We start from the raw sequence: 115,343 nt of genomic DNA, 5'->3' as shown, positions 1-115,343 counted from the left end.
CGTGCCATATTATATCGTGACCTCCTCATCCGCAAACGTAACCTGTCCGTCTGACAACGCCCCGATGCGAACCAGCGATTCCACACGGTATCCTGCTTCTTTCAGCAAGCGACCTCCCGGTTGGAACGCCTTTTCAATAACGATGCCAATACCCACCACTTCAGCACCTACCTGCTCCACAATGCGGGCCAGACCAAATGCTGCCTCGCCATTCGCCAGAAAGTCATCGATGATTAGTACGCGGTCACCCGGCTGCATGAACTTCTTCGCAACTGTGATTTCATTCGTCTCCTGCTTCGTAAAGGAGTACACCTTCTCGACAAGAATGTCTTCAGTAAGCGTAAGTGACTTCTGCTTTCGTGCAAAAATAAGCGGCACGTTGAGTTCCAGTGCGGTCATGATGCCTGGTGCGATACCTGATGATTCAATGGTCAGTACACGTGTAATGTTCTCCCCTTCAAAACGACGGATGAACTCCTTACCCACTTCCTTCATCAGAACCGGGTCCATCTGGTGGTTCAGGAATGAATCCACTTTGAGTACCTGCTCGGACAGAACAATGCCTTCCTGTATTACCTTGTCTTTTAACAATTGCATCGTAATTCTTCCCCCTGTGCGCCCTCCCGTACAGAAGCCTGCATGACCTCGATCCGCTCTGTAAAAAAACAAAAAGCCCGCCTTTTTACACGCTGCGGAAGGACCGGAGACGGGAAAAGACGGACTTGTACGTATGTGGACAAGCCGCATGGATACTGCGAGTGTATTGGAATGCAAAATCATGATTACAGGATGACTCAGAGCAAACCTCACTCAAAACTCCCTATCAAAATAGGAATATGAAGCTGCCTGAACATTCTTTTTCAGACAAACTGCCCGAGAATCCTTGCTCTACATACCTTACAAACGTTGCAGATCTTTCCCGTAGTCCGATCATTCCGGTGATCGGGTAGAAACATGCAGGCCTATTCCTGCACATATACGAGTCGGCATATTTAATTTTTAAGCTCCATGATTCGTTACAATATATGATCGCGAACCTGAATGTAAAAGTGTGAACGGAACTGATAATGTTAGAAGTATACCGAATCGGCGGCGTGAAATAAAGAAGTATTTTCATGGAAGTTGCGGAAACTTGTCTTAATTTGCATAAAAGGGATGATTGCTGCGTGTTTTTTATGTACAATATGAGAACGGAAGCGCGTGTCCGAACGGAGAATGGATGGAGACGCTGCTTGTGTTATGAATTTAATCGTCAAAGGAGATTTGCAGAGCATGAAAGGTGTACTTAAGGAATTCAAAGAATTTGCTGTACGCGGCAACGTCATCGACCTGGCTGTCGGTGTCATCATCGGGGCTGCTTTTGGCAAAATCGTCACATCCCTCGTGAATGATATCATCATGCCACCGGTAGGTAAGCTGCTTGGAGGGGTTGATTTCAGTCAGAAAATTATCAATCTGGATTGGGATATGAGAACCGCCAGTGGGCAGGAAATCAAAACATTGGCACAAGCCAACGAAGCTGGCGCAACCGTAATTGCTTACGGGCAGTTCATCAACGTCATGATTGATTTCATTATCGTTGCTTTCTGTATTTTCATGCTGGTGAAAGGTATCAACTACATTAAAAGCAAAGAACACAAAAAGCCCGAGCCACAAAAAACGACGAAGGCTTGCAAGTACTGTCTATCCGAAATTCCGGCTGCCGCTACTCGCTGTTCACATTGCACCTCGGAACTGGAAGCAGAAGGAACTGGTGCAACGGCTTAATCGTTTCCACGCTTCGAGCGTCTCAGAATCCAATTTCTGAGACGGACTTAATTGAAGACCATTGTTATCATGATCGGATTTATGTAAAGTAAATCCTGCTTGCTCTGTCCGTTATTCTTCCTTCATCCGTGTGTTTGGAAAACCCGCACGATGGCTGGTGGAGTCAAAACAGCTCCCACATGAAAGGTCTCACCGTAAAGGTGGGGCCTTTCCTTTATTTTATTTTACGAGCCAGGCGCAAACAGCCTTGTTTACCACACTTCCACTCACACTCACACCATGATACTAACTAGAATCGACGCGGCAGCAAATGCTCCAGAATCGACTTCAGATCCTTATCTTCTTTATAAACCTCTTCCCCGGTATCAAGCTCTGTAACCCGAATATATTCATAGTTTGCCGAAGCATCCGTAGGTTTGAACAACAACTGGGCCTCATCTTCCAAACGTACGTTGAATCCCATATCCTTGAACATGGTCGTTAACTGATTAGTTGCCGGTTCTTGTCCCTGTCCAACAAATATAAGACCTCTAAGACTTTTGCGTTCCTGAGGTTGCGGATAAATGACTTGAAAGTGTACAATGCATTCCATAAGATGGTTCCCCTTTCGTTTAAAACATACTTTGTGAAATTTTGAACTTTAAAACTTGCTATATAAGGAGATACGTATCATGACCCCAGAACGTTTCGATATTTACGACGATCAGCAAAATTGGATAGGTACAGAGCTGCGCAGCGTAGTCCATGCCAAAGGGTTCTGGCACCGTTCATTTCACTGCTGGATCGTGCGCGACGAAGGTTCGCAGCGGTGGGTACTTTTTCAGCGACGACGAGATATCAAGGATACCTTCCCCGGATGTTACGACATTACAGCTGCAGGGCATCTCACTGCAGGAGAACAGCTGCATGAAGCCAGTCGTGAGCTTGAGGAAGAACTGGGCGTACAAGCGCCTTTTGAAACGCTGACCTATCTGTTGACTGCAAGACAGCAGCTTGAAGGGCAGGTTCGCGGTGTGCCTTTTCTCGATCGGGAATTCAGTTCCGTCTATGGACTGTGCTTAAACCAGCCTCTCGAAGCCTACACCTTGCAGGCAAGCGAAGTCGACAGCCTGTATGAAGTGCCTTTGGATGAACTGATTGCCTTATTCCGTGGTGAAACCCAAGCGATTCAGGCCGCAGGAGTGCCAGCCGTGCAGGCAGCGGTGGATCAGGCAAATGGTACCTCTCTGCCTCTTCCCGTTCAAACACGTCACATTCGCGAGATTCAAGCAGCCGAGTTTGTGCCGCACGGAACAGAATATTATATCGATGTACTTGAAGCGTTATATAATTTACCCATAGGCAAATCCAATCCTGCATAAGATCAAGTTACGTTCATAGCTTCATTTTCTCAACAATAGCATGACTTCATACCCTACTACATTAGCTCAACAGGGAACATTTGCTGTGATGAACATCACTGCTTCCGTTTGAGCAGCATTAACAGGCGTCTGCCTCATGGCAGCGCCTGCTTCGTTTAAGCATGTATTGTAGCTCATAGGTTACTTGATTCTGTTTAATCTGTTTTGGATGAGTAAGCCAGGTAGAGGAATGATTCAGCGCCAGTGTTCAGGCCTGATCTCCTCCTGAGGGTACCGACCAATAACGTGCTGAGAGGTTTTGGTAACGATGCCCGTAACGAGACTCCAGTTCCTCTCCCATATCCTGCTCCAGCTCATACAACACCAATTCTTGAGCAAAATGATTCAGCAGCAGCCCGGTCATGACCGGATGCTCTGTCACCATCGCCTGAGTGGCGCAAGATTCCCCGCGCATCCCTACCATGCACCAACGACGATCTACCACTAAAGAGAATTTCCGGCCATTCCCTGTTTCGTATAAAGGCAAACCAGGCCAAGGAGCGGGCTGATCCATCATGCCCTCTCCACCATCACATGACCATAACAGGCGTACACCGCGGTCTTCGGCACGCTGCAAGTCGGCACGCAACAGCTCCGCTTCCTCACGCCACACGTCCACCACAATTTCATGTTTGGCCTCAGCCAGTTCACGGCTCAGATTTTCAAAGACATTTTTGTCGCCTTCAATGTTGTAAAAGACCGGCTTCTCCGGCTCATGCTGCGGCATACTGCTCTGCACATATTCAAGGGATGCACGCATCTGGCCGGAGATCATACTTGTCATCTCCTCAGGCTTCAAGACACTGTATTTCGCAGGCTCTCCTGCGCTGCAACGCAGGAATCCCCGCTGTTCCAGCCGTTGCAGGGTGGCATATACATTGGAACGGGACACACCCAGCCTTTTCGCAACCTCATATCCCGAGGCCGAGCCTTGGCGAGCGAGTTCCACCATAATTTTAGATTCCATCTCAGTAAACCCAAGATGGCGCAAATGATGCAGCAGTTGGTCCATATTCCCGTCCCCCCATGCTGTAAGCAACCAGCGCTGCCTCACAATGATTCCGCAGCGCTTCTACTGCATCAGATCTGTTCTGCTCCGCAGCGTGGGCACCATTTCGAACCTTTGGGCAGCTCTGCTGCACAAATCTGACAATTCACCATCTCGCGTGGCACTTCGGTCTGTACGTCCACCGTGTTCACGATCGGATTATTTTCTTTCCAGTACCGAATGCGCTCATCCAGCTCCTGCTGGCGCTCGCGTTCCCGTTGCATTTCTTCATCCCGACGGCGTTCCCACTCGGCATCGAACGCTTCCTTTTCCTCTTGGGTAAACTCTGTGCTGTTATATTCGGATTCGGTCTCCAGGTCCGCAATGGACGGAATTACCGTGTGATACGGCTCGGCTTCCTCCAGTTCTTCTTCAGCTGGCGCATCGTACATTGGTCGCTCCGGGCTTTGGGCCACGGCCGCTTCCTGTCTCGCAGGGCTCGCTGCACCTACAGACGCTGCTGCGGGTTTGAATTCGCCCAACTTGCGTCCGCATTTCGGACAGAAGTTGGCATCCAGTGAGGCGACGTGCCCACACTCGCATAAGCGCTCATTTTTGAGTTGTGCAATCTTGTTGCGCAGACCATCAATCTCGTCCTGCAATTCGTCGCACAGCCCCGACAGATCCACCATCTCTTTTTCGGCACGCGTCATGTCCTGTGCGCGATAACCTTCATAGAAGATACGACCCATATCTGTAAAATGGACTTCCTGTTCCTGCTGCAAGCCCACAATCTGATTATTCAATTTGCCGATTTCAACGGCGTGCTGGGCACGCTCTGTTGCTTTGTTTGCTCCGTTTTTAATTCGTTGAAGCAGTTTCATAACATCTCCTCCTCATCCCGTCAAAACCCATATCATTTTAATTTTTCATAGTATAGCATTTTGCATAACTCGATATAATCACAAGCGGTACAACCTATCGAGGGATACGAGCATTCCGATCCATATGTATGCTGATTGGAAGTCTCTCTCCTGATCTTATGCAAAAGCTCAGCATATAACTTATACGATATCATACCAAAAAGTTGCGAAATCGGGCGCGAATGCCCGTTTTCTGCCGATGCTGGATGAATTCGGGGGCTTTCGTCAGGACCATACGTTCGGGTATAATGAAGCTTTGGCCCTGTTGATCCGCCTACTTGGGCGGTTAACCCTATCATACCAATTTACAATGCGATTGTGAAAAGGGCAAATGAATTACTTTTAAGCCGGGATAGTCCTATCCCTGAATGCATATAGAGGTGGATGAATGATGTTAAGTCCGAACTCAACGTTTTACCCCCGTCCGCTCGGGGTTACCCCGGCGGCGTCCCTGCCCCAGTCCCCTTCGGCTCCATTGGAGACCAGTAGACAACTCGTGGGCAGTGATGAACGGGATGCCCCATATTTCCGCTCTCTGGAAGAGGTAGGCATCCGTCTGAACGGGCCCCAAATCTCAGCGGTTCGCCACGGCAAAGGTCCCCTGTTGACTCTCGCAGGAGCTGGCTGCGGCAAAACAACTGTACTAGCTGCACGAGCCGGATACCTGATGGAGGTTGGTGGTGTTCACGCCGGAAGCATCCTGCTGGTGACGTTCACGAACAAAGCTGCCACCGAAATGAAAGACCGCATCGCTTCGCTGCCTGGCATTCGTCCAGCCGCTGCAAGAGCGGTGCAGGCCCGTACATTCCACTCGTTCGCGCTGACGCTGCTTCGTCATTACGGCGTGCAGGAAGAGATTTTTGGCGAGTCGCGCGCGCAGCATACTGTACTTAAGATGCTCCTGCGCCAGAATGGCATGAGTGAGGCCTTTCAGCCGGAGAGCCTGCTGGCCATGCTGTCCGCCTGGAAAATGCAAGGATCTGAGACGAACGATCTCCCCGAAAAATTACAGGAGGAACGAGACGCCAAACGTGTTCTCCTTGGTTATGAAGCATGGAAGCGGGATCGCAACAAGATGGATTTTGATGATATTTTGCTGCGAGCTGCCGCACTTCTTCGTGATCCTGCTGTCTTGGGGCCGCTTCAGCAGCGTTTTCAGTACATTATGGTCGATGAGTTCCAGGATACGAACAGTCTGCAATATGAAATTGTACAAAAACTGGCTGCCGCCCATCGCAATTTGATGGTTGTGGGAGACGACGACCAGACGATCTATACGTTTAATGGGGCACGGCAGGAATCTATTTTGGAATTCGATAAAGTATACCCCGGTGCACGCATCGTGACGCTGGATATCAACTACCGCAGCGATGCGCGTATTCTGGGACTGGGCAGCGAATTGGTCGCCCGGAACAAACGAAGACGCGACAAGCGGCTGCGCGCAGCCGGGCATCGCGGAGATGCGCCACGGTTCGCCACCCCCTCCAATGCCGAGGAAGAAGCCGCTTGGGTTGTTAACCAGTTGTGTCAGCAAGTCGAGGAAGGTCTGCATACATATCGGGATATCGCGATTCTGCATCGGACAGCCAGCAGCAGTCGGGCTATATTTGAGCAGCTTGTATTGAAGGATGTGCCGTTTGTACAGCATGGAGCGTCCCCGGTCTTCTACGACCAGTCCCTGATTCGACCGTTAATGGATCATATGCGCTTGTCGCTGAACCCCCGTGCTGTAGATGCTCTTCCAAGTGCGCTGGGACCTCTCTATGTGTCCCGCGATGCTGGTCTGGAGTGGATTCAGCGCAGTGAAGAGCAGCAAGCGAAGAAATATCCGCTCATCCATCTGGCCAAGTGGGACAAGCTGAAGCCTTTTCAGCAGGAACAGGTCAAGGAACGTATCAAGCTGATCAAATCGCTGACGAAACTGAAACCGGTGATCGCCATCCAGGAAATGCGCCGCCAGTTTTACGACAAATATATGGAGAGCGGTGATCCAAGCATCTTCACCCATTACAAGGAAACGATGCTGGAGACTCTGGACGAGTTCGAAGCCGCCGCCAAAAAATTCGAAACCGTGGAAGAGTTCATTCAATTCGCTGATGAGCTCTCTCGCAGACACCGTGAGATGGAGTCACTGCGTCGTGCTCAGGACAGTGACGCGGTACAACTGATGACCATCCACCGGGCCAAGGGACTTGAATTCCCATGTGTCTACTGGATCGGGGCCAGCGAAGGAATCGTGCCTCACAGCACGGCATTGCGGCAGGATATTCCGGAAGACCAGAAGGCTGCCCTTACGGTGCAGCAGACGGATGCAGAATTGGACATGGCTCTGGAAGAGGAGCGACGGCTCGCCTATGTTGCAATCACTCGGGCGAAGCAATATTTATACGTCACTTCTCCCGCCAGTCATCACGGAAAACCGGCGGACGTTTCCCGCTTTCTGCTGGAGGCATTCGGCATGGAGGTACCGGACAAACGCAAAAACCGCGATGAAGCCCGAACTGGCCATCACGTGTCATACGGCAAGGGAAATGGCAATAGTCAGAACTCCCACTCTGGTGCCCGTTCTGAAGGCAGGAACGTGGTACACAGACGGACAATCAGTAACAGTGAACGTCGTGACTTCGATGTTCATAATGAACGTGACGATGATCGGCTCAGTGAACGACGCGGGAGTGGTATCATTGGGAACCACAAGGCATTTAGCACCACGGGTGTGAGTCAGGCAACTTCGTCTTCGTCCAGTTCGGTATCGCGCACCTCAGGAGATGCTGAACGTACAGAGACTGTAGCGATTTGGAAGTGCAGTTCTTCCACCTGCAAAGCATGGCTGCGCCAGAAACCGGATGTACCTTCGGCCAAAACATCCAAAAAGGCAGCTTCTGGTCCCCCACCTTGTCCGCTGTGTTCAGGCAAGATGGAAGCCAGTACCCGTAAGGTTCCCGTAACCGGTCGGTTCGGAAGGTAAACGATTACCATTCGTTTCAGGACGCTTGCTGCTGTTTATTAACAGTAGAAGCGTCTTTTTTCCATTTTAGAATGGAGGTTGGAATATGCAGGATGGCAAAAAGCATTACTATGTATCGGTAACCCATAATCTCATTGAACAGACCAAGAACGAATCAACACCGTTTGAAGTCATGGTCGACGATGAACAGTTAAATCGGCTGAAAGACTTGATGAAAGTACTCGAGGATGAAGATGCCTATACACTGCAGCGAGCTCCGGTACCCTACAAATCGGCTGATCATGACGACGCTACGGAGCAATTCTCGGATGGCATGACACTGCTGTATACCTTTCTGTATGACCATGGTACTCCGGATAGCCGACAGGCGATTGAGAGCATGAATGTACTTCCCCGGCTGCAAGATACGGATTATGATGATCCGGGATATGAGAATTCACCGCTTAATAAATGAACTCTTTTCACAAAGACTTCCTCTCCGATGACAGACCCATTGTCTGCTTCAGGAGTGATGGAAGTCTTTATTTTTTTACAGATTCAGTCCCAATAGTATCAATATTGATACTATAAACCAAAAATGATACTACTATTTATTTTTGATATTATGGCATATATTTATATATACATTAACTTATTTCTGCAAGGAGGATAACTATCGACATGGGAAATTCAATCATGATGAAAGCGTTCGGATATTACGAGCCTGGGTTAGAGGCCGACATACCGCCATTTCAGGAGGTGGAAGTGGAGAAACCAAAACCTACAGGACAGGATTTACTTATTGAAGTGAAAGCAGTATCTGTCAATCCGACGGATTGGAGGTCGCATAGTTCCAAACATTCGGACGATTTATCCCTGACCATACCTGGTCGTGACGTAGCGGGCGTGGTCTTGGACATCGGCTCCGATTGCCATTTGTTCAACGTTGGTGACGAAGTATATTATGCGGGGAGCAATACGCGCCCAGGCGGACACAGTGAGTTTCATTTAGTGGATGAACGAATTGTGGGCAGAAAGCCGAAAAGTCTGGATTTCGCTCAAGCAGCAGCTTTACCTCTGACAAGCCTTACAGCAGGAGAAGCTATTTATGAGCGCTTGGGCATCTCCAGGAATGCATCGGATAACGAAGGTAACAGTATACTTATTATCGGGGCAGCGGGAGGTGTCGGATCGATTGCTACTCAATTAGCCAAGTTGGCTGGCCTTAGAGTCATAGCAACTGCCTCTCGTCCCGACTCGATCTCATGGACAAAATCAAACGGAGCAGACCACGTAATCAATCATCATCAACCATTCGCACCCCAACTTAAAGATCTCGGACTAGCCGGGGTACAGTATATTTTCGTACTTAATCATATAGATGAGCATATGGCAGAGATGGCAGAAGTTATTTTGCCACAAGGAAAGATTTGTTCCGTTCTGCCGTTTGAAAAACCAGCCGAACTTCAAAAGTTATTTTCAAAAAGCGTAACACTCGTTTGGGAAATGATGTTCACCCGTCCGATGTTCCAGACAGATGATATGATTGAACAACATCTTCTTCTTAATGAAATCGCAGATCTGGTGAATGCCGGAAAAATTCATACAACGATGGCAGAGCGGATCGAACCAATTAATGCGGCTAACCTGCTGGATGCCTACCGAAAGAGCAAATCGGGTACTGCGATTGGCAAAATCGTGTTGGAAGGGTTTGAAAAGTAACGTTCATTCGTCTAGTTTGATCACGATCAACGAATAAACCAAAGGGTGTTGACTCTCCAAAGTTAAGACGGAGAAACAACACCCTTTTAATACTACTTTAGATTCAATCTCCTATATCAGTCCAGACGAATCTCCTGACCTTTTTCTGCTGACTCGTAGATTCCGCATAGCATCCTGGTTGAAGCCACACCATCCGCAATGGGACTGATTGGCTCAGTACCATTCAGACAACAATCTACAAAATGATCAATCTGATTCTGGAAGGCACCGTGAATATCGAGACCCTTGTAGTCTGTCTGGGGCTGGATATTCAGGATTGTATTGTGTTTCTCGGTGACGATGAGTGTCTCGGGCTCCAGTTCAAACCCACCACGCTCGCCGTATAATCTAACTGAAGATTCTTCCCCACGTGCATGCAGGGTAAAGCTCACATCTACCGCCAAAGAAGCCCCGTTCTCGAAGCGAATTAGCGCATTCGCCATATCCTCTACATTGTTGACAGCAGAACTGTAATCTGCGGCTTTGTAAAAAGAAAGATGCTCGATATGGGCACGATTGCCCAGTTTTCGATACGTATTGCCACTTACCGAAACAGGCTTCGGTTTGCCCATCAGATACCAGCATTGGTCGATAATATGTACGCCAAGATCAATGAGCGGGCCACCGCCGGAACGGTTCTTGTCCGCAAACCAGCCTCCGGGATTTCCCAAGCGTCGCAGGATAGAGGCTTTGGCATAATACAATTCACCAAACTCACCGGCATCGATGAAACTGCGCACCATCTGCATGTTATTATCATAACGACGTACAAATCCCACAACAAAGGTACATCCGCTTTTTTTCACAGCCTCTTCAATCCGCAGCGCATCTTCCACATTGGTTGCTACCGGTTTTTCCAGCAGCACATGTTTGCCTGCCTCCAGAGCCGCGATGGCAAATTCGGCATGGGTATTGTTCCACGTACAGATACTAACGGCATCCACATGCGGGTCCTTCAGCATCTCCCGATAATCGGTGTACACGGATTGTGCACTGTACTTCTCTGCGGCTGCGGCTGCACGCTGTTCGTTCAGGTCACAGATGGCGTAAATGACGGCATTCTCGTTCTTGGCGTAACACCTCATATGAAGATCCGAGATAGACCCTGTGCCAATCATACCGATATGCAGCATTTTACTCGTACTCATCCTCTTCCTCCTTACCTTTCCAGAACATGGTTATGGTCTAGTCTGCCCGGAGCATGCCTTTGTAAATCCCTGGTGTTGAATTTTCGATCTTCACGGCCCCCAGTGTCTGAGCATAGAAATCTACGGGTCCTGCCGATCCTATGATCGCGTAAGCGTAACCATCTGCCTTCATGGCGTGCATACAGGCCAGCAGTAATGCTGTACCCACACCTTTGCCCCGCGCCTCCTGACTAACACCTGTTGGACCAAAGAAATTGCGACACGTCGCCTCATAACAAGCGAAGCCGATCATTTTCCCATGCTCAAGTGCAATATAACAAGTCACAGGTTGACGTGCAAAAGCCACATCACATTCATCCACCCAGGGCTGACTAAAATGGGATCTTACCCAATCCAGCACAAGCTGCTTCTCTGGTGCAATGGCTCTTCGGATGACAATGGAGGAATCCTCCAACTTTTTGAGTCCACTCTCTTGCTCTGGCAAATGGTAAAGCGCCACCAACATATCACTCATCTGACCTTGTTCCTCCTTGTATTGAATGTTAGCAACCTCACTTGAATTCAAACCAACATCAAGACGATCCGTAATATGAATCACAGGTTATAGCACTCTCTTGAAACTTAACCCTATCTTGACGCCTGTAACCTGCAAGATGACTGATATTGCAAATTAGAACTGACACACTTCTTCCATAACTTACATAACAAGTGCAACCCTTGATCAAGTTGTCCCGTCTATAAGAATGAAGCGCGGCCCCAATTAGGAGTTTACCGCGATATAACCAAGATTAGAAGGGATGAAAATCAACAATGAACAACAACATGAAAAAAGTAAGCGCCCTGATGGTCCTGTCCTTGGCCCTGAGCGGTGGAGCTGCATATGCAGCTACTCTGGACAGTACACAACCCGTTAATTCAACCTCCGTATCCGCTGACAGCAAAGCAGCTGAAGCCGTTAAAGTATCTGTGAACGGTGCGCCAATGGCTGACGGTTATTGGAACAATGATGGTCAAGTACCCATGATTGCGCTGCGCGATCTCACGGAGGCACTTGGCATTGAACTGAAATGGAACAAGGAAAACAAATCTGCCGAATTGACCAAAGGAACGCTCTGGACACTTGTTACTACAGGCAAAGACCAGTATTCGGTCAATAAAATGCTGCTTAAACTGGGAACAGCACCCGAAATCACGGATGGCAAACTGTTCGTACCTGCTTCTTTTGCAGAAGAAGTACTGCATGGTCAAGTGAAAACAACAGGAAACCAGGTAAACATCTCTCTTGAAGAGGACGTGAAAACCGTTACTGAGCGTGGTGTCATTACAGGAATCAATAGCGAAGGCAAATATCAATCCATCCATATCGGCGGTGCAGGTACAGACGGTATCGTACTTAATGTCGGTGAGGATACTACGTTCAAATCCGCGGATGGCAAAGATATCAAACTCACTGATCTGACCATTGGTATGAACGTGGAAGCGGAGCATTCAGAGATTGCAACCCTCAGTTTACCGCCGCAAACACCTACCTACAAGGTCACTGTGCTGGATACCGTTGCTTCGGATTCCGAAGCACAATTGAAAGAGGTTCTGGGTACAGCAGGCACGATTGAAAATGTAAAAACGGCTGCAGACAACATGACCCAAATTGAAATCTCTGGCACACGCCTGACTGAGACAGCACCTGATCACGTTATTCTTAACATTGGCAAGGATACACAACTGGTGAACCATGAAGGGGAAACCATCAAAGCAGAGGAACTGACCAAAGGGGCCAAAGTCATTGGATTCTATAGCCCGGTCCTGACTCGCAGCCTGCCGCCAATCGGAACGGCTTGGAAAGTAGTCATCGAAACACCAGCCGAGCAACCTGAAGCAAAATAAGCAGCATGGAAGAACGGCTAACTGCTTAGTTCGCTGCCTTCCACGAGCATAGTGACATTATGTTCATCATGCAGAAATAACCTTGCCCCACTTCCTTTTCCATGGAGGTGTGGGTAAGGTTATTTCTCTATCCTGCGTTTTACATAATCAATGTATAAATTTCTGTGCTAAAAATTTTTCACGAAATGTATGTAATTGTGATAGCACTATTTCGTTATTTCGCCATCCGTTTCAGCTTCTGCATCAATAATCGCTTCCGCCTCAATTTCCACCATCAGCAAAGGATCGATGAGCGCACTAACCTCCACCATCGTGGCGACAGGCTGGATCTGACCAAAAAATTCACCATGAGCCTTGCCCACTTCTTCCCACCGGGAAATATCAGTTACAAACATCCGGGTTCTCACGACATGAGACATGTCTGCTCCCAATTCTTTCAGTGCATTCTCAATAGTCTGCAAAACAAATCTTGTCTGTGCATATGGATCGCCCGCTCCAACAACCACACCGTCCTGCATGGCCGTTGTACCAGCCACCTCAATTCGGTTGCCAACACGGATGGCACGGCAATATCCCACAAGCGGCTCCCATGGAGAACCCGTAAAAACCTGTTGTCTGCTCATTCTTCTTTCCCTCGCTTTAATTGTCATTTTCCTTGATTAATCTTTGAAGTATATCAGCCCACTGCCCTTCCAGACAAGCAGAATCCGTTTCTTTCCCGATTAATTCTGTGCACATCAAAAAATCCCTGTAAGACAACTCATTCACCTCGGTAAATGGCGTTCTTACAGGGACTCTTGATACTGGTAAGTTGTATGCAAAATATGAAGCAATCTGCCTACAGCTTGATATTGGCCTCGTCAAAATATTCTTCAAGTGTCAATCCGCTTTTTACGATATCTGGCGCCAGATCGGTGCCGACATAACGGATATGCCATGGCTCATACACATAGCCTGTTATATCATCCTCACCCTTCGGATAGCGGATGATATACCCGTATTCTGCTGCATGCTCGGCCAACCACTGGCCTTCTTTCGATGTGCCAAACACTTCTTCCAGCGCATTGCCCACACTTGGACTGGAAACATCAATCGCAAGCCCGGTCTGATGTTCACTGTGGCCTGGTACAGAGCTTACACGATCTGTGTATTCCTGACCTTTGGTTTTGACATTGTTGTTGTAGATCGATACTTGACGCTCATACGAACGGTATCCAGACACCGCACGAAGCTCAATGCCGTCCGCTTTGGCACCTGCAAACAGCTTCTCCAGCGCCTCGGCAGCTTCCTTGCGCAAATGACGCTTCTCATGCGGTCCGTCAAAGGAGAACGGTACGTTAGGCTCCACCAGATCACTCGGCTCGTAGCCTTCAGGCAAGCTGCGCTGTTTGTTAACGATGACGGTCATCGCCTGTGCGTTGGTCACCACAGCTTGTGTATCAATCGTCGTTTGCAGCGCACTAATACTGCGCTTCTCCATGAGTGGATCTTCTGTTGTAGCACCATTGGCTGCGTCAGAAGAACCCTCTTCTCCGGTTGAAGCATTACCGGAACCACTGTCCGTGCCTTCACTGCTATTGTCCGAAGATGAGCTGTCATCCCCACCGGTGTTGTTGCCATCTTTGCCAGTATCCTCGGTCAAATGAACCGTGGTACCATCCGACTCTTGCTGTGCGCTGCCTGCCGCGTTCAGACCCTGGTTCTCCTCTGAGCCCGAACCGTCCTGGCAAGCGGACAGCAAAGCTCCGCATATCATAAGTGAGGACAGCATAACCGCAACGTAGCGCTGTCGTCCTGTACGTAATTTCATGTAAAAACTCCTATCGCATATTGTAATAATGATTGCTGCATTCGTGCATGTGGGCTTGTCTTCCCCTGCGACAGTATACCTTAAATTGCAGCGAAGCTCCACCGTTAAAGACCCCCGTGAGAGGAGGTCACCCTAAAGATATGCCGGGTGTACAGCTTGTACGGTCGTTTTTTGGACTTTTAGAGTCGTATCCCACGGTTCTACACAAAAAAAAGCGAATTGGAAATGGGTATAACCATTTCAGATAAAAGACTTGTGCTGATGCACATCACAAACAAGCGGGGGATGATCTGAGATCTCCCCCGCTCCGAGTGGTGCATCATTTGGTTGCCGGGCTGTCCTTCTTCTTCTTTTGGACAGCCTCCCACATCCGCGCAGCTACGCGCTCGCGGATCAATGCCAGCCCTGCGGCGGCAGGCACGCCTGGCAGCAGCGCCGCCAGCTCCGGCGTCGCCGGGGCCTTGCCCGGCTGCGCCAGCCGCACCTTCACGGCGCCGAAACCAGGCCCCGGCTGGTGCATGGCGCCGTCCGCAGCTGCCTCGGCGATCCACTCGCCGACGGCTGCGCCTCCTTCGCCGCCCCGCGCTTGCGGGCGGCCGGCCGTTTCGGCTGCGCGGCCGGGGCCGCTGGGATCATGGGCAAGTTCCTCCGCCCATGATCCCAGCACGCCGGCGAGCAGTGCTTCGCGCGGCAGGCCGGCGTGCGCCAGCTGCAGCAGCGGCTCGGCCGCGAAGCGCGCAGCAATGGCGCGCTCAGCGGCCGCGACGTGCGCGCAGCCCGGGCGGCCGCAGCTGCACGCGGCTGCACCGCCCGCGCTAAGCGAGCTGCCGGCGGCGGCTGTGCCCGGCGCGGCCTCGCTTGGCGCAGCGGGCAGCAGCCCGGCAAGCTCTGCCGGGACTGGGCCGCCGCGCAGCAGCGCGTACAGCGACAGCGGTCGCTTGCGCAGCTGTGCCAGCACAGCCTCGCGTTCAGCTTCACTGAGCTGCGGCAGCGTGCCTGTTACCATGAACAAGCCTTTGGCTGATTCGGCCTTGCTTGCCGCTGCTGACGCCTCTTTGCCTGCATCAGCAGCGGCACTAACTTCTGCTGTCCATCCACCGGGGGACATATGCAGCTCTACATTCCATTTTTCGCTCACAACAATCCCCCTCCTTATCTCTACATTCTATATTCCCTATATATCTTAAAACTTACAGCCACGTCTCGCCCTGAAGCGAGATCAGGCCGCGCAGCTCATCATCCGACATTTCGGTCAACCAGTTCTCACCAGAACCGACGACTTGCTCAGAAAGCGCCTTTTTGCTCTCAATCAGCTCATCAATCCGTTCCTCCAGAGTTCCCTGACAGATCAGCTTATGCACCTGCACGTTCCGATTCTGCCCAATCCGGAATACCCGGTCCGTTGCCTGATTCTCCACCGCAGGATTCCACCACCGATCGTAGTGAACAACATGGCTCGCACGTGTCAGATTCAAGCCCACACCCCCGGCACGTAGAGACAGGACAAACAGAGACGGCCCCTCCCCTTTTTGGAAGGTTTCCACCATATCATCCCTCTGCGACTTCGACACACCGCCATGCAGGAAATACGGTTCTTCCTCATACCGCTGTGTGAGCCGGGATACGAGCAGTTCACCCATCGCCACATACTGAGTGAATATCAGCGCCGATTCACCGTTATCTCGGATCGCGTCCAGCAACTCCAACAGACGCTCCATTTTACCGGACGCCTCTGCCTTGCCATGATCCTTGCGGCCGCTGTCCGCCAGTACAGGATGATCACAGATCTGCTTCAGCTTGGTCAGAGACGACAATACAATCCCCTTCCGGGCAATACCGTTTCGTCCATCCAATCCGCCCATCAGGTCATCCACCACTCGCTGATACAGAACCGTCTGCTCTGGTGTCAGAGAACAATAGGATTTTAACTCCAGCTTCTCCGGCAGATCCTTGCGGATATCCGGATCACTTTTCAGCCTGCGCAGCATAAAGGGCGATACCAGTCGATGAAGCTCACGCAAAGATGCTGCATTTTCTTCCGACGGACCCATTCCTGTATACCGCTGGCGGAATGAAGAAGCCGTACCCAGATACCCCGGATTGAGGAATTGGAAAATGGACCACAGCTCGCTTAGCCGATTCTCCACTGGTGTACCCGTCATCGCAATACGATGCGGCGTAGATAGTCGCATGACGCTTTGCGCTTGCTTCGTACGGTAATTCTTAATATATTGCGCCTCATCCAGCACAACGGTAGACCAGTGCAGCGAAGCCAGATCCGGACCATCCCGGCCTGCCAGATGATAGGTCGTCAGCACAATATCATGGGACTGCGCTTCTGCCTGAAAAGCATTGCCATGCAAGCGTTGTCCTCCATGATGGATATATAACGACAGATTCGGGGCAAACCGTTTCAGCTCACGCTGCCAGTTCCCGAGCAACGAGGTAGGGCACACAATAAGTGCTGGCAGATGCGCATCATGCACATGTGGCTGTTCACCGTTCGCGGATCCTTCTTCCATTCCCATAAACGCTTCGTGCTCACGCGCTTCCTCAGCTGCGGCCTGCTGTTCCTCATGTTTCAAGTCCAGCAGGCAGGTAATAACCTGAATCGTTTTCCCCAGTCCCATATCATCGGCAAGACATACGCCGAAACCGAGTTCACGCATGGCGGACAACCATTGGTACCCCCGCTCTTGATAAGGTCTCAACTCGCCATGCAGCTCTGCCGGAACCTGCCGAGGCTCAATACTGCGGAGCACCTGTCCGTCGAGCAAAAAGGACAGCAGCCCCTCGGATTCCGCACCAAACACGGAAAGCCCCTTCCATGCGGTATCTTCGCCTTCCTCAGCTGCGAGATGCAGCCATTCGGAGAGTGGCATATATTGTTCTTCTTCTTTTTTCATATAACGCAGAACCTGGCGAATCTCTTTCGTATCCACTTCAATCCATTCACCGCGGAACATCACATAAGGTACTGTTGCTTCCGCAAGGGCAGCCAGCTCCTCTGCCGTAACAGGTTTCCCGTCCAGCATCGGTTCTGCCTTGAAGGCAACCAGCTGCTCCATGCCCAGTGCAGACGGCGCTCCGAGCGGTCTTTCTGTTCCGCGATTGATCATCTGCAGACGTAATCCGGCGCGGCGTTTCCCTGCACGGCTCCAGCGGGAAGGCATTAATACCGTTACCCCCGCCTTCTGTAGTCGAGGCACAGCATAGGTTAAAAATTCAAAAAAGGCTTGCTGTTCCAGCTTCATTCCTTCCGGTCGTGCATGAAGCAGCGCCGTTTCCAGCTCCGGTGCCAGTTCTGCTGCATGCCCCAGTGCCATCAGGAGCTGTTCTGCAGCTGAACTATAACAAACCTTCCCTCGATCCAGATCGCGCTCCGGATGTGCCCAGATCGTGCGTGCAGGCAATCTCAGACCAGATTCCTGCACACTATCTGCCCAGAAGGTAATCCCCCACAATGTTTCATGATCACCCAGTGGCGGTTCCAGCCGCAGTACCAGTTTCAGCTCACCTTCTGTGGGAGCCGTTTCTTCACTGCCTACCACGGGTCTCGCTGTACCACCAGCTTCTTGCAGCGTTCCAATGAGCTCTGCCATTTCTTCCGTAGGTCCCTGAACCGTCACCGGGCGGAACATCGAGATCAGACTGTTCCACCACAACTCCACTACTGGAGAGGAGCCACGCCGGAAAGATGTGCGGTAACGAGACAGTTCACTATCCATGCCTTCCATCTCACCCGTGACAACCGCGTGAACCATTCCGCTCATAAATGAAAATAATACGGCCGCTCCCGCTTCCTCCCGTGATTCCGGCTCAGTAGATGCGTATGCTCCGGGAGCAGACAATCCGATCGGCGGCATGGATTCCGCCAACTCCCGGAAACGTTCCACATCCGCTTCCTGCAGCAGACGCGGACGCCATACCCCTGTCAGCGTTTCTTGTCCGGTCCGGCGACGCGCACCCGTCTTGGCGGCAAATTCAGCAGACGGAGCAAATTCTCCGCGCAGCAGCAGTTCCTGTGTAAACTGTGCTGCTTTTACCCAGTAGCGAATCTCTTCTCCAGCCTGAATTCCTGCCGCATTCAATATACTGTCATCCCAATGGAGCAGCAGCTTGAATGTATCTTTGGGCGAGATTGCCAGTCCTTCCAACGTCCGTCCGAGTAATTGACGCCGCTTCGTACCCTTCGCTTCCGCGGCATTACGCATCGGATTGGGCCAACGAAGCTCCGCAAGACGCAGAGCGGCAGGCTGAAACAGACGACCCCCGTCGCCAAAATTCAGCTTCCTTACCACGTGGCTCCATGCATCCACACGCGGCTCCGATGTTTCACCGGAAAAACAAAAAAATACGTCACCAAGCCATACTCCATACAGCGATTGCATCATTACAGTCTCCCGTCATCCCTTCGCATTGTTACTCTCCATCATATACGAAAATGCTCGGATTTAAAAACGTTTACGCATAAAAAGTGCTACATCACTTCGAAAAAACATCTCTGAACCACTTCATACTATATTATGTATGCCTATTAAAAGGAGAAACACGCCACGCCTTTGCGTTTGAAGAAAGATGCTTACACAAAAAAAATGCCCCTTATCCCGAAAGGGGTAAGGAGCATTTTCATAATCCATTCGATATGTGCTTTGTATATGTCACTTAAGAGTTGCATTTACTGCAATCTGGTTAAGTTGCCCAGCAATACATCCAGATTAAGAATGCCTGCCTCATGATCGTCATTGTGGGCGATTTCCTTGAATATTCCTGTTGTGTAACGACGATATTCTTCTGTAGGCTCTTCAAATCGATCATATGTCACAACGGAATCCACGGAATCCACGACGAGCGGCACATAACCGTCGTGGTAAGGCACAACAATGATGCGCGTGGCAGGTGTAGGCTCCTCATCAGGCATGCCCAGCAGAACACGTACACTGACCACAGAAACCACTTTGCCGTACAGAGGTGTAAAGCCCTTGATTTCAGGACTGCCAAAAGGAACCGTGGTCACAGGGAGCATTCTGATAATTTCATGAACTTCATCAATACGAAGCGCACAAATCTGATTTCCAATCGAGAAATTAATGTATTGAACTTGAACTTCCTCATCCATAGTTATATCCAAACCCTTCTTGTTTTCAGTTTCATGGAAGTCTTGATTATCATAATCTTTACCATGAGAGTTTACTTAGCACGATATCTACACAGATCTAAGAACATGATCTCACGTTTTTCGTTAGATCCTTCATTTGCCGCTACTTGGACTGCGCGCTGCTCAAGCCTTTACTATTATATCGGTCTATGTCAGATAAATTTTTACCTGCGGAATGATGGATGTCGATTTTGTGTCCCGATGGAAGAGCAGAGAATTCGAATCGAACAACGGTCTCGACAAGGATACCCACGTCAAAAACACCTTCATGTCCACCAGATTCGCGGACAAGAAAGTGTCTTCGGTTGGTTCTTTTCAGCCTTCCTAATACAAATGACACGCCACCTGGCGTCCCGGGGAAATCTCCCTCAGATCCGGAATAACGGATCGACATTCGTCCTTCACATACGGACAACGGGTATGAAACGTACAGCCGGACGGGGGATTCTCCGGATTGGGCACGTCGCCGCCCAGGACGATCCGTTCCTTTTGCACATTCGGATCGGGAACCGGAACAGCGGACATCAATGCTTTGGTATACGGGTGCAGTGCCTCAGTGAACAACTCAGATGTGGGCGCAAGCTCGACCACTTTGCCCAGATACATGACAGCTACACGATCACTGATGAACTTGACGACGGACAGATCATGAGAGATGAACATATACGTCAGTCCGAATTGTTCCTGGAGATCCTGCATCAGGTTCAGCACCTGTGCCTGAATAGACACATCCAGCGCAGAGACCGGCTCATCACACACCATGAATTTCGGGTTCAGGGCGAGGGCACGAGCAATACCGATCCGCTGGCGTTGTCCACCCGAGAACTCGTGTGGGAAGCGGTGCGCCTGATAGGGAGATAATCCCACAACCTCCATCAGCTCTTCGATTCGGCTTTTCAGCTCGTTTTTCCCCAACTTGTGATGGGTAATCAGCGGCTCCTCCAGTGTACGTTGTACCGTCCAACGCGGATCGAGTGAGGCATACGGGTCCTGGAACACCATCTGCATATCCGTTCGGAAACGGCGCAGCTCTTCTGGGGGCAGCTTTCGTACATCCTTGCCTTCGAAGAACACCTCGCCATCCGTCGGCTCAATCAGGCGCAAAATTGCACGACCTGTGGTGGATTTGCCACAACCGGACTCTCCGACCACGGCAAGCGTCTCACCCCGCTCCACGGACAACGTAACACCATCAACTGCTTTGACGGCACCGACCTGTTTGGAGAATAGGCCCTTGCGGATCGGATAGTGCTTCTTCAGGTTTCTGACTTCCAGTATCGCACTCATATGATCCCCTCCTGCTGCAGCAGACAGCGGCAGCTGTGACTTGGTGCTGTCTCCAGTAATTCGGGCTGTATCGTCTCGCATCGTGCTTCCTTCACCGGACAACGTGGGGCAAAACGGCAGCCGGACGGCATATGGGCCGGATTCGGCACCTGACCCGGAATGGACTGAAGACGATCCTGATCTCCCGCAAGCTGTGGCAGTGAAGCGAGCAAACCGCGGGTATACGGATGCTTGGGATCGGCAAAAAGAGTTTTGACATCCGTCTCTTCCACCACTTGTCCGGCATACATCACCATGACACGGTCACACATCTCAGCTACAACGCCAAGATCGTGGGTAATCATCATGATTGCCATATTTTCCGTTCGCTGGAGGTCACGCATCAAGTCCAGAATCTGCGCCTGGATGGTCACATCCAGAGCCGTTGTCGGTTCATCCGCGATGAGCAGCTGCGGGCTGCATACCATCGCCATGGCGATCATCACCCGCTGGCGCATTCCACCTGAGAGCTGGTGCGGGTATTGTTCTGCAATTTTGTCGGGACGGGGAATGCCGACTTTGCGCAGCATCTCAACCGACCGTGCCCAAGCCTCTTTTTTGCCCAGCTTCAGATGGTATCGTGCCGCCTCGGAGATTTGTTTGCCGACTTTGAAAACCGGATTAAGTGAGGTCATCGGCTCCTGAAAGATCATCGCCATTCGGTTACCCCGAATCCGGCGAATCTCCCTTCCGGACAGCTTGAGCATGTCTTTCCCCTGAAAACGGACTTGTCCTGACGCCACACGGCCGATCTTCTTGGGGAGCAGCTGCATAATCGATAACGAGGTAATACTTTTCCCGCATCCCGACTCCCCGACAATACCCAGCGTCTCACCCTGCCGTATGGAAAGGCTGATCCCGTCCACGGCGCGGATGACGCCTGCATCCGTGATAAACTCTGTCCGCAAATCCGAAACTTCGAGCAGTGCAGTCATGTTGTTCCCCTCCCATACCATTACATTCTGAATCTTCTACACCCGTACACATGTCCCTACCACTCTGCGTTCGTTCAGCTTGGTTCTCCAACCGTCCTTCTCTCCCGAAAAGAATTAACGGTTGAAGGTCGCAGTTCCTTCCGAAGATGCTTCGTTCAAAACCTTAGATGCGGTCTCCTCTTCCAGACCTTCCACACCCAAATATTTAAGCGCGCTGAGCGCATACACTTTGGCGCACTGGATAATCTGCCACACGGGTGCTTTTTCATTAAAATTGTGAATGGTGGACAGCTCTGCCGGACCATATTGCAAGACCGGAATCTGATGATTGCGGAAGTGGCGTGCATCGCTGGATGCCCATTGCAGCACACCGTACGCCTCTTCGCCGCTCACTTCGCTGATGCTCTCCACCAGTTGGCTAACGATCGGTTCATGCGCTGGAGTCCAGTTTGCGTTGCCCTGAAACCCAAACGGCTTCAGCTCTGACTCAATTCCCGCTTCAAGCAGCAGCGAGCGGGCACGGTCGAGCACATCCCGGTAATCCACACCAAATGGGACACGCGAATCCACCTGAACAGTGCAGCGATCCGCAACCACATTTACCTTGGTTCCACCCTGAATTGAACCGATATTTACCGTCACATGGTCGAACACCTGATAGGCCAGACCTGCCTGTTCGCGGTCACGCGCATACTCCTGCGAGATGCGGATAATATCCTTCACTTCTTCCGGGATGTCCGGCTTGATGTCCCACAGCCGCTGCAAGGCTTCAATGCCTTTGGCTGCCTTCACAATCGCGTTATCCCCTACAATGGGCTGCAAACTGCCATGGCCTGGCGTGCCTTCCACCGTAAACTCGAACCAGCAGCTCCCCTTTTGTCCGATCGTTGGATGCTGCGGGCTGGAAGGTTCAGCGATTACTGCGGCGGTTCCGGTTGCAAGACCACGTTCGAGCACCCACGGCACTCCCAGATCACCACCTGTTTCTTCATCCGGGACAATCATCAGCGACAGGTCACCACGCAAAGGCACACCCAGCTTCGCCAGAATAACCGTTGCATAGATCAGGCCCGCAAGCCCGCCCTTCATGTCGGATGCTCCGCGTCCAAGCATGTATCCGTCCCTGATTTCACCGCAGAACGGATCAAAATCCCAACGGGAGAGATCCCCGGCTGGCACAACGTCTGTATGACCACAGAAAATGAGATGTTTATCTGACTTGTCTGCGCCTTCTCCATTCAACGTCGAGATCAGGTTAAACATGGTTTCAGTTGCCGCGTGTACTTTGGTGTCGATTCCAGCCTGATGCAGATATTCGATAATAAAAGCGCTAATCTCACGCGAATCCCCTGGAGGGTTCTCTGTCGGAAAACGGATCAATTGTGAACATAGCTCCAGTAATTCGTCCTGGCCTTCCTCAATTGCATCAAGTACCTTCCTTTTCCAATCCATCCTGATCAGGCTCCTTCCAAATATGGGTTGTATTATGGTCAATACGAATCGTCACAAGACAGGCATAATAGCCTGTCCCCGAGACATCCGTTCAATTACTGCTCTTTGCTAAGTGGATAGAAACGGAGAACCTCATCCGGGTAATACACGTATCCGCTGACTTTGTTGTTCATACCAACAACCCGGTTGTACTCGTAAAGATATGCCCATGGCGCTTCCGTCGTAATGATCTCCTGTGCCTTCATGTACAGTTCGTTGCGTTTCGCCTGATCCGGTTCGGAGCCTGCTTCTTCCCACAGTTTGTTCACTTCCGCATTGTTGTAATGAATGTAGTTGGAAGAGCCTTCACCGTAGAGCAGGAAGCCCAGGTGGTATCCAGGATCGTTAACAAAAGAAGTCCATTTGGAGATGTAAGAGACTAAATTCCCGTCTTTTTGCTGTTCCAGGAACTGAGCACGAGCCACTTTGTTAATGTTCATTTTGACACCGATTTTGGCCAACTCAGCTTGGATCAGAACCGCGTCATATTCCCAATCATCAAATCCGGAACCGAGGGTAAAGTCAAAGCTGAATCCTTCCGCATAACCTGCTTCTTTCAACAATTCCTTGGCTTTGTCCAGATTGTACTCGTACACATAGCCTGCATCCGTAAAACCTGGTGTGTTGCTTGCTACAGCACTCTTCATCTCTTTGGCCTGACCGTACATAACATCGTTGATTAATTGGTCATACGGGATCGCATAGCTGATGGCCTGACGCACTTTTTCATTATCAAACGGTTTGACATTGTTGTTCATCGCGAAGAATAAAATGCGGTTACTCGCATTCGACTTGATCGTTAAATTACTGTTCTCCTGCAAAGCCGCAACATCTTTGGGAGGAATCTCGATCGCCATGTCTACGTCACTTTTGTTCAGCAGCAGCACACGGTTGGAGGCTTCCTTCGTGAATTTCAGCGTGACTTTGCTGAGCTTCGGTGCACCTTGCCAGTAGTCGTTGTTGGCCTGGAAGACCGCTTCACTGGCCGGGTCCCATTTTTCAAGCGTGAACGGTCCTGATCCGGCAGCATTTGTTTTCAAATAATCGTCACCTTTTTCCTCGACCAACTTCTGGTCCACAATGGAGAAGGTATACATGGCAATGATTTGGGTGAACATGTGGTTTGCTTTATTCAGTACGATCTCGACTGTGGAGTCGTCCTTGGCAGTCACACTCTTAATGTCCGCCATTCCGTATAGAAAGCTGCCGGAGCTGGACTTCGCCACACGGTCAAAAGAGTACACAACTGCATCCGCATTGACCGGATTTCCACTTTGGAATTTCAAACCGCTTTTGATTTTGAATGTATACGTCATATTGTCATCAGACACTTCCCAGCTCTCGGCGAGCATCGGCTGAATATCCTCTGTGTTGGCAACGTCAGCACCATCTACCGTTTTGACACCATAGGTTACCAGCTGGTCATAGGTTGCCAGGACCAATGTGTCCGAGGTCAGGTCATTCGCCTCCGCCGGGTCCATCGTAGTTCCACCCTCAGAGTAAGCAACCGTTAGTGTAGATGCGGGCTTCGTATTCTCTCCTGAGCCGGATGCCGCAGGCTGCTGGTTGGCATTGCTGGCACAGCCGCCAAGAACAACGGTAAGAGCAATCATTGCAGAAAACCATTTGAGCTTTTTCATTTTTAGTTTCCTCCCCTTTTTGAACCAGTCTTATGATGTGATACTGTAAAACGTTGCTGCTTTTATTAGACAGAGCGAATATGTGCACCAGTACCTGATAAGCAGCTTACTATATTCCTGATACCAACCGCAGCAGCATTCGATCAGCCTACTGCTGGTGAGGGAACCTTGCATGCCCTTATCTCAGACATTCCCCGCAAATCAGTTCCCCCATCAGCTATCTATGAATCGGTTCTGTAGAGGCTGATGTGACCATCCTCTATTTTCCCGAACGCAACCTTGGGTCCAGTACATCACGGAAACCATCTCCGAGCAGGTTAAAGCCAAGAATGGATGTGGCTATAGCCAGCCCAGGGAACGTCACGAGCCACCATTGTCCGGAAATGATATACTCCCGACCTTCAGAGATCATAGCTCCCCATTCGGCTGTAGGCGGTTTAACGCCAAGACCGAGAAAGCTCAAACTGGACGCCGTCAGAATGGCAAAACCCATACCGAGTGTGGCCTGTACCAACAACGGTGCCAAAGCATTCGGCAAAATGTGGCGAAACAGAATCACTCTGTCCCTTACACCAATCGCTCTGCTGGCCTCCACGTACTCCTTCTCGCGCAAGGATACCGTCTGTCCATACATCAATCTGGCAAACTCAGGAATGCCGACAATCCCTACAGCAATCATGGCACTCGTCAGTCCATTGCCGATGGAAGCCGCAATCGCCATGGAGAGGACCAGCGAGGGAAAGGCAAGCAGTACATCCATCACCCGCATAATGATATTGCCGGTACGTCCACCATAATAAGCAGCAATTCCGCCAAGCGGAACCCCGATGACAAACGAGATGCTGACGGCAATCAAGCCCGTCCAGATGCTTATTCTGGCTCCATACAGAACACGACTCAGAATGTCCCGGCCATAGTTATCCGTACCAAACCAGTGACCACCTGATGGGGATTCCAGCTTCACGGCCGTATTCGTCACGTACGGATCATAAGGGGCAATCCACGGCGCAATAGCAGCAATGACAGTCCACATGACAATAAAGGTCAGACCAATGGCAGCGAGCCGATTGCGAAGCAACAGTCTCAGAAAGGTTTTGGGTTTGGGAACAACCGCTGGTACAGGTTTAGTTCCCATGGAAGTCGGTGCGGCAGTACTCACAGCGGTACTCCTCCTTTCGCGGCGACCCTATTCATAACGGATTCGTGGATCAATCAATCCATAGACCAGATCCACCGCCAGATTTATAAAGCTGAACAGAATGGCACTTACCAGTGTGAAGGCCTGAATTGGTGCATAATCGGCAGCCAGAATCGAATCTGTGACATAACCGCCGACACCAGGCCAGGAAAAGATCGTTTCTGTGATTACCGCACCACCGAGTAATCCACCGAACTGAAGGCCAAGTACGGTCAACGTGGGAATCAGGGCATTGATCAGGGCGTGTTTGCCGACGACAGCGGTTTCACTCAAGCCCTTGGCTCGTGCAGTACGCACATAATCCTGTCCGATGACTTCCAGCATGCTGGATCTGGTCATACGCGCCACTATCGCCATCGTTCCTGTGCTCAGGCATATCGCCGGGAGCAGCAAATGTGCCAGACTGCTTTTGAGTGCAACCATATCGCCAGTCATAAGACTGTCTATCACGTACAATCCGGTGATATGCGTCGGTGGATTGAGGTCTCCGCTGATACGTCCCATTGGAGCTGGAGCCCAGCCAAGAATGGAATAGAAGATGTAAATAAATAGCAGCCCCAGCCAGAAGATCGGTACACATGCTCCAATCAGTGAGAACACTCTGGAGATGTGGTCCATAAAGGACTCTTTTCGAGTTGCGGCGATGATACCTACCGGAATCGCAACACAGATGGCTATAATCACACTGGCCAGCGTCAGCTCAATGGTTGCCGGAAAGCGGGTGGCGAAATCACTCAGCACCGTATGACCAGTATGGTAGGCGAAGCCCAGATTGCCTTGAAGCAACTGTCCCAGGTAGCTAAAAAATTGTACAAATAATGGCTTGTCCAATCCCATGTCCATTCGGATTTTGGCAATGACATCATCCGTAGCCTGTTCGCCAGCCATGACAATGGCCGGATCTCCCGGAAGAACGCGGGACAGGATGAAGGTAATCACCACAATGCCGATCAGCGCCGGAATCATCTGCAGCAGCCTTCGGAGCGTGTAAGCAAACAATCGATCAACCCCTTTAACTCTGATGTCTCACTTGCTGTTTTACGGTTCTCTGTGGACGGCCCAGTCTTGAAAACTTGTCTGTTCATCCGTCACTTCTTTGTAATTGTGCTTATTTTACCTATAATCCTTGCGTCGAACTACGTCCCTTTTAGCTAAAAAAAAGCACAACCGTTTGTCGATTGTGCACTAATGTCTCCTATTAATGTTATGTTAAATTACACTCTAAGACATAGTTCGCTATTTTTCGACCTATATCTACCATATCCTCCATTGTTGATTTTGCTGAAAAGCAAGTGCCCGATTGGCAGGACCTACACCTCTTGTCTATCCTGCTTCATGTAGTAATACACAAGACACAGATGACAGACAAATTGTTCACGCGGCTGGTTCAGGTCGAAGCCTGTAATATCCCGGATACGCTCCAGCCGGTATTTCACGGAATTCCGGTGAATATAGAGGCGATTGGCTGTCTCGATCAGGCTCCCCCTGCTTTCCAGATAATAAAAAAAGGTCCGCAGCAAGTCACCACTGTGTTCATCGTCATAAGCCCGCAATTTTCCCAACTTCCGCTCAAACAATGCTGCAAAACCCGGATCATTCGCCGTTTCACTCAGCAAATGATATACCTCCACATCCTCAAACCGGGTTGTACGTCCACCCGACAAACGGGAGGATACCATCAGGGCATTTCTGGCCTCGCCATAGCTTTGATACATATTCCAAAGCGGAACCTGGGTGCCCACGCCTGTCCTGAACTGTCCAAGCTTGTTGGCCGGATCTTCGAGCCATAGCCCAATGGTATCGGTCCAAGATTGAACGTCATCCATCCACACTGCATCCCTGGACTCCGGTGTTGGCAAAAAGAGGACTGCCCTGTTGGTCCGGAACTCAATATGAGGCGCTACTCTCCGTTTTCTGGCCTCCTGACCAAGCAATTCGGTCAACAGGTCTTCATCCGGAGCCGTCTCCCCTTCCATCACGGCCACTTCCCATAAATGCTCCGGATTCATGCCGAGCTTGCGACCTCTCGATTCAGCTTCATGCGGTAACAGTAGAGGGGGTGTCAGCAGCTCGTCGATGAAATTGCCCCGAAGACGCAATTCGGTATCTTCCGCCACCTTGTTCCTCATCAATTCCAGCGATAGTACCAGTCTGGCCTGTTCAATTCCGACTTGTTCCATCTCATCCAGGGAGTCCTTGTCCACAAGCAGCCGGGCAACCTTCCGCCGATCCAGATTAATCTCCCATACGAGTGGGTCCACAGCTTCCTTCCAGTCATAATCCGGTGGTGAAGACACAATCATCTGTCCCGCATTGTCAATAACACCTACAGGTGCCTGAAGCAGTTCAGCCACATTGTCCCCTACAGCCTGAATCCCGCTGTTTTCAAGCACCATGGTCATCAGCGTCCGATATACTTCCTCTGACCTGCGAAGCAGTGCGGCCTGTCGATCCAGTACCAGTTCCATAACAGGCTGCGTAATATCCATGTAGGGTATTTCCGGAGGAATCTCAATGATGGGCAGACCGCAGTCATTACTGGCTGCAACGGCTTCTTTCGGGATTTCTTTGAGGAAACGCGCTGGCTTGATGGCCAAAGCAGCAGCCCCGGCTTCATTAAGCGTATAAATCAGTTCTCCGAGCAACCCGGGATTATCGCGAATTGAGTAGGCTGTTGTCAGCATAAGCATGCCTTCTCGCAACCATCCTTGCAGATCGGGCACCTCCATAATATCCACGAACCGCACAACCCGATCCAATCCCTGGTGTCCGCTAATGACTTTGGCCTTGCTGAGTATAGGAATATTCAACAGTTCCTTCAATGTTATACCTGTCGTTTTCAAGCCTATCGACCACCCTGAGCCAGATTTGCATATCATTCTTGCATACTGCATCTCATTTTTTTGGATAGTTTACCAGACTATCTATTCAAAAAAAACGGGAAATTCTGTGATATCCATATAACATGAAATGATTCCACAAAATAAAGTAACAATAATACGTTGTTAGATGTAGTTAACGATATTAAAAATAAACTCATTACTTTATCGCGTCACATCAAAATAAAATAGAATAAATTATACACACCCCCTTTGCATACATTCGCCGCGCTACTCCCATCATACCCGACACCCTTTATCCAGCACAAATAACGCCGATGCAGTTATTCACCAACATCGGCGTTAGAATCAAACCCTACAAACCTAAAAGTCAGCCAATAGCACACATCCCACACGCCCTTGATCACACATTCAATGCAGACACGGCTGCCCCTAATGAATAGATCGGGTCAAGCGCTCGGATATGCAGTTCTTTTTCCACTTCTATGGCGAAACCCATCGTGGCAAAACCGGTACACGCAAGAACGATGGACTCGGCACCTTCCGCCTTCAGTCTTCTGGCTGCTTCCATAGCTGCGATTCGCCCCTGTGGCGTGTTGAGATCCACCGTAGTTACCACACCTTCGGGACGCTCCATCCCAATATAGGCATCACCCAGTATTCCTCGAATCAGGAGTGGCACTTCCTTCAGGATGGTCAATACGCCTACTCGCGCTGCTGAAGTAAGCGCAAGATGTGCAGCACATGATCCAGCACCATAGACGGGGATGTGAACAGCGGAACGTATGTCTGCGAGAGCTGGATCGGCTGCACAACTGATACCGATAGCGGTACAGCCTTCCTGTTCGAGTTCCCGCGCCAGATCCACAATTTTGGGAATCGATTGAAGCTCTGTGGTCTGATCATATACCCCCAGCGGTTGATCGGGAATACAGCGACTCCGAACCGGAATGCCATATCGCCCTTCAATCAATGCCCCGTGTCTGTGGATATCCTCTTCATGATGAAGCGTAATCACTCTGATAAGACCCAACATCGGCATTCCTCCCCAGGCTGTGGATATCTTGTGCATATGTTACCCACAAACTGTTGATAGTTACCCCCAGTTATGTGGATAACTATTTATATATTGTGAATATGTTGTGTATTTGTCGCCAAAACTACCGCGTAATTTACGTATCGGTCCCCATTGTGGATATGTTGTGTACGCTCTCATACACCTTTTCTTTGATCCACAAGGATATCTTTGATTTTCCTGCTCTATTTCTGATCAAGCAATTCTCCCTGACGCATAATCAACACATCATCAATGTACACATCCGGCTTCTGCACAACGGCATCAATATGAACACCAGCTGCAACTGTGCCACCAAAGGTATTGTTACTGCCAAAGGCAACATGAATCGTGCCGTAGACTTTCTCGTCCTCCAGGACAACACCTGTGATTCGTGCCTTGTCATTGGTACCAATGCCGAATTCGCCAAGAATTCGACCATCACCTTCGCCCAGCATGGATAACAACCTGTCTCCTTCAGCGCCAGTTGCCGTAATAAGGCGGCCCTCTCTAACCGTCAATAGAACAGGTTCGCTGATCGCACCTATTCCTGCGATTGAGCCATCCACCAGGATATCACCCTCTCCAATGCCTTCAACGGGGGCGATATACGCTTCGCCGGACGGCAAATTGCCGGACTCACCTGGCTTGAGGTACATTCCTGTACTCGGTACGCCATTGCGTCCCTGTATGGAGAACGACAGCTGGTGTCCATCTTTCTCGATGCGGACGCTGCTGCCTGCACTTAGCATGGCTGTGACCTTATCTGTCAAAGCCTTCACCTTGGGATATTCTGCGGTAATAGCGCCGTTCATGAACATATCGTCCGTCATACCCGGCATCGTCGCTACCCGAGTCCCAGCAGCTGCTGCCTGTTTACGAGCCTGCGTATGGGTTAGTGAATAGCGGGTTACGCATACGGCAACATCTGCACGCTTCATCGCTTCGGCGATCGGAGCAGGCGGCTCTTCACCGGATTTGCTTCGTTCCTTCATCACCATTAGCACCGCATCCGCTCCCAATGCCTTGCCCGCTTCATATATGGATTCGGCCAGCTCTCTCTTGGCATCATCCGCCACGACAGCCAGCGTCTCACCACTGCGAAGTCCAAGGCATTCCACCAAAACATTTTTACTGACGTCAATTCGTTGCTGATTCATCTGTTCGTCTCCTCCTGTGTCAGACCATTTCCGCTACTAGCTTACCCATTAGAGCATTCGACAAAATGACCGGGATTCCTGCGCTGGCATTGGCAACCCACTGACGGTGGCGCTCATCGTACCCCATGCAATCCAGTAAAATGAGTTCAACACGCCCCTTCAGGGATTCGGCCGCCTGACGGAATTCATCTTCGCCGGATGTATAGGGAGAAGCTGCGGCAAATGCAGGCTGGACCAGGGTAGAAAACTTCAGATCGAGCTGTCCCCCCTGCTCGGGTAATGGCCCGATAAGCCCGAGACGTCGCCCATCGGCCATGGCCTGTACGGCTGGAGGAATGATGCGATCAGGCTCAATAAGGTGCACCCTGGCTGAACGCAGACCCGGAAATGAACCTGTGCACAGCAACAAAATATTGGAGATGCCCAAGGCTTCGATCTCACGGATTTTGCGGTCCAATATCGGCCTGATTTTTTCACGGGATACGATGGCTGCACTGCCGTCCAGGAGACGGGAAGTTAGCACATAATCACCAGGCTCCGGTGCCAGCTTAGCGATCTGTGCTGCCGACAGTCCGTCCAACAACCCGACCTGAACAAGTTCGGCCCGCCCCTCCAGATGCTTCTCGATGACAGGCGCAACATCGGTCCGTGGAGCTTGTCCAATCGTAATCATGCCAAGCTGCTTAATCATCTTATAGCCTCCTACATATCAGATCGGCTGGTAGATGCCACGTTTATCCATAGCAGCCTTTCTACCTGCCGCATCAATCGTGACCTTCTCGGATTAAACTATGCAGAAGGAGCGGCCTGCTGTATCCCCGGGGTCTGAAGCACTTTCATCGATCCATACAGACGAGTAATCAGGTTATATTCCTCCTCGTTGTAGAACGAACAGGTGCCATTCGTGAATTCCTTGGCTGTCTCCACGACCAAACGAACTGCGCTTGCAATATCAACCTCATGGCTCGCTCCTGTGCCGCATCCCGGGACTGCAGATTGAGCGGTTATAGCTACGCCTACAACGGGTGCATGGGTAGCCACAGCTGGCTGCAAAATGGAATTGATATGGTATAAGTCATTGCCATAAGGAGTAATATCCTGCGTCGTAATCGGGAAAGTCACCGGTAGCTGCCCTGTGGTCATCTCCATGATTCGAAGCAAATCGTCACTTACCCGTAAAATGTATCCCTCTTTCACCGTTGGCGAAATGGCGATGCCTTTATGGTTAATCACCCGGTTTCCTTTGGTGGTATCAATGGACAAAATGGCTTCCATCTCGGGCAGAACCTCATGCTCATTCATCTGCAAAATGTCGACCGGGGAGTCCATAAAATCAACCGGCTCATGCGGAAGAGTAGGGGCATCCGGACAGATATGCGTCGTCACAATGACATCTCCCTTTAGCGAATCGCCCTTGGTCTGCATATCGGCGAGTTTCAGTCCTGCTGCAACAGCAGCGACGGCACCATCGGCATCCGACACGAGTCCGATGCGTGTTGGACGGGCACCGATTCCACCCAGTCGTCCGACAATTCCCATCGTCGGGGCCTGCCCTCCGGACAGCTTGCCGTCCGTACCGGGGATGATGATTTTAACAAAATCCGTACTTCCCTTTTCCCCTTGTACCGTCAGCACTTCAACCGAAACCTGTGGATATTGAACAAATATTTGCTTTACACTCTCACCATTTACATAAGCGCTGTCCAGCGCGTCCAGTGCCAATAACGTTTTTTGAAGTGGCATCGTACACATCCTCCTCTTAGCTGTTGATCTTGAAATCAAGTCTATCGCAGTTCAGAAGAGGGTCACAATGTACCGCCTTGCCAAAATGAGCATCGTTTATTTGTGCGACAAGTATAAATAGGAGTGAAAATAACGCTTTCATTCATTTTATCTAACTGTATGTGTAATATAATTTAACATTTCATTATGGAGTGCGCCGCTTCGACTGCCTTGGTCCGATTGAGCGGATTGGAACTCTTTGAATTTCACAGATCCCCAAATTGATTCTTCATTTGTCAAAACTCGAACTATAAAATACCAATTAAACAAACTTAAGTTTTACCGTTAACAAAAGATGATGTTTGCTCGAAATTTGTCGTACTTGTCCACATTTGGAATGCTGTACACACAGGATATCCACATATAGTATTAACCCTGTGTTAAATATGTCAATGAGGGGCTAGATATGATGGGGTTATCCACATTTCTGAAGCAATATTTTATTGTATTCTTCCGATCTGCGATCGTGGAGCCCCAAAACTAAAAAAATAGGCCAACCAGAATGGAATTCTGGCTGACCTATTGGAGTGGACTACTTATCCAAATGATTTGCGAAATGAATTTAAGCCTGTGGATACTAGTATGTGGATAACGATTCAAGGTTGAGATCCCTCATACCTTACTTAATAACGATGGGTAGTCCATGTTACTTTTTCAGACTATCCCAGTTTTGTTGCAATGCATCAAGCAAAGCTTTTTTGTCCGATTTGCCTGCTACATACGCCTGAATCGTGCTGCCAAATTCTTGTGGAACACCTTCAGGGAAACGATTGAAGTTCCAGCTTAATGTTTTGTTCTCTTGGCTGTATTTCATAATATCAGTTGCGAGGTCACCCAGATCCTCTTCGGATGCCTGAATCGAGCTGAACGCAGGGATAAACTTGAATTCTTTGGTCATGTATTGTTTACCGATATCCGATGTCACGAGCCATTCCAGGAACTCTTTCGCTTCCGGTTTCACTTGCGAATTCTTGTTCACAACCCAGTAGTTCGGTACGCCAACAAACAATTTGTCATTCGGTTCATTCGTAATTGGCATTGGCAGAATTCCGAGATTCAGATCAGGGTCGATTCCATCAATCTGTACCTGAGTCCAGTTCCCTTGCTGCATCATCGCCGCTTCTCCACTTGCAAACAGAGTCACTTGTGTATTGTAATCAGTTGTCAGTGGGTTTTTGTTGCTGTATTTCAGCGTCAAGTCGAGCATGTTCATCCAATCTGTGAACACTTGGTTACCAGGGATTTTCTCTGTGCCTTCGTTAAGACCTTGGATAAATTTCACCGGATCTGCCTGATTCGCAAATGCCACGTTTACGTTATGATTCCCGAGTACCCACCATTCCTGATATCCATTGGAGAACGGGGTAATACCTGCGGCTTGAAGTTTCTGTGCAGCCTGATCCAATTGTTCCAATGTGGTTGGAATTTCAGTAATGCCTGCTTTTTGGAAAAGGTCTTTGTTATAAATGAAGCCATAACCTTCCAGCGCCAGCGGTTGTCCATACAGTTTGCCGTCTTTGGTCATCGGCTCTTTGGCAACATCAAGCACATCTTTTACCCATGCCTCACCTGACAGGTCTTCCAAGTATTCGAGCCATGTGTCCAGTTCACGATATCCACCAACGTTGAAAATGTCCGGTTGTTCGCCTGAAGCGAACTTGGCTTTCAGTGCAGCGCCATAGTCACTGCCGCCGCCCACGGTCTGGATGTCCAGCTTGATGCCTGGATGGGAGGACTCATATTCCGCCTTGAGACGGTTAAGCGCTTCCGCAATTTCGACTTTGAATTGAAAGATTTTAATGGTTTTCTCTCCGGCAGCAGCCTCTCCGCCACTTTGAGCGTCTGTGTTAACAGGACTTCCACTCTTATCTCCGTTGCCACAACCTGCGAGCATTACAGAAAAAGCAATTAGCATAAGCAACGTCAACTTGGTCATTCTTTTCATACATACACTCTCCCTATAGTAATTTCAGTATAACAGCTTGTTGGTTTTATTCAGCCACCGGGATGCAGGCGGCGATTGATTCATAGCCGATCCTTCAGATCCCAATCTTGCAACTCGTCCTTGCTTATTCTTTCCCTGAGGGGATGGCTCATAAGCTGAGCGTATGACGAGTTCCCCCTTTCTAGCGTTCTTCCCGTGTAACGAACCGAGCACATGCTATTCGCTATTATTTGCCCAGATTAGCAATTTAACGAATATTCATTGCCCTTGATCATTTTCTCTTCAAGAGTCATGCCCATGCTATGCGGGCATGACTCCCTTTGTACCCTCCGTGCGAGGTCGGAGCGGAGCGCTCGCCTTTGATACTCGGTGGCTTCTTTGCCTTAAATTCATTCAGGCCACCGAGGAGCAACAGCGACCGAAAGCGCACATGATCTCGGAGCGGTCCGCCCTCTCACTCCCCTACATGATCCCGGAGCCGCACACCCCCTCGCAATCACCCTTTAACTGATCCGGCGGTAATCCCCTGAATGATGTATTTCTGCATCAGCAGGAAGAAGATGATAATTGGCATGATACCAAGCACCAGTGCAGGCAGGGCTAGATCCCATTGCTTCGTATATTGTCCGAAGAGCGCAAAGGTCGCAATCGGAATTGTACGCAAATTGGAGCTTTGCAGAATCAGGGATGGCAGCAGATAGTCATTCCAGATCCAGAGTGTATTCAGGATAATGACGGTAACATACATCGGCTTCATGAGCGGGAATACAATCCGGAAGAACACGCCGTAAGCGGAGCTTCCATCCACCCGCGCTGCCTCCTCAATTTCGAGCGGAACCGATTTGACGAATCCGTGGAACAGGAAGATGGACATCGGTGCGCCAAAACCGAGATAACAGATGATGAGTCCGAACAAACTGTCGATCAGTCCAAGATTACTGGTTACGGTAACGAGTGGAATCATGATAGACTGAAACGGAATCACCATGGCGGCAATGAACATGCCGAACAAAATCCGGTTGAAGCGCGTATCGCTGCGAACCATTCGGTAGGCGGCCATGGAGCTGATCAACACCAGCAGCAGGTTGCTGACTACGGTAACGATGAGCGAGTTCATCAGCGCTGACGGGAACTTGATTTTCTCCCAGGCGTTCGCATAGTTGCCCCATTGGAATGCTTCCGGCCAAGCGGCCGAATTGGTAAGCAGATCACCGAATGTTTTGACCGAATTGACAAACAGGAAGTAAAACGGTACCAGGAACAATAATCCAATGAGCACCATAATAATTTCGGTTACAATGGTACTGAAGCGGTAATTTTTCGATGTTTCCATCTATGCTTCCACCTCCTTACTCTTCGTCACACGTACCTGAATCATGGTAATGACAGCAACGATAACGAAGAACACAAGCGCTTTGGCTGTACCGATACCGTACCGATTGTTAACAAAAGCCTCATTGTAAATATTCAGTGCTACCGACTCTGTTGATCCAAACGGTCCACCTTTGGTTAGCGACAGATTGAGATCGAACATTTTGAAGGACCAGGAGATGGCAAGGAACAGACAGATCGTGACTCCCGGCATAATGAGCGGGAAAATAATGCTGCGCAATACCTGCCAGCGGCTGGCACCATCAATTTCGGCAGCTTCCAGCAGATCCGGTGATACGTTGGTCAAGGATGAGATGTAGATCACCATCAGATATCCTGCAGTCTGCCAGACAAATACAATGACGATACCCCAGAAGGCGGTCGGTTCGTCTCCCAACCATGGGAGGTTGAAGAAGGACCATCCGGTTACGTCGCCTACTGCTGAAAACCCTTTCACAAATATGAACTGCCAGATAAAGCCGAGCAACAATCCACCGATCACGTTAGGCATAAAAAAGATCGTGCGCAGAAAGTTTCTCGTCTTGAGCGGTTTGGTCAGGAAATACGCCAGGAAAAACCCGATCACATTGGTCAAGATCACACCTACCAAGGTGAAGCGTACCGTAAACCAAAACGCAGATAGAAACTTGGGATCATTCGAGAAAATTTGCTTGAAATTGTCGAAGCCTACCCAATGAATGTTCGCTGACACCCCGTTCCAGTCGGTAAAGGAATAAACCATGCCAAGCAGGAAAGGGACCACGATTATGAGAATAAAAAAGACGATGGAGGGACCCACGAACACAAGCTGCTGTAACAGCTGTGAAGATTTGCGATGCTTCATATCGTTCTCCCCTTCTATTGATGGATGAAATTGGTCTCTTGTTCTATTAAACCCCATTCTCATTCAGGGAAACACCGACCCTGGTGAACAGATGGGTGTAAAATATTGTCCTTTCTTAACCTGCAACCAGAAGGGGTGTCACGATGTCAAAATACTACAGTATTCGCACCAAGCTAATTGCTTTTATGCTCATTGCCACCACGATTCCGCTGCTGGCATCCATCAGCATGACGTTTATCCAGACCAAGACCGCCCTGCGGGAGCAGGCCGTCGCCGAGAACAAACGCCTGATCTTTCAGGCGTCCACCAATCTCAACAATTACGTGGATAACGTGGCAAGAGCGTCGCTGGCTGTGTACAATGATCCGAATTTTCTGCGGAATTTGGCGAAAATCCCCGGCGATTATCGTGCAGTTGCCGAGGTATACACCACCCTGCAGACGATACGCTCGGCTGTGCCCGATGTATTCCAGCTATATCTGCACTCCTTTGCTGCCAATCAATCGACATTGATTGCAAATCCTTTCCCGAAGCGGGAAGAACGCAAACAGGCCTACTCCGACACGCTTCATGGAAAATCGGACAATAAAAGTCCGGATATCTGGGTCGAATCCGCGCATCTTAGTCACTCCTACGGCTTCAAGGCAGCGTCAGCAGATGACCCTCCAAGAACCGTGATCACCCTCCACCGTGTGATCAAGGATGTGCCTTCGACAGAACGCTTGGGTGCGCTCGCCATCGATTTGAACATGGATACCATTGCCGAAATTTGCAGCAGACTGTATGATCCGGCAAAGGAACAGATCTATGTCATCGACAATCAGAACCAGATTATTTACGAAGGAAAGTCGGAAGTTAGTGGAACGGAAGCATTAAGACAGGAGGCGGCGACTGAACTCAATTTGGCACGTTCCGACGAAGGGACAGCACAGACCGCGTCAGGGCATTTTGAACAAGATCATTCGATGTATGTGTACCAGCAGTTAGGCAGTACATTTGCAAACTGGACCATTGTAAAACAGATTCCGAATGAAACGTTGTACGCAAGTGCCACCACATTAACGTGGAATAACGCCATGATCGCCCTTGCCGCGCTGTTATTGGTCATTGTGGCAACCCTGTTCATCTCGATCCGCATCACCGGACCCCTGAAGCAATTAATGCGTTATATGAATCAGATTCAGGCTGGACGCCTGCATGTGGATATCCGGTTAACGAGTCGGGATGAGATCGGTGTACTGTCTCGTCATTTCCGGGATATGATGGATACAGTGAACAATTTGATTTTGCGGGAATATCGCCTTGAAATTGCGAATAAAACGAATCAGCTTAAAGCGCTGCAAGCTCAGATTCATCCCCATTTTTTGTATAATACATTGCAATCCATCGGTACTTTGGCGCTTCAACAGCAAGGACAGCGGGTGTATGTGTTGCTCTCTTCCCTATCCAAAATGCTGCGCTACAGCATGCGTGACCAGACTCGGGTCACTTTGCACGAAGAAGCCGAGCATGCACGGCTCTATCTGGAACTTCAAAAAGAGCGGTTCGGTGACCGCCTGGAGGTCGAACTGGATTTTGCCGAAGATACCTTGCGCGCCGAAATGCCAAGAATGACCCTACAGCCTTTAATTGAGAATTACTTCAAGCATGGGGCCGATGTTCAGCCTGGCAAAGGCAGGATACGCATATCCAGTCACCGAACGCCTGACGATTGGATTCAGATTCATCTGGAAAATAACGGACCGTGCATCCCGGAAGAGAAGTTGTCCGAGATTCAGCGTAGCTTGCGTCTGGCATCCACATCCTCCGATTCCTCTCAGGAAATGGACGAGACCGAGTCGATCGGACTACGTAACGTGATGCGCAGACTCCAACTGAACTCACCTCCGGGATACAATGCGACGCTTACGATCGGCAATCTGGAACCGAATGGTGTGGAGATTATAGTCAAACTATACGCGGGAGAGTGAACAACATGAAAGCCTTGATTGTCGATGATGAAAAACACGTCCGCGATGCAATTAAGCTGCTTGGTCAATGGGACGCCGCAGGAATTGATACCTTGTATGAAGCGGCAGATGGTCACGAAGCGGTCGATGCCATCACGGCCCATCAACCGCAAATTGTACTCAGCGATATGCGAATGCCTGGCAAGGATGGTATGGCTCTGCTGGAATGGATATCTGTTCATGCCCCGCATAGCAAGGTACTGGTTATCAGCGGTTATGATGACTTTGAGCTGGTCAGACATGCGATTCGATATGGTGGTACGGACTACCTGCTCAAGCCAGTCGAAGCAGACGAACTGAATTCATCTTTGTTTAGAGCAGTCGATGCCTGGAAAGAAGCCGATGCCGTTCGGATGCAGTCCACAAGACAATCCATGGTGGTCAATCAGATGCGGCCGCATTATCATGACAGACTGCTCACTGAGCTTGTCGTTGGACGTGGAAGCAACAATACCCAATTCCAGCGGCTGCGGGATGAATTAAATCTGCCCAAGCAGATCGACAGTTGCAGTGTGGCTGTCACCAGCCTTTCCCATCTCGATGCTCAATGTTTGGCAAAATATCGCAGCCAGCCTGATCTGCTCGTATTCTCCGTGCTGAATATCTGTGCAGAGATGTTATCCCCACCTGCCGAAGGTGTCGTGTTCCGCCAGCTTGATCAACCGGATGAGGTCGTTCTCCTGTACTGGGGGCAGTGTTCATCCCTGCAAACCATTCTCGAAAAAGTGAATGATGGCCTGGAGCAGACCATCCAGCGCCGCCTTCATTTTGGAATATCCAGCTGTGAATTTCAGCCTACCGGAACCTCGGGAGCATATCAGGAAGCAAGCTTGCGGTTATGGCGACGCAATGCCTTGCAAACGAAGCTGTGTATTCACGATACATTGGAGTCCTCCATCGGAATCAAGGGGCTGCGGTTATCCGCCTTTGAAGAGTCCTTACGACTCGCATCTATGAGCGGGCGCGCTACCAGCGTGTCCAATGCGGTTGCAGAGTGGATGGAACCCATCACCCGGCTCGATGTAGTAACAGCGGAGCAGATACAGCAATGGGTGGATGAAATGGAATGGATGATTGGCCGTTGGCTCGACGATGCCGCAGGCGCCCCACCGAAGGACGAAGATGAAGCGATAGAGGAACAACCGATTCCATTCGCCGAGTTACCTTTGGATCGTGAAGGACTGTTATCACTCCCTTTGCTTCGCTCTCTGCTGGAACAGCGGCTGCTCGCAGCCGGAAAGGCCCTCACTGCACATCATCACGCCACACCGGACCCGATGAGTGAGATTGCACGTTATATGGATGCCCATTATCAGGAGGACCTGTCTCTGCAGCAGATTGCTGCTCGGTTCTACCTGAGTCGCGAATATATTTCACGTAAATTCAAGCAGCAGTTTGGGCTAAACTGGTCGGAGTATTTGGGCAAGCTGCGAATCAATAACGCCAAGCTGCTGTTACAGAACCCTTTCCTGCGAATTGCAAAGATCTCGGAGATGGTCGGCTATCAGGACGAGAAGTATTTCAGCAAAGTGTTCAAAAAAATGGAGGGTATCACACCGGGGGAGTACCGCAAAACGTTATCTGACGGAAATGCTTAATGAGTCTCCGGAAATGTGGAAATTTCACTAAATAAAACGTGTTCTATTCGTTGAATTGTAAAAGGGGCATCCCGCCATTGTTCATGGCTCTGGGATAGCTCCTTTTTCTTTTCTAAGGAATCAGCGATCCCGCAGTATGACGGAAGGAACAATACGAATGTAGATCAACTCACCCGCCAACTCCACAATCGTCTGGGTTACAATCACGGCGGCAGCAATTGTGGCCCACTCTGGGGGCAGTGCTAGTGCCAATGGCAGAACGACGAGCGAGTTTCGGGTTCCTGCACTGAAAATAACGGCCCTGCCTGCGCCTGTATCCAATCGGAATAGAGCCGCAACGATACGTGACAGGAAGGGCATAACGATCAGAAAAATAATATAGATGGGCAGAACATCCACAATTACAGCAAAATCATCGTAGACCTTCCCGATCTGCGATGCGACAACGACAATCAATGCCAGAGCCATCATGGGTACAGGCAGCCAAGCGGTCGCGTTCATCACCCGTTCTCCTCCGGCTTTGCCTTGGGTCACGACTTGCGTAAGAATAGCCAACAGCAACGGTATTACGATCAGGAATAGAAAAGCCTCCACGAAAGGCCCCACCTGCATCACCTGTGCTGCCTCCTTCCCAAGGAACAACCACAAATATACCGGTAATAAAACCATTTGTATAACAAACAGGATTGGCGTTGCTGCCAGCATCAATTTCTCATTGCCCCGGCCCAGCTGTGTAAAAACAATGACGTAATCAATGCAGGGAGTCAGCAGTACCAAATAAACGCCAATGAGCACGGCAGGAGGTTGTGGAAACGCCAGGGTTAACAACCACACTACCACAGGTACAACGATAAAATTAGCGACCAGCAAAGCTCCAACAAATCGCAGGTTGGACCAGGATTCTTTTAGCTGTAAAAAAGGGATCTGTGCAAACATGCTATATAACAAAATGGCAAGCACCGGTGAAACCGTATAGTGCAGCGCTGTTCCCCATTCAGAGGTACCCAGTCCAATCGCCGCTCCTACGAACAGGGCAGCGATATAAAACCACGTTTGTTGCTTCTCCATCGTTTCTCTTGTAAACAACCATCTTCCTCTCCCTCTGAGAAATTAGCATTATGTCATAACATCAAAGTAATAATCGTACGTTTATAGTGAGTTGTAGTGAGTTGTAGTATATGTTATTGTCATATTAGAAAGCAGTTCTGGGTAATATGAAAATATCCGCAATGCGCTAACATTGCGGATATCCAGACAAAAGACCGATGGGTGACCACGGCGCGAATTTCAAATGCATGAAAAACCACCGAATTAAGGGGCCAACCTATCGTCGGTGGTTTTTCTTGTTCTTACGTGTCTTCTTTACGCTGAATAAAGTTCTCACGCCAGCACAAATACTGACGATCTTTAATAAAGCGTCCAGAATCTTCACGATCAAATCAAGGGACACGGCTCCACCTCCTTTCGGAGCAGCTTCGCCGTGTCTTCCCACCGATTACATTTGTCCTAAATTTGAGTATAGCAGATCGTTGTGAACGAATATAGATAAACTTACCAGCTATATTAATAAGGACAGAAGTCCTTTGTATTAACATATTTCTGCTTCAACCAGCGTACATTGAGACGTAGCAAAGAGAATAAGAGAGCGGCAAACCGCAGGATAGCCAGACAACGATCCTGTGAATTTTTTGCGGCTTCTTATTTGAATGCAAAAGAACTGGGTATATTCATTGTAGACTGACCCGTGGTTCATTCATTTTTGTTAAACCAAGGAGGAAACACAATGTCACGTAACAATCCGTACAAGTGGTTAAACGCGATTGGGTTTATCGCTGTTATCGTCGTAAACTACCTTTCCAACGCACTGCCGATCGGAGGCAGAACCAACAAGGAAGTATCGGATATGTATCCTGTGCTGCTCACACCTGCGGGCTATGCTTTCTCCATATGGGGACTGATCTATCTGCTGCTGGCTGGCTTTGTCATTTATCAATTCGTTCCCTCTTCGTGGAAAAGGGATTCTATTACCCGCCTCGGTTACTGGTTCCTGGCAAGCTGTGTCTTTAATGTAGCGTGGATCTTTGCTTTTCAAAATCTCAACATCGGTCTCGCATTAGTCGTCATCGTTCTGCTTCTGCTGTCCCTGATCATGTTGTATGTAAAGACGCGTACAATCACCCTTCCCACTACTGCCGAAATCTGGCTCGTGAAGCTGCCGTTCAGCATATATCTTGGGTGGGTTAGCGTGGCAACAATTATCAATGCGGCTGTATTATTATATAAAATCGGCTGGGATGGCTTCGGACTCAGCGAACCCACCTGGACCATCATTATGTTAATTGTAGGCCTGGTGCTGGCTGTACTGGTGAGCTTTCCTTATCGGGATAGTGTGTACCCACTTGTCTTTACATGGGCATACATCGCCATCGCGCTCAAACAGAAAGACGTCACCTCCATATATTATACGGCAATTATCATTGCGATCGTACTGGCCATTTATGCGGTATGGCTGTTCTTCGCCCGTAATCAGGATCGGGATTAATCCCGATCTGTTCATATAAATTCAAAAACCCGATTTCGGTCATATGACCAGAAATCGGGTTTTTGAATCCGAGCATGGAAGCGAATTGAATTGAATTAGGCAAAATGCTGATCTTGCTGTGCAAATATCAGTCTCCCCTATTTGAGGGCAATGACCTCGATCTCCACAAGTGCATCCTTCGGCAGACGAGCAACTTCAACCGCGCTGCGTGCTGGGTAAGGCTGTTCGAAGAACGTGCTGTACACTTCATTCACCGGAACAAAATCATTCATGTCTTTCAGGAAAACAGTTGTTTTTACGACTTTGTCCATACTCGTGCCTGCTGCTTCGAGAATGGCCTTCACGTTGCTCAGGGACAAACGAGTCTGCTCCTGTACATCGGTTCCGAATTCTCCCGTTTGCGGGTTCAGGCCAAGCTGACCGGAAGTATAGATGAAATCGCCTGCTTCAACGGCCTGGCTGTATGGACCAATGGCGCCTGGCGCCTGATCGGTAGAAATTGGTTTTTTCATGGACGAGTTCTCCTTCATGTTCGCTGTCCTGCCGCCGAGAGGAGACAAGCCTCGAACTCATTTTTGAAGCTTATTATACCACGATCCAACCCCAGACACGAAAAGAAATGTCTATCCGTAGCGCTCATTCCTATAGGAGAAACCATGAACATCTCAGGACTCATCCAACCCAAGTACATGGATAACGTCATTAGAATACACATGTTTTCCCTTGGTTTGGACAAGTGCAATGTTCATCATGGCACGAGCTATGGTGGAGGCCTGGATTGCCCGGTATTTATCCACTCTGCCTTTCATCCAGCGATCCAGAAATGTCATAACATGAGCTGCCAACTGCTCACCCAACCGTTTTTCTTTGCGATCTCCGAGGATTAACGATGGACGGAAAATATGTAGTGAACGGAAACCGATAGCCGATAACGCCTCCTCCATCTCTCCCTTGGTCCGACTATAAAATACTCGTGACCCAGCATCGGCTCCCATGGAAGAAATGACGAGCATCTGGGATACACCGTGCTCTTTGGCAAGTTTGGCAGCTTTTACGGGATAGTGTAAATCCACTTGGCGGAAGTTTTCCTGACTGCCGGCTTTTTTAATCGTTGTGCCCAAGCAACAATATAAGTCATCAACATCGCGAAATAGATTTTTTTGGTCCTCAAGTCGTTCCCAGTCCACGACATGCTGCTCCAGCTTTGGATGTTCCCATTCGAGCGGGCGTCTGACCAATACACATATCCGGCCATAAGCCGGATTCTGAAGCAAGCTGCGTACGAGCAGCCCACCCACAAGCCCAGTGGCTCCAATCACAAGGGCTTGGCGTTCGTGATTTTCCAAGTGCATCCCTCCACATATCTCTATTTCAGAAGCACACGACGTCCAAGTGTAAACGTCAGGACCAGCATCGCTGCACCAACACCCACTTGGAAGCCATAGGCGGAAACCCAGGTCAACGCGTCCGGCAAGGTTTCCATTCTCTCATACAACCAGCCGCTAATCAGCGGTCCAAGAAACGAGGTTACTCCGGTTAGAGCCGAATAAACGGCAACAAACATTGGTCTTTCGCTTTTCGGTGTATCTCCGATTGTAAAGTTGAAGGCAAGCTGGTTGAACCCTCCAACACCAATGCCGAGAAAGATATGAGATAAAAAAAGCGCTATCAAAACAGGCATAAACGACATCAATCCCCAGGACAGACAGGAGAGTGCAATGATCGGTAATGTCCAAAATAATAAGGTTTTGTTGCTGAATCTCGCGTTCAGATTGCCCCAGATATAGAATCCGGCCATCATTACAAGCGTCTGGACCACAGTGATGATGGATACCGTTTGATAATTAATATTAAGCAGGTCAAGCATCACGTAGGAAAATAGCGGAACGATCAACGTCTGGATCAGTAACCAGGCCGCGAGGAACAGTGCAGCCTTCAGAAAGGAAGGATCCTGAAACGGCTTCTTGAACATGCGCCAGAAAACCTTTTCAGTTGAACGTTCAAATGGCACATCCGGATAAAAGAAATAAATTACCGTATTGGCGATAGCGCAAATCCACACAGGAATAAACAAGAGTAAGAAGCCCATTTCTCCGGGAAAACGGTCCAGAACGATGCCTCCCGCAAATAAGCATACGCTTCCAAGTGCATTCAGAATCGTGTTTCGAATTCCGAAATAGCGCCCTCTTACCTTGGCAGGAACGATGTCGCCAATCAACGAGGTCCAGATCATACCGCCAATCGTATTGGCTATGAATGCAACCGTATACACACCAATATAAATGCCTACCCACCATTCCTTGGGAAACAGGAAGGGGATCAGTCCCGTCGAACTCCACAGGATGCGATGTATCCCCACAAACAATATAAGCATACGTTTGCGGCTCCGAATACGCTGCATCCAGTAAGCCGCTCCAATCTGGGCGATATTAACAAAAGTCGTGATGGCGAGCACAAAGCCAATATGTCTTGACCCGGCCCCAAGGTACAGCAGAAATCCGGTTAAAAATGGGCCTCCCAGCAACGTCTGCAAAATAATTGCCGGTACACCCTCCCATGTTGCAATAGATAAATTTGTGCGTTGTGTCGAACCCTTGCGCCGTGGTTTGCCTGCAAACGGAGGAGGGTTAACGTTGACCGTCTTCTGTATGGGGATACACTCCTTAGACCGGGTTTCAAGTGCCGGTCGATGCTAGTTGTCACCCCAAATTCTACTCACAGCGCGAGTGTTGTCAACTCATTTTTTCACGGTTCAACGGGAGATAGAGATAGAAGGTACTACCCTTGCCCTCAGCGCTTTCCAGCTCGATCGATCCGTCCAGCAATCTGGCCAAATCTCGACTGATGGACAGGCCGAGTCCTGTTCCCCCAAATTTGCGGCTAATGGACCCGTCAGCCTGTTGGAATGCCTCAAAAATGGATTGATGTTTATCTTCAGCAATTCCAATTCCCGTATCTTGCACCGAGAAAACAATCCAATGACTCAGAATGCCTGACTTCTTGATTTGCTTGGTGCTTACGGTCAGTGTGACCTTCCCCTGATGTGTAAACTTGATGGCATTGGACAACAGATTACGCAAAATCTGCTGGACCCGTTGGGGATCAGACCAGATGGTCTCGGGCAGCCCTGGCTTCTTGTCCAGTCGCAGCTCTACTCCTTTTTTCTCGGCAACCAACTGGAAGTGATTCATGACATCTTCCGTGAGTTGTGCAACACTGATATCCTCCAAAACGATATCCAGTCTGCCCGCTTCCACTTTGGACAGATCGAGAATGTCATTGATTAACGTGAGTAATTCCTGACCAGAATCTTCAATCATTGCGGCAAAACGTGCGATATCCTCTTGCTCCATCGTATCACCGTTCTCGCTGATCATCTGGGCGAAGTTAATGACACTGTTCAGCGGTGTTCGCAGTTCATGCGACATATTTGCCAAAAATTCCGATTTGTACTGCGAAGCAATCATCAACTGCTTGGCACGGTCTTCCAGTACAATCTGGGCCTTTTGCAGTTCTTCTTTCTGTACAGACAATAATCGGTTCGTGCTCTGAATGAGCAAAATCCGGTTCTGCTCATTCTGGAAATCGCGCAATATAAAAGCAAAAATAAGACTAAGCAAAATACCAACAGGAAGGGTATACGGCATAATATGAGAGAAAAAATATGCAGCCGGGATAACGCCGACGATAGCAATGTTCACACTATTGACCACATTTACAATCAATATGACGATGACACCTTTAACGATCAGCCTGTAGTCACTTCGTCTCATCCATATATTCAGCCCTGCACACACCACGCCCAGAATCGACATATTAATAAGTGCAGCCACCGTAGCATCATTGATACCAAAGGTTAACCGGGTCAGCCCAATCCCAACCCCTACGATAATAACGCTATAGGGTTGTCTATACGTCAAAACGGCAACAATTAAAGGAACGAAACGAAGGTCGAAGACCACTTCTTCATTAAGCTGAAATCCAAATACCGTGCTGATCCAGCCTGCAAAAATAAGCACAAACAGCGAACTGATCTGTTTCACCCGTGATGAAGCACGTATTACGATGTATTTATAGAACACACTAGCAAGGTAAGCAATGGTAATAAGCATCCCCATATTTAATACGAACATTTTTGAAAATTGCATTCACTCACTCCTGTTGTTGTGTATTCATCGACAGAAAACCTGTAGTCCGTATGTATATCTATCATATCATGCCCGTTTAACCTTCGACATTCCTTCATCGTCAAAAAAATGCACAAAAATACACAAATCAGGATTCAATTTGTGCGCTGAACGTAGTAGAATATATTGTTGTTCGATTTTATTTGCTGTGATCCTGTTCCTTGCGAACATGGATGAAAGGAGAAACGGTGTTGTGCACGTGTTAAAAAGTAAATCCTACTGGCTGTCGTTAAGCTTGATGCTTTCCTTGGCTGTCATGGGGATGTTCTATGATATTCTGAATAGTCCGGAACGCGGGTTCTCTGTGCTTGATTCCCCGTTGGACCGGATCATCCCTTATGTACCTTCCATGTCTATACCCTATCTGGGTTGGTATCCGTTTGTCTTTGGTGTGTTGGCTTATTTATGCGCCAAGGATCGGCTCACTTATTATCGCGTCCTGTTATCCATGAATATCTGTGTCTGGATCTGTTACCTGATCTATTTTAATTTCCAGACCATGGTGCCGCGTCCCGAGTTAACAGGTGCAGGTCTCGGTGCATCTGTTCTTGGATGGCTCTACAGCCAGGATCGTCCATATAATTGTTTTCCCAGCATTCATGCTCTTCATTCTTATCTGGTTATGCGTGCTGTTCTATCCGTTCAAAGCATCCGCAAACAGGTTAAAGCGTTTGTTGTTGCCGGGGCAGCTCTGATTATATTGTCCACCTTAATGATCAAACAACATGTAATATATGATGCCTTGGGTGCGGTCGTTCTGGGCGAATGCATTTTCACAATTATTACCGGGCTTTCACTGCACCGTCGTCGCAGAAAAGAATCGAAGTGGACAGAGGGGATCAGCTGACCCCTCGCTCCGACGATTTCTGGAGATGCTGCTGCCGCCTCCACTCATCAATAAACAAACTTGTAAAATAGGGATCCCACTGGGTCCCTTTTCCTTCTTCCAAAATAGATAGCGCTTTCTCATGGCTCATTCCATTCCGGTATGGACGATCAGACGTCATGGCGTCAAAAGCATCAGCCACAGCAATAATACGGCCAAACAGCGGAATCTCTTGACCTGCAATACCATCAGGATACCCTTTGCCATCATATCTTTCATGATGAGACCTTACACCCGGCAGAAAGTCTGCCATGGCATCAATCGGTTCAATCTGTAACAAAATACTCTCTCCAAGAACGGGATGTGTGCGAATGATGGCGAATTCCTCATCGGTGAGTTTCCCATCTTTCAATAACACTTCATCGGGTATTCCGATTTTCCCAATATCATGCAGCAGCGCTGATTTGTACAACAGATCTGCTTGTTCTTCATTCATGCCGCTCAGCTTGCCGATCATAATGGAATACTCTGCCACCCGCATGGAATGACCAGCCGTATATTTATCCCTTGCGTCCAACGCAGCCGCCAAGGTAGAAAAATAACTTTGCAACAACTGCCGATTGCGTTCCTGTCTCATCTCAAGCCGATTAATCATCATATTGAATCCGGAGATGAGCGTAGAAAATTCATCCGCGTACAGATCAGGGGTTCTCCTGCCGAGGTCTCCCTCCTGAATCCGATTCATCTCCTCTGTTAGCTCCGCAACCGGACCGCGAACATCCCGAATCAGCAGCCAGCTACCTACAAGGGCAAAGCCCCCGCCCAGCACTACGATAAGAACTGCCCACAGAATATACTCTTTCGCAAACTCGCTATCCATATACTGAAGACGGATCGATGTAGCCAGTAAGAACAGAAATAATGGAAATAAACCGATCAACGCTGTACTCAGCTGAAATTTACGCTGAATGGACACCAGAACGCGTCCTCCGAGAGATGGCTCCATCCCATGCTGCTCTTTGCCTCTGCGGCGAACTTCCAGCAGCAGCGGTCTCACCGTCCGAACGGTCAGAAAATATTCAATCAGGGCATGCATCACGGCGATTAAAAAGGCACATGCAGCTGCAACTGCGACATATCCGTATGGAAACTCCAGCCCCCCTGTGGAGATCATCCATAACGTCAATCCGGCAGCCGGGAGTGAAAATCCAAGCATATGCGGACCCAAAATACGATAGATGGTTTGTCCCGGAAAACGATGAATGCTCTCATACATCTTTGTCAATTCAGCCTTTTCATGATGCTCGGCGGCAAAGAATTGCCGGATAGGGCCAAGTTGTGCCCATAGTGTAATTAGTTCAGCAACAAGCATAAACAACAATGAAATCAACACAATGATCATGAGGCGTACAAATTGAATATTCGGTATTTGTAAGGTAGACACCATAACCACTGTACCTACTACAAAAACAGCCCCCATTGAACCGATAAGGTAATTTCGCATCAGACGAAAGATAAATGAACGGTATACTTTCACCCCAACCCCTCACTCTCTAGGTGTAACCCGTTCTCCCCATTGATGATGTCAGAGGGAGATTTAAGGGTACAGTCTCCTATTTGTTATCGGTTACTCGGACAGAAAAAATTAATTCATTTCGCGAATGGAAAACCTCCGTATTGAATGAAATATAAAACGTTTAGGTACTTTATATATACTCATGCAACCACATAAAAAAGACTGCTCCCCGTAGGGAACAGCCTGAAATAGCAAAACATTTTTTATCCTTTAATTTTGGCAGCCAGAATCATTGTACCACGCGGCTCATCACCCATCGCATCCGGTTCAAGCGTAATCGCGACCGTGTCGTAGTCGTTGGCTGAGTCTAGAGTATAATATACCGCTCCCGTTCCATTATGGCTAAGGAAGGTCCCTGCATTCTGAGGAGTGTCGCCCTTGATCAGCCAAACCTGAAACGCCTCGTTCCCTTCCAGAGTAGGCAAGTTCTCTGCCTGGACGACCAGGTGGGTACCTTTGCTGTCAATGACGATGGTAGCCAGGCCTTGGGCCACAATGTCCTGTGTCGCCGGGCTAAGCTTGACGGCTTCGCCTGTCTGCATTCCTTGCGCAGGCTGCAGAGATGAAGCAAGCTGCTCTTGCAGCTGCGCATTCTGTGCCTGTGCCTGTGCAAGCTGCTCCTGCACGGCCGATGAGCCTGAAGCTTGCTGCTTCAGCGAATCGATCTGGCCTTGCAGCTGCCCGGCGTAGATGCCAAGCACGAGCGCCGCTGCCGCAAGGGCTGCGCTCGCTATGCGCCAGGCGCGGCTGCTGCGCGCACGCGCGCGCCCTTGAGGCTGCCACGGCTGTGCCTGTGCAGCCTCTTCCACCCGGGCTGCAGGCACCGCCGTCTCCGGCGGCAAGCCTTGCCCGGGCTGCGCCGCTTCATGCTGCGGCGCAAGATCCACCTGAAGCACCACGGGTGCTTCAGGCTCCGCAGGAGCAGCCGCCGGCTTCGTTCCGGCGCTCACCTGCGCGTGTCCGAGCACGTTGCCAAGCACACGTGCTCGCATGCCAGGCGGCGGGGCAACAGGTTCCGCCGCGAGTGGCAGGAAGCCAGTTACTTCCTGCAATTCCCTCACCTCCTGGCGACAAGACTCGCATTGGGCCAAATGCGCTTCAAATGCTGCCACTTCCTCCGCTTCGAGTCCTCCCAGCACATACATCGGTGCCAGATCAGACCATTCCTCATGTCTTTCTATCATGGATGTATGCCCTCCCTTCCCGCGTCCGAATGCATTTCAGCATCGGCGAGCAGCTTCTGAAGCTGTCGCATCGCAAGCCTGACACGGCTCTTTACTGTACCCAGCGGAATCCCGAATCTGCTGGACACTTCCTGTTGTGTTAAGCCCGCATAATAAATCGATTCAATGACCTGTTGCTGGTCACCATTCAACTGGGACAAGGCCTCCTTGATTCGGACACCTTCCCATTTACGCTCTATTTCTTCTTCTGTATTTGTATGTTCATCGGCAAATGCCGCCAGTGTTTCGTTCTCCACCGAGGTCGTAGCTGCGCTTTTGGATTTTCGCCTCAGCATGTCCACTGCAATGTTGCGCGTAATAGCAAACATCCACGTGGTCAGCTTCCCCTGTGAGGCCTCATATCGTTCAGCATTGTTCCAGACGCGCAGGAATAATTCCTGGACGGTCTCTTCTGCGGTCATTGGATCACCAACGATCCGATAGGCAAAAGAATACACCGCCCGCTCATAGCGGTCATATAAAAGCTCCAGTGCGGAAGCATCTCGTTCCGCAATCTGCCGCATTAACCTGCTGTCCTCTATAGATTCAGTCATGCGAGGGCCCCTTTCCGTGTCATCCCTCCTATTATAACCTACGTAGAATCATTTGAAGAGGATTACCTTATTGAAGAAAAAATCTGAAATGTTTTCGCATTTGTTTTCAAAAAAAGCTTCAACCTTCCTTTTTATTGCAAAAAATTACAGCCTGTGGTATACTATTAGAGTTGGTAATTAAACAACCTCATATGATTTTCTGTCTTCTTTAAACCCCGGAATATTTTCTTCATGCTGCGACCGCAGCGAACATGCACATTAACCTATGAAGATTGAAGAACCTGAATCACAATAACCCGGTATTACAGAGTTTCACAAGATGTTCCCATTCACACTGGCGCGGTCATCGGAGCCGCAAGGACAAAAGAGAGGTAGGGCTTTTGTTGTTTTGGATGTCACTTATTCTTGAGAAGATTGAAAACATACACAAAGCACCCGGAATTGGGTTCCGGGTGTTTTTCCATGTCCATTTTTGATAAAAATGGCCTGAACAGGCAAAAGGCGCCGATACAATCTCGGCGCCTTTCCTCGGAGTTGTATGGATCAACTCCCTGATTATGTTGCTGTTGCACGATTTAGATAAACATCGTTTTGGAGATAATGACCAGCAGGATGAACAGTACGAGAATGGTACCCATGGATCCCCAGCTTCCCCCGGCATGCCCATAAGAGGTTCCACAACCTTGATGACACCCATGCAGCATTGGAGCATGATTAGCATTATGAGCGTATCCGTAGCCATATCCCATTGGCATTGTTCCGTAACCATACCCGTATCCATGCATTTCATGCCCCATGTAACCTTGCATGTGCTCATAGCCTCCCATGTACCCGTATACGTGTCCCTGTCCGTTCGGTGAATTCGGTTTTACTTCGCTCATTGTTCATTCCTCCTTAACATTTGCCTACACCCCTAAGCTATGTATTCGCCCTACCTCTGGACCGGGCTATGGCCCTACTTTGACAAAATGGGCGTTACTACTATTCATGTAGGCTTGTCCTCAAGTAAAAAAAACCCCGCCAGTTACCTGGCGGAGTTCAAACATATTATACCCAGAAAGATTTAGTGATGATAACGAGAAGAATGAACAGAACCAAGATGGCACCAGTCGATGTCCAGCCGCCGTATCCACATCCTACGCCTCCGACTTCGCTCATAGGGAACCCTCCTTTACTAAAGTATTAGGATCCAAAAAGTCTATTAGATCAGGAATGCTTTAGAAATGATAACCAACAAAATGAAGAGAACCAAAATGGCACCAGTCGATGTCCATGCGCCACCAACACCGTAGCCTACTCCTCCAACAACTCCACTCATTGAAAACCCTCCTTTGATTTGAGGTACAGTTCACTATATGCACAAGTCAAACAATAGACAGGGCTATGATTAAAATTGGGCAGGTTTATTCTGAAGACTGATTGCTGTCTTTTTCTCTGAGTCAAAGGAATGCAAAAAAAACTGCAAGCCCCAGACAGAGACTTGCAGTACATTGTATAAGACCATTTCCCTTACGCTGCTGACTTCCGTCAGTTCGGCCGTGCCTGACGGGATGCGAGTTTGTCCTGAACCGATTGCAGCTTCTGCACACTGGAGGCATCGGGTTTGTCACGACGATCGTCAATCTTGACGGAGGTGGAGACACGCTGAGCTCCCGATAGGAACGGAGCTTCGTGCAAAGCCGCAATCGCTGTAAAGACCTCATTGAGCGGACCTTCGATAATGGTACTCATGGAGGTCAACTGATATGTAATGCCCCGCTGATTTTCCAATACTTTCTGCATGTCCGCCACATAACTGCTCAAGCTGGTCGTCCCGGTGCCAATTGGAATTACGGTCACCTCTGCTATTGCCATTTTACTCCGCCTCCTCTGGACCCCGTAAGTTACCGGTGCCACTCATTTTTAGTCGATTTCTGCCTGTTTTTATTCTACCAGTTGAAGGAGCCACAATTCAAACTGACGTGATAACGTCATCCGATTTGACTAAAAATTTTTTTTGATAAATCTTCAAATCTTCCAGTCCTTTTCCTTTGCGGAATCTCGGCTTAAATGGTATACTCGGAATTACGTTTCACTGTGTTAACCCTGTTTACAAACACTATATGTTGGGTTACAGTATGATAACAGCAACAAAATGTAGTAAAATTGAATTACCCCACTTCTATTAGTCATCTTCTGAAATCTCGCGAAAAACAGGATGAAATCACCTCCAAAGGCACGTCCCTGTAGGTGTAAATCGCTTTCTCGAAACAGACTTGACTCGGAGGTTAACGGGGCTATTTGGACTGCACCGGTATCCTCAAATTAAAGGCGCGTCAGCGATAGACAAAAGATTACATAAGCACCCTTTTTTGTCTTTTTCAGATCATTAAAGACAGCAAGGAACTCAGGGCATCTAAGGGCATTTTCAGCCAATAGGCAGAGGGAATGCTTTTTATGTGACCATGTTCTGCGTGCTGCTCCTATGTCGCAAGATGAAGCAAGACGTCCTATTACCGCCGCTCAGTCCGCAATATGCAGCTTACATTTTTATCTCACCGTAAGAAGACACTCAATTCTTTATATAAAGAATTTCTCCAATTTATCTCTTAAACATGCGAAAGCGAGGAATATTCATGCCACAAGTTGTGACCAAGCCGAACAACCGCCAGCTTGCCTTTGATGATATGCGCATCTCGGTATATGCAGATCGTATTCTGGAAGGACTGGACATGCTGGACAAGGAACGTCTGGTACGCGGGGTAAACAGCAAGCTCCGTCGTGACGAAGTTACCGGAGACGAGATCAGCAACGCTTTTATGATGAGCGCACTGGAACTGGTAACGAAGGAAGAGCCTAACTGGAAATTTGCAGCGGCACGCTCCCTGCTGACTTCCCTTTACAAGAAAGCGGCCACCAACCGCAGATACAAATCTTACCCGGAAGAGCCTTACGGCGCTTTCCACCCGCTTCTTGTGGATCTTGTGAAGAAAGGTATCTACCGCGAAGAACTGCTGGAATGTTACACCAAAGAGCAGATCGACGAACTTGCAGAGTGCATTGACTACCGCAACGATCTTCTCTTTGATTACATCGGCTTGCTTACCTTGGCAGAACGTTACCTCGCGCATGATTTTGATGGGAAAGTAATGGAATTACCGCAAGAGCGCTATATGGTCATCGCAATGTTCCTGATGCATCAAGAACCTGCCGAGAGACGTATGGATCTGGTTAAAGAAGCCTACTGGGCAATGAGCAACATGTATATGACAGCAGCTACACCTACGATGTCCAATGCGGGCAAGAAAGTGGCCGGACAACTCTCCAGCTGCTTCATTGATACGGTGGATGACTCACTCGAAGGAATCTTCGATTCCAATACGGATGTAGCCCGTCTGAGTAAAATGGGCGGCGGCATCGGCGTATACCTCGGTAAAGTCAGAGCCCGTGGTTCGGATATTCGTGGTCATCAAAATACAAGTTCAGGCGTTATCCCTTGGATTCGTCAACTGAATAATACAGCCGTGAGCGTTGACCAACTCGGTACTCGTAAAGGTGCCATTGCTGTATATCTGGATGTTTTCCACAAAGACATTCTGGCCTTCCTCGATCTGAAGCTGAACAACGGCGACGAGCGGATGCGTGCGCATGACGTATTCCACGGCATCTGTCTGCCTGACTTGTTCATGGAGCGGGTATCCACCCGCGGCGAATGGAGCCTGTTCTGCCCGCATGAAACGAAGAAAGTGATGGGCTGGAAAGACGAAAACGGCCGTGCGCTCGGGCTGGAAGATTTCTACGATGAGTCCGCAGGTGCAGGAGCGTTCCGTGATAAATACGAAGAAGCTGTGAATCACCCCTTACTGTCCCGGATCACAGTACAGGCGATCGACATCATGAAACGTGTATTGAAATCCCAACTGGAAACAGGTACGCCGTACATGTTCTACCGGGATACGGTTAACCGCTCGAATCCTAATCGTGCACACGGTATGGTATACTCCTCCAACCTGTGTACCGAAATCATGCAGAACCAGTCTGCTACGGTGATTGAAAAGGAAGAGCTCGTAACCAAGGATGGACAAACTCGTATCGTGATCTCCAAGGTGCCTGGCGACTTTGTTGTCTGCAACCTGAACTCGATCCACTTGGCACGTGCCGTGCCACATAATGTACTGGAGCGTCTCGTACCGATTCAGGTGCGTATGCTGGACAACGTCATCGACATTAATAATATCGAGGTACTGCAAGCCCAATATACCAATAGCCAATATCGTGCGGTAGGTCTGGGAACATTCGGACTCCATCACCTGCTTGCCCTTGAAGGCATTCACTGGGAGTCCAATGAAGCAGTAACGTATAACGATAATCTATATGAAAAAATTAACTACCTGCTCGTGAAATCCAGCATGGAATTGTCCAAGGAAAAAGGACACTATCCGAAATTCAAAGGTTCCGATTGGGAAAGTGGTCACTACTTCGATCAGCGCGAGTACACGTCAGGTGAGCGTGTTGGCGAATTCGTAACAACGGAGCAGTGGAAAGAACTGCAAGCTGAAGTTAAGCAAAATGGTGTACGTAATGCCTGGTTGTTCGCCATCGCACCTAACGGTTCCACGTCTATTATTGCTGGTTCAACGGCTAGTATTGATCCGCTCTATGAGCTGTTGTCTTATGAGGAGAAAACAACTTATAAAATTGCCAACCCGGCTCCGGATCTGTCTGAAAAAACAAGCCCTTATTACCAAACGGCGTTCATGGTGGATCAGCATGCTTCCATTAATATGGCGGCTGCCCGTCAGCGCCACGTCGATCAGGGACAAAGCTTTAACTTCTACGTTCGACCGGATATCAAAGCCACGGAATTCCTGGAACTGCATCTGCACGCCTGGAGAGCCGGTATGAAATCAACCTATTATGTGCGCAGTCGTGCACTGACGATTGAAGAATCTTGATTTTTTCGTAAGCTACGTTGAATCCGTAATATAGAAGATTAACGAGTTCCACGATGACCACCAGGGCATCCTGTTTTGATTACAAAATGGCGTTGCCCTGGTACTTTTTTGCCCAAAACCATGATCACAACATCATGAGATGTTGATATAGATGCCACATTACACCCCCTAATATATAAGTTGAAATAATATTACAGTGTAAATTCATTCAAGGAGTGAACGGATTATGCAATTGCAGAAAATTTTCAATACCGAAGCGCCTAACCAGTCTACCCGTATTATTGAAGGGGAATGCTCAGGCATTCTGAACTGGAACGATATTCGTATGCCTCATATGTACAAGCTGTACAAAGTACTGCTGCTCAATCACTGGATCGCGGATGAAATTCCGATGTCCAAGGACGCTTCCCAATTTGCCCAATTGGACCCGGAAGAACAGCGTACATTTAAAGTAAACATCTCCCTGCTCGCTGTACTGGACTCCATGCAAACGATGTTTGTAGGTGACGTGAAACGCTATTTCACTGATTCATCGCTTGAAGCGATCTCGGCAATCATCGGACAACAGGAAGTTGTACACAACCAATCGTACTCCTACGTCCTGTCCTCCATCGTATCTGATCGGGAGCAAAAGGAAATTTTTGAATACTGGAAACATGATCCGGTGCTGCTTGACCGTAACCGGTTTATCGCCGACATCTACCAAACGTTCCGGGATAACCCGACTCCACAGACGTTCTTCCAGGCTATGGTAGCCGATCTGGTACTTGAAGGCATCTTCTTCTATAGTACATTTGCCTTCTTCTATAACCTGGCCCGTGACCAGAAAATGATGGCAACCAGCCAAATGATTTCTTATATTCAGCGCGATGAGAATCAACACTGCTACTTCTTCGCTGAAGTATACAAACAGCTGCTGGTCGATTTCCCTGAGCTGAACACGCCAGAGAACATGGACTATGTATACAAAACGATCAACCGTGCCGTTGAACTCGAAACCAACTGGGCACATTACACCCTCAGCAACGTACGCGGGATTGACCTGAACGAGCTGGAGGACTACATCAAGTACATCGCTAACAAACGTTTGCGCCTGATGGGTATGGAAAAAGCATACGAAGGCGTGGATGTGAACTGCATGCCTTGGATCAAACCTTTCTCCGATGAAGCGCTGAATGCTACGAAAACAGACTTCTTCGAAGCCAAGTCCCGTAACTACGGCAAAGTCGGCGACGATAACGGATTTGACGATCTGTAAGCTGATGGATCAGTGAACACAACCTAAAATAAATACTCAACACTCCCCTTCTTGGAATGCTTAATGGCTTTCTGCTTGTGGGAGTGTTTTTTCTATACGCCTAGATACTAAAACCATCCATCCCGCTAGCTTGTAAGATATAATGGAAAAAGGTTCACATTCCCCTGTTGAAATGAGGCATAGTGATGGAAAACGAACTGCTGGAACAACTGAACAAGTGGCATGAACAGGACGAGTTCGGTCTTATTATTGAACGTATTCAGGATATTCCTGAAGTGGACCGGGATTATGAGCTCATTGGTCAACTAGCCAGGGCGTATAACAATGAAGGACGATACCGTGAGGCTGCCCAACAGTTAATAGCCGTAAATGAGCAAGGAACAAGCGACCCTCTCTGGCAGTACCGTTTGGGTTACGCTTATTATCATATAGCCATGTATGAACAGGCGCTCCATGCGTTTGAGATGGCTAACGAGCTCTTACCCCATGACGAATCAACCAGCGAATTTCTCGAATGGACACGGCCCAAAGCTGAAAAAATGCAGCAGGACCGACTGCGCCACCAAGAGATATTGTTAGAATTAGAGCAGAGTGGCAGGCTAAATCACCTTAGAGCCGCTTCCGGGTCCTACGATCCAGCTTCCTTCTGGGAACAGAGTGAATATGCGTTAGAAAGTTATGTATCTCCACCTTTTGACGAAGAGTTGATCCAAACCATTGAACAGGAGCTAGGCTATCAATTACCTGCCTCCTATATCCAGTTAATGAACACACAGAACGGCGGAATCCCTGCACACACCGTTTTCCCAACCATTGAAGCTACTTCATGGGCTGAGGATCACATCGCCATTACGGGGATAATGGGCATTGGGCGGGACAAATCGAATTCACTGGCCGGAGAATTTGGAAGTCGCTTCATGATCGAAGATTGGGGATACCCTGATCTCGGTATCGTTATCTGTGATTGCCCTTCTGCAGGACACGATGTGGTGATGCTGGATTATCGATTCTGTGGCCCAGAAGGCGAACCTGCTGTGGTTCATGTGGATCAGGAAGACGATTATGAGATTACATATCTGGCACCTAATTTTGAAGCTTTTATTCGCGGACTGGTTGATGCAGATACATTTGATCTGTCAGGTGAAGAGGACGAAGACTGAAATTGCAGGAGGGGCTTATGACAACCCGTATTTATTTTGGCTCCAATAAACTTGGTGAGATTGAGGAAGCATCGTTGCAAAAGGCGCTTCTTGATTTCAATCTGGGAACGCTTCTAGATTATAAGCGAACCGATGAGGGGGTGATGGGTCAAACACTTCTTATTCGCTCTTCAGAGGGAGAATATATTCTGAAAGGCAACCCATTATATGCAGGACAACTCCAGGAAGAGCAATTTTTCGTAGAACAGCTCATCAAGCACACCAACATTCCTGTACCTAATCCATATTTGCTGCATGAAGATACCGACATGCTGGGCTGGAGTTATGCCATCATGCCCCGATTACCCGGAATACACCTGCATGACCCGATATTACAGGCCTCCCTGTCACATGAGGATCAAACGAATATCGCTACGATGCTTGCCCATTCCTTAGCAGAATTGCACCGTTGGAAGGTCCCTGACGCCGGAGAGTATGATCCTGTAGCGAAGCAAATCGTTCCCTTTGCGGGCAAATATCTGGACTGGTTGTATGGAACTATCCATCACTGGCTGCAGGATGCTGCAAAATACTCTGCGATTACAGATGGAGATATACAGTGGGTGGACGAGCAATTAAACAATGCTGAATCTGCATTCCAATCGATGCCTGTTCCCGGATTTGTGATGGGAGATTTTAAAGTGGAGAACTTCCTGATTCACAAACGAGAGGATCTTGGATCGGAATGGCAGATTAGTGGTCTGTTTGATTTTACGACCGCCTATTTTGGAGACGGTACAGCTGACCTAACCAAAATGACAGCCATGTATATCCGTGAAGGCCAACCCGAGCTTGCCAAACGATTCCTTCAAGGGTACCGGGAACTTGTCTGCACAGCGGATTCAGAGCGATACCAACGCTTCGCTGCACGGCTCAGGGTGCATCTGCTCTATCAGCGCATTTTGTTGTGGGGTGAATGCAAAGCAACTGGCCGAGTAACCTGGGCAGCGGATCTGACTTTTGCACATTGGGCGGAGCAGTATATAGATTCGGTTGTTGCTTTGCTGGATTAGCACATCAAAAAAACCGCCAGAAAGGATGAAGTTATCTCTCCTTCTGGCGGTTTTCTAAATTATGAATCTATATTTAAATAGATAATACGCCCATATGTTACGGTTGTGCGACCGGTGCTTCCTGATGTTTCTGCAAAAACTCCAGCATCCGCCGGTAAACGAGAATCTCATTCGTTTTTCTGGAGAAGCCATGACCTTCATCATCCAGAACGATGTATTCCACGTCCACCCCTTTCCCCTGTAACGCTGCTACGATCTGATCCGATTCGGCCTTTACAACCCTTGGATCATTAGCCCCCTGAATGACCAGCATCGGGTTCACCATTTGGTCCAAATACGTAATCGGCGAATCCTTCGTTAAGCGTTCGCGGTCACGGGCCGGATCACCCAGCCAGTTGTCCATCATTGGCTTCCAGTCTTCGGGCACGGATTCCAGGAAGGTAAACAGGTTGCTTGGTCCAAAAATATCGACCGCAGCCCGGAATAATTCGGGGTGTCGTCCTGCCAGAAGCAAGGTCATATACCCGCCGTAACTGCCTCCCACCACGAACAGACGATCCGGTGACGAGATACCCTCGGCAAACAGCCAGTTTATGCCGGCAACGCAGTCCAGCCTTGGGCCCTCGCCCCAATCTCTCTCAACCATTTTGACAAATTCGGCGCCATATCCTGTGCTTCCCCGGAAATTGGGTGCAAAAATGTGATAGCCCTGCGCCAGCATCAATTGGAACATCGGACGGAAGAACTTCGCTTCCGATGCCTGTGGCCCCCCATGCGGCCAAAATACCGTGTAGCCATTAGCCTGCTCCGGCTTCGCCTTGAAGAAGAGTGCTTCGATCTCCAGTCCGTCGTAGGAGTTATATCGAATAACATCCGGGTAGACGAGATCGCTCGGATCAAGCCCTGTTACCCGATTGGCAGTCAATGGCTCCCATGACTCACTGCCTGCCATTAACCGATAAATGTTATGCGGCTGGACGGCTCCACGCCCCGAAATATACACATTGCCAGCCTTGGTAACCGTTACATGTTCTACGGTATCCAGTGGCATGTCCACACGCCGCGGCTGCTCCGAATCTTTGTCCAGCGCGTACATCCGATTCTCAGGACCTGTAAACGTCCAGAAGTATAACGTCTCTGAATCCTTGTGCCAGCGGATGATCTCCACGTCCTCGCCTTCCATTTTGCACAAAGGACGAAATTCATGAGTGTCCAGTCTGTATTCAGCCACATAGGAGTACGGTTCGTTATCATTCGTAATCATCAGAAGCCGATTATTGTCTGCAAACAGGACATATGGGACCTGACTCTGCCGCTCGGAGACCGGAATAATGGATTCTGACTCACCGTTCCGATACACGTATGCTGTCTGGTAGGTATTGGAGTATACATTCAAAATTACGTAGGCTTCTTCATCCGAACTCACAGCAGCCAGATTGCTTGTGACCTCTTTCCCCTGATGCAGAAGCTCATCCTCTCCTGTTCCCAGGTTAATCCGGCGTGAATTGAGATAGTTCGGGTTATCCTTGCTGGTCATATAATAAAGACGCTGTCCATCCTCGGACAGATGAGAGAAATAACAACGATCATTGGGCTCTGCCGGAACAATAGGAAATGGAACTCCACCTTCTGGTTGAAGTGCATACAGATGATAATTCTCATCACCATCCCGATCAAACGCGGTGAGAATATGACGTCCTTCCGGGTCTGGTTTGATAAACTGGCTGCTCTGATTCAAATACGTCAAAGGATACGGGTAGCCACCCGGCAAATCCATAGCCCATATATTGGGCTGGCCATTCAGATTGCTGTCAAAAAACAAACGTTTCTCGTCGGCCGACACGGCAAAATGGGAAATGCGATACGTCTGGAAATACTGTTCTACATCCGGTTTGGGAAACTGAATCATGACAAACCTCCTTAAGTATGAATGAAGTATCAAACAGTGGTAAATTAAGGGTATATTTGTCCATATTATATGTACATCCATTGTTTGTACAATAGATATGGCATATTTTTTTCCAATTTAGATCTTTCTTCGATTACGTATAAAAGGTCATGTGAGGTTTTTCCTCCCTATAATAATCCAGCCTTTGCTTCATATTTCCGGTATGCAGCTCGAACAGATGACCATCCGGATCGGTAAAATAAACGGATAATGCATCCTTGGGATCACGTGGTCTTCCGGGAAGAATGTCAGCCCCGGCTGCTCGCAGCTGCTGCACGGACTCATCGAATTCCTCTTCTTTTACGGTAAATGCAATATGTGTATACGTTCGTTCCGTATAGTTGCGAATGACATCGTCTTCCTGATTTAAAGCGATCCACAGACCGGCAAGTTCGAAATACGCCAGCTTCCGGCCTTTCACTTGAATACGGGCACCGAGAGCCTGCTCATAAAAGGTAATGGACCGATCCAGATTGGATACGGAAAAGCACAGATGATTAATTCCCTGAATATTCATTTGGCTTCTGACACCTCCACATTTTAATGACCTGTTGCAATAGCTACATCCTTATTATGGTATATTTTGCCCGAAAAACAAATGCCCTTCTTCCTCCTGTCGCACCTTCTTCTGGGCGAATGCATAGTTTAGGCGTATGAACGAACGTGCGCGAGGAGGATGTAAAACAAATGAATCCTGTCTATCCTTTTTACGGTGAGAAGACGGTGTGCAAGGAACAAAAGCTGGCGTTCCCACCCCAGCATCAGGATCAGCAGCCTGGTCTGGAAACCCTGATGGTGCCTGAACCCATCAGTGAAGATCCTGCCTATATCGGCAGCCGCAAGCTGGAAGGCAAGGTGGCGATTATCACCGGTGGTGACAGTGGTATCGGCAGAGCGGCAGCCATAGCTTTTGCCAAGGAAGGTGCAGATATCACCATCGCTTATCTATATGAACGGACGGACGCCGAAAGGACACGTGATCGCATTGAAGAGCTGGGTCAACGGTGTCTGTTGATCGAGATTGATCTCCGCTTGAAGAAAAACTGCGAGGCAGTCATCCGTACAACCATGGAGACGTTCGGAAAGATCGACGTTCTGGTTAACAATCATGGCGTGCAATACGTACAGCCAAGCATCGTCGATATTACGGAAGAGCAGTTGTACCATACGTTCCAGACGAATGTTTTTGCCTACTTTTTTCTGATTCAGGCTGCTCTCCCGCATCTGTGCAAAGGAGCATCCATCATCAATACGGCTTCCATTACGGCCTACAAAGGTGAAGTGCAGCTGATCGATTACTCCTCCACCAAAGGGGCTGTAGTCTCACTGACTCGTGTACTCGCCAAATCACTCGCCGCTCAAGGCATTCGGGTCAATTCCGTCGCGCCCGGACCGATCTGGACGCCGCTTATTCCTTCCAGCTTTTCCGCTGAAGATGTGCAGGTATTTGGAACCGAGACACCGATGGGTCGGGCAGGCCAGCCATATGAACTTGCTGCAGCTTACGTCTATCTGGCTTCCCGCGATTCCTCCTACGTCACCGGTGAGTGTATTCATGTCAATGGCGGCGATATGGTAACAACCTAATCACCTGGAGAATACCTCAAATCTTTAAAAAAACGAAAATGGTTCTGATATGAAGGTGGCAGTAACACCTCTGTGTATCGGTCATGTCAGGTTGGATTTCGTACAGTCAGCAGGAGAACGGCAGCCTCGCTGCGAAGAGGGTTAGGAGTAATTGATCCGGCAAGCCGGAACCTGACATCTTGCGACAAGGAGCTGAACAACCTGATGAACTACGATCCACTCTACCAACCGTATCCGTCTTACCGTGTGCCCGTTTATGCCAAACAAGGTATGGTCGCCACTTCGCAGCCTTTGGCTGCGCAAGCGGGTCTGGATGTGTTAAAGAAGGGCGGCAATGCTATCGATGCCGCTATCGCAACTGCTGCTGCACTAACGGTGCTGGAGCCAACGTCTAATGGCATTGGAGGCGATGCCTTTGCCCTCGTCTGGACCGAGGGCAAGCTGCATGGCCTGAATGCCAGTGGGCCTGCGCCTCAGAGCATATCGATTGAGGCGCTCAAAGCGGAAGGCCATACGGAGATGCCGAAGCTTGGGGTCATCCCGGTGACGGTGCCTGGCGCACCGGCGGGTTGGGCTGAGCTGAGCCGCCGATTCGGACGGCTCACGCTGGCGGAAGCGCTGGAACCGGCTGTCCGCTACGCGGAAGAAGGTTACCCGCTTGCGCCGGGGCTGGCCCGCCATTGGGCAAGGGCAGCCGACATATATGCACGCCAAGGCGATGCGGAAGCCGGGCGTGCATGGTTTGAGACATTTGCCCCAGGCGGGCGTGTTCCGGCCGTGGGCGAGATGTGGCGTTCGCCGGATCATGCGGCTACGCTGCGCCGGATTGGCGAGAGCGGAGCGCGAGACTTCTACGAAGGTGAACTCGCGGAGCGTATTCATTCTTTTATGGCAGAGCACGGCGGTTACTTGACGAAAGAAGATCTGGCCGCATTCCAGCCTGAATGGGTTGATCCGATCTCCGTTTCTTATCGCGGATACGACGTGTGGGAGATCCCACCGAACGGTCAGGGGCTGGTTGCTTTGGCAGCGCTCAATCTGTTGAAGGGTTTTGATTTTGACGAAAAGGAATCCGTTCTGGCATACCACAGGCAGCTGGAAGCCATGAAGCTGGCATTTGCCGATGGGGAGAAATACATTACCGAGGAACGCAAGATGGGCGTAACCGTACAGGAGCTATTGTCCGAAGCGTATGCAGACGAACGGCGCAAGCTCATTGGCAATATGGCACTTCCGCCTGAAGCAGGTGATCCGCGGGCAAGCGGAACGGTCTATCTGGCTGCAGCGGACGGTGAAGGCAATATGGTTTCTTTCATTCAGAGCAACTATATGGGCTTCGGCTCCGGGCTGGTTGTGCCGGGAACAGGCATTGCCCTGCAAAACAGGGGGCATAATTTCTCGCTTGATCCGGATCATGCCAACGCGCTGGAGCCCGGAAAACGAACGTATCATACGATTATTCCGGGTTTCCTCACATGCGGCGATGAAGCGGTCGGTCCATTCGGGATCATGGGCGGTTTCATGCAGCCCCAAGGTCATGTGCAGGTCGTCATGAATACGGTGGACTTCCACCTCAATCCACAGGCAGCACTCGACTCTCCTCGCTGGCAGTGGACCAAAGGCAAAACGATCCTGGTTGAGCCCGGATTCCCTCAGCATATTGCACAGGCACTCGCCCGCAAGGGGCATGATATACAGATCGCCCTCGACCCGTCAATGTTCGGACGCGGTCAGATTATATGGCGAGATCCGGACAGCGGTGTATTATGCGGTGGCACGGAAAGCCGGGCTGATGGCTCAGTAGCAACGTGGTAATCCGTTGCACGTACTGCACCGTACAGCTTAACTTATAGCTGGAAAGCTTGGAGCATTGCTTATGCTGGGTGAACCGGGAAAACCATTCATATATATGAAATCAATCGAATTATGCAGAATGCGGATAAATGTAATATTCATACGATCGTGTTGTTCATTCATAAGACATATGTTTGAAACAAAGGCAAAGATGAGATCAAATCGGTCTCTTCTTTGCCTTTGTTTTGTCTATCTTTTTCTCGTTGACCCGCAAGACGCACAGGTTCTGTCGAGAATGCATGCCTCTTCTAATGCAAATTCAATGTATAATTCATGGTTTTCATTGAAAATCCATTAACTTTTCATTGAATTTTCGTAAATTTTCATCATTCCCCATTACGGAGACTCAGCTCCCATCCGATATAAATATAGGGGAATTGCTCACCTCATACATCATCTCCATCTTATAGAAAAGAGGTCATAAAGCACATGAAAACACAGTGGAAATACAAACTCGGGTTCACCATGATGATGATTCTGGTTGTCCTGGTGCTGGGAGCGTGTTCGACAACCGATAAGGCCTCCCCCGCAGATCAGCGAACCAAAGTCGGGATCGTTCTTACCGATGTCGGCCTGGGTGATCATTCTTTCAGTGATGCAGCATTTGAGGGTTTGGTACAGGCCAGAAACGAGAACAGTATTGTTTTTGATTACAAGGAACCGGGAAAGGATTTGACATCCGAGGCAGCCTTTGAGCAATTTGCGGAGGATAAAGTCGATTTGATCATTGGTCTGAGCGACACGGTAAAAGCCGATCTGGAGAAGGTTGCTCAGAAATATCCCGATCAACACTTCCTCATCATTGACGGGCATTCCGATCTCCCCAATGTGACCTCCATGTCCTTCAAAGCAGAAGAAGGCAGCTATCTTGCGGGCATTATTGCCGGCTTTGCAACAACCGAAGACCATGTAGGCTTTTTGGGTGGAATGGATATCCCCGTACTCCACAATTTTCAGCAAGGCTTTGAGCAAGGTGTCCAGGCTGCTAATCCGAATGCCACAGTCCATGTCGTGTACGCCGGAGATTTCGGCAATCCTGATCTTGGAGGACAGCTCGCAGCACAGATGATTCAGGAACAGCGTGTTGATGTCATTTACGTCGCTGCCGGACTTACGGGCATAGGCTCACTTTCAGAGATTCAAAAATTAGGGAAATACGCCATTGGCGTGGACCAGGATCAGTTTTTTTTAGCAGAAAAAGCCGTACTCACGTCCATGCTCAAAAATGTAGATATCTCTCTTCATAACGCCATCAATACATTCATTCAGAACCAGCATTCATTCCCGCAAAAAGAAATGCTCTTCGGTCTGGCCGAAAATGGCGTAGGTCTAACCGCTCTACATAACATCACCCTTACGAAGGAACAAGAGCAAACTTTTGATGATTTGAAAGCACAGATTGCTTCCGGCAAAACCAAGATTACCTTAGATCAATAAACCAATTGCTAAAATGGAGGCACGCTTATGAAATTGCAGGGAAAGCTGATATTGAACGCCATAGTTTCGTTACTGTTATGCCTCGCGCTGGTCGCTTATATCATTATTCAATTATTGAGCATGAATGCCAAAAACCAAAACCTGGTACCTGCCATGCTAAAGGTTACTGAGCTGAACGCAAACCAGATACAGACCGAGCAGGCGCTCGATGTATATTCGTTCTCCATGACAGCTGGTAATCAGGATAACGTAGCCCGATTGCTGGACGAAGGTAAAACGATGGTGAAACAGCTCACAGAAGGCTTGCTGGAAACGGATGAACAGCTTCGCCTGATCCAATCGATCCAAACGAAATTGACCGCTCTGGACACGGGCGCCACCGAAGCCATCACAGCCATGAACAGTTCGGACGCCAAACGTTTCAGTTCACGGGTCAAAGGCATACAAAATGATATCTATATGCTGGATGAGGTGACCCGGGATCGATATGACCAATATACAGTAAATCTGGAACAGGACATTCAGCGGACCTGGCAAATTGCTCTCGTTGGAGCCATCGTCCTGCTTGTTGCTGTCCTGCTGTTCAACATGTATACTTCACAAAAATTGGCGAGACGTATCCGCACCTTGAAGGAAGCGGCAGGACAAATCGCGAACGGCGATCTTACCCAGCAGCTCCCGGAGACGCGAGGCAAAGATGAGCTGGATGACTTAAACCGCTCCTTCCGCCTCATGACGGGTAATATTCGCAATATCATCCAATCCATCGGTGCAGCAGGAAACCGTGTTGATGGGATGGCGCAGGACATTGATCGCGGCAATGATACCGTGCAAGCCATCGTGCAGCAAGTATCCAGAACAACCGAAGAGCTGTCGATTGGCAGTCAGAAAATTGCTGAGGATTTAAGTGAAACGGTCATGGTCGTAGACAAGATGCAGCATACGTTCGAAAGCAATCTTCAGGCGACTTCACAATCGGTTATCTATGGCAACGAGGTTCTGAGTTCCGTGAAGGAGGGACATATTGCCGTACAGGAACAGCTTCGACTGGCTGAAGTCAACCGGATTGCCATGTCTGAGGTAGAGCAGACGGTCCAGGAACTGGAGGAGAGCGCCTCCCGGATCGCCACTATGACTGCCTATGTGTCGGGCATCGCTACGCAAACCACCCTTCTGTCTCTGAATGCTTCCATCGAAGCGGCACGTGCAGGGGAAGCCGGACGCGGCTTTGCTGTCGTCGCGGGGGAAGTGAAGAAACTGGCCGAGCAATCAGAGCAATCGGTACAGCATATCTTTGCGGCTGTTGGTGAAATTACATCGGCTATGGGCAAAGTGAAAAATTCGGTGACACAGAGCATTCAGCTCTTTGCGGAACAGGAGAAGGCTACTGGAAAAACGGGCGAATCCTTTTCCGGAATCCGTCACAGTGTGGAGCGGATCAGTACAAGCATTAACCAGCTTGCGGAAGACATGAAGCAGTCCAGTGAACTTAGCGCACAGGTTCAGCAGGCGATTGAAAACATCAGTGCCATTACGGAGCAATCAGCTGCAAGCAGCGAGGAAATTACCGCTTCAACGGCTGAGCAGCAGCGTTCGTTCAATGAAGCAAGCAACAAGGTGAAGTCTTTGCGGGATATAAGTGCAGAGATGCACCAGGAGCTATTACGGTTCCGATTGTAGTGGAGTCGTAAAAACAGAAGAGGCTGTGACGTGACGGAAGCTGGAAGGGACTTCCCTTCTCCGGTCGGAGCGCTAATCAATTCTAACGAATCGACCACACCTTAATTGGAGGATTTGAGTCGAATGCACAGATTAACGAATTCCAGGCACGCTATGCTCGTTATACGGATACAAACTTGGGCCAGAACCTGCCGAGCAGCGAAAATAACGCCGCTGTGATTCCTTAAAGCGCAGATCAATGGAAAGCAGCTCATAGCGTGTGCTCGGTTCGTTAAACGGTATTCACACCAAAAGGGGATGTCCACGTCATGTTGATGACTATGGGACATCCCTTTCTTTATGTTATGAATGATTTATATCATTGTTGTGTGCAGAGGCATGCAGCACATGAAGGACATGTACTCTCTAACTGCACCTATCACACAAACCCAAAGCAACGTAATTTAGCTTATGAAATAACGAATGTACCCAGAGTGCAGCAACAAGCTTGCCCCTGGTTTACAGGGCATCCATGATATCCCCGGCGAGCAGGGATGCCGGATCACCGCGCAGCAACGCAGCTCTCTCTGCTGCCTGGCCGTGCAGGAACACGCCAAAGGCGGCAGCCTGATCGGCGCCAAGGCCTTGGGCGAGCAGACCGGCGATGATGCCGGTCAATACGTCTCCCGCACCGCCGGTTGCCATGCCGGCGTGCCCCGTGGTGTTGATGTACGCCTCGCCGGAAGGCGTTGCGATGACCGTTCGTGCTCCCTTGAGCACAAGGGTCACGCCCTGCTCGCGGGCGTATCGTGCAGCGTGTCCGATTCGGTCACGCTGCACTTCGGGGGTCGACATGCCCAGCAGTCGGCCCATCTCCCCAGGGTGCGGCGTCAGGATGGTCGCCGCACTTCGTTTGCCCCAGTCGCTGGGCCCATGTGGGCCGGCGTCTGCAAGCATGTTGAGGGCGTCCGCGTCGATGACGAGCGGGCGATCCGTGTGCTGCCACAGACGGCGCAGCCAGTCTGTGTCGCCCTTGAAGCGGCCGAGGCCAGGGCCGGTCGCGAGCACGTCGCGGCTCTCCGCGAGACGCAGCACGGCGTCGGCGGAAGCCGCGTTCCATTCGCCGCTGTCGCCATCGGCGGCGGCAGCGAGCATGAGCTCGGGCACGGTGCCGATGACATGCGGCAGCAGTGCCGCGGGCAGCGCCCATGTGGCGAGCCCGCAGCCAGCGCGCAGCGCGGCCTTGGCCGAGAGCAGGCCAGCGCCGCTCATCGGCAGACTACCTGCGGCCAGCAGCACGTGGCCGTAAGTGCCCTTGTGGCCGTCCGGTGCCCGGAGTCGGCCCGTGTCCACGCGCAGCGCACTGCGCAGCACCTCTTCCGTCAGCAGACGGACGGAGGGGCCATGCTCCGGCGCAAGCCGCGCGGGAATGCCGATGGAGCGCACCACGATGCGCCCCGCAGCAGATGCGCCCGGGTACTGCACTAGCCCGCGCTTGAGCAGCGCGAGGCATACCGTCACCCGGGCTTGAATGCAGGGCTCATATCCCTCACCTGTGTCGGCATTCAGCCCACTCGGGACATCGGCGGACACGATCGGCTTGCCGCTGTCGTTCGCCGCCGCAATCAGCGCCGCGTAGGCTCCGCGCGGCGCCCCTCGCGAGCCGGTGCCCAGCAGCGCATCCACGATGCCTGTGCACCGGCTGAAGTCCACGGCTTCGCGCCCGTGGACAAGGGCAGGGATGCCGAGCTGTGCCGCGGCATCCCGTTGCACTGCGGCTTCGCCTCGCAACGCAGCAGGCGCATCGGCGTAGACCAACGTCACGCCAAGCCCCGCCTCAACCAAATGGCGCGCCGCAACCAGCCCATCGCCGCCATTATTGCCCTTGCCGATCAGCATATACCACTGCTGATCACCGGGTTGCTCCATCACGAGCGCCGGATCGGCGATGATGTCGCCACCATGACCTTGCCGATCACCGGGCCCGGTGTGTGCCCGCTTCCCGTTACCATCGTTCCAGCGGCCCTGCTGCTCTGAACTGTGACCAACATGCTCTTCCCGGCATTCACGGCACAGCCGGATAACCTCCTCGGCGATGGCTCTGCCTGCGTTCTCCATCAGACTGGCAGCCGGAATGCCAAGCTTGTGAATTGTATGCTCATCCACAGCCCTCATCTGTTCAGCGGTTACGATAAACAATGTTCATCCCTCCCCGTGAAATTCTCGGATATTTGCAGCTTCGAATACGTTATATCTCTTGATGGCTCTTAAGTTTTCCCAAGCTGCTGCTTTCGCTTCATTTATGTTCTCGTCACTTTTCCCGTCCCTTTACCTGCAGGACTTAATAACCTACCGTAAACCGGGATTGAATAAATTGCGGATCATCCAGTTCATCCACCAAAGCCGCTGCAAAATCGCCAACAGAAATAGAGCTCTCACCAAGATCATCTGTAATCACACGATTCATGCCAACCCGGAACAGGCCTGTCCGTCTTCCCGTTGTGATCGTAGCTGCCGGACTCATGTAGGTCCAATGAATATCCGATGCCTCAATTAGGTCATACGCATCTGCATGAGCCTTCGCCAGCGGCTTTACTTCCTCCGGGAATCCAGGTGTGTCCATCAGCATTTCTCCAGAATCCGTAATCAAGCTTCCCGCTCCGCCAACCACAACCAACCGTCCCGCTTTCGAACGACGAACGCCCTCGATTAGTGAACGTGTAACTTCCAGCATCTCTTCTTCCGCGCCAAACTTCGGTCCATAGGCACTCACAACGGCCTCCTGACCAGCTGAAAAATCGGCAACCTGATCCGGGTTAAGCAAATCCCCCTGTACCACACGCAAACGCTCATGCTCCATCTCCACCTTCGAAGGCTCACGAACAATCGCCGTTACTTCATGTCCTCGGTCCATCAATTCCCACAATATCGTCTTTCCAATCGCTCCGGTTGCTCCAAAAATGGCAACTTTCATATTAAATCCCTCTTTTCAGTAGATATCCTCTTGTCAACATACCGTTATTTTAATACTTAATCCCATTGTTATATACCTTAAACGGCTCACGCCATCTTAAACCGTCTTCACTCACTTGTAAACCATGAGTCTGGCTCAACTGCCCATTCCCCTATACATGCTGTATTCAAATAAGTAATTACAACTCCGTTTTCCGTTCAGTAAAAGAAACGCGAACCATCCAAAAAAGCCGCGTACGCGGCTTTGGCAGCTTACTTCTATTTTGCCTGACCCACCTTGGCAAAGGTCACAAATTCGACCGCTTTCTGTGCCCAGAACCGTTCCGAATACATTTCATGCTCTAAATCATCAATGATATGAAGTTCCAGTCTGCCTGATGGTTCGTCCAACGACAGCTTGTATTCCCGTATTTCCTGATATAACTGTTCCGTCTGTTCCACCGGACAGAGCTGATCTGCCTGGCCGTGAATGAACAGGACATCGATTCCGCTTAGCGCAGAAGCGTATGTGATCGGGCTGCGGCTCCTCAAGGCGGGTTCATTCCCAAGCAGTTCACCAATCTCTTTTTGCAAAAAAGACCTGAGCTTTGCCCCTCCCCCTTCATACAGCTTGCCCAAATCCGTAAAAGGAGCACAGGCCACCACGGCACTCCACAGCACCGGGTCTCTGCCCGCAGCAAGCAATGCAAGATAAGCTCCATAACTGACTCCATACAGAGCTACGTCTGAATAAGCGGATAACACCTCTTCCCGGATAAACCGGACCACCTCTGCATCCACGCCGCCCCAGTCGTTCTCATTGCGACTCCGGTATTTGGAATCGAAGCCGGAGCTGCCCGGATAGTTGATACCAATCACCCGTATGCCAGCCTCGGATAACCGTTTCATTACCGGACTATAGCTGTCGAACAGGCAGTTATGCGGCCCTCCATGCAGATAAATAACGGCTTGTTCCGCGCCCTTCGGATGCATGTCCAAATAAGGTATGATCTCAGATCTATAGTACGTTTCTCCATATTTCATCTCTGAATCCCCAATATTGCGGAAGCTATTTACAGCTTCCTGCTCATCCCCTTGAATCCGAATGATGGCACAGGTTTGATCTTGGAAACGAAACAGAGCGGGTACCGGGTCGATCGCGATAGACTCGTATTTGCCCATCAGTCCCTGCTTGTCCCTGCTAAGCACAGCCTGTGTCAGCGTCCCTGGATAGTCTCGAAGCTGTAATACTTCTTTCTTCTCCTGTAATGCATACTGCACATAATGCCATTTGCCACAGGTTATGCCTTCACAGAGGATTTTCTGTGCATCCGTATCCATCTGAACGCGAACCAGTTCAGAGAACCCTTCACCAACAGGGGGCAATTCATGTACAAGATTCTCGCCCTGTTTTAACCACCCCGCTGTAAATCCCTGCTCTGAAGGTATGGACACCGCAATGAGATCCCCCTGCTTGTCCATGACTGGATAGGGATATGACGTATGTACCCATTCCGTACTTTGAACCCCCTGGTCCTTGTATGCATACACTCTCCCCTGCCCATCCACATTCAATCCGATTTCCTGTTCCGATGCAGACCAGAAAGCCAATTGCGGATGATTCAGCTCAGGTGTAATCCATCTAGCCTCATCCTGCTTCGGGTCGTACAGCCCCAATCGGACGGGGCCCTTTTTATTTCGGATGGCAAAAAGCAACTGTAACTTCTCTCCTTGCCATGCCGCCTGCAGAACAGCAAAGGGCAATTGCAACGCCTGGGTATGAACAAGCCTCACCTGAGCTTGCAGTTCATACAGATGCAGCCGTTTTCCGCTCGTGCCCCGGGTGATGATCAGAACCTGATCCGGTGCAATAAACTGAGTATGCTGGGTTTGATCAACCGGATCTGCCGTATGTTCATGCAACCAATGCCTGTCTGTGATCTGACCTGTCTCATCAATCATGCACCATTCGGTATGACCATTATCATAGGACAACAGCATTCCTGTGCGCTCCCGATTAATACTCATTCGTGTCAGGAATGTACGATGCAACTGGCCTCCCTCCCCTCATTCCAACGCTTCAGCTGCTCCCATTCGTCCAACTGGTTCCGCAATTTGGCGATGTATTGATCCAGCATGGCAGTATCGGATGAAATATCTGTTTCAAGATTGCTTATAGCTTGCCGAATCTTCTCAATCTGCGGCAGATTAACAGCAGGAAGGGACATGATTAATAGACGATATACTTCGGCAGCCCGGTCGTTTGACCCTCGTCGTACTTGTTCTCCAGCGATCTCCACCGCACGACGGAGCCGTTTGGCATGGATGGATACCGTTCTCAATCGAAGCAAACGAATCAGCAGTTGATATTCCTTCTCTTCTTTACCACGCTGCCGATGAATTTCCATCCTTAATTCGAGTATGGGACCGAGCCAATCAACATACTGGTCGGTGCATAGTTTCTCCGCAGCCAGCAGAGCTGTATCAGCCTCGGCCCATTGGCCCGATCTGAGCTGCAGTCCCGCCATATTGAGCCCAGTCTGAATCTGAAAAGTACGCCGATCAGGTCCGTCAGGAAGCTGCTGAATCCGCCGACTCGCCTGCCGCTCCAGTTCAATTGCACGCCCAGAGTTACCCTCCTGCATTTCAATCAAGGCTTCGCCATTATCCAGCGCACAGCATTTTCCAATACGGTACACCTCCGTTAATTCCTTATGGGAGAGCATCTTTCGGGCCTCTGAGTAACAGTATCGTGCTGCTGTATAATCCAGACCCTTCTTAGTAAGCAACTGCGCGAGTTCGAACCATAGAACCGCTTGCTGGGCCGCTGTCAAACGTTGAAATAACGTATTATGTTTAAAAAAATGCAAACAAGCCCTATACCGGACCGGATCATCCGACTTGGACAGCAAAATCCAGGCCAGCCTGTTGTAAAGCGCCAATGTTTTCTCTTGCCCCCCCTTCTTTCTTGCGTCGGCAAAATGCTGCTCCAATGAACTTCGAGTATGTTCTGGTGTTTCTCTGACAAGGGAGATTGGAAGCTGATGCACTTCACTAGGAGTGGGCATTCTGGTAGAATATCGGTGGAAAAAGAGAAGCACACTGACGCCTCGTAGTTTCTGACGATACAGGATATGGTGGATGGCCCCAAGATCAGATGCATGTAAATGTGAAGCAACCTCCACCAGTACCCATTTCTTGTGCCCTGGAGCCCAGCCCGCTGTTCTAAATCTCAACAAGGCGTTTTTGCAGGCCACCAGATCGCTGGAAGGCAGCACCGGGTTTAGCTGATAGATTATGGGCAGAGAGTAATACGGATGATCGACGGATATCCCAACAGCCTGATCCTGCCAGTGGGTGTGCAGCTTTTGAACCTCGTGCTTCACGGCGTCTGGCTCCCCCTGGGCAACATACAGCCCGGGCTCATGACTGGAACGAAGCCAATTGCTTCGCAGATCACCATATTGCGTACTTTCCAGTAAAACGGGGTTCATGAGCGATCACGCTCTTTCGTAACCCGGCATACATGTGCAATTTCGGGAACCCGCTGCAAATTCAGTGAAGCCATTAATCGATAGCTGCTGATATTGTTCATGTCGAGCGAAGCTTTTACCATTTCATATTGTTCTGCCACACATTGTTGAAGGCCATAAGCAGCAAGCCAGCGGGCCCAGCCCTTACGTTTCGCAGTGGGTATGGTGCATATGTGAGCAATCAGTACCGAACCGAACTCATCACTTAACAGGCAGCCTCCCATCCTTTGACCCTCCAATTCAACCAATCCGGAACCCCTCAGCACAGGTCCATACGCTCCGCCATAGATGTCTTTGACGGCCTGACGCGCGGCTTCCAAACCAGGGCAGGTGGGATCGCTTTGCAACAGGATCTGCGCTATCTCCTCCTCCTGCCCCTGGGCAGAAATCCAGGTTGCTGCATCATCTGGGATAACCACAGGAGGGATATCTCTCAATCTGCCGTTAAATCGATGTCTACGTGCAACAATATCCACCCGGAATCCAAGCTTCTCCCACCGAAATGAAGCAGGAACTGTCGCATATAAAGCATCCCATTCAAGTGATCCAAGCAGCGGCTGAACCCGATTTTCCCAATACGTCATCGCACCTGCCCCGCTCCATAAATCGAGTGTATACTGCCGCTGCCCATGATCAATGATCATGAATGATGACCCGGTTTCAAGGTACTCTGGCGCTGCTGCATAGTATCGATCCCCGCACTCGCCCTCTTCATGTCGTAATTGCGGAAGAACATCAGATATGGATGTTAATATCATGGTCCATCGCCTCCTTGCCAGGGTTGAATCCTGAATAAACCAACGGTTCTGCACTCATTGAAGGATAGAAAAGACGAAGCAGAAACGAGTAAATGCCCATATATCCAGTCATGTAATCCGGGGAGAACGATTCCATATCTTCCAGCGGCCACATCCACAAGTCGTGTTTATCACTTCTCATCTCCAGCAGCATTTGTGCATATTGTTCCAGTCTGGTCTTATACCTGCCAGGATGGCAGCGTTCCGCCAAGAGAAGGAAATCCCCATTGCCAGCTAACCCATGACATTGCCCGAAGGAAGCAAAGATCGTCGTCTGTGCCACCGCATCCGCCGCTTCTTTGCCGAGCTTTGCAGATACCGGATCATCCAGTACATCGGCAGCCGCCAGTAGAAAACGCCCTATTCCAGCTGATCCATTACACCAGTGTACCCAGAGCGCATCCGCTTTTGCCGGCGATGCAGGCCACGTCTTCAGGCCATTCTGCCCGGTATGGCTGGTATGATCCAGTGTATGGACAATTCGTTTCACTGCCGATACATAGGCTTCCTTATGGGTTCGATCTGCCATCGCGAGCAGGAAATAACCGATCCCCGCGATGCCATGTGAGAATCCCAACGAATAATGGCCGCCATCTTTCTTGCTCGGCTGCTCTTTCACTTTCCACATACTCAGTCCATCTTCGTGCCGCTCTTCTTGAGTTAAAATATAAGCAGCCAATGCCTCGGCTCGTTCAAGCAGTTCCGCACGGCCTCCGGTGCGATGAAGCTCCAACAACATTAATCCCAGACCTGCAGCACCATGACTGATATTGGTTTGGGTCGGTTCATTCTGAGTTAACTGCAATGCCAGATTCTCCGCGAGATTAAGCAACGAAGAATCATTCAGCGCCTCTGCGGTCTCAGCCAATCTCCACGGAACAGCCCCATATCCAAAGTATAGTCCGGTCGGTGTCTCGTCCGGAATGTATGGATGGTGAGCCATGATCCATTCCATAACTTCACGGGCATATTGATGATACTGAATACGGCTTGTAATCTGACCAAGCTGGTTAAAACCGTAGACCATACCTGTCCATCCAAAGTTAAAATTTGCCGGGTGAAACATCCGGCTCATGCTGTTTTCCGGATATAATACATGCTTATTATCAAAATCAAGCGCTCCATAGAGCCAATCAGCCATCCTTTGCGTCTGATGTAATACCTCGGCAGCGGTTAATCCCAGCTTCTGACTGTTCAATGACAAGGAAGCTCCTTGCCATTCGGTCATCGGGTCTTTCGAAATCGCCGTCAAATTCTGGCGAACATCAGCCAACTGCTCATACGTGCCGGACATGATCCGTATAGCGAAATTGCCCAAAGCGTGCAACTGCTGCGTGTTGCCAAGCCCATCTAGCAGAACCTGACTACATTTCAAGTAGTCCGTCTGGTATTTGAAGTAAGGGTCCACAGAGGATGCCATATAATAGAAAACAGCCCCGATGGAATAGATATCATCCTGAACGCTTGATCTCTGACTGTGTTCCCGGCTACGAGGCACATATCCAGGCGTATGCCCGGTCAATGGCTTCGCTTCCCTATCGCTACTTCGGACGTAAGCCAATTCGAGGTCAATCAGACGTACATTTCCATCTGGCAGCACAACAATATTGTTAGGCGTCAGATCATTAATAATGATCCCTTTATCATGACAGGCCTGCACCATATCCAGAACAGCCTGGCAGATCCGAACCATGTCCGTCCAGTGATAATCCGCGGCGACATGTCTGCGATGGATATATTCCCGCAGGCTGATGCTATCAAAATATTCCAGAATCAAATACCGATTCTTCTCATAACTGAACAGATCCAGTGGCTGGGGGGTATATCCCGTCTCCTTCAACAATTCAAGTACATGATATTCATTTTCTAAATAGTCATGGGCAGAGCGTCCGGCACCATCCACACGCATTCGATGTACCGCTTCTTTCATAACGGCTTGCGCATGCCGAGCACTGGAAATGAGAAATACCCCTCCCTTGCCTGACTTCTTAAGTACACGCTTCACGCGTATATTCCGTATTCTGAACTCATTGTTATTGGAACTGGACACTTCGGAGGGAGATGGGTCCATCTGGATCGCTTGGATGTGAAGCAGCTCTTCCGGCTCGTTGACCCATTCGGGCTTGTACCTGCCAGGTGTACGGCGATCCTCCTCCATATTACCGTCGGTATTCTGGATCGCATGCACTTTCGCTCCCGAGTAACGGTCATAATAGAATCGTTCTGTGAACGCACCATAACGATAAAATACGCATCCACTGCCGCGGTATGACCGATCTGTAGGAATAGCCGGGCCTTCGAATCCGATGGTACATGCATACATATCCTCAAGCAGGTCCAGAAACTGTTTCTCGTTGGCCGCATAGATTGTGACACATTTACCCGTTTGAGGCAGAGGCATCGATCCATTGGACGTTTCAATCAACTTCAGCCCACTGCTCACAACCTTCCACTGCACACGGTGCTCCGTCAAAATAGGTACAATGCGTTGCAGCAGTTCAACTCCCTCCACAGGAACGACAGATAGATGTATTTTCCAGCCCTGTGAAGGAAGCTTCAAATCCTCTGGTCTAAAACAAATCCAATGGCCGTCATTCGACCATTGGATGGATTGGGGAAGTTCCCGTATTATATGTTCCAAAGCGTTCTCAAAGGCGTCCTTCTTAACGGATACATTGGCGAATTTCAATGAGAATCACTCCTGTTGGTTAAAGTTAGAGGGGGAGGTACAATTATTTTAGTAATGCGAAAATCAAAGACTTATCCTTAAAGTTACCGAATAGAGTGCGTAATGAAGATACTCCTAGTTCTCAACTACGATCGTCTGTGAACTTGTCCAACTGCACACGGTACACAGGCTTGTTTCCTCAAACATGTAGTTATCCTCTTCAACCTCTAATGCCATCAAGTCCTGTACAGATAAAATTTCCTTGTTTTCCATGATAAATTACCTCCCATTTGTCTCCCCCTCTTGATAACCAAATTCTACATAAAATTTGATATTCCTTCTTTTTATTTGAATTATTTTACAATATTTATTTACATAACCCAATTAGTTAACACGTATTAGTTAATCCTATCGGAATTACTGCTTAAAAAAAGAAGGAAATATAACATGTTGCTTATGATTATTACATGGATGCCGTTTGTTGTCTGGAACGTTGCCCCTGTTCCTGTCGGAAAGGCCGGACAAACATGCTCACCACTCCCATCACAATAACAAATACACCAATCCCCATGTACACCCAGGATGGATTATACGTTTCAATGAACCAGCCTCCGAGCAATAAACCGAGCGGATTGCTGATGCCACTCATCAAGACCCCCATACTGTTCATGACACGGCCCCTCTTTTCCTCCGGTGTGGATAGAAGAATCGAGGTAACCAAAGGTACATTTACGAGGGCAAGCCCCAGCATTAACAGGAACGAGCAGGCGATGGCGATATACAGATTAGGAAACATGGGCATGAGTAACAGACTTGCTCCCGAGATCAGATAACTGATCAGAAACCATCGGGCAAGCGAAAGCCGTTTGGCATATTTCCCACTGAGCAGAGAGCCTGCAATGCTTCCGGCGGCAAAAGCGGATTGAAGAAGACCGTACCCTTGCGGTCCGGCATGAAGCACCATGTTGGCAAAGATCGGAGTAAAGATATGCAGAGGCGCGCCAGCAAAGTTGATAATGGCACCAAAAATGATGCAGCAGGCCAGAATTTTACGCGAGAACAAAAAGGTAATCCCTTGCAAACTGTCCTTCACAAAGCCGGAGATCCCTTTTTGTTTCACCACTTTGGTCACCGGAATTTGAATAAAGACGATGGAGAAAGCAGAGAGAAGAAAGGTGAGGGCATAGATGAACAGGATGGACTGAACAGAGATGAACGCTACCAGTATGCCGCCTACAGCATATCCCAGCAATTCAATCGTTTTGGAAGATGAGTTAAGAAGTGCATTGGCTGGCGCCAGTTGTTTCGAAGGGTCGGGCAGAATGGCGGGGATGACGGTCTGGGCTGCCGGATTGAACAAAAATCCAAGAATTGCAATAAGCAAATTGGCAGCATAGATATGCCAAGGCACCATCTGACCACTCATGAACAAAAGCGCCAATATGCAAGCCACACCCGCCCTCAATATATCTGTCCAGATCAGGAGCTGCTTCTTGGGCAGCCGATCACTGATCGTAGCGAGAGGTATACCCAGGAAAGCATAAATAAAGTAAGGCAGCATAGGAATCAGCGCTGCTGCGAGTGCAGACTCGGTCAGCTGGAGAATATACCACATCGTAGCCATGGAAAATAAAATCTGGCCCGCACCGGATATCAGTCTGCCTACAAGAAGTACACAAAAGGATGGAATGCGCAGAACGGATCCGTAACTGTCGTTATGGATTTCATTTTTCGTCTGTTTCATCCATTCCCTCTCCTTTCCCCTTAATCTCGCTTCCAGTTTCACTTTGCAGCCGTGTCAACAAACCTGAATTGCGAATGGACTGTTGCATTTTGGCCTTTACCCTCTCCAGTTCTGCCGTATACTCCTGGATCTCGTCCAATAACGATTGGTGAGTCCGGATCCCTTCCCTGATTAACATCGCCGTTGCATCCGAACGGTTTTTGGCCAGTTCGAGGAATACAAGCTGATCAATAATATCGATCTCTTCCTGACTTAATCTTACAGAGACAACCCCCTTGGTTCCCGAAAGATTTTTGCTCGCCTGATCGATAGATCGCTCCACCATTCGATTAAATTGAGTCCGCTGGTCTTGGTCCAAATGTATCTCCTCCATTCTGCTCATCCTTTAATTATCGTAATTTGTAAATCGTAAATTGTATTTACAACCCATTATACTTGTAAATAAATGGATGTAAAGCAAAAAAACCTTTGTATCACCAAAGGTTTGAAGCGTATTTCTAACAGCTGGATAGTGATCGCGCTATTTCACATACCCAAGACTTGCTTTATTTAAATAGGCTTGACCCAGATTTCTTATCACCTATTCCCCTTGTCTCCACCACATGCCTTCGGATTTCGGACTGGTGTAGGCGAAGCCAAATTGGGCGTAGAGACGGTCAGCAGGAACATCAGCCAGCAGGCTAACCAGGCCTCGAGCGGGCACATGCTCACGCAAATAATTCATGATCTCGCTCATGATCAGTTTGCCATACCCTTTTCCCTGCTGGTCCGGTCGCACGGCGATATCCACCACCTGAAAGAAACAACCACCATCTCCGATGACCCGACCCATGCCTACAATTTCATTTTCTTCACGCAGACAAACGGCAAAAAGACTATTCGGCAGCCCGATTTCGGCTCCCTCCTGGCTCATCGCACTGAGACCCGCGCTCTTTCGTAGCGCAAGATACTCGGCTGCTGAGGGCGGTGTATGTTCAATGTTGATGTGGTCCATGGATCATGCTCCTTTCGTATCCAACTTAGATATACGTGCACATTATATCATTCATGGAGACTCCATCTTCTTTACTCAGGTCACTGGATCCTCCCTATGACAGTAAATTCCTACTGTTCCTGCTTGAATTCAGGCAATTCCTGTGTAATAGTGAGAGAAAGCTTAAGTGAACCGTGTTTCATGCTACACTACAGTTTTTGCAAAGGAGGAACTATTTGTGCTTCAACGCTGGATACCTGCTCTGGTCTCCTATCCGGGCTTCGGGGCGTTACTACTCGGAATGATCGCTGTGCTGCTTGGACTATACCTATGGTCTGCTACTGAAGTCAGACGAAGTCGTGACAGGCGAATGCAAGCGATACGAGATACATTATACATAAGCACAACCCTGTTGGGACAACTCACCGTAAAAGAACATCGGAATGTTGCTCTTACGGAACATGAGCATCATGAATTGTTAACCGCCATGCTGTCGTGCAGAACCGCAGTCCATCTATCTCCTCAGCTTCAGGATCAAATCCGCAGCTGTATCATCGATGTTGATCCCGCTCGTCTCGCATTGATGCACAGGGCTCTGGAACGAGAGAGTGCAGCATTATCCGATGAATTGAATCGATATGCCCATTCAGACCATTGGGGAAGAGCCGTCTGGAATGTCATTCGTCCAGCTGCCGAGCCCGCCGCTGTGGCTGCTGTACTGTACCTGATCGCTGATTTTGTGTTCCGTCAACAAGGTCTGATGTATCCTTTCTGGCACTCCTGGTTCAATGCACTGCCATGGATACGTTTCATTTCCCTGATTATCACAGTGTTCTATGGTTATCTGCTCTGGTCCAGCCCAAGACAGGGTTCATCGGGCACAGTAACCAAATCACTCGTCACCCTAATTGCCCTGTGCTCTCTTCTTCATCTGATTGGACTTGCTGCTGCTCCCTACGCATTGGGATTACAACTCATCCTGTTCATCTCAGGATTCAGCTTGACAGGAACGCCTTCTCGCAGTGATCGCCCCTACGCGGGACACACCGATTCGAATAAGGAATTGGATAGCAGTACAGAAGCACATGAGGGTGAGAACCTGAACATGGAGATAAACCTCTATAAACCACGCACATCCGGAGCCATTTCTGAAAAGTGAACCTCTACACCAAAAAAGAGAAGCCCGCAAAATCGTCGGCTTCTCTTTTTTTGATTTCTACTTATTTCATCATAAATTCAATCGTGGATTCATGAAGTCTACCCCTTCGCGCTTGTATTCGATCCGCGTAATGAACGGGGTGAGCTGCTTCGTGCAGTGTTGCCGGATTTGGAGGCGGCGTTGCCGGAGGGCGTATTTTCAAAACGCTTGCGTTCGGTTCGCTCCATCTGCACGATCTGCCCTTCATGTACAACGATGTGCAGCGAGCCAAACTCCATGTCATTCAGTTGTCCGGCAATTCGATCCATCCATACCTCATCCACTTTTAACGGCTTAGCCATAGAGCCGCCTCCTCTTCTCGGGCTACTGCCCGCTTTATTCCTCAGTGCTGTCATCCAACCTGACTTATAATTCATTCTTATCCAACCTATATACTTGGTTTATACATTAGCAGGGCTTCCAGTAGCTGTCAATCCGAATTTTCACGGAATTTTCACGAATCGGAGACAACCGCCTTTTTCATTCGAAACCCTCTTCAATACCAAGAAGTTCGGCATCGATTTCGGAGCGTTAGTCACTTTTCGGAAATCGTTTTATGACCCAGCCAGCTCTTGAGCAGCAACGTTGCCAGAGCTAATATGAGCAGCAAGGAGGCGACGGCAAACGAAGCAGAGAATTGATACTCGTTATATAAAATTTCGACATGCAGCGGTAGCGTGTTGGTCTCCCCGCGAATATGTCCCGATACAACAGACACGGCTCCGAACTCGCCCATTGCCCGCGCATTACACAGAATAATGCCATACAGCAGGCCCCACTTGATGTTGGGCAGTGTCACGTTCCAGAAAATCCGCCACCCGGAAGCACCCAACGTAACTGCTGCTTCCTCTTCCCTCGTGCCCTGATCCTCCATTAGTGGAATAAGTTCTCTGGCGACGAAGGGAAACGTAATGAACAACGTTGCGATGACAATGCCAGGCAGGGCAAAAATAATTTTGATATCATGCTCCGCCAGCCACGGTCCAAACCATCCATTCGAACCAAAGACGAGCACAAAGATCAGCCCGCCCACCACCGGCGAGATCGAAAAAGGAAGATCAATCAGGGTGATCATGAGCCCTTTTCCCCTGAACTGGAACTTGGTAATGACCCAAGCGGCTGCCACGCCGAATATCGTATTGAGCGGCACAGTAATCCCGGCAACCAGCAGCGTAAGTTTCAGTGCCGACATCGCATCCGGTTCGGTAAGCGCCGCGATGTAGACACCCCAGCCCTGCTTCAATGCCTCCATCAGCACGATCACCAGCGGCAAGATAAGCAGCCAGAGCAGCACGAGGCTTGCCAATCCAATCAACAACCATTTGACCCATGGAGCTTCCGTCGTTGCACGGTTCGTTCCGGGGCCAGTTCGTACAGGTGGAACAGGGCTCAGTGGAACAGAACCCGCCATACGCGGCACCTCCTTCGGTTTGGGTAAGTGACATCCGCTTGCGCCCTAATCCCATCACGTTACATTCTCCGGTCAGGCTCTGCCTGCCTTCCGGCTCCAGCGCTGCAATGAATTAATGATCAGCAATAGGATAAAAGAGACCAGCAGCAGCAGCAGGGCTACCGCCGTAGCTCCCGCATAATCAAACTGCTCCAGCTTCGCCATGATCAGCAAGGGTGCAATTTCCGTTTTCATCGGCATATTGCCTGAAATAAACACCACTGAGCCATATTCGCCAATGCCTCGGGCAAAGGCCAGGGCAAAGCCGGTCAGCAGCGGCGGGATTAGGTCCGGAAGCAGGATCTTCCGGAATATCCGCCATCTCCCCGCTCCCAGCGTAGCCGCTGCTTCCTCCACCTCAGCCTCCAGCTCCTGCAAAACCGGCTGCACCGTACGCACCACGAACGGAATGCCGATAAACATCAGCGCCAGTGTAATACCAGCCTGTGAATATGCCAGCTTGATACCCAGAGGCTCCACGAACTGCCCAATCCAGCCATTCCCGGCATACAACGCCGTTAGAGCAACCCCCGCTACCGCCGTCGGCAAAGCAAAGGGAAGATCAATAACGGCATCAAACAGCCGCTTTCCCGGAAATTCATACCGGACCAGCACCCATGCCAGGAGCAGCCCGAGAACCAGATCGATCAGGGCCGCTGCGCCTGCGGTCAGAAAGCTCACCCGGAAGGAAGCCAGTACCCGGGGATTCGTCGCCACCTCAATCATCGTGGACCAGGTCAGTCCTGTGGAGTTAAACAAGAGCGCTGCCAGTGGAATAAGTACAACCAGGCTCAGGTACAGCACACTGTAACCCATCGTTAATCCGAATCCCGGCAGTGTGCGACTCCGGGCCACCATCACCTTGCTCATGCACGTTCATCCTCTCTGCCTTCAGTCGGTCGGACTGGTTGGCCGCTTACATGATCACGCAACAACATCGATGTCAGAAGCATTAGCTGCCCGGAACATAAATCTGGTCAAAGATACCGCCGTCATTGAAATGCTTGGCCTGTGTATCCCGCCATGTGCCAAATACATCACTTAACGTGAACAGCTCAAGCTGCGGGAACTGATCCTTGAACTTTTCCTTCACACTGTCCAGTGTTGGACGGTAATAGTTCTCGGCAGCAATGGTTTGCCCCTCTTCGCTGTACAAATATTTCAGATAGGCGTCCGCCACTTCGCGGCTGCCCTTTTTGTCTGCATTTTTATCCACAATCGCTACAGGTGGTTCAGCCAGAATGCTGACCGAAGGCACAACAATATCAAATTTGTCCGGACCCAGCTCTTTTACCGATAAGAAAGCCTCGTTCTCCCAGGCAAGCAGCACATCACCAATACCGCGCTCTACAAACGTAGTTGTCGCTCCACGCGCTCCAGAGTCAAGAACAGGCGCATGTTTGAACAATTCTGCAACGAATGCCTTGGCCTTCTCTTCGTCATTGTTGTTATGCTTGAGTGCATATCCCCATGCCGCCAGATAGTTCCAACGTGCCCCGCCGGACGTTTTGGGATTCGGAGTTATGACCTGCGTATCTCCCTTGATGAGATCATCCCAGTCCTTGATACCTTTCGGGTTGCCTTTGCGTACCAAAAACACAATCGTTGATGTATACGGGGAGCTGTTATGCTCGTATTTATCCTGCCAGCCCGCATTGATCAAACCTTTATCTTCGATGGCATCAATATCGTAACCCAATGCCAGCGTAACCACATCTGCATCCAGTCCATCAATAACGGAGCGACTTTGTTTACCTGAACCGCCATGAGATTGCTTAACCGTTACTTCCTGGCCTTTTTCTTTCAGCCAATATGCCGCAAACGCCTTGTTATATTGCTCGTAGAGTTCACGTGTCGGATCATAGGATACATTCAGCAGCTCGATCGCTTTTGCTCCTTCTTTGCTGCCTTCCGCTCCCTCCGATGTTCCCGCCGCATTCGTGCCACCACTATCCGATCCGCATGCCGCCAGTACCCCTGTTAATACCAATGCCAGACCAACCAGAATACCCTTATGAATTCTCTTTTTCATAGATAACACTCCCCCCGAATGGATCTGCAAGATTACCTCAACAGGCTAAACAGCATGGAACGCACCGAAAAAAAACAGAAAACGGAGGAACCCCCGCGCACTTCTCCCTCATAAAGTCATGCCGACCCAAGGCCGTGTATGCTTCATCCAGAAATGATGTGCTGCGGTGTTCCTCCGTCTATACGGTGAGAACGTTATTCTGTTCACGTTACGATCTCTCATGTGACTGTCAATGACTGCTTCCGCAATTCAAGCGAAGTCATTTTTATTATTCCTACCTGTTTAGTAAGTTATATACGTATCATAAGGGCAGCACATAGGGCTGTCAAACGTTTTTTTCCGATTTCTACCGAATATCTGTGTAAATGGCAGAAAAAAGAACAACGGACCCAAGTCCGCTGCTCTCTGGTCAGCAGGATGCTTTATTCGCTGTAAAATCATTTACTTGAGCTGGCATGAATTCATGCCAGTTCACAATCTTTATTTGCCCGCATACCGGATATTCGGCACTGGAGGCGTACTCATGCCATCTCCCAAATAAAAGCCAGTGTGTGGCGGTTGGTTGTAGGCTACATTTTGCCAAGCTACGCCAAGACGGTATACCGGATCATGCATCAGGGTATAGATCCGTTTGTCCGTTACCGCTGTTGTCGTGTAGATACGAAGCGCAGAACTATCATTGGTCCGCCATACCACTTCTTCTCTCCAGTCTCCAAACAGGTCGGCCTGCAAATTCGGTGTGGATTTCGTTCCATTATTGGAAGAAACACCGGAAGCGGTCAGCAGATTAACCGTTTTGCTATTCGCGTAATCCCACTTATCAATTCGGTTGCTGTCCAGCAGCTCACGAAGCAAGTCACCATCCCACCAGATGCCAAAGTTCGTGGAGGAAGGCAGGGTTGTCCCTATTTTCTGTCCTTTGGCTGTGTACAATCCGCCGTCTGCCCAAACTTCTGCACCCTTATAACGCGGATCGATATCGGCGGCCATGCCGCGCCCAATATCCTTCGTTGTAGGTATACCCCAGATCAACTGACCTGTACGCGCATCACGGAATTCCACTCCGGCATTGGACGCTGTCTCATGAACCTGGAATACTTCAAGTCCCGCACGATCCGGGTCCAGATCACTTAGATGCATCGCATCCCCATGGTGAAGCCCTGTCGTGTAGAGACCCTTACCGTTATCATCCACCGCCATCGCTCCGTAAACGATTTCGTCTTTTCCATCGCCATCCACATCTGCCACGCTCAGATTATGGTTGCCCTGTCCTGCATAACCTGAATTACCTGACGTGTTGGAGTCAAACGTCCACTGCTTGGTTAGTTGTCCATCCCTCCAGTTGTACGCTACAAGCACTGTCCGCGTGTAATACCCGCGTGCCATCACCAGACTTGGACGTTCCCCATCCAGATACGCAATCGCCGCAAGGAATCGATCCACCCGGTTGCCATAGTTGTCTCCCCAATCCGATACATTGCTACGCGCCGGTTCATAGTTTACTGTGGAGAGTGCTTTACCCGTCTGCCCATGGAAGATCGTAAGAAACTCCGGTCCTGATAGAACATACCCGCTTGAATTGCGGTAATCCTTGCCGGCATCGCCAATAACTGTACCGGTACCATCCTTGGTACCATCAGCCGTTTTCATCGCAACCTCGGCCTTGCCGTCTCCATCCAGATCGTACACCATAAACTGAGTGTAATGGGCCCCTGCACGGATGTTTTTGCCCAAACTAATGCGCCATAGGCGTGTTCCATTCAATTTGTAGGCATCGATAAACACTTCACCTGTGTAGCCGCTTTGGGAGTTATCCTTGGAGTTGGACGGGTCCCATTTCACGATCAATTCATACTCGCCGTCCCCATCCACATCCCCTGCACTCGCATCATTGGCACTGTACGTATAGGCAACACCATCCGGTGTTGTACCGCCTGCCGGCACACTGAGAGGTACGGACAGATAATTATTTCCCCAAACGCTCGCTGCGGCTGAAGCCGCCTGTTCCGTTCCGCCCACTACGGCTCGGACCGTATATTTGGAACTGCTTGTCCCACTTGCATCCTGGAGGTTGGTGCTGTTCGTTATGGGCGATGCGTTTACCTTGGTTCCATCCCGATAGACATTAAACGACACATTCGACCCTTCCGTACCCAGAAGCCGCCAACTGACAAATACACCTGTGCCTGTCTTCACTGCAACCACACCACGGTCCAGAAATTCCATCTGACGCGCACCTGCAGCATGAGTGACCGGCGTGTTCCCAAGGCCGAGCGTAGTAACCAGCAACGCAGAACTCAGCAGGGATACCCCCGCAGTCCGCAATGTGCGCTTCCATAACGATCGTTTTCCCATAAAGCCATTGCCTCCCCAATCGAATTGGTAAGCCCGATGCCTTCATAGCGCCATCTCTTGTGTAAGCGCTTTAATATGACTATTTTAAATTAAACATATAATTCCATCTATAGGTCTAACTTAGTAATTTTATGTATAGAAAAAAGGAAAAAAGCCGAAAGATGACTCTTCCGACTTGAATCTTGAATTCCTCTTTAGCTCATGCTTGATTTCAACCTGAAACAACAACCTGAAACAACAAAGAATAATGTATGCTTCATCTCATCTTAAACTACAGGTACGATACATACTGGGCGGGACATCTCCAGCTTGAATCCATTATGTGTCAGACGTCCATCTTCACTATTGATCTGAAAAGCAACAAGGTTGTTGCTGTCCTGATTGGCCACCAGTAGAATACCGCCAGGCAGCAGGTTGAAGTTGCGCGGAGTCTGACCAATGGTGGACGTCCATTCTATAGCCTTCAGTTCACCGGATTCCTGGTCAATGTGATACAGCACAATACTGTCATCCCCACGGTTAGAAGCATACAGGAATCGGCCACAAGGGGATACGCGGATGTCCGCCGACGTACCTTCTCCACTATGCCCTTCAGGCAGCGTGGAGATATGCTGCAGCGTAGTGAACTCTCCTCTGCGCTCATCATACATGAATGCTGTAACCGTATTGCTCAATTCATTGATCACATATGCCCATTTTGAGTTTGGGTGGAAGACCAGATGTCTCGGTCCGGAGCCAGGAGGCTGATTCATCTCCCGGTGTGTAACCAGACGGCCTTCTTCGTTACGGTACACAATGATCTGATCCAGACCAAGATCACATACAATAGCATACTGTCCTGAAGGATCTGGTTGAATGGAGTGGGCGTGCGGCGCTTCCTGACGGTCATCATTCTGCCCTCTTCCCGTATGTTCAACCAGCGCGCTCATCTCCCCAAGCGTACCTTGATCCCCCACCGGGAATACATTCACACTGCCGCTGCTGTAGTTCGATGCCAACACCCACTTGCCGTCCTGCGTCACAGACACGTAACAAGGGGAAGCGCCCTTCGTCAACTTGCGATCCATCAAGTGCAGCTCACTCGTTGCAGCATCCCGACGATAGACGAGCACCTCTCCCTCGTCCGTTTCGCTTGCAACATATAGACAAGTCCCATCCGGGCATAAAGCAAGATAGGATGGATTGTCCACCCCGTCCATATGATGTACAATCCGCATCTCGCCTGTATCCTTATTCAACGCACATAGAAAAATGCCCGGTTGATCCGCTGATGCATAAGTACCTGTATAGAACAAAACTTCATTGGTTGCTGTCGTTTCCATCATTTCATTCTCTCCTTATTTATTCAAATGGTTGGCTATACTCTATAATCACATGCCGTTACACGAAGCTGTAAACCGTATGTTTGATTCTGCTCTTATGTACTTACCCAATTCACGTCGCCTTGCTTCAGTGGGTATCCTCTCTCACCATAATACAAAGTATGAAACCTTACAAGAGTTCAATCGCATGGCGAATGTTCCAACGAAATCAAGTATGCAAAAACTCAATGTATTGCCTGATTCATTACCGCAGAGACGGTTGAACAGAGTAGTAACGATCCATTTCATATTGAAAATTCAATGGAAAATTGCAGCAACCTTTTGACGAATAGGGTCGTCTATAGGGGCAAATAACTTTTATACAAAGGGATAATCCCGGAAAAGTGAGGCGAACCTGATATGAAAAAAAATATGTTGGCTACGTTAACCGCCGGAGCTTTACTTACACTTTCTCTTAGCGCGGGTCCAATTCACGCTGCTCAAGCGAAATTCACGGATATTCAAGGGATTACGGGGGCAGACAAGATTGAGTCCCTGCATCAGGATGGATTAATCAAAGGCTTGAGTGACAGCTTGTTCAAACCGGAACAGGAACTAAACACGGCTCAGGGTATACAACTCATTGCAGATGGCCTTAATCTGAATTTGGACACGATTCGTTTTGTTAAGCAGCCACTGCCAAGTGACTACTTCTCCAACGTAAAGGATGGCGTATGGTATAGTGATGCCTTTATCCGTGCCCAGTTCAATGGCATTCAAATGTCAAACGATATCGATCCTTCCAAAGCGTTGACCCGTGAACAATATACCCTTTTCTTGATGCAGGGCATTGAAACCAAAGGCGGCATGCCGATGATTAACATCAAGCCTGTAGATATCACGGACGAAAAAGAGCTTACTCCAGAATATCAAGGCGCTGTCCAACGCTCCCTTGTCTTGAAGATTAACACCCTTGATGCAGACGGCAACTTTAATCCAAAGGAAACGATTACCCGCGCCGAAGCTGCGGTTATGATGTATAACGCGATTAAGTATATGGAAGATTTCAATGCACCGAAAATCCCGGAAACACCAGAGAAATAACCATTAGGGAACGTTACTAATCTAACTAGCTAACCGTTCAATCTAATAAGACACAACCCACATACCAAACCATTTCAATGCAAAAAAACAGCCGCACGTTCCCTCTAAAGGAGACATGCGGCTGGTTCCGTTATATCTATAACGACAACTGATCCAAGATCAGTCTTAGAAAGAACCTTTTACAACAACTTCGGACAGCGGGAAACGACCTGCCGGACGAGCTGGTACTGCAGCTTTACCTACAGTGATCAACAACGTTGGCAAATAACGCGCAGGGATGTTGAATGTTTCGATCAATTGTTGCGGGTTGTAACCACCCATTGGACAAGTATCATAACCCAGGGAACGTGCAGCAAGCATAATGTTCTGTGAAGCAAAAGATGCATTGCGAATCGCTTCGTCACGGGCGATTTGCGGATTTTGGTAAGCACCGTTGATCTGTCCAACCAATGCGTCACGAACTTCAGCCGGGATCGCACCTGCTTCAACAGCCTGATCATAAATCACGGCGTTGCGGTTCGCTTCCAGATCTCCGAGTACAGCAATAGTAACGGAGCTGTCTGTGACTTGACTTTGACCGTAAGCGATTGGCAGCAGCTTGGCCTTGTCCGCTTCGGATTCGATCACGAGGAATTTCCAGTGTTGCAGGTTCCATGATGATGGTGCTTCGGAAGCAGCAGTCAGGATAGCATTCAGATCTGCTTCAGGCATAACAAAACCACTTTCGTATTTTTTGACAGCGTGACGTTCATTAATCACGCGAAGTGTTTCATTGTTTTCAATGCTGGACATGCGTTCCACTCCCCAAGTTCTTTTTTTATTTTTTTACGTTCGCAAGGGCAAACTCTACCGAGTACTCACCTTCCGAAAATAACATCAGCGCAGACGATCGCTTCCATCTGTGTTCACGTTATGCCCGGAATCGCCTGAAACATCTTCGGATCTTACAACCGGAGCAAACGCCCTTATATAGCCTCTCCAAAATGTTTGGTAACATCCGTGCAGGTCTAGATCATGAAGAGCTGGTAATGATCAAATCTGTCATGATCTATCCTTCATTGACAAGGGTTCCATGGACAAGGAACATTCTTTCCCATTACCGATACGATGCTTCACATCCTCAATAGATATGCGGTCAAAATAAGCGCTTAGCGCTACTTCTCCTCCATCGTAGATGCTTCCCATCACATCCTGCATATTGGAAGAAACGACGCATGTGGAGCCGGATTCTCCCGAACACCAGCTGGGTCCAAGTGATCCACCTGCTACCAGCCTGTACAAGTCTCCAAGCTTGATTTCTTCACTCGGACGGCTGAGCAGATATCCACCATGGGCACCTTCCTTGGTTGTCAGGTATCCGTGCTTCCGCAGAACACTAAGTACCTTGCGTACCCTGGCTGGGTGCGTACCAACACTTTGGGACAAATCTTCACTATTGGCCATACACTCATCCTTCATGGACAAAAAGACCAGACAGTGCACAGCAATGGTAAATTCACTGTTCATTACTTACTCCCTTCCCGGCATATCATTAACCGATGAAAATTCAATCCAAGGTAAGTATAACTGTCATTATAGGAATAACAGTTATGTTTGTCAATACTCTCAGCCAAGGGGTTGGAAAGCCTGAATTCCCCTGTCATTCCAGTATTACAGGCCTTTCATAGGTTAAATGAAATGGTTGAGTTCTATACGTGTTTTAGGGCGACAGAACAAAAAAAGTGAGCCGATCGCTTCGCGAAAGGCTCCAATAAGATAGACATATGAAAGGGCTTACGAGATTATTATAATCGGTTATTCCTATTTTGAAAACGCTTTTTTTGTAAAGTGGCTTCGGTTCTGAAAATATCCTATTTTTTAAGCAAATTAACATGGGTATTGCAAAAACTAATGACATTAGTTATATTACTAACAACATTAGTTTTAAGGAGGATTCAATGATGCGAATTACACGTGAGCATGATGTTGTCCAAGTTTCATTCCTTCCACGTCTTTTCCCTGTGAACGTATATCTCGTTGAAGAAGAAGACGGGTTTACCCTTATCGATGCCGGAATGCCATTCAGTCTCAAGGGGATTCTGGCTACCGCACAATCCCTAGGCAAGCCGATTACCAGAATCATTCTGACTCACGCCCATGGCGACCATGTTGGTGCACTGGATGGTCTTAAGGATGCGCTGCCTAAAGCCGAGGTCTGTATCTCCAGAAGAGACGCCCCGCTGCTGGCCGGGGATGCTTCCCTGCTTCCCGGCGAGCCACAGACTCCGGTACGCGGCAGTGTGCCCAAAGCGATCCGCACCCGGCCGGATCACTTGCTCGATGACGGCGACCGGATCGGCTCCCTGGTCGCTATTGCTACCCCAGGCCATACGCCGGGCCATATGGCCTTCATGGATACGCGCAGCCGCGTGATTATCGCTGGCGACGCGTACCAGCTGCACGGCGGCCTCGCCGTATCCGGCCGCCTGCGCCCGCTCTTTCCGTTCCCCGCGCTGGCGACGTGGAACCGAGAACTTGCTCTTGCCAGCGCCAAGCGCCTGGCTGAGCTGGAACCGTCCGTGCTCGCTGTGGGGCACGGACGAATGCTGCGTCAGCCCGCCGCGGCCATGCGGGCAGCTACGGCAGACGCGGAGCAGCGGCTGCGCCCTGCCGGGGGGCGCCTGTGAGCCCCCGCCAAGGGCTGGATCGCGGCGCTCTGTTAAGCGCCGCCGCCCAGCTTGCCGACAGCGACGGATTTCACTCGCTGACACTGGCCGCTCTGGCCCAGCGGCTGGATGTGCGCTCCCCGTCGCTCTACAACCACATCAACGGTCTCCCCGGGCTTCGCCAGGAATTGGCGTTGATGTCCGCCCAGCAGCTCAGCCGTGCGTTAACCGAGGCTTCCGCTGGCCGTTCGGGCGATGAAGCCATTCAGGAGGTCGCTGCCGCATATATCGGCTTCGTCCGCAAGCATCCAGGGCTGTACGAAGCCTTCTTCCATGCGCCGGACCGTAAGGAACCGCAGCTCGTTGTCGCCAGCACGGCTGCCCTGGATCTGCTGCTGCGTCTGTTGCAGCCCTATCCGCTAAGTGAAGCGGAAGCGCTGCATGCCGTTCGCGGTTTACGAAGTCTTTGCCATGGCTTCGCCTCCATGGGTGAGAAGGGCGGCTTCGGCATGAGCTTCGACCCAGATGAGAGCCTACAGCTGACCTTGACCGCTTTCCTGAAAGGGTTGCAACATCTTCATAAAACCTGAACTATTTCTATGCCAAATGGAAGAGGACTGCAGATCATCTGCAGCCCTCCTTATGTATCCTACCGTCCCGCTACCGAAGGAACGGTTTTTCTATTGCCAGGGTGCTCGTCCTGTTTGGACTTCCTGCAAAATCTTCTTCATTACTGGAACGTATACTTTCCAATAAAATCGATCCGGAACGCCCTTTTGATCGGGGGTAAGCTTCGTTTTCACGACATCCCATCCCTTGATACGGCGCCAGAATGAGTAATGCTCCAGCTCTCCGAAGGTCCCTGCCATATAATAAGTCCGGTTATAGCCCTCATTCCGAATAAGAGCAGCGAATTCCGCCGGGATACCTGCGTCCATTAGTTTTTGCTGACCATTCTCCGTCAGATCGGTCTTATACCATGCCAGTACCGAAGCCTGTTGTTCAGGCACGACGATGTCGAACCATTCGCTGTAATGGATGTCCCTGGTAATCCCACTCCATTCCTTCCCTTCCTGGGTGAAAGCAAGTTTTATATTACCCGTCTTTACATCCCGGCCTTGCTTCAGTACAATCACCCGTCCGTCCTCATGAATCAGTACAATGCCCGCACCTTGAAACAACCAATTCTTCTTCTCCCGAAGCTCATAGTTCATCCGTACCTTCCGGGGCACTTCATCCGCGCTTTGTAGATCCAATACGGATTTCCCCTGCCAGCCGCTGCTTCTCATTCCCAGAATCGGATACAATTGCTCTCTTGTCATGTTTGAAGCAGCGTTCGACAAGGCGCTATATTCGACCACAACCGTTACACCTTTGGTTGCAGCTTCGTTAATTTTTTGCGCATCGTATATCGTGAGGCCCTCATATGCTTTGCCTTGTATACGTTCATTCGGATCTGTCGATGAAATATTTTGATTCGCCGTCAGGTAAATCAGGTCCGTGTCGGTTACCTCATCCGGTAATGTCCGCTCACTACGAGAGATCCCATCCTGTATCTGATATCCGTAGTAGTCTTCTTCATACCGATAATGCTCCCCTGTTTGTTGGACAATCTTTTGCTGATTCAGAATCCATACCAGCCCCTTATGCCCCACATAGGTGAAGTCCGGTTTACCTTTGTCGACAATCATGATATTAAGCGGTATCGGAGCCTGTGACTGCCACAAAATCCACGGGATAACCAGGACCACTGACACCACGGTGAGGGAAGCCAATGCCCATACCGTGAGCGGCCTGTGATTTCTATTCATGAAGCGTACTCCTCCTTGCTCTGTTCCAAGGTATTTCTATGATCGGCATATTACCCCTTTTCGCTCTTATGGTCCTTCTTCATCCCATACTTCACCACTTGTAACCACATCTCCGGGATCCGCAGAAATATTGCTCCAAACGCCAGAACCGATCCTATTCATTCAACAAGCACACGACTTCACAGCTGACTCCATGCCTCTGGTACTTTGATACAATAGATCGGATCGGGATGTATATAATACGTCCACGCTCTTTCATCTGTTTCATGTGTTTGTATAGCCGCATAACAGGCCGGATTCGACCTGATACCTGCATATCCATCTTTGATCCGCCGATGTCCTTGATCCCGCTGCGTTTCGTAAGTTCATTTCCTGATTTCTCCTTACTCGAATAAACCACTTCACACGGGGCACAATAATACAAATTTTTCAAATGAACCCTGTATATACAATCCGGTTAAAAGATACACTAAGCATTCTATCGGCTTTCTTCGTTTGTGATATAATAGGAACAGAAAATTCCGGTAATTCGTAGCATGTTCCGGATGTCCGGATAACATATTATTCCAGAGAGAGGGCGTTTTACGTGGCTCAAATCAGTCCGTTTTACCTTCAGATCGGTGCAACCCTGGGTATGCTCATCATGGCCCTGCTTGCCATTTTTATTCGAATGAAAGCCAGTCATCGTCCAGTAACCATTCGCAAAATACTTATTCCTCCTCTGGGGATGAGCACAGGTTTCCTCATGTTTGTTGTACCGGAGACTCATGTTCCGCTGCTATGGGCACTTATTGCGCTGTTGGTGGGCTGGTTTATCTTCTCGTATCCTCTCATTCGCAGTACACGGTTTGAACGAGTTAACGAAGAAATTTTTGCCACACGTTCACGGAGCTTTGCTTTCATTCTGCTTGGATTGCTGGCTATACGTCTAATCCTGCATGAAGTCATTCAGCGTTATGTGAGCATTCCTCAAACGGGTGGATTGTTCTTCCTTCTGGCCTTCGGCATGATCGTGCGCTGGCGGGTATATATGTACAAGCACTATAAGGAAGTTGTTGCTGCCGAATCCTAGCAACATCGCAACATCCAAATAACCAAAAAGACACGTTCAGTGCACATCATCGTGCGGAACGTGTCTTTTCCGTTCGGGCATATATTCAAGGGAATCTATATCTATTCAGGTTCTGCAACCTTTACGAGCTGCTTGCCCAGGTTATCTCCAGAGAAGAGGCCCATAAATGCTTCCGGTGTCTGGTCAAAACCTTCCACGATGTTCTCTTCGTATTGAATATGGCCTTCCTTAACCCATTTCGCTAATTTGGCCCGGCCTTCCTTGAAGGATTTGGCATAGTCGCCCACCAAAAAGCCTTTCATCAGTGCTGTATTGGTTAACAGCACCGTCTGCGGGCGCATACCGATGTCCGGCTTCTCCAAATTATATGACGAAATCTGTCCACAAATTGGAATACGCGCATTCCGATTAATATGGCGCAATACCGCATCAGAGATTTCACCGCCAACATTGTCGAAATACACGTCTACGCCAGCCGGACAAGCCCGTTCTATGGCAGCGGACATATCCTGCTCATGTTTATAATTCAACACAACGTCGAATCCCAGTTTTTCTTTCAAGTAAGTACATTTTTCGTCAGAACCAGCGATTCCGACCACACGTGCACCTACAATTTTGCCGATCTGACCTGCAATCATACCTACCGCTCCGGCTGCTCCCGATACCACCACCGTTTCGCCGTCCTTTGGCTTGCCGATATCTTCCATGCCAAAATAAGCGGTCAACCCGGTCATGCCAAGCGCACCCAGGTAAGCTGTAAGTGGAGCCTCTCCTGTATCAATCAGGGAAATGTCTCCCGTATTTACGGCTGCATACTGCTGCCAGCCCCACATTCCGGATACCAAATCCCCTTTGCGCAGATTGGGCTCCGAAGACTCTACAACCTGCCCAATCGTCCCACCCTTGATCACTTCGTTCAAAGCATAGGGTGGAGCATAAGATTTCGTATCTTTCATGCGGCCCCGCATATACGGGTCTACAGACAAATATAGTGTACGTACCAGAACTTGTCCTGCCTCCGGCTCAGGAAGCGGTGCATTAATGAATTGGAAGTTTTCTTTGGATGGGGCACCTTCGGGACGCGATGCAAGTACGATCTGTTTATTTTCAGACACCAAAATGACCTCCTTCTTGCCAGTGGACCAGGGTTAACCCTCTGTCAGCTGATCTCTTTCACCACCGGCTCTATGTGTAACGCTTCTTATTAGTTTAAACCGAAACAGGCGGATCACAAACGTGGGCCGCCTTGAAATATGCAAATATCATCCTATTGAAGACATCGGGAGCCATTATTGGGCAGTCAGAATGACAGGACCATCTGCTGTAATCGCAATCGTATGCTCATATTGGGCTGACAGACTTCCATCCTGAGTACGCGCTGTCCAGCCATCCGAGTCCAGCTTGCTGCGGTACGTACCAATGTTCAGCATGGGCTCAATCGTAATAACCATACCTTCTTTGAGGCGTGGACCACGGTGTGGTGGGCCGTAGTGAGGCACCTGCGGTTCCTCATGCATCTTCTCACCGATACCGTGACCGATAAATTCACGGACGACAGATAGACCTTCACCTTCCGCATATGTCTGAATCGCATTGGAGATATCCCCGATCCGGTTGCCAACCACTGCCAGTTCAATCCCTTTGTAAAGGGATGTTTTGGTGACATCCAGCAGGTGCTGTGCTTCCGGAGTCACTTGACCCACCGCGTACGACCACGCGGAATCGGCCAACCAGCCGTTCAGATTCACGACCATATCAATCGTAACGATGTCGCCATCCTTCAGTACATATTTTCCCGGGAACCCGTGACAGATCACATCATTAACTGACGCACATGTCGCATATTGGTACCCGTTGTATCCTTTTTGTTCCGGCGTAGCGCCATTTTTCTTCATAAAAGCTTCTGCAAACTGATCGATTTCCTGTGTTGTGATCCCTGGACGGATCATTCCTGCGATTTCTCTATGGCATGCGGCAAGGATTTCTCCGGCCTTCTTCATATATTCTATTTGTTCTTTAGTCTTCAACGTAATCATTACAGATTCTCCTTGTCCGTTAAAATCTTATCCTGTCTTCTATTGTAACGCGAAATGCTCCAAATAAAAAATTCCGTGTAATCCTCAACATCCTATTATACGCCAAGCCCCTGTCCAATGAATACTATTCCCCTTTAAAAAATTCGAAACCCGCTTCGACGGAGCCCCGTATATGCTTAAAACGGCTGAAGTCGAAAGGAGGGAAACCTCATGCTCAGGAAAATGTTAGGCAAACTTTTGGATTCCAAATCTTCTTCGCACCGTAAGCGATATAGCAGTTCCTCCGGCAAACGCAACTACAGACGATATTCATCTTCAGATGCAAAACACCGGGATAGCCGCCACGGCTCCGGTTATTATAAAAGCAGAAAACATAGCTCCAGCTAAGTGGGTATTCATTTTTTGAACCAGAAGTTCATACCAGCCTAGACTGGCGCTTAATCCGTATATGTATTGAAAGGGGTGATCTGCAACCGTCCTCACGGTTAGCAGATCACCCCTTATTTTTGGATTGATCATCGCAATTTCATCAGCACACGCTCAATACCCGCCTGTAATTCCGGCGCCCCGCCTTCGTATCCTGGACGGAGTCCAAGAAGTCGTTCCAGCATATCGTGAACTTCTGGCGTGAGCCTGAGTTCTTCCTGCCAACTGGCTGGTTTTCGACCTTTCTCCGGCTCATAAGATGAATACAGCATGAACAAAAGAAAATGACCGAGATCCTGCAAATCCTGGTCAGGTGCAGCCAGTTCATCCTCTGGCTCGGGCAATTCACGCATCCGGCGTTTCAGCTCAGGCAACAACGGCTCCCCCATGCGCCGCGCCAGGCCAAAATCAATCAAATGCACCTGCCCGTTACGTAAAATGACGTTCGGAATACGCACATCCCCATGAATAAATCCCTGCTCATGAACATGCACAATGGGAGCCAGCAGTTGTCTTGCCAGCTCCAGGCATTGCCATTCCGTATATTTGAGACCTTGATCGAATATGCACTGTTCTAGTGTCTCCCCAAGGATATACTCGGTGACGATGTAACTGCGGGCCCGGTATGTGAACACATCCAGCAACTCAGGGATGGCTGGATGATCCATCCGATTCATCACATCCGCCTCCCTGTCCAGCAGGCGTGCAGCGAGTCTGCCCTTGCTGGGTTTGGATTCTTTTAAAGCCACATCCTTACCAGTATGTTCATCTGTACACAGATATGTCAGTCCATAGCTTCCCATGCCGAGCAATCCATTTATCGTATATCGCCCGGCGATCTCCGTACCTTCCCGCCGGGGACGATCAGTCCATAGGCCGAGCAGTCTTTGCCAGCTTCGTCGCAGTTCCACAGATCCTCCCACGCCAGCCATCTGATTTCTCCCTGTTCTCCGGTTGTGCAGAGCAAATCAGCAGCCAGTCTTTTCGTTGTTGTATGGGCTCATTATATCAAGCGATCTGCGCAAAATCACGACGAGGTTGGACCTTGTCCTTAAGCTTCTTTATGCTTTTTCGGCAGCAGCCCGAACAACATTCGGAGCGACGTTCCTTTGGGTTTGCGTTTTCTTCCCTGGAAGCTGCGCAGATTGGTGACCAGTTCACGGTCCCGCTCCTCTTCCAGCTTCTCATTCATCCACAGGCGCTGCTTCTCCATCTGCTCCTGGAGAGCAAGATGGGTGTCCGCCAGATGCTGCAGCGTTAACTCCAGCTCGTCTACCCGGTGCTGCAGCAGCTGGACCTGGTCATCCTGCTGTTCTACAGCGCCGAACGTCACTTCACTCACCAGCCGTCCCAAACCTTCATAGGATCTCAGAGTACCTGTTGGTTCAGGTCCCTCAGGAAATATTGCAGGCATCACTGTTGCCGCACATTCCGCCCCCGAAGCATCCTCCATTGCCATCACAGGCACGTTTGGAGTCAATACGGTCACCACTGCGTCTGCAAGTGGCAGATTATGCTCCCTAAGTTCTGTCATCAGGCGTTCGATGCACTCAATATCGTCTGATTTGAACAACCTCGATTTGTTGGCGGAACGTTCGAATCGGTATCCCTGTTCCTCAAGTGCTGCCGCATATTTACGAAGAGTACTGGCACCAATGCCCAGGCTCTTGGCCGTTTCCGTCGTTGCTCCTGCTTCTTCAATCATTATTATTCCCTCCCGGAATGAAGTCTTTTTGAATACAAGGTAGTGGCTTCAGCGTTCCCTTCTGGAACTGTCATCGGATCGGGTCAACCTGTCTCATGGATCAAGTACGCATGTTTCATTTGCTTGTCCGTATGTATTCGTCGGCCTCCTTGCGGATCCCTTTGACGCTTTTCTTCTGTTTCTGCGGATTCATAAGAACTTTTGTCAGATGGCTCATTCTTAAAAATAACCCTTCATCCGACAAGGATCACGAATGCTGTCATGTCGAAATTCGTTGGTGCAAACGCCGTCATTTTTATAAAATGGAAATATTCATGTCAATTTTGTTAACTCCGTCACTCCAATACGCTCCCGCGACAGAGGAAATCATTGCTGCGCAGCTTTTCCATGTGTTATCTTATGTAACGTAGAAGCATTGTTGGCATAAAATAAAGGACTATACTTAACATAAGTATCATGAAGAACGGATAAATCAAATGTAAACGGGGGCTGAACGGCAGTGTTAGGCAAATCAGGTAAAGTAGCGGTGATCGGGGCGGGACTTGTTGGTTCAAGTTGTGCGTATTCCATGATTAATCAATCGATATGCAGAGAAATTATGATGGTTGACCGGACGTATGACCGTGCTGTTGCACAGGCGCTGGATTTTTCCCATTGCATGGACTTCACACATAATCGCACGAAGGTATATGCTGGTACTTATGCAGATTGCGGCAGCATGGACGTCATTGTGCTGACTGCCGGAGCGAATCCGAAGCCAGGACAGACTCGTCTGGACATTCTGGAGGAAGCGGAGTCCATTGCCAAAGATATCGTTGTTCCCATTATGGACAGTGGATTCCGTGGGATTTTTGTCATCGCGGCCAATCCGGTTGACATAGTAACTTATATGGTATGGAAGTTGTCTGGCCTCCCGCGTGAACGAGTGATCGGTACAGGTACATCTATTGATTCATCCCGCCTCAAAACACTGCTGTCAGAGGTCTTCTCTATCGATCCACGCAGCGTGCACGGATATGCTCTCGGAGAGCATGGGGAATCCCAGTTCGTGGCATGGTCGCATGTCACCATTGGAGGCAAACCGATCATGCACATTATGGAACAGCACAAAGAACGCTTCAAACATCTCGATCTGGAGGATATCGCCCGCAAAACGAAAGATGCCGGATGGGAAATTTTCACTCGCAAAGGGTCCACCCAATTCGGAATCGGTAACGCCCTCGCGCATATTACCCGTTCGATCCTCAATGATGAACACAAAATCATTGCAGTCTCCGCAATCCTTGAGGGAGAGTATGGACAGCGCAACGTCTGTGCAGGTGTCCCGGCCATTATTGGCGGGGATGGGATTCAAGAGATTATTGAATTGAATCTGGATGCATCTGAACGTGAGAAATTCGAGCGATCCTGTGAGGTTTTGTCAGGCAGCATCAATCGCCTTACCCTGGTCTAACCCTTCCCTTCATTCGAAGACGTTTATAACCAGGTAACCATACAATATAAATACGCCAATGACGCTCCTTGATAGGATAGGAGGTTATTGGCGTATTTTGTGTTCGTCGTTCATTGGATCAGACGACGGCTCAGCTTGGTGCAAGCTGAGGTTCATCTGCCGGCCCCCATTGCTGCAATACCCGCTTTAGTTCGCTCAGCATGATCGGTTTGCTTATAAAGTCACGCATGCCCAACTCCAGGCAAGCTTCCTTGTCTTCCCGTTTGGCATTTCCGGTTACCGCTATAATAGCCGGAATCCGCTCCTGCGGGATTAAGCGGTGTACAAGGTCTGTCGCTTTCAGTCCATCCATGACAGGCATCTGAAGATCCATCAGGACAATATCATAGGTATTTTGCGATATAGCTTCAATAGCCTCGACTCCATTTGCGCATACATCCGCCTGATAGCCGAGCTTCTCCAGATACTCTGTTAAAATCTTTCGATTTACTGGATGATCCTCGGCAACCAGAATACGCATCGCCACTTTATCTCCCTGGCGTGTGCGGTCATGACTAAATTGACGTGCAGATTGCTCTGCCTCTGCGGTCGCATCTACACTTGTGGCAGGCACAGCGAAGCGGAAGGTTGATCCCTCTCCATCTTTACTCTCCACACTGATACTGCCTCCCATAATCTCCACAAGCCGCTTCGAAATCACCAATCCAAGGCCTGTCCCGCCATATTTGCGGTTAATCACAGGATGCAGTTGAGAGAAGGACTGGAACAGCTGATCCAGTTTATCTTCCGGAATGCCGATTCCCGTATCCTTCACCGCAAAATCCAGTACACTCGCTTCCGGTCTATTGCCGCGAATAATATCCACCGTAACATCGATGCTCCCATGATCCGTAAACTTCAAGGCATTACTCACCAGATTAACGAGTATTTGCTGAATACGCATCGCATCCCCGACCATATATTCAGGAATATCGGGATTAAGTCGATATCGGATCTTCAGCTGCTTCTCTTTCGCTCTAGGGGAGAAAAGCTCCGCAACCTGTTCCAGCATGATGCGCAGCGAGAACGGTTCGTAGGCCAGAGCCATTTTCCCGGACTCCAATTTACTGAAATCAAGGATGTCATTCAAAATATTTAATAGGGCATCGCCGCTCTCACGAATGATCTCAGCGTATTCCCGCTGTTCGTCCGATAAATCCGTGCCGATCAGCAATTCAGTCATGCCTACAATTCCATTCATCGGTGTACGAATTTCATGACTGACCATGGACAGGAATTCCGACTTCGCCTGAGCCGCGAGTTCAGCCGTTTCCTTGGCGCGTACAATTTCGCGATCTCCAGTCACATCATTGAACACGATAACGGCACCACGAATCTGACCCTCATCGATAATCGGTGTAACCTGATATTCGACCAGAAAGCTGGTTCCGTCTTTGCGCCAGAACACATCCTCCTTCACTGTACGACACTTCCCGTCCATCACGGTCATATGAATGGGACATTCTTTTTTTGGAAAATAGCTACCGTCTGCACGTGAATGATGAATAATGGGATGCGAGCTTTTGCCGACAAATTCTTCTGCTTCGTAGCCGAACATGGAAGCAGCAGCTGGATTCATAAACCTGGTGATGCCATCTGCGTCCAATCCATAGATGCCCTCTGTAACCGAGTTGAGGATCAGGGCGTGCTGTTTGCTAAGCTCCTGAATCTGTTCCGTATAGTCCTTACGCTCCGTAATATCCGACAGAATCCCGTAAACCCCCACGAGTTCCTGATCCACAATGATGGGAACATTAATGATGGATACATCCACCTTCCTGCCACTGGAGTTCACGATCCGAGACTCATAGTGTTGGGGCTTACCCTGCTTCACCAGTTCGAAGTAAGCCTGTCCGCTGTGTACTTCACATGGATCCAGATGCGAGAGAAAAGAATGCCCGATCAGCTTACTTCGAGGAACATCCAGCATTTTGACCAGATTGCGGTTCACTGCAGTATATCGCCCTTCAAGATTCAGCGAATATACCGCTGCCGGATTATGTTCGAACAGAGATTTGTAACGCTGACGACTCTCCCGCAGACGTCTTTCTGCATTTTTATGCTGGGTAATATCCCGGCTGACACTGACAATTTGCGTACTCTTGCCCTCTTCTCCAGCCACAGGCTTCGCCAGCGTTTCCATCCAGATGTAATGCCCTTTCTTATGAAGCACTCGCATCTTGCAGCTATTCCCGCTCGACGACATTTCCAAAAGTTCAGGGTAATCCCCAGGGTAACAGTAATCCTTCAGGGACTTTCCTGTCACTTCTTCCGGATGATATCCCAGTAACGAATAGACGGAAGGAGAAACATACAGCAGCTTGCCGTCCATCGAACTTGTGGTGATCAGATCCTGGGCATGGTCCGCCAACATCTGGTATTTCTCCTGCGTTTCATGCAATTTACGCTCCACTTCTAAGTTCTCAGTTACATCCCTGGCAATTCCGTATATCCCCACAATCTCTTCTTGCTCTGTTATGGGGACATAGGTAATCTCGGCCTGTTTCAGGGAACCGTCTTTATGATAAAATGTGATCGAATTGCTGACTGAATGTCCAGCCAGCACCTCACGAATGTATTCTCTACGTAACTCCTCACTCTCAGGAGGGCAAATCCCATCTCGATTCAACCGACGAAGTTCTTCAAATGTATACCCCGTAATCCTCTCAATCGAGGGATTGGCATCCATATAATTCCCATGGATGTCCATCACATATATGGCATCCGGGTGATTAAAAAACAATGATTGGTAAGAACTTCCCTCAGAAATAATGCGCTTTAGGGTTTCCGTTTTATTAATATCCAAGGCTTACCCCTCTTTTCTCAGCCTATATCTTCATCTAACAACCAAAAAATATAATTTTCGGCGAAATGGGCCTACCCTCGAATAACCATGAAAGCCTCCCTAGAAACAGCTTTTTTTATTTTACCAGATTCCAGTTCAAATTTGCTTACAATCTAATCATTTAAAAACTTGATATTTTAAAATTAAAATGAATAGATCCCCATCGACGCCATACGGTTTTTTCCGCGTACGGTGTTGATGGGGATCTTTATTTAACGACGATCAGCCTTGAGAAAGGTGGATCAAATTTCTTTTTTTCTAAAATATAAAACTCCAATTAAAATAAAGAAAACTGCACTGCCTCCGACCACTGCCAGCATCGTCCCAAGCGGAACATTGTATGCTCCGAATCCCCCGCCTTCGATCGGTGTCATTAAAATCATCGGCTGCGCCCATGGATAATACGGGCCAAAGGTCTTTGAGTTGATGATCAGAATATTAGGTACGGTCAACGCAAAATTCAATGCAAGCGGAGCGGCAAAACTGCTCCATACCAAGGAAACGAACATCTGGAGAGCTGCGAGTGGCACACAAGCAAATAGCCCCAGCAGCAGCTTGCCTGTAAGGAATCCCCATGGTATAGGATCCGTCACACCCTGGATTGTACCCGCTAACAGAATGGACCCCAGCAACAATAATTGTGTGCCTGCCAGAAGCAGAATCACGATGGTCAGTTTGCCTGCATATACACCTGTTCGGGTAAGCGGCAGCACCAGCATTTGCTTCCATCCTCCCCCCGCATGCTCGAAGCGACAGACGAAAGAGGTAAATACACCGGTCAGGATGGGCAGCAGTAACAATCCGTGCAGAAAGACCATCGTGCCCATAAGTACACTCCATTGACCGGAAGGAGTGGACAGCAGCCCAATAAGCAAAGCAATTAACGGACTCAGCAGAACTAGAAGCCAAACAGGCGATTTGCCCATTTTGAGGCGTTCAGAGGACAGGATTCGGAAATAGCTCGTCGCAAAACTCATCTTAAGCCACATCCTTCCGGCTAAAGTGCATCATACCCAGCAACATGATCAGGAGACCCGAACCCACACCCATACCTGCATACAGGAAAGGCTTTGAGCTGCTCCAAGCCATCTGTGCCCAAGCGAGCGGAAAGTTCGGTGAGATACTAAGTGCGAACATGCCCATTACAGCGAGTACAATACCAAACGTGACAGGAAGAGCCTGATTTTTGTTCACCATCGTAAGCCACAGCTCCAGTGATAACACCGGAAGCGCACCAGCCAGTGGCAGCAAACCCAGCTTGATTGCCTTGGACCAGGGAATCGCTCCAGCATCGAATCCAAGCACCAGTCCCAGACCAATAATTCCCGTAGTTAATAACAAACAGGAGATGATAAGAAGCATACAAGCGAGCAGAAATTTGGCCAGGTATACCGCAGGTCTGGTGATCGGTATCGCCAGCAGCTGCTTCCATGAGCCCTGTTCATGTTCAACATTTGCGATCATTGAGCTGAGAATTGTCGCCCCCAGCATCAACGCAAGCGGTACAAACACAACTACATTCTCCAGCAAACTCTCCCACAGATTCCCTGCATACAGTTCTTTCAGGTAGTCCAAACGCAATCCGAAGTTCAGAGCCTGCATAACCGTGAGACCAATAGGCGCCAGAAAAACGAGAAACCAAATGCCTTTGCCACGAATTTTGAGCCAATCGGACGATAACGCACGGCCCGTCATACCGTTGCCCCCTCACCGATGACCCGCATGAACAAGTCCTCTAAGGATTGACGGTGCTCTTCCACACGATAGACTGCATGGTCCTGCTCAACCAATCGACGAACCAGCAGTGCAATCGCGCTATTATCCATATACGGAAACGTGAGCGCCGCGCCTTCACGTTGACCGAATTGTCCCTGCTCTCTTGCCAGTTTCATCGCCTCTTCCGGCTCGGAGACCGTCAGCCGAATGGAGCTGCCCGTCTGGCTATGCAGATTAGCGATCGTATCCTGAAGGACCATCTTCCCCTCACGGATAATGCCGACCCGGCTCGCCATCTGTTCCACTTCACTCAGCAAATGGCTGGACACCAGCACGGTGATGCCGTGTTCCAGCGGCATGCGTTTGATTAACTCCCGGATCTCCTGAATGCCTGCCGGATCGAGTCCGTTCGTCGGCTCGTCCAAAATCAGCAGATCCGGCTGGCCCAACAGGGCACTCGCAATACCCAGGCGCTGTTTCATGCCAAGCGAATAACCTTTTACGGAACGTTTGGCATCCCGGGTCAAGTCCACGATGGAGAGCACTTCGGCAATCCTCGATTTGGGTACATCCAATATCCGGCGCAAGGTTTCCAGATTCTCCACCGCGTTCAGATGTCCATAATAAGACGGATATTCAACCAATGACCCTACACGTCGCAGAATGTCCATGCGATCCTTGCGGATATCCTTGTCGAATATACGGATGACACCTTTGGTCGGCTTGATTAAGCCAAGGAGCATGCGAATGGTTGTTGTTTTACCAGCGCCGTTGGGACCAAGGAAGCCGTAGATGTCTCCCTTTTTAATATGCAGATCAAGTTCACGGACCGCCGCACGGTCCCGGTATGTTTTCCATAAGTTAGCGGTTTGAATAATATTATCACTCACTGTTAATCACCTCGGATATCATCGTAACCTTCCAAGGTTAAAGCTGAAGTTGGCTGAAGTTTAAGTTTAGTTTAAAAAAATGTTATTTCAATTCACTTCCCGTTACCGTTCCATTATAGATATACACCCGCACACCTGTCTCGGAACTATCCACCTTCTTGCGCAGTCCCATCTCACGAACGAGCAGATCCACAATCGACAGGCCAAGTCCTGTTCCTTTCGTTTCCGATTCATGCTGCATGCCCGGACCCTGATCCCGGATGACCAGAGCAGTTCGTCCCTGAATCTGCTCAGTGGATATACCAATGTATCTTCCTTCCGTCGCATAGCGGATCACGTTCTGGAACAGATTATCGAGAATCCGACGCATTCCCTGCTCATCTACCTGCCACATCAGAGGTTCATCCGGCAAATCAATATCGATGTCGAATTGTTCTTTCTCCCAAACGGGATACCACGCTGCTGCCGCTTCCCTGACAATACGGAGTATATCCCTTTCTTCCAGATTCAAGGTGTACTTCCCGCTAGTAAGCAAATTGTACGATAACATGTTGTCGATGAGTCCACCCAGGTCTTCCATCTTTGCCTCCATGCGTCCCAATGAACTAACGCCCTTGTCACTAAGCGCTTCTTTATGCAGAGCATGCATATGTCCACGAATGACAGTCAGGGGTGTACGCAGATCATGAGAGAGCCCGGCAATGAGACGTTTGCGCAGCTGCTCTTCCTCCTGTTCCCGGTGACGGCTGTCCGTTAGCTGATGCACCATCTGGTTGAATGATTCTTCCAGCTGTCCGATCTCATCAAATCTGCGAATATCAACCGGAAGTGGAATGCCCTCCTTGCCCGGGGTCATCATCGCGGTCTGCAACCGGATGAGCCGCTTGCGAATCCGCGCGAAGAACAGGATCGACATGACGATGAAGAACAAAAAGATGATCATCATCAATGCACCCAAATACAGAAGCTCCATAGGCCAGTTATCCTGCGGTTTCTGCAATAGCGTACGGGGCACCTCAATGACCATGAAACCTTGTCCCTTGTCCTTGCTGTTTCCTCCCACAAAAGCAACTACCGTCAGGGGATCGCGATAGAATGCCTCCTTCATAAATTGCAGCGTCTGGGACACATTCCATTGTGCAGGAATTTGCGTCTTTTCTGTTTTCAGATCGTCCAACGTCCATTTTAACGTCGTTATTTTCGTATTATTAGATGAAGACTCGGATACAACTACCCCTTCGCCAGGCAAAATAAAGACGGTTTTCCCGTTCTGATCCACACGGTACATGGAAGATAGAGGATACTTATGGTGCAGCTGCTCCATGCGTTTATCTATTGCTGCCGGAGTCGCCCCATCCAGCTTCTTCGCAGCCTGTGACCAGAGGTTACTAATATGAGTGGAGTCTCCATAAGGTGCTGCATTGCCTGTATTCGATTGGTTCACCACCACCACATAAATCACGGATACAATCGGAAGGACGACCGGAACAAACAAAACCGCACACAGAATGAGGATAATATAACGGGACATCAGGGACCGACCGAAACGAAGCTTGCGTTTGCCCGCGAAATGCCGTTCCTTTCCTCTTCGTTTCTCCTGTGTTCCTCGCATGCCGGACTTCCTCATCATGGTTTCTTCACGCGGTACCCTACACCACGAACGGTCTGGATGATCGTAGGGTTCGCCGGATCACGCTCCAGCTTCTCGCGCAGATGACGAATATGTACCATTAATGTCTTGTCCCCGTCCAGGTAAGGCTCATTCCAAACGGCTTCATAGATCTGCTCTTTGGTCCGAATCATGCCCATATGCCTGAGCAGATAAGCGAAGATATGAAACTGTTTCCCCGATAAAATAATTTCTTCCCCCGTCTCCTCATTCACGATTCGGTTATCCTTCTCGTAGATGGACAGGTGATCCAACTTCACCACGGTATCGGCTGAGATCGCAGTCCCTGCCTTCCGAAGCTGGACTTCAATCCGCGCGGCGAGTTCATCCGGATGGAACGGCTTGGTTACATAATCATCAGCAAAATCAAGCCCATGCAGCTTGTCATCAATGGACGTTCTGGCCGAGAGCATCACAACGGGAACGGTAGGATGTTCCTTTTTGAGTCGCTGTCCCACCGTAAATCCATCCAATCCCGGCAGCATGACATCCAGAATAATCAACGAGCAGCCTCCGGCTGCTTCAGCCGCGCCTTCGCCACTTGCGAGCCATACCACTTCATAACCTCGCTCCTCCAGGTCATCCCTGACCCATGTGGCAATCTCGGTATCGTCTTCAATATATAACAACTTCGTTTTCATGCGCGTATTCGTTTCCTTTCTGCACCCTTTGGGTTAATAATATTTGAAACATAATCAAGCATATTGTTTGTATAAAATGTACGAGTTGATCACCATACAACTATGGATGTCCTTTTATTTTAAATTATACCTTAATCAACCGCTTCGCATAATTCATGCAAGGGGCCAAAGGTTGATTCAACAACATAAGCATGTTGCATACATCCCGGGATTGATCTGCATCGAATGCTGCGACTTGCTCACATACTACGTGTGTATACGACGGGAGGAGATTCAAATGCTGCTGGAAGCCATCTATCATCAACCGAAACGGAATTGGGCCTACGCCTACGATAAGGATACCATTCGTCTGCGTCTGCGTGCCAAAAAGAATGATCTCACCGAGGTACATGCCCTGACCGGGGACAAATACGCTTGGGAACGTACCAAAGAGTTGATTCCTTTAACCAAATTCACCTCCGATTCCATGTTCGATTACTATGAGGGGGAAGTAAAGCCTCCGTATCATCGGCTGAAGTATTCTTTTATGCTGAAAAATGGTTCCGAACAGATTTGGATGACCGAAACGGATTTCCAGGAGCATGAACCCGACGATCCCGGTCAAATGTTCCAGTTTCCGTACCTCCATCCTGGAGCTGTATTCACACCGCCTGCATGGGTAAAGGATGCGATTTTCTATCAGATCTTCCCTGAACGCTTTGCCAATGGCAACCCGGATCTCGATCCTGAACATGTGGAACCCTGGGGTGGCGAGCCAACCCCGTTTAACTTCTTTGGCGGTGATCTTCAGGGCGTCATCGACCATCTCGATTACCTTGAAGAGTTGGGCATTAACGCCATTTATTTCACACCCATCTTTGAGGCAACGACCAATCATAAATACGATACCGAAGATTACCTGCGAGTAGATCGGCATTTTGGCGATGCAGATACAGTCAAACGGCTGGTTGAACTATGCCATAAACGCGGAATCCGTGTGTTGCTGGATGCGGTGTTCAATCATTCCGGGAAGACGTTTGCGCCGTTTGTCGATGTGCAAAAGTACGGGGAGAAGTCCAAATATAAGGACTGGTTCCATGTGCATGAATTCCCGTTGGATGTGAAAGATGGCATTCCTACCTATGAAACATTTGGCTTCGAGGCTCATATGCCGAAGCTGAATACGGAAAATCCTGAAGTGAAGGCATATCTGCTGGAGGTCGCCGAGTACTGGATCAAGGAAGTAGGCACGGATGGCTGGCGGCTGGATGTCGCGGATGAAGTGGATAATGCATTCTGGCAAGATTTCCGCAAGGTGGTCAAGGCTGCAAATCCGGATGCCTATATCTTGGGTGAGGTATGGAATGAGTCCTCCTCCTGGCTGCAAGGCGACCAGTTCGATGCCTCGATGAACTATCCGTTTACGGAAGCGGTAAATCGTTTTTTTGTAAAAGGTGACATGCACGCTGACCAATTCGCGAACTCCATCGGTCGACAGCTGTCCCGCTATCCGCTGCAAGCCAGCGAAGTGGCGTTCAATCTGCTGGACAGTCATGATACACCACGACTGCTCACCTTATGTGAGGGCGACCAGCGGAAGATGAAACTGGCTGCGCTGTTCCAATTCAGTTATATGGGTGCCCCGTGCATCTATTACGGGGACGAGATTGGACTGGACGGCGATCATGATCCCGGTTGTCGGAAATGCATGGAGTGGGATGAGGCAAAGCAGGATCGCGAGCTGTTCACCTTTTATCAGAAGCTGATTGCACTTCGCCATGCCCATCCTGCCCTGCGTGCGGAAGGCAGCATACGTTTCCTGCAAGCCCGTGAGGGCGGAAGTCAGCTTTTAATGGAACGACAGGATGATAAGGAACGCATTCTGATCCTGTTCAATCGTTCGGAAGAAACGGCTATCGTCGAGCTGGAGGCGGGCGCCGGGGATTGGACGGAGTTATTTGGGGAGAATTATCGAACAGCCAAGGAAAAGGGAATCCTGGCCGTTGAGCTGCCCGCATATGGATATGCTGTACTCAGCACAGATATCGTGTAGCAGCTTGATGTTGTTATGACCTTGGAGTTTGCTACATTGAAAGCAACGCAAATAAGCGCTCGCAGACCTGTGATGGTTCTGTAGAGCGCTTGTTCTGCGTTATGGATGGATGATCCGATCGATTCATTTCACGATTACGACTGAAATTTACTGTGGCGTGGATAACTGCTGCTTGAGCAATTGAATCGTGGCCTCATATTGCACAAGCCCTACTTGCATACATAAACGCTGTGAAGGCGATATTTGTTCCCCAAGTTGCTTCATCTGGCGCTGCAGCTCGGCATACAGCAATTCTTTACGATTCAGCTCCGCCCGGACCCACCCTGTGACGGTATCTTCATCTGCCAGCTCTCCGAAATACAGACGCATCAGAAAATCAGAACGGAACACTTCGGCTTCCAGGGGACTCATCAAATAGGTACTGAACTCCGCAGAACCTTCCGGTGTTAATGTATACACATTTTTGTCAGGTTTTCCTTCTTGTCTAACGGATTCCTTGGTCAATAACCCTGACTTTTCCATCTTCGCGAGTGTGGGATAAATGGTGCCGAAGCTCGCATCGAAGAAAAACGAAAAATATTGTTCAAAGTACTGCTTGATCTCATATCCGGAACATGGCTGATTGTGCAGTATTCCGAGGATGACATGCTGTGTGTTCATCGGTGTACCGCTCCTTTCCAATTCCTCTTAACGTATCACATCCTCCCTTATACGTTCAACATCAGCAGGCATCTGCGATTGAGTTCCCAAGGGATGAAAAATGTTTGTCATCCATGGTCAGGCGAAGTCAGGTTCCCAGCCAGAGCGGCAGGAGCAGCAGCAGCTTTGGATTCTAAAGGAATGCCGGATTGTGCAGGACTCGAGCGTTTGATCCACGTGCACACCACACCCAGAACCAACGTCGCCGCTCCAATCACCACCAGAAGCAGAACATCATGACTAATCCCGCTGCCGCCAAGCACCAGATTCATCATGCCCTCCACTGCATAGGTTGCCGGTAGATAATGACCGATCTGTTGATAGAAATCAGACATGACATCACGCGGAATGGTTGCGCCCGATGACAACATCAGCAGAGGCAGCAAAGCACTGTTTAACCAAGCCCCGGCATTTCCAAGCAGCAACAAGCTCAATTGCGCGACGAATAGAAAAGATAAGGTAATCAACAACTGAAATAGCCATAACATCCACCATCCATCCGCTGATGATACACCCATAACATGCATCATCCCGGCTCCAACGAGCGATACGATAAATGCAGCACCCAGGTTGATGATATTGCGTGCCCAGAAACGCTCCCATTTTCCCGCCTTGCTACTTAGTTCTCCAGACACTTTTTGCAGATTCATACCAAGCAGCATCGCACCTGTAAACGTAGCCGTCACAATCAGCATCGGCACCATCGAAAAGGCAAAGTTTTGAACTGGATTCAGCCGTTCCACTTCTGCCTCCACCCGGGAAGATAACCCCAGCGCCAGCGCATTTGCCTGATCGGAAGCCATACCCGATTGATCCAGCACTCCACGAATGCCATTTTGCTGTACTTCACGGTTCAACGTCGCTGTAACTTGTGCGGATACGTTCTGCATCACACTTTTCACGGTAGCTACGTTGGATTCATTCATCACATACTTCACCTTCACCGGTTGCGATAAATCTCCCGCCTGCTGCATGAAACCCGATGGAATCTCAATAATCATGTATACATCCCGGTCGGTTAACAGCTGTCTGGCTTCTTCCATCGATGCGGATGGTTTGATCACAAAGCCAAGTCCTGCTGCAAGAGACTTGGCTACATGCTCAGCCTCAACCCCATCTTCATTCACAATGGTCACCGCAAGCTGAGTCATCCGTGCATTAACCTGATCATACCCACTAAGCCAGATGGTATTAAAAAAAACCTGGAATAATACGGCCGTAATCAACCCGACAATCGTAGCTCCATTTTTCATAAACAGAAGACTCGTTTGAAAAACACGTTTCATCTTATTCATCTCCTTAGGTTGTATTACGTTATTTAGCTTTTCTATATATCATATTGATATATGTCAGTTATTAATATATCTAATCGATACATAAACATCAATACCCATTTATTTTTCTTTTTTTGGAACAGCAAAAAAAAAAAAAGCCGATACGCCTCTTCATCAGGAAGAATTCGTATCGGCTTTCATATCAAGATGGGAGCAGCATCGACGTTTATGATCCAGACTCCGAGTTAATTCAGTTCATGTTCGTTCATGGTTGTCATGCCTTAGGTTCAGGTTTGTTTTCAGCAGGGGACTCAGACTCCGCTTCAACTTCAGGCTCTGCACGCTTTGCCTTCGGTTTGGCGAGCTTCTCCATCATTTTCCGTCCCGTTGGTGTTTGAGCCAGCCCACCTTGGGCCGTTTCACGGTGCCTGCTTGGCATGGCACTGCCTACTTCAAGCATGACATCAATGACTTCGTCAGACGGAATGGCACTTCGTACCCCGGCCAGCGCCATGTCGGCCGCAGCCAACGCGGTTACGGCACCCAGTCCGTTACGGATGATGCACGGAATTTCCACGAGGCCTGCGACGGGATCGCAGATAAGGCCCAATGTGTTTTTTAACGCAAGACCTACTGCATGAACCACTTGCTCCGGCGTCCCTCCACGCAGCTCCACCATCGCTCCAGCGGCCATGCCGATGGCAGAACCCACTTCAGCCTGACAGCCGCCCTCGGCACCGGAAATAAATGAATTGTTGGCAATGACATAACCGATCGCTCCCGCACAGAACAGACCGTTCACCAGATGCTCGTCACTCCAGCCAAAACGCTCCTGGGAGCTGATAAATACACCTGGAATGATACCACAGGAACCGGCTGTCGGTGTCGCTACGATTCGGCCCATGGATGCGTTCACTTCCGATACACAAAGGGCATACGCCATGGCTAGTGCAGATGCATCTCCAGAGCAAGTCTCGCCTTTACGAATGTACTCGGCCATTTTTTTGCCGTCTCCGCCAGTCAAGCCGCTGCGTGATGTCGTATCTTCTGTCAGCCCTTTGTGCACAGCTTCCTTCATCACCTGATAGTAATCCGACATCTGCCGCACAACATCCGCTTTCGGGATATTCGTCTCCTGAACCTGCTCTTCGATCATCAGCTCGGCAATGGTTTTGGACTCTGCTGTACAGATGGTATTCAGTTCATGTAGATGTTTAAACCGCATCCGGCTCGACCCCTCTCTTCAAATCAATCACGCGAATGTCCAGCATATGATCCAGCGACCGCAGACGGTTTAACATCTCAGGATTCGGCACACCATCCATCTCCATCGCTGTCAGCGCTTCACCATCCCGGGCTTTCCGATCCACTTGCATGTACCCGATGTTCACACCTGACGAACTGATTGTGGAGGTTACGGAGGCGAGCACCCCTGCTTTGTCCGAATGGCGCAGCACAAGTGTCGGAAACTCTCCGCTGATCTGTACACGAAAATCATTCAATGCAT

General features: G+C 49.5%; 100 protein-coding genes and 1 riboswitch (2 of these 101 running past the window's edge). Of the genes, 26 read left to right on the top strand and 74 right to left on the bottom strand.

Annotated features, from left to right (window positions below; all coding sequences use genetic code 11):
* On the bottom strand, positions 1-8 hold the 5' end (the start) of the coding sequence (locus tag P5G61_RS15970) for a nucleobase:cation symporter-2 family protein (RefSeq protein WP_301247434.1). Its footprint begins 1,354 nt before the window's first position; only the first 8 of its 1,362 coding nucleotides appear in the window; its start codon is at positions 6-8; its stop codon lies beyond the left edge, outside the window.
* A gap of 1 nt (position 9) precedes the next feature.
* On the bottom strand, positions 10-597 hold the full coding sequence (locus P5G61_RS15965) for a xanthine phosphoribosyltransferase (RefSeq protein WP_024632141.1): 588 nt from the start codon (positions 595-597) through the stop codon (positions 10-12).
* A 305-nt stretch (positions 598-902) separates the two neighbouring features.
* Positions 903-1,002: riboswitch (purine riboswitch) on the bottom strand.
* 237 nt (positions 1,003-1,239) lie between these two features.
* Between P5G61_RS15965 and mscL the strand changes: the two genes are divergently transcribed.
* On the top strand, positions 1,240-1,767 hold the full coding sequence (gene mscL, locus P5G61_RS15960) for a large conductance mechanosensitive channel protein MscL (protein WP_435874185.1): 528 nt from the start codon (positions 1,240-1,242) through the stop codon (positions 1,765-1,767).
* Between the two features lie 289 nt (positions 1,768-2,056).
* Here the strand turns inward: mscL and P5G61_RS15955 are convergent, their stop codons facing one another.
* Positions 2,057-2,359 carry a hypothetical protein gene (locus P5G61_RS15955; RefSeq protein WP_301247433.1) on the bottom strand — a complete coding sequence of 101 codons (303 nt, stop codon included), beginning with the start codon at positions 2,357-2,359 and terminating at the stop codon, positions 2,057-2,059.
* Positions 2,360-2,438: 79 nt separating this feature from the next.
* Here P5G61_RS15955 and P5G61_RS15950 point away from each other — a divergent pair, with 79 nt between their 5' ends.
* Positions 2,439-3,128 carry an NUDIX hydrolase gene (locus tag P5G61_RS15950; protein WP_301247432.1) on the top strand — a complete coding sequence of 230 codons (690 nt, stop codon included), beginning with the start codon at positions 2,439-2,441 and terminating at the stop codon, positions 3,126-3,128.
* Positions 3,129-3,375: 247 nt separating this feature from the next.
* Here the strand turns inward: P5G61_RS15950 and P5G61_RS15945 are convergent, their stop codons facing one another.
* Both P5G61_RS15945 and P5G61_RS15940 read right to left on the bottom strand, forming a co-directional pair.
* Positions 3,376-4,179: a TrmB family transcriptional regulator gene (locus tag P5G61_RS15945; protein ID WP_301247431.1), complete on the bottom strand. Its 804-nt coding sequence runs from the start codon at positions 4,177-4,179 to the stop codon at positions 3,376-3,378.
* Between the two features lie 68 nt (positions 4,180-4,247).
* Complete coding sequence (locus P5G61_RS15940) at positions 4,248-5,039, bottom strand: zinc ribbon domain-containing protein (RefSeq protein WP_301247430.1); 792 nt, start codon at positions 5,037-5,039, stop codon at positions 4,248-4,250.
* A gap of 430 nt (positions 5,040-5,469) precedes the next feature.
* Between P5G61_RS15940 and P5G61_RS15935 the strand changes: the two genes are divergently transcribed.
* The 3 genes from P5G61_RS15935 to P5G61_RS15925 all read left to right on the top strand — a co-directional run bounded on the left by P5G61_RS15935 (position 5,470) and on the right by P5G61_RS15925 (position 9,747).
* On the top strand, positions 5,470-8,046 hold the full coding sequence (locus P5G61_RS15935) for a UvrD-helicase domain-containing protein (RefSeq protein WP_301247429.1): 2,577 nt from the start codon (positions 5,470-5,472) through the stop codon (positions 8,044-8,046).
* Between the two features lie 85 nt (positions 8,047-8,131).
* Complete coding sequence (locus P5G61_RS15930; RefSeq protein ID WP_301247428.1) at positions 8,132-8,500, top strand: hypothetical protein; 369 nt, start codon at positions 8,132-8,134, stop codon at positions 8,498-8,500.
* A gap of 206 nt (positions 8,501-8,706) precedes the next feature.
* The gene (locus P5G61_RS15925; protein ID WP_363325747.1) at positions 8,707-9,747 is read left to right on the top strand and encodes a zinc-binding alcohol dehydrogenase family protein; all 1,041 of its coding nucleotides are present in this window, start codon (positions 8,707-8,709) and stop codon (positions 9,745-9,747) included.
* Between the two features lie 116 nt (positions 9,748-9,863).
* Here P5G61_RS15925 and P5G61_RS15920 read toward each other — a convergent pair whose 3' ends face one another.
* Positions 9,864-10,934, bottom strand: coding sequence for a Gfo/Idh/MocA family protein (locus P5G61_RS15920; RefSeq protein WP_301247427.1), 1,071 nt, complete (start codon positions 10,932-10,934; stop codon positions 9,864-9,866).
* Positions 10,935-10,971: 37 nt separating this feature from the next.
* Positions 10,972-11,532: a GNAT family N-acetyltransferase gene (locus P5G61_RS15915; RefSeq protein WP_363325746.1), complete on the bottom strand. Its 561-nt coding sequence runs from the start codon at positions 11,530-11,532 to the stop codon at positions 10,972-10,974.
* A 224-nt stretch (positions 11,533-11,756) separates the two neighbouring features.
* Here P5G61_RS15915 and P5G61_RS15910 point away from each other — a divergent pair, with 224 nt between their 5' ends.
* A complete protein-coding gene (locus P5G61_RS15910) occupies positions 11,757-12,818 on the top strand; it encodes a copper amine oxidase N-terminal domain-containing protein (RefSeq protein ID WP_301247426.1) in 1,062 nt (353 codons plus the stop codon).
* 206 nt (positions 12,819-13,024) lie between these two features.
* Here the strand turns inward: P5G61_RS15910 and P5G61_RS15905 are convergent, their stop codons facing one another.
* The 20 genes from P5G61_RS15905 to P5G61_RS15810 all read right to left on the bottom strand — a co-directional run bounded on the left by P5G61_RS15905 (position 13,025) and on the right by P5G61_RS15810 (position 37,372).
* Positions 13,025-13,441 (bottom strand): RidA family protein, encoded by a 417-nt coding sequence (locus P5G61_RS15905; RefSeq protein WP_024632153.1) that lies wholly within the window; start codon positions 13,439-13,441, stop codon positions 13,025-13,027.
* A 215-nt stretch (positions 13,442-13,656) separates the two neighbouring features.
* The gene (locus P5G61_RS15900; protein ID WP_301247425.1) at positions 13,657-14,628 is read right to left on the bottom strand and encodes a M15 family metallopeptidase; all 972 of its coding nucleotides are present in this window, start codon (positions 14,626-14,628) and stop codon (positions 13,657-13,659) included.
* Between the two features lie 319 nt (positions 14,629-14,947).
* Positions 14,948-15,766, bottom strand: a complete 819-nt coding sequence (locus P5G61_RS15895; RefSeq protein WP_301247424.1) for a hypothetical protein — start codon at positions 15,764-15,766, stop codon at positions 14,948-14,950.
* 52 nt (positions 15,767-15,818) lie between these two features.
* Positions 15,819-19,022, bottom strand: a complete 3,204-nt coding sequence (locus P5G61_RS15890) for a DEAD/DEAH box helicase (protein WP_301247423.1) — start codon at positions 19,020-19,022, stop codon at positions 15,819-15,821.
* Positions 19,023-19,306: 284 nt separating this feature from the next.
* Positions 19,307-19,747 (bottom strand): chemotaxis protein CheW, encoded by a 441-nt coding sequence (locus P5G61_RS15885; protein WP_285080777.1) that lies wholly within the window; start codon positions 19,745-19,747, stop codon positions 19,307-19,309.
* Between the two features lie 142 nt (positions 19,748-19,889).
* Positions 19,890-20,126: a hypothetical protein gene (locus tag P5G61_RS15880; protein ID WP_301247422.1), complete on the bottom strand. Its 237-nt coding sequence runs from the start codon at positions 20,124-20,126 to the stop codon at positions 19,890-19,892.
* The gene (locus P5G61_RS15875; protein ID WP_301247546.1) at positions 20,111-21,073 is read right to left on the bottom strand and encodes an ABC transporter ATP-binding protein; all 963 of its coding nucleotides are present in this window, start codon (positions 21,071-21,073) and stop codon (positions 20,111-20,113) included. Before P5G61_RS15875 ends, P5G61_RS15880 begins: the two co-directional genes overlap by 16 nt.
* Entirely contained in the window at positions 21,070-22,047 is a 978-nt protein-coding gene (locus tag P5G61_RS15870; protein ID WP_301247421.1) for an ABC transporter ATP-binding protein, read from the bottom strand. The genes P5G61_RS15875 and P5G61_RS15870 overlap by 4 nt, the downstream gene beginning before the upstream one ends.
* A 114-nt stretch (positions 22,048-22,161) precedes the next feature.
* On the bottom strand, positions 22,162-23,499 hold the full coding sequence (locus P5G61_RS15865) for a M20 family metallopeptidase (protein ID WP_301247420.1): 1,338 nt from the start codon (positions 23,497-23,499) through the stop codon (positions 22,162-22,164).
* A gap of 95 nt (positions 23,500-23,594) precedes the next feature.
* On the bottom strand, positions 23,595-25,178 hold the full coding sequence (locus P5G61_RS15860; protein WP_301247419.1) for an ABC transporter substrate-binding protein: 1,584 nt from the start codon (positions 25,176-25,178) through the stop codon (positions 23,595-23,597).
* A 259-nt stretch (positions 25,179-25,437) separates the two neighbouring features.
* Positions 25,438-26,313 (bottom strand): ABC transporter permease, encoded by an 876-nt coding sequence (locus P5G61_RS15855; protein ID WP_079348914.1) that lies wholly within the window; start codon positions 26,311-26,313, stop codon positions 25,438-25,440.
* 51 nt (positions 26,314-26,364) lie between these two features.
* Positions 26,365-27,375: an ABC transporter permease gene (locus P5G61_RS15850; RefSeq protein WP_301247418.1), complete on the bottom strand. Its 1,011-nt coding sequence runs from the start codon at positions 27,373-27,375 to the stop codon at positions 26,365-26,367.
* A gap of 311 nt (positions 27,376-27,686) precedes the next feature.
* On the bottom strand, positions 27,687-29,219 hold the full coding sequence (locus P5G61_RS15845; protein ID WP_301247417.1) for a PucR family transcriptional regulator: 1,533 nt from the start codon (positions 29,217-29,219) through the stop codon (positions 27,687-27,689).
* A gap of 400 nt (positions 29,220-29,619) precedes the next feature.
* Positions 29,620-30,252, bottom strand: coding sequence for an aspartate/glutamate racemase family protein (locus P5G61_RS15840; protein ID WP_301247416.1), 633 nt, complete (start codon positions 30,250-30,252; stop codon positions 29,620-29,622).
* Between the two features lie 224 nt (positions 30,253-30,476).
* A complete protein-coding gene (locus tag P5G61_RS15835; protein ID WP_301247415.1) occupies positions 30,477-31,430 on the bottom strand; it encodes an aminopeptidase in 954 nt (317 codons plus the stop codon).
* Positions 31,431-31,449: 19 nt separating this feature from the next.
* Positions 31,450-32,121: an AroM family protein gene (locus P5G61_RS15830; protein WP_301247414.1), complete on the bottom strand. Its 672-nt coding sequence runs from the start codon at positions 32,119-32,121 to the stop codon at positions 31,450-31,452.
* Between the two features lie 98 nt (positions 32,122-32,219).
* Positions 32,220-33,173, bottom strand: coding sequence for a DUF1177 domain-containing protein (locus P5G61_RS15825; protein WP_301247413.1), 954 nt, complete (start codon positions 33,171-33,173; stop codon positions 32,220-32,222).
* Between the two features lie 685 nt (positions 33,174-33,858).
* Positions 33,859-35,157: an ABC transporter substrate-binding protein gene (locus P5G61_RS15820; RefSeq protein WP_079348791.1), complete on the bottom strand. Its 1,299-nt coding sequence runs from the start codon at positions 35,155-35,157 to the stop codon at positions 33,859-33,861.
* A gap of 496 nt (positions 35,158-35,653) precedes the next feature.
* Positions 35,654-36,490 (bottom strand): carbohydrate ABC transporter permease, encoded by an 837-nt coding sequence (locus P5G61_RS15815; RefSeq protein WP_192262853.1) that lies wholly within the window; start codon positions 36,488-36,490, stop codon positions 35,654-35,656.
* Positions 36,491-37,372: a carbohydrate ABC transporter permease gene (locus tag P5G61_RS15810; RefSeq protein WP_301247412.1), complete on the bottom strand. Its 882-nt coding sequence runs from the start codon at positions 37,370-37,372 to the stop codon at positions 36,491-36,493.
* 143 nt (positions 37,373-37,515) lie between these two features.
* On the opposite strand from P5G61_RS15810, the gene P5G61_RS15805 reads away from it, so the two are divergent.
* Both P5G61_RS15805 and P5G61_RS15800 read left to right on the top strand, forming a co-directional pair.
* A complete protein-coding gene (locus tag P5G61_RS15805; RefSeq protein ID WP_301247411.1) occupies positions 37,516-39,342 on the top strand; it encodes a cache domain-containing sensor histidine kinase in 1,827 nt (608 codons plus the stop codon).
* 5 nt (positions 39,343-39,347) lie between these two features.
* Complete coding sequence (locus P5G61_RS15800; protein WP_301247410.1) at positions 39,348-40,979, top strand: response regulator; 1,632 nt, start codon at positions 39,348-39,350, stop codon at positions 40,977-40,979.
* Between the two features lie 120 nt (positions 40,980-41,099).
* On the opposite strand, the gene P5G61_RS15795 is transcribed toward P5G61_RS15800, so the two are convergent.
* Complete coding sequence (locus tag P5G61_RS15795; protein WP_301247409.1) at positions 41,100-42,047, bottom strand: arsenic resistance protein; 948 nt, start codon at positions 42,045-42,047, stop codon at positions 41,100-41,102.
* A gap of 715 nt (positions 42,048-42,762) precedes the next feature.
* Between P5G61_RS15795 and P5G61_RS15790 the strand changes: the two genes are divergently transcribed.
* On the top strand, positions 42,763-43,521 hold the full coding sequence (locus tag P5G61_RS15790) for a tryptophan-rich sensory protein (RefSeq protein WP_301247408.1): 759 nt from the start codon (positions 42,763-42,765) through the stop codon (positions 43,519-43,521).
* A gap of 137 nt (positions 43,522-43,658) precedes the next feature.
* Here P5G61_RS15790 and P5G61_RS15785 read toward each other — a convergent pair whose 3' ends face one another.
* The 4 genes from P5G61_RS15785 to P5G61_RS15770 all read right to left on the bottom strand — a co-directional run bounded on the left by P5G61_RS15785 (position 43,659) and on the right by P5G61_RS15770 (position 47,669).
* Positions 43,659-44,033 carry a RidA family protein gene (locus P5G61_RS15785; RefSeq protein ID WP_301247407.1) on the bottom strand — a complete coding sequence of 125 codons (375 nt, stop codon included), beginning with the start codon at positions 44,031-44,033 and terminating at the stop codon, positions 43,659-43,661.
* A 153-nt stretch (positions 44,034-44,186) separates the two neighbouring features.
* Positions 44,187-44,867, bottom strand: coding sequence for an oxidoreductase (locus tag P5G61_RS15780; RefSeq protein ID WP_301247406.1), 681 nt, complete (start codon positions 44,865-44,867; stop codon positions 44,187-44,189).
* Positions 44,868-44,887: 20 nt separating this feature from the next.
* Complete coding sequence (locus P5G61_RS15775; protein ID WP_301247545.1) at positions 44,888-46,045, bottom strand: MFS transporter; 1,158 nt, start codon at positions 46,043-46,045, stop codon at positions 44,888-44,890.
* A gap of 208 nt (positions 46,046-46,253) precedes the next feature.
* Positions 46,254-47,669 (bottom strand): sensor histidine kinase, encoded by a 1,416-nt coding sequence (locus tag P5G61_RS15770; RefSeq protein WP_301247405.1) that lies wholly within the window; start codon positions 47,667-47,669, stop codon positions 46,254-46,256.
* 232 nt (positions 47,670-47,901) lie between these two features.
* On the opposite strand from P5G61_RS15770, the gene P5G61_RS15765 reads away from it, so the two are divergent.
* Positions 47,902-48,555: a phosphatase PAP2 family protein gene (locus P5G61_RS15765; RefSeq protein WP_301247404.1), complete on the top strand. Its 654-nt coding sequence runs from the start codon at positions 47,902-47,904 to the stop codon at positions 48,553-48,555.
* Here P5G61_RS15765 and P5G61_RS15760 read toward each other — a convergent pair.
* The 7 genes from P5G61_RS15760 to P5G61_RS15730 all read right to left on the bottom strand — a co-directional run bounded on the left by P5G61_RS15760 (position 48,548) and on the right by P5G61_RS15730 (position 53,741).
* Entirely contained in the window at positions 48,548-50,038 is a 1,491-nt protein-coding gene (locus P5G61_RS15760; RefSeq protein ID WP_435874184.1) for an HD domain-containing phosphohydrolase, read from the bottom strand. The genes P5G61_RS15765 and P5G61_RS15760 overlap by 8 nt on opposite strands.
* A 275-nt stretch (positions 50,039-50,313) precedes the next feature.
* Entirely contained in the window at positions 50,314-51,294 is a 981-nt protein-coding gene (locus P5G61_RS15755) for an anti-sigma factor domain-containing protein (protein ID WP_301247402.1), read from the bottom strand.
* The gene (locus P5G61_RS15750) at positions 51,291-51,887 is read right to left on the bottom strand and encodes an RNA polymerase sigma factor (protein WP_301247401.1); all 597 of its coding nucleotides are present in this window, start codon (positions 51,885-51,887) and stop codon (positions 51,291-51,293) included. Before P5G61_RS15750 ends, P5G61_RS15755 begins: the two co-directional genes overlap by 4 nt.
* Before the next feature lie 575 nt (positions 51,888-52,462).
* Complete coding sequence (locus tag P5G61_RS32060) at positions 52,463-52,768, bottom strand: hypothetical protein (RefSeq protein ID WP_435874183.1); 306 nt, start codon at positions 52,766-52,768, stop codon at positions 52,463-52,465.
* A gap of 166 nt (positions 52,769-52,934) precedes the next feature.
* On the bottom strand, positions 52,935-53,045 hold the full coding sequence (locus P5G61_RS15740; protein WP_218671907.1) for a YjcZ family sporulation protein: 111 nt from the start codon (positions 53,043-53,045) through the stop codon (positions 52,935-52,937).
* Positions 53,046-53,088: 43 nt separating this feature from the next.
* Positions 53,089-53,205 (bottom strand): YjcZ family sporulation protein, encoded by a 117-nt coding sequence (locus P5G61_RS15735; RefSeq protein ID WP_208642743.1) that lies wholly within the window; start codon positions 53,203-53,205, stop codon positions 53,089-53,091.
* Positions 53,206-53,414: 209 nt separating this feature from the next.
* Entirely contained in the window at positions 53,415-53,741 is a 327-nt protein-coding gene (locus P5G61_RS15730) for an MTH1187 family thiamine-binding protein (protein WP_079348778.1), read from the bottom strand.
* A 761-nt stretch (positions 53,742-54,502) separates the two neighbouring features.
* Here P5G61_RS15730 and P5G61_RS15725 point away from each other — a divergent pair.
* From P5G61_RS15725 to P5G61_RS15710, 4 genes are all read left to right on the top strand, one after another.
* The gene (locus P5G61_RS15725) at positions 54,503-56,821 is read left to right on the top strand and encodes a ribonucleoside-diphosphate reductase subunit alpha (RefSeq protein WP_301247400.1); all 2,319 of its coding nucleotides are present in this window, start codon (positions 54,503-54,505) and stop codon (positions 56,819-56,821) included.
* Positions 56,822-57,047: 226 nt separating this feature from the next.
* Complete coding sequence (locus P5G61_RS15720) at positions 57,048-58,079, top strand: ribonucleotide-diphosphate reductase subunit beta (RefSeq protein WP_301247399.1); 1,032 nt, start codon at positions 57,048-57,050, stop codon at positions 58,077-58,079.
* A gap of 185 nt (positions 58,080-58,264) precedes the next feature.
* Positions 58,265-59,239, top strand: a complete 975-nt coding sequence (locus P5G61_RS15715) for an SMI1/KNR4 family protein (protein ID WP_301247398.1) — start codon at positions 58,265-58,267, stop codon at positions 59,237-59,239.
* A gap of 17 nt (positions 59,240-59,256) precedes the next feature.
* Positions 59,257-60,291: a phosphotransferase family protein gene (locus P5G61_RS15710; protein WP_301247397.1), complete on the top strand. Its 1,035-nt coding sequence runs from the start codon at positions 59,257-59,259 to the stop codon at positions 60,289-60,291.
* Positions 60,292-60,388: 97 nt separating this feature from the next.
* On the opposite strand, the gene P5G61_RS15705 is transcribed toward P5G61_RS15710, so the two are convergent.
* Together P5G61_RS15705 and fosB are read right to left on the bottom strand one after the other, a co-directional pair.
* Positions 60,389-62,200: a S9 family peptidase gene (locus P5G61_RS15705; protein ID WP_301247396.1), complete on the bottom strand. Its 1,812-nt coding sequence runs from the start codon at positions 62,198-62,200 to the stop codon at positions 60,389-60,391.
* A 133-nt stretch (positions 62,201-62,333) separates the two neighbouring features.
* Complete coding sequence (fosB, locus tag P5G61_RS15700) at positions 62,334-62,756, bottom strand: metallothiol transferase FosB (RefSeq protein ID WP_301247395.1); 423 nt, start codon at positions 62,754-62,756, stop codon at positions 62,334-62,336.
* A gap of 170 nt (positions 62,757-62,926) precedes the next feature.
* Between fosB and P5G61_RS15695 the strand changes: the two genes are divergently transcribed.
* The 4 genes from P5G61_RS15695 to P5G61_RS15680 all read left to right on the top strand — a co-directional run bounded on the left by P5G61_RS15695 (position 62,927) and on the right by P5G61_RS15680 (position 68,797).
* Positions 62,927-63,826 (top strand): glucose 1-dehydrogenase, encoded by a 900-nt coding sequence (locus tag P5G61_RS15695; protein ID WP_301247394.1) that lies wholly within the window; start codon positions 62,927-62,929, stop codon positions 63,824-63,826.
* 204 nt (positions 63,827-64,030) lie between these two features.
* Positions 64,031-65,641, top strand: coding sequence for a gamma-glutamyltransferase family protein (locus P5G61_RS15690; protein WP_301247544.1), 1,611 nt, complete (start codon positions 64,031-64,033; stop codon positions 65,639-65,641).
* A 468-nt stretch (positions 65,642-66,109) separates the two neighbouring features.
* Complete coding sequence (locus P5G61_RS15685) at positions 66,110-67,117, top strand: BMP family lipoprotein (protein ID WP_301247393.1); 1,008 nt, start codon at positions 66,110-66,112, stop codon at positions 67,115-67,117.
* 27 nt (positions 67,118-67,144) lie between these two features.
* Positions 67,145-68,797: a methyl-accepting chemotaxis protein gene (locus P5G61_RS15680; protein WP_301247392.1), complete on the top strand. Its 1,653-nt coding sequence runs from the start codon at positions 67,145-67,147 to the stop codon at positions 68,795-68,797.
* A 498-nt stretch (positions 68,798-69,295) separates the two neighbouring features.
* Here P5G61_RS15680 and P5G61_RS15675 read toward each other — a convergent pair whose 3' ends face one another.
* The 10 genes from P5G61_RS15675 to P5G61_RS15630 all read right to left on the bottom strand — a co-directional run bounded on the left by P5G61_RS15675 (position 69,296) and on the right by P5G61_RS15630 (position 81,464).
* Complete coding sequence (locus tag P5G61_RS15675) at positions 69,296-70,975, bottom strand: NAD(P)H-hydrate dehydratase (RefSeq protein WP_301247391.1); 1,680 nt, start codon at positions 70,973-70,975, stop codon at positions 69,296-69,298.
* 142 nt (positions 70,976-71,117) lie between these two features.
* Positions 71,118-71,750 (bottom strand): NAD(P)-dependent oxidoreductase, encoded by a 633-nt coding sequence (locus P5G61_RS15670; protein ID WP_301247390.1) that lies wholly within the window; start codon positions 71,748-71,750, stop codon positions 71,118-71,120.
* 257 nt (positions 71,751-72,007) lie between these two features.
* Entirely contained in the window at positions 72,008-73,780 is a 1,773-nt protein-coding gene (locus tag P5G61_RS15665; protein ID WP_301247389.1) for an alpha/beta hydrolase family protein, read from the bottom strand.
* On the bottom strand, positions 73,762-75,222 hold the full coding sequence (locus tag P5G61_RS15660) for a hypothetical protein (protein WP_301247388.1): 1,461 nt from the start codon (positions 75,220-75,222) through the stop codon (positions 73,762-73,764). Before P5G61_RS15660 ends, P5G61_RS15665 begins: the two co-directional genes overlap by 19 nt.
* Positions 75,219-76,019, bottom strand: coding sequence for a hypothetical protein (locus tag P5G61_RS15655; protein ID WP_301247387.1), 801 nt, complete (start codon positions 76,017-76,019; stop codon positions 75,219-75,221). Before P5G61_RS15655 ends, P5G61_RS15660 begins: the two co-directional genes overlap by 4 nt.
* Positions 75,997-78,747 (bottom strand): class III lanthionine synthetase LanKC N-terminal domain-containing protein, encoded by a 2,751-nt coding sequence (locus tag P5G61_RS15650; protein WP_301247386.1) that lies wholly within the window; start codon positions 78,745-78,747, stop codon positions 75,997-75,999. Before P5G61_RS15650 ends, P5G61_RS15655 begins: the two co-directional genes overlap by 23 nt.
* Positions 78,748-78,861: 114 nt before the next feature.
* Positions 78,862-78,999 (bottom strand): hypothetical protein, encoded by a 138-nt coding sequence (locus P5G61_RS15645; protein ID WP_301247385.1) that lies wholly within the window; start codon positions 78,997-78,999, stop codon positions 78,862-78,864.
* Between the two features lie 190 nt (positions 79,000-79,189).
* Positions 79,190-80,470 (bottom strand): MFS transporter, encoded by a 1,281-nt coding sequence (locus P5G61_RS15640; protein ID WP_301247384.1) that lies wholly within the window; start codon positions 80,468-80,470, stop codon positions 79,190-79,192.
* Complete coding sequence (locus P5G61_RS15635; protein WP_301247383.1) at positions 80,451-80,828, bottom strand: ribbon-helix-helix domain-containing protein; 378 nt, start codon at positions 80,826-80,828, stop codon at positions 80,451-80,453. Before P5G61_RS15635 ends, P5G61_RS15640 begins: the two co-directional genes overlap by 20 nt.
* A 222-nt stretch (positions 80,829-81,050) precedes the next feature.
* Positions 81,051-81,464, bottom strand: a complete 414-nt coding sequence (locus P5G61_RS15630) for a GNAT family N-acetyltransferase (protein WP_301247382.1) — start codon at positions 81,462-81,464, stop codon at positions 81,051-81,053.
* Between the two features lie 217 nt (positions 81,465-81,681).
* Here P5G61_RS15630 and P5G61_RS15625 point away from each other — a divergent pair, with 217 nt between their 5' ends.
* Positions 81,682-82,602 (top strand): hypothetical protein, encoded by a 921-nt coding sequence (locus P5G61_RS15625; RefSeq protein WP_301247381.1) that lies wholly within the window; start codon positions 81,682-81,684, stop codon positions 82,600-82,602.
* A gap of 98 nt (positions 82,603-82,700) precedes the next feature.
* On the opposite strand, the gene P5G61_RS15620 is transcribed toward P5G61_RS15625, so the two are convergent.
* The 6 genes from P5G61_RS15620 to P5G61_RS15595 form a co-directional block, all read right to left on the bottom strand.
* Positions 82,701-82,943, bottom strand: a complete 243-nt coding sequence (locus P5G61_RS15620) for a YezD family protein (protein ID WP_301247380.1) — start codon at positions 82,941-82,943, stop codon at positions 82,701-82,703.
* A 233-nt stretch (positions 82,944-83,176) separates the two neighbouring features.
* A complete protein-coding gene (cysW, locus tag P5G61_RS15615) occupies positions 83,177-84,052 on the bottom strand; it encodes a sulfate ABC transporter permease subunit CysW (RefSeq protein ID WP_301247379.1) in 876 nt (291 codons plus the stop codon).
* Between the two features lie 72 nt (positions 84,053-84,124).
* Positions 84,125-84,961 (bottom strand): sulfate ABC transporter permease subunit CysT, encoded by an 837-nt coding sequence (gene cysT, locus P5G61_RS15610; protein WP_301247378.1) that lies wholly within the window; start codon positions 84,959-84,961, stop codon positions 84,125-84,127.
* An 82-nt stretch (positions 84,962-85,043) separates the two neighbouring features.
* Positions 85,044-86,123, bottom strand: coding sequence for a sulfate ABC transporter substrate-binding protein (locus tag P5G61_RS15605; RefSeq protein WP_094939898.1), 1,080 nt, complete (start codon positions 86,121-86,123; stop codon positions 85,044-85,046).
* Positions 86,124-86,603: 480 nt separating this feature from the next.
* A complete protein-coding gene (locus P5G61_RS15600) occupies positions 86,604-88,478 on the bottom strand; it encodes a rhamnogalacturonan lyase (protein WP_301247377.1) in 1,875 nt (624 codons plus the stop codon).
* Between the two features lie 266 nt (positions 88,479-88,744).
* A complete protein-coding gene (locus P5G61_RS15595; RefSeq protein WP_301247376.1) occupies positions 88,745-89,803 on the bottom strand; it encodes a lactonase family protein in 1,059 nt (352 codons plus the stop codon).
* Between the two features lie 396 nt (positions 89,804-90,199).
* Between P5G61_RS15595 and P5G61_RS15590 the strand changes: the two genes are divergently transcribed.
* Positions 90,200-90,883, top strand: coding sequence for an S-layer homology domain-containing protein (locus P5G61_RS15590; protein ID WP_301247375.1), 684 nt, complete (start codon positions 90,200-90,202; stop codon positions 90,881-90,883).
* A gap of 165 nt (positions 90,884-91,048) precedes the next feature.
* Here P5G61_RS15590 and P5G61_RS15585 read toward each other — a convergent pair whose 3' ends face one another.
* Positions 91,049-91,675 carry a nitroreductase family protein gene (locus P5G61_RS15585; RefSeq protein WP_024632209.1) on the bottom strand — a complete coding sequence of 209 codons (627 nt, stop codon included), beginning with the start codon at positions 91,673-91,675 and terminating at the stop codon, positions 91,049-91,051.
* 249 nt (positions 91,676-91,924) lie between these two features.
* Positions 91,925-92,389 carry an Rrf2 family transcriptional regulator gene (locus tag P5G61_RS15580; RefSeq protein ID WP_024632210.1) on the bottom strand — a complete coding sequence of 155 codons (465 nt, stop codon included), beginning with the start codon at positions 92,387-92,389 and terminating at the stop codon, positions 91,925-91,927.
* A 434-nt stretch (positions 92,390-92,823) separates the two neighbouring features.
* Here P5G61_RS15580 and P5G61_RS15575 point away from each other — a divergent pair, with 434 nt between their 5' ends.
* Positions 92,824-93,549, top strand: coding sequence for an MBL fold metallo-hydrolase (locus tag P5G61_RS15575; protein ID WP_301247374.1), 726 nt, complete (start codon positions 92,824-92,826; stop codon positions 93,547-93,549).
* Positions 93,546-94,118, top strand: a complete 573-nt coding sequence (locus P5G61_RS15570) for a TetR-like C-terminal domain-containing protein (protein WP_301247373.1) — start codon at positions 93,546-93,548, stop codon at positions 94,116-94,118. Before P5G61_RS15575 ends, P5G61_RS15570 begins: the two co-directional genes overlap by 4 nt.
* Before the next feature lie 90 nt (positions 94,119-94,208).
* Here the strand turns inward: P5G61_RS15570 and P5G61_RS15565 are convergent, their stop codons facing one another.
* Positions 94,209-95,339, bottom strand: a complete 1,131-nt coding sequence (locus tag P5G61_RS15565) for a hypothetical protein (RefSeq protein WP_301247372.1) — start codon at positions 95,337-95,339, stop codon at positions 94,209-94,211.
* Between the two features lie 586 nt (positions 95,340-95,925).
* Here P5G61_RS15565 and P5G61_RS15560 point away from each other — a divergent pair.
* A complete protein-coding gene (locus P5G61_RS15560) occupies positions 95,926-96,411 on the top strand; it encodes a CcdC family protein (protein ID WP_024632214.1) in 486 nt (161 codons plus the stop codon).
* Between the two features lie 101 nt (positions 96,412-96,512).
* Here the strand turns inward: P5G61_RS15560 and P5G61_RS15555 are convergent, their stop codons facing one another.
* Positions 96,513-97,526: an NADP-dependent oxidoreductase gene (locus P5G61_RS15555; protein ID WP_301247371.1), complete on the bottom strand. Its 1,014-nt coding sequence runs from the start codon at positions 97,524-97,526 to the stop codon at positions 96,513-96,515.
* A gap of 174 nt (positions 97,527-97,700) precedes the next feature.
* Entirely contained in the window at positions 97,701-98,447 is a 747-nt protein-coding gene (map, locus tag P5G61_RS15550; protein ID WP_024632216.1) for a type I methionyl aminopeptidase, read from the bottom strand.
* A gap of 210 nt (positions 98,448-98,657) precedes the next feature.
* On the opposite strand from map, the gene P5G61_RS15545 reads away from it, so the two are divergent.
* Positions 98,658-98,834: a hypothetical protein gene (locus P5G61_RS15545; RefSeq protein WP_301247370.1), complete on the top strand. Its 177-nt coding sequence runs from the start codon at positions 98,658-98,660 to the stop codon at positions 98,832-98,834.
* A gap of 128 nt (positions 98,835-98,962) precedes the next feature.
* Here P5G61_RS15545 and P5G61_RS15540 read toward each other — a convergent pair whose 3' ends face one another.
* Together P5G61_RS15540 and P5G61_RS15535 are read right to left on the bottom strand one after the other, a co-directional pair.
* The gene (locus P5G61_RS15540; RefSeq protein WP_301247369.1) at positions 98,963-99,805 is read right to left on the bottom strand and encodes a serine/threonine protein kinase; all 843 of its coding nucleotides are present in this window, start codon (positions 99,803-99,805) and stop codon (positions 98,963-98,965) included.
* Between the two features lie 119 nt (positions 99,806-99,924).
* Positions 99,925-100,578, bottom strand: coding sequence for a MerR family transcriptional regulator (locus P5G61_RS15535; protein WP_079348750.1), 654 nt, complete (start codon positions 100,576-100,578; stop codon positions 99,925-99,927).
* 499 nt (positions 100,579-101,077) lie between these two features.
* On the opposite strand from P5G61_RS15535, the gene P5G61_RS15530 reads away from it, so the two are divergent.
* Positions 101,078-102,031 carry an L-lactate dehydrogenase gene (locus P5G61_RS15530; RefSeq protein WP_024632219.1) on the top strand — a complete coding sequence of 318 codons (954 nt, stop codon included), beginning with the start codon at positions 101,078-101,080 and terminating at the stop codon, positions 102,029-102,031.
* A 130-nt stretch (positions 102,032-102,161) separates the two neighbouring features.
* Here the strand turns inward: P5G61_RS15530 and P5G61_RS15525 are convergent, their stop codons facing one another.
* The 6 genes from P5G61_RS15525 to P5G61_RS15500 all read right to left on the bottom strand — a co-directional run bounded on the left by P5G61_RS15525 (position 102,162) and on the right by P5G61_RS15500 (position 109,831).
* Positions 102,162-104,876 (bottom strand): PAS domain-containing hybrid sensor histidine kinase/response regulator, encoded by a 2,715-nt coding sequence (locus tag P5G61_RS15525; RefSeq protein WP_301247368.1) that lies wholly within the window; start codon positions 104,874-104,876, stop codon positions 102,162-102,164.
* Between the two features lie 281 nt (positions 104,877-105,157).
* Complete coding sequence (locus P5G61_RS15520) at positions 105,158-105,892, bottom strand: ABC transporter permease (protein ID WP_301247367.1); 735 nt, start codon at positions 105,890-105,892, stop codon at positions 105,158-105,160.
* Between the two features lies 1 nt (position 105,893).
* Positions 105,894-106,610: an ABC transporter permease gene (locus tag P5G61_RS15515; protein ID WP_301247366.1), complete on the bottom strand. Its 717-nt coding sequence runs from the start codon at positions 106,608-106,610 to the stop codon at positions 105,894-105,896.
* Positions 106,607-107,521 carry an ABC transporter ATP-binding protein gene (locus tag P5G61_RS15510; RefSeq protein WP_024632223.1) on the bottom strand — a complete coding sequence of 305 codons (915 nt, stop codon included), beginning with the start codon at positions 107,519-107,521 and terminating at the stop codon, positions 106,607-106,609. The genes P5G61_RS15515 and P5G61_RS15510 overlap by 4 nt, the downstream gene beginning before the upstream one ends.
* A gap of 82 nt (positions 107,522-107,603) precedes the next feature.
* Positions 107,604-109,133 (bottom strand): HAMP domain-containing sensor histidine kinase, encoded by a 1,530-nt coding sequence (locus P5G61_RS15505; RefSeq protein ID WP_301247365.1) that lies wholly within the window; start codon positions 109,131-109,133, stop codon positions 107,604-107,606.
* A gap of 14 nt (positions 109,134-109,147) precedes the next feature.
* Positions 109,148-109,831 (bottom strand): response regulator transcription factor, encoded by a 684-nt coding sequence (locus P5G61_RS15500; protein WP_079348744.1) that lies wholly within the window; start codon positions 109,829-109,831, stop codon positions 109,148-109,150.
* A 277-nt stretch (positions 109,832-110,108) separates the two neighbouring features.
* On the opposite strand from P5G61_RS15500, the gene P5G61_RS15495 reads away from it, so the two are divergent.
* Entirely contained in the window at positions 110,109-111,863 is a 1,755-nt protein-coding gene (locus P5G61_RS15495) for an alpha-glycosidase (protein ID WP_301247543.1), read from the top strand.
* 147 nt (positions 111,864-112,010) lie between these two features.
* Here P5G61_RS15495 and P5G61_RS15490 read toward each other — a convergent pair whose 3' ends face one another.
* The 4 genes from P5G61_RS15490 to sdaAB all read right to left on the bottom strand — a co-directional run.
* Positions 112,011-112,523: a PadR family transcriptional regulator gene (locus P5G61_RS15490; protein ID WP_024632227.1), complete on the bottom strand. Its 513-nt coding sequence runs from the start codon at positions 112,521-112,523 to the stop codon at positions 112,011-112,013.
* A gap of 107 nt (positions 112,524-112,630) precedes the next feature.
* Positions 112,631-113,848: a YhgE/Pip domain-containing protein gene (locus P5G61_RS15485; protein WP_301247364.1), complete on the bottom strand. Its 1,218-nt coding sequence runs from the start codon at positions 113,846-113,848 to the stop codon at positions 112,631-112,633.
* Between the two features lie 262 nt (positions 113,849-114,110).
* Positions 114,111-115,061, bottom strand: a complete 951-nt coding sequence (gene sdaAA, locus P5G61_RS15480) for an L-serine ammonia-lyase, iron-sulfur-dependent, subunit alpha (protein WP_024632229.1) — start codon at positions 115,059-115,061, stop codon at positions 114,111-114,113.
* Positions 115,051-115,343, bottom strand: partial view of an L-serine ammonia-lyase, iron-sulfur-dependent subunit beta gene (gene sdaAB / locus P5G61_RS15475; RefSeq protein ID WP_024632230.1) — the 3' end only. The gene runs 397 nt beyond the window's last position; only the last 293 of its 690 coding nucleotides appear in the window; its start codon lies off the right edge, out of view; the stop codon is at positions 115,051-115,053. The genes sdaAA and sdaAB overlap by 11 nt, the downstream gene beginning before the upstream one ends.

Origin of the sequence: Paenibacillus vandeheii (assembly GCF_030433635.1) — a bacterium.
Classification (GTDB): domain Bacteria; phylum Bacillota; class Bacilli; order Paenibacillales; family Paenibacillaceae; genus Paenibacillus; species Paenibacillus vandeheii.
Note: the sequence above shows the minus strand (reverse complement) of the source record. Positions and strands in the feature narration are given on the sequence as shown.

Coding starts and splice junctions, on each gene's coding strand:
- P5G61_RS15965 (WP_024632141.1), bottom strand. CDS start 597: ATGCAATTGTTAAAAGACAAGGTAATACAGGAAGGCATTGTTCTGTCC.
- mscL (WP_435874185.1), top strand. CDS start 1,240: ATGAATTTAATCGTCAAAGGAGATTTGCAGAGCATGAAAGGTGTACTT.
- P5G61_RS15955 (WP_301247433.1), bottom strand. CDS start 2,359: ATGGAATGCATTGTACACTTTCAAGTCATTTATCCGCAACCTCAGGAA.
- P5G61_RS15950 (WP_301247432.1), top strand. CDS start 2,439: ATGACCCCAGAACGTTTCGATATTTACGACGATCAGCAAAATTGGATA.
- P5G61_RS15945 (WP_301247431.1), bottom strand. CDS start 4,179: ATGGACCAACTGCTGCATCATTTGCGCCATCTTGGGTTTACTGAGATG.
- P5G61_RS15940 (WP_301247430.1), bottom strand. CDS start 5,039: ATGAAACTGCTTCAACGAATTAAAAACGGAGCAAACAAAGCAACAGAG.
- P5G61_RS15935 (WP_301247429.1), top strand. CDS start 5,470: ATGTTAAGTCCGAACTCAACGTTTTACCCCCGTCCGCTCGGGGTTACC.
- P5G61_RS15930 (WP_301247428.1), top strand. CDS start 8,132: ATGCAGGATGGCAAAAAGCATTACTATGTATCGGTAACCCATAATCTC.
- P5G61_RS15925 (WP_363325747.1), top strand. CDS start 8,707: ATGGGAAATTCAATCATGATGAAAGCGTTCGGATATTACGAGCCTGGG.
- P5G61_RS15920 (WP_301247427.1), bottom strand. CDS start 10,934: ATGAGTACGAGTAAAATGCTGCATATCGGTATGATTGGCACAGGGTCT.
- P5G61_RS15910 (WP_301247426.1), top strand. CDS start 11,757: ATGAAAAAAGTAAGCGCCCTGATGGTCCTGTCCTTGGCCCTGAGCGGT.
- P5G61_RS15905 (WP_024632153.1), bottom strand. CDS start 13,441: ATGAGCAGACAACAGGTTTTTACGGGTTCTCCATGGGAGCCGCTTGTG.
- P5G61_RS15900 (WP_301247425.1), bottom strand. CDS start 14,628: ATGAAATTACGTACAGGACGACAGCGCTACGTTGCGGTTATGCTGTCC.
- P5G61_RS15890 (WP_301247423.1), bottom strand. CDS start 19,022: ATGATGCAATCGCTGTATGGAGTATGGCTTGGTGACGTATTTTTTTGT.
- P5G61_RS15885 (WP_285080777.1), bottom strand. CDS start 19,747: ATGGATGAGGAAGTTCAAGTTCAATACATTAATTTCTCGATTGGAAAT.
- P5G61_RS15875 (WP_301247546.1), bottom strand. CDS start 21,073: ATGAGTGCGATACTGGAAGTCAGAAACCTGAAGAAGCACTATCCGATC.
- P5G61_RS15870 (WP_301247421.1), bottom strand. CDS start 22,047: ATGACTGCACTGCTCGAAGTTTCGGATTTGCGGACAGAGTTTATCACG.
- P5G61_RS15865 (WP_301247420.1), bottom strand. CDS start 23,499: ATGGATTGGAAAAGGAAGGTACTTGATGCAATTGAGGAAGGCCAGGAC.
- P5G61_RS15860 (WP_301247419.1), bottom strand. CDS start 25,178: ATGAAAAAGCTCAAATGGTTTTCTGCAATGATTGCTCTTACCGTTGTT.
- P5G61_RS15855 (WP_079348914.1), bottom strand. CDS start 26,313: ATGGGAACTAAACCTGTACCAGCGGTTGTTCCCAAACCCAAAACCTTT.
- P5G61_RS15840 (WP_301247416.1), bottom strand. CDS start 30,252: ATGTTGGGTCTTATCAGAGTGATTACGCTTCATCATGAAGAGGATATC.
- P5G61_RS15835 (WP_301247415.1), bottom strand. CDS start 31,430: ATGAATCAGCAACGAATTGACGTCAGTAAAAATGTTTTGGTGGAATGC.
- P5G61_RS15830 (WP_301247414.1), bottom strand. CDS start 32,121: ATGATTAAGCAGCTTGGCATGATTACGATTGGACAAGCTCCACGGACC.
- P5G61_RS15825 (WP_301247413.1), bottom strand. CDS start 33,173: ATGCCACTTCAAAAAACGTTATTGGCACTGGACGCGCTGGACAGCGCT.
- P5G61_RS15820 (WP_079348791.1), bottom strand. CDS start 35,157: ATGAAAAGAATGACCAAGTTGACGTTGCTTATGCTAATTGCTTTTTCT.
- P5G61_RS15815 (WP_192262853.1), bottom strand. CDS start 36,490: ATGGAAACATCGAAAAATTACCGCTTCAGTACCATTGTAACCGAAATT.
- P5G61_RS15810 (WP_301247412.1), bottom strand. CDS start 37,372: ATGAAGCATCGCAAATCTTCACAGCTGTTACAGCAGCTTGTGTTCGTG.
- P5G61_RS15805 (WP_301247411.1), top strand. CDS start 37,516: ATGTCAAAATACTACAGTATTCGCACCAAGCTAATTGCTTTTATGCTC.
- P5G61_RS15800 (WP_301247410.1), top strand. CDS start 39,348: ATGAAAGCCTTGATTGTCGATGATGAAAAACACGTCCGCGATGCAATT.
- P5G61_RS15795 (WP_301247409.1), bottom strand. CDS start 42,047: ATGGAGAAGCAACAAACGTGGTTTTATATCGCTGCCCTGTTCGTAGGA.
- P5G61_RS15790 (WP_301247408.1), top strand. CDS start 42,763: ATGTCACGTAACAATCCGTACAAGTGGTTAAACGCGATTGGGTTTATC.
- P5G61_RS15785 (WP_301247407.1), bottom strand. CDS start 44,033: ATGAAAAAACCAATTTCTACCGATCAGGCGCCAGGCGCCATTGGTCCA.
- P5G61_RS15770 (WP_301247405.1), bottom strand. CDS start 47,669: ATGCAATTTTCAAAAATGTTCGTATTAAATATGGGGATGCTTATTACC.
- P5G61_RS15760 (WP_435874184.1), bottom strand. CDS start 50,038: ATGCGAAATTACCTTATCGGTTCAATGGGGGCTGTTTTTGTAGTAGGT.
- P5G61_RS15755 (WP_301247402.1), bottom strand. CDS start 51,294: ATGATAGAAAGACATGAGGAATGGTCTGATCTGGCACCGATGTATGTG.
- P5G61_RS15750 (WP_301247401.1), bottom strand. CDS start 51,887: ATGACTGAATCTATAGAGGACAGCAGGTTAATGCGGCAGATTGCGGAA.
- P5G61_RS32060 (WP_435874183.1), bottom strand. CDS start 52,768: ATGAGCGAAGTAAAACCGAATTCACCGAACGGACAGGGACACGTATAC.
- P5G61_RS15740 (WP_218671907.1), bottom strand. CDS start 53,045: ATGAGCGAAGTCGGAGGCGTAGGATGTGGATACGGCGGCTGGACATCG.
- P5G61_RS15735 (WP_208642743.1), bottom strand. CDS start 53,205: ATGAGTGGAGTTGTTGGAGGAGTAGGCTACGGTGTTGGTGGCGCATGG.
- P5G61_RS15730 (WP_079348778.1), bottom strand. CDS start 53,741: ATGGCAATAGCAGAGGTGACCGTAATTCCAATTGGCACCGGGACGACC.
- P5G61_RS15725 (WP_301247400.1), top strand. CDS start 54,503: ATGCCACAAGTTGTGACCAAGCCGAACAACCGCCAGCTTGCCTTTGAT.
- P5G61_RS15720 (WP_301247399.1), top strand. CDS start 57,048: ATGCAATTGCAGAAAATTTTCAATACCGAAGCGCCTAACCAGTCTACC.
- P5G61_RS15715 (WP_301247398.1), top strand. CDS start 58,265: ATGGAAAACGAACTGCTGGAACAACTGAACAAGTGGCATGAACAGGAC.
- P5G61_RS15710 (WP_301247397.1), top strand. CDS start 59,257: ATGACAACCCGTATTTATTTTGGCTCCAATAAACTTGGTGAGATTGAG.
- P5G61_RS15705 (WP_301247396.1), bottom strand. CDS start 62,200: ATGATTCAGTTTCCCAAACCGGATGTAGAACAGTATTTCCAGACGTAT.
- fosB (WP_301247395.1), bottom strand. CDS start 62,756: ATGAATATTCAGGGAATTAATCATCTGTGCTTTTCCGTATCCAATCTG.
- P5G61_RS15695 (WP_301247394.1), top strand. CDS start 62,927: ATGAATCCTGTCTATCCTTTTTACGGTGAGAAGACGGTGTGCAAGGAA.
- P5G61_RS15690 (WP_301247544.1), top strand. CDS start 64,031: ATGAACTACGATCCACTCTACCAACCGTATCCGTCTTACCGTGTGCCC.
- P5G61_RS15685 (WP_301247393.1), top strand. CDS start 66,110: ATGAAAACACAGTGGAAATACAAACTCGGGTTCACCATGATGATGATT.
- P5G61_RS15680 (WP_301247392.1), top strand. CDS start 67,145: ATGAAATTGCAGGGAAAGCTGATATTGAACGCCATAGTTTCGTTACTG.
- P5G61_RS15670 (WP_301247390.1), bottom strand. CDS start 71,750: ATGAAAGTTGCCATTTTTGGAGCAACCGGAGCGATTGGAAAGACGATA.
- P5G61_RS15660 (WP_301247388.1), bottom strand. CDS start 75,222: ATGAACCCCGTTTTACTGGAAAGTACGCAATATGGTGATCTGCGAAGC.
- P5G61_RS15655 (WP_301247387.1), bottom strand. CDS start 76,019: ATGATATTAACATCCATATCTGATGTTCTTCCGCAATTACGACATGAA.
- P5G61_RS15645 (WP_301247385.1), bottom strand. CDS start 78,999: ATGGAAAACAAGGAAATTTTATCTGTACAGGACTTGATGGCATTAGAG.
- P5G61_RS15640 (WP_301247384.1), bottom strand. CDS start 80,470: ATGAAACAGACGAAAAATGAAATCCATAACGACAGTTACGGATCCGTT.
- P5G61_RS15630 (WP_301247382.1), bottom strand. CDS start 81,464: ATGGACCACATCAACATTGAACATACACCGCCCTCAGCAGCCGAGTAT.
- P5G61_RS15620 (WP_301247380.1), bottom strand. CDS start 82,943: ATGGCTAAGCCGTTAAAAGTGGATGAGGTATGGATGGATCGAATTGCC.
- cysW (WP_301247379.1), bottom strand. CDS start 84,052: ATGGCGGGTTCTGTTCCACTGAGCCCTGTTCCACCTGTACGAACTGGC.
- cysT (WP_301247378.1), bottom strand. CDS start 84,961: ATGAGCAAGGTGATGGTGGCCCGGAGTCGCACACTGCCGGGATTCGGA.
- P5G61_RS15605 (WP_094939898.1), bottom strand. CDS start 86,123: ATGAAAAAGAGAATTCATAAGGGTATTCTGGTTGGTCTGGCATTGGTA.
- P5G61_RS15600 (WP_301247377.1), bottom strand. CDS start 88,478: ATGGGAAAACGATCGTTATGGAAGCGCACATTGCGGACTGCGGGGGTA.
- P5G61_RS15595 (WP_301247376.1), bottom strand. CDS start 89,803: ATGATGGAAACGACAGCAACCAATGAAGTTTTGTTCTATACAGGTACT.
- P5G61_RS15590 (WP_301247375.1), top strand. CDS start 90,200: ATGAAAAAAAATATGTTGGCTACGTTAACCGCCGGAGCTTTACTTACA.
- P5G61_RS15585 (WP_024632209.1), bottom strand. CDS start 91,675: ATGTCCAGCATTGAAAACAATGAAACACTTCGCGTGATTAATGAACGT.
- P5G61_RS15580 (WP_024632210.1), bottom strand. CDS start 92,389: ATGAACAGTGAATTTACCATTGCTGTGCACTGTCTGGTCTTTTTGTCC.
- P5G61_RS15575 (WP_301247374.1), top strand. CDS start 92,824: ATGCGAATTACACGTGAGCATGATGTTGTCCAAGTTTCATTCCTTCCA.
- P5G61_RS15565 (WP_301247372.1), bottom strand. CDS start 95,339: ATGAATAGAAATCACAGGCCGCTCACGGTATGGGCATTGGCTTCCCTC.
- map (WP_024632216.1), bottom strand. CDS start 98,447: ATGATTACGTTGAAGACTAAAGAACAAATAGAATATATGAAGAAGGCC.
- P5G61_RS15545 (WP_301247370.1), top strand. CDS start 98,658: ATGCTCAGGAAAATGTTAGGCAAACTTTTGGATTCCAAATCTTCTTCG.
- P5G61_RS15540 (WP_301247369.1), bottom strand. CDS start 99,805: ATGGCTGGCGTGGGAGGATCTGTGGAACTGCGACGAAGCTGGCAAAGA.
- P5G61_RS15535 (WP_079348750.1), bottom strand. CDS start 100,578: ATGATTGAAGAAGCAGGAGCAACGACGGAAACGGCCAAGAGCCTGGGC.
- P5G61_RS15520 (WP_301247367.1), bottom strand. CDS start 105,892: ATGAGTTTTGCGACGAGCTATTTCCGAATCCTGTCCTCTGAACGCCTC.
- P5G61_RS15515 (WP_301247366.1), bottom strand. CDS start 106,610: ATGACGGGCCGTGCGTTATCGTCCGATTGGCTCAAAATTCGTGGCAAA.
- P5G61_RS15505 (WP_301247365.1), bottom strand. CDS start 109,133: ATGCGAGGAACACAGGAGAAACGAAGAGGAAAGGAACGGCATTTCGCG.
- P5G61_RS15500 (WP_079348744.1), bottom strand. CDS start 109,831: ATGAAAACGAAGTTGTTATATATTGAAGACGATACCGAGATTGCCACA.
- P5G61_RS15495 (WP_301247543.1), top strand. CDS start 110,109: ATGCTGCTGGAAGCCATCTATCATCAACCGAAACGGAATTGGGCCTAC.
- P5G61_RS15490 (WP_024632227.1), bottom strand. CDS start 112,523: ATGAACACACAGCATGTCATCCTCGGAATACTGCACAATCAGCCATGT.
- P5G61_RS15485 (WP_301247364.1), bottom strand. CDS start 113,848: ATGAAACGTGTTTTTCAAACGAGTCTTCTGTTTATGAAAAATGGAGCT.
- sdaAA (WP_024632229.1), bottom strand. CDS start 115,061: ATGCGGTTTAAACATCTACATGAACTGAATACCATCTGTACAGCAGAG.